General features: G+C 67.0%; 101 protein-coding genes, 2 tRNA genes and 1 CRISPR repeat array (2 of these 104 only partly in view). Of the genes, 57 read left to right on the top strand and 46 right to left on the bottom strand.

The window, feature by feature from the left end; genetic code table 11:
- On the bottom strand, positions 1–41 hold the beginning of the coding sequence (locus tag GDIA_RS01825; protein ID WP_012225947.1) for a hypothetical protein. The gene continues 166 nt to the left of window position 1, outside the view; only the first 41 of its 207 coding nucleotides appear in the window; it begins with the start codon at positions 39–41; the stop codon falls past the left edge of the window.
- A gap of 88 nt (positions 42–129) precedes the next feature.
- On the opposite strand from GDIA_RS01825, the gene rpmH reads away from it, so the two are divergent.
- The 9 genes from rpmH (at position 130) to GDIA_RS01785 (ending at position 7,158) form a co-directional block, all read left to right on the top strand.
- Entirely contained in the window at positions 130–264 is a 135-nt protein-coding gene (gene rpmH, locus GDIA_RS01820; protein WP_012553083.1) for a 50S ribosomal protein L34, read from the top strand.
- Between the two features lie 64 nt (positions 265–328).
- The gene (gene rnpA, locus GDIA_RS01815) at positions 329–679 is read left to right on the top strand and encodes a ribonuclease P protein component (RefSeq protein WP_012225945.1); all 351 of its coding nucleotides are present in this window, start codon (positions 329–331) and stop codon (positions 677–679) included.
- The gene (gene yidD / locus GDIA_RS18160; protein WP_310889160.1) at positions 676–939 is read left to right on the top strand and encodes a membrane protein insertion efficiency factor YidD; all 264 of its coding nucleotides are present in this window, start codon (positions 676–678) and stop codon (positions 937–939) included. Before rnpA ends, yidD begins: the two co-directional genes overlap by 4 nt.
- 21 nt (positions 940–960) lie before the next feature.
- The gene (gene yidC / locus GDIA_RS01810) at positions 961–2,730 is read left to right on the top strand and encodes a membrane protein insertase YidC (RefSeq protein WP_012553081.1); all 1,770 of its coding nucleotides are present in this window, start codon (positions 961–963) and stop codon (positions 2,728–2,730) included.
- A 13-nt stretch (positions 2,731–2,743) separates the two neighbouring features.
- Complete coding sequence (gene yihA, locus GDIA_RS01805) at positions 2,744–3,415, top strand: ribosome biogenesis GTP-binding protein YihA/YsxC (protein WP_012225938.1); 672 nt, start codon at positions 2,744–2,746, stop codon at positions 3,413–3,415.
- 100 nt (positions 3,416–3,515) lie between these two features.
- Positions 3,516–4,397: an acetylglutamate kinase gene (argB, locus tag GDIA_RS01800; protein WP_041249771.1), complete on the top strand. Its 882-nt coding sequence runs from the start codon at positions 3,516–3,518 to the stop codon at positions 4,395–4,397.
- A gap of 126 nt (positions 4,398–4,523) precedes the next feature.
- Positions 4,524–5,369 carry a 2,3,4,5-tetrahydropyridine-2,6-dicarboxylate N-succinyltransferase gene (dapD, locus tag GDIA_RS01795; RefSeq protein WP_012553079.1) on the top strand — a complete coding sequence of 282 codons (846 nt, stop codon included), beginning with the start codon at positions 4,524–4,526 and terminating at the stop codon, positions 5,367–5,369.
- Positions 5,366–6,523 carry a succinyl-diaminopimelate desuccinylase gene (gene dapE / locus GDIA_RS01790; protein ID WP_012553078.1) on the top strand — a complete coding sequence of 386 codons (1,158 nt, stop codon included), beginning with the start codon at positions 5,366–5,368 and terminating at the stop codon, positions 6,521–6,523. The genes dapD and dapE overlap by 4 nt, the downstream gene beginning before the upstream one ends.
- A complete protein-coding gene (locus GDIA_RS01785) occupies positions 6,520–7,158 on the top strand; it encodes a hypothetical protein (protein ID WP_012553077.1) in 639 nt (212 codons plus the stop codon). The genes dapE and GDIA_RS01785 overlap by 4 nt, the downstream gene beginning before the upstream one ends.
- Positions 7,159–7,164: 6 nt before the next feature.
- Here the strand turns inward: GDIA_RS01785 and truA are convergent, their stop codons facing one another.
- The 7 genes from truA to cas9 all read right to left on the bottom strand — a co-directional run bounded on the left by truA (position 7,165) and on the right by cas9 (position 15,438).
- Positions 7,165–7,941: a tRNA pseudouridine(38-40) synthase TruA gene (gene truA / locus GDIA_RS01780; RefSeq protein ID WP_012225918.1), complete on the bottom strand. Its 777-nt coding sequence runs from the start codon at positions 7,939–7,941 to the stop codon at positions 7,165–7,167.
- Positions 7,938–8,855: a methionyl-tRNA formyltransferase gene (fmt, locus tag GDIA_RS01775; RefSeq protein ID WP_012553076.1), complete on the bottom strand. Its 918-nt coding sequence runs from the start codon at positions 8,853–8,855 to the stop codon at positions 7,938–7,940. The genes truA and fmt overlap by 4 nt, the downstream gene beginning before the upstream one ends.
- Positions 8,856–8,900: 45 nt before the next feature.
- The gene (gene def, locus GDIA_RS01770) at positions 8,901–9,440 is read right to left on the bottom strand and encodes a peptide deformylase (RefSeq protein ID WP_012225914.1); all 540 of its coding nucleotides are present in this window, start codon (positions 9,438–9,440) and stop codon (positions 8,901–8,903) included.
- 132 nt (positions 9,441–9,572) lie between these two features.
- Positions 9,573–9,872: a CRISPR direct-repeat array (repeat unit 36 nt; unit sequence GCCGTGGTTTCCCTACCGATTTGCCGATGGTAGGCT).
- Positions 9,873–9,928: 56 nt separating this feature from the next.
- Complete coding sequence (cas2, locus tag GDIA_RS01765) at positions 9,929–10,258, bottom strand: CRISPR-associated endonuclease Cas2 (protein WP_012225910.1); 330 nt, start codon at positions 10,256–10,258, stop codon at positions 9,929–9,931.
- A 9-nt stretch (positions 10,259–10,267) separates the two neighbouring features.
- Positions 10,268–11,161: a type II CRISPR-associated endonuclease Cas1 gene (gene cas1 / locus GDIA_RS01760; protein ID WP_012553075.1), complete on the bottom strand. Its 894-nt coding sequence runs from the start codon at positions 11,159–11,161 to the stop codon at positions 10,268–10,270.
- 146 nt (positions 11,162–11,307) lie between these two features.
- A protein-coding gene (locus GDIA_RS18155) for an IS630-like element ISGdi4 family transposase (RefSeq protein ID WP_157864088.1) occupies positions 11,308–12,365 on the bottom strand; the annotation gives its coding sequence in 2 pieces (ribosomal slippage) (positions 11,308–11,873 and positions 11,873–12,365; 1,059 coding nt in all).
- A gap of 61 nt (positions 12,366–12,426) precedes the next feature.
- Positions 12,427–15,438 carry a type II CRISPR RNA-guided endonuclease Cas9 gene (gene cas9 / locus GDIA_RS01745; RefSeq protein WP_012553074.1) on the bottom strand — a complete coding sequence of 1,004 codons (3,012 nt, stop codon included), beginning with the start codon at positions 15,436–15,438 and terminating at the stop codon, positions 12,427–12,429.
- Positions 15,439–15,804: 366 nt separating this feature from the next.
- On the opposite strand from cas9, the gene GDIA_RS01740 reads away from it, so the two are divergent.
- On the top strand, positions 15,805–16,266 hold the full coding sequence (locus GDIA_RS01740; protein WP_220792305.1) for an Hsp20 family protein: 462 nt from the start codon (positions 15,805–15,807) through the stop codon (positions 16,264–16,266).
- A gap of 113 nt (positions 16,267–16,379) precedes the next feature.
- Positions 16,380–16,643 (top strand): DUF1150 family protein, encoded by a 264-nt coding sequence (locus GDIA_RS01735; protein WP_012553073.1) that lies wholly within the window; start codon positions 16,380–16,382, stop codon positions 16,641–16,643.
- Positions 16,644–16,713: 70 nt separating this feature from the next.
- On the opposite strand, the gene hpf is transcribed toward GDIA_RS01735, so the two are convergent.
- The 9 genes from hpf to GDIA_RS01690 form a co-directional block, all read right to left on the bottom strand.
- A complete protein-coding gene (gene hpf / locus GDIA_RS01730; RefSeq protein ID WP_012225900.1) occupies positions 16,714–17,301 on the bottom strand; it encodes a ribosome hibernation-promoting factor, HPF/YfiA family in 588 nt (195 codons plus the stop codon).
- A 94-nt stretch (positions 17,302–17,395) separates the two neighbouring features.
- Positions 17,396–18,772 (bottom strand): RNA polymerase factor sigma-54, encoded by a 1,377-nt coding sequence (gene rpoN / locus GDIA_RS01725; RefSeq protein WP_012553072.1) that lies wholly within the window; start codon positions 18,770–18,772, stop codon positions 17,396–17,398.
- Positions 18,773–18,782: 10 nt separating this feature from the next.
- On the bottom strand, positions 18,783–19,541 hold the full coding sequence (lptB, locus tag GDIA_RS01720) for an LPS export ABC transporter ATP-binding protein (protein WP_186440563.1): 759 nt from the start codon (positions 19,539–19,541) through the stop codon (positions 18,783–18,785).
- Between the two features lie 29 nt (positions 19,542–19,570).
- Positions 19,571–20,659: an LptA/OstA family protein gene (locus GDIA_RS01715; protein ID WP_012553070.1), complete on the bottom strand. Its 1,089-nt coding sequence runs from the start codon at positions 20,657–20,659 to the stop codon at positions 19,571–19,573.
- Positions 20,656–21,465, bottom strand: a complete 810-nt coding sequence (lptC, locus tag GDIA_RS01710) for an LPS export ABC transporter periplasmic protein LptC (protein ID WP_012553069.1) — start codon at positions 21,463–21,465, stop codon at positions 20,656–20,658. The genes GDIA_RS01715 and lptC overlap by 4 nt, the downstream gene beginning before the upstream one ends.
- Entirely contained in the window at positions 21,462–22,523 is a 1,062-nt protein-coding gene (locus tag GDIA_RS01705) for a KpsF/GutQ family sugar-phosphate isomerase (protein ID WP_012553068.1), read from the bottom strand. Before GDIA_RS01705 ends, lptC begins: the two co-directional genes overlap by 4 nt.
- A 70-nt stretch (positions 22,524–22,593) precedes the next feature.
- A complete protein-coding gene (locus tag GDIA_RS01700; RefSeq protein WP_012553067.1) occupies positions 22,594–23,226 on the bottom strand; it encodes a ribonuclease D in 633 nt (210 codons plus the stop codon).
- Between the two features lie 227 nt (positions 23,227–23,453).
- Positions 23,454–23,540 (bottom strand) — tRNA-Leu (locus GDIA_RS01695).
- A gap of 179 nt (positions 23,541–23,719) precedes the next feature.
- Positions 23,720–23,806 (bottom strand) — tRNA-Leu (locus GDIA_RS01690).
- Between the two features lie 251 nt (positions 23,807–24,057).
- Between GDIA_RS01690 and GDIA_RS01685 the strand changes: the two genes are divergently transcribed.
- The 5 genes from GDIA_RS01685 (at position 24,058) to GDIA_RS01665 (ending at position 34,579) form a co-directional block, all read left to right on the top strand.
- Positions 24,058–24,981 carry a complex I NDUFA9 subunit family protein gene (locus tag GDIA_RS01685; RefSeq protein ID WP_012225875.1) on the top strand — a complete coding sequence of 308 codons (924 nt, stop codon included), beginning with the start codon at positions 24,058–24,060 and terminating at the stop codon, positions 24,979–24,981.
- Between the two features lie 209 nt (positions 24,982–25,190).
- Positions 25,191–26,645, top strand: a complete 1,455-nt coding sequence (locus tag GDIA_RS01680; protein WP_012553066.1) for an NAD(P)-dependent oxidoreductase — start codon at positions 25,191–25,193, stop codon at positions 26,643–26,645.
- Positions 26,646–26,650: 5 nt separating this feature from the next.
- Positions 26,651–31,192 carry a glutamate synthase large subunit gene (gltB, locus tag GDIA_RS01675; RefSeq protein WP_012553065.1) on the top strand — a complete coding sequence of 1,514 codons (4,542 nt, stop codon included), beginning with the start codon at positions 26,651–26,653 and terminating at the stop codon, positions 31,190–31,192.
- Between the two features lie 173 nt (positions 31,193–31,365).
- On the top strand, positions 31,366–33,213 hold the full coding sequence (locus GDIA_RS01670; protein ID WP_012225870.1) for a M3 family oligoendopeptidase: 1,848 nt from the start codon (positions 31,366–31,368) through the stop codon (positions 33,211–33,213).
- A gap of 1 nt (position 33,214) precedes the next feature.
- Positions 33,215–34,579 carry an ABC1 kinase family protein gene (locus GDIA_RS01665; RefSeq protein WP_012225868.1) on the top strand — a complete coding sequence of 455 codons (1,365 nt, stop codon included), beginning with the start codon at positions 33,215–33,217 and terminating at the stop codon, positions 34,577–34,579.
- 281 nt (positions 34,580–34,860) lie between these two features.
- Here GDIA_RS01665 and GDIA_RS01660 read toward each other — a convergent pair whose 3' ends face one another.
- Positions 34,861–35,670 (bottom strand): exonuclease domain-containing protein, encoded by an 810-nt coding sequence (locus GDIA_RS01660; protein ID WP_012225864.1) that lies wholly within the window; start codon positions 35,668–35,670, stop codon positions 34,861–34,863.
- 112 nt (positions 35,671–35,782) lie between these two features.
- Between GDIA_RS01660 and uvrB the strand changes: the two genes are divergently transcribed.
- The 8 genes from uvrB (at position 35,783) to GDIA_RS19385 (ending at position 44,194) form a co-directional block, all read left to right on the top strand.
- Positions 35,783–38,014 (top strand): excinuclease ABC subunit UvrB, encoded by a 2,232-nt coding sequence (gene uvrB / locus GDIA_RS01655; RefSeq protein WP_012225862.1) that lies wholly within the window; start codon positions 35,783–35,785, stop codon positions 38,012–38,014.
- A gap of 49 nt (positions 38,015–38,063) precedes the next feature.
- Positions 38,064–38,963, top strand: a complete 900-nt coding sequence (locus GDIA_RS01650; RefSeq protein WP_012225860.1) for an aldose 1-epimerase — start codon at positions 38,064–38,066, stop codon at positions 38,961–38,963.
- A gap of 113 nt (positions 38,964–39,076) precedes the next feature.
- Positions 39,077–39,619, top strand: a complete 543-nt coding sequence (gene greB, locus GDIA_RS01645; RefSeq protein WP_012553064.1) for a transcription elongation factor GreB — start codon at positions 39,077–39,079, stop codon at positions 39,617–39,619.
- 92 nt (positions 39,620–39,711) lie between these two features.
- Positions 39,712–40,716 (top strand): glutathione synthase, encoded by a 1,005-nt coding sequence (gene gshB / locus GDIA_RS01640; RefSeq protein ID WP_012225856.1) that lies wholly within the window; start codon positions 39,712–39,714, stop codon positions 40,714–40,716.
- Between the two features lie 132 nt (positions 40,717–40,848).
- A complete protein-coding gene (locus tag GDIA_RS01635; protein WP_012553063.1) occupies positions 40,849–41,586 on the top strand; it encodes a class I SAM-dependent methyltransferase in 738 nt (245 codons plus the stop codon).
- 152 nt (positions 41,587–41,738) lie between these two features.
- Positions 41,739–43,103, top strand: coding sequence for a cbb3-type cytochrome c oxidase subunit I (locus GDIA_RS01630; protein ID WP_012553062.1), 1,365 nt, complete (start codon positions 41,739–41,741; stop codon positions 43,101–43,103).
- Positions 43,100–44,047: a heme o synthase gene (locus GDIA_RS01625; RefSeq protein WP_012225851.1), complete on the top strand. Its 948-nt coding sequence runs from the start codon at positions 43,100–43,102 to the stop codon at positions 44,045–44,047. The genes GDIA_RS01630 and GDIA_RS01625 overlap by 4 nt, the downstream gene beginning before the upstream one ends.
- 9 nt (positions 44,048–44,056) lie before the next feature.
- Positions 44,057–44,194: a cytochrome c oxidase system small membrane protein gene (locus GDIA_RS19385; RefSeq protein ID WP_012225849.1), complete on the top strand. Its 138-nt coding sequence runs from the start codon at positions 44,057–44,059 to the stop codon at positions 44,192–44,194.
- Positions 44,195–44,252: 58 nt separating this feature from the next.
- On the opposite strand, the gene GDIA_RS01620 is transcribed toward GDIA_RS19385, so the two are convergent.
- Positions 44,253–44,930: an invasion associated locus B family protein gene (locus GDIA_RS01620; protein ID WP_012225848.1), complete on the bottom strand. Its 678-nt coding sequence runs from the start codon at positions 44,928–44,930 to the stop codon at positions 44,253–44,255.
- Positions 44,931–44,983: 53 nt separating this feature from the next.
- On the bottom strand, positions 44,984–45,166 hold the full coding sequence (locus GDIA_RS18145; RefSeq protein WP_231854322.1) for an autotransporter outer membrane beta-barrel domain-containing protein: 183 nt from the start codon (positions 45,164–45,166) through the stop codon (positions 44,984–44,986).
- Between the two features lie 156 nt (positions 45,167–45,322).
- On the opposite strand from GDIA_RS18145, the gene istA reads away from it, so the two are divergent.
- Positions 45,323–46,846, top strand: a complete 1,524-nt coding sequence (gene istA / locus GDIA_RS01615; RefSeq protein ID WP_012226833.1) for an IS21-like element ISGdi17 family transposase — start codon at positions 45,323–45,325, stop codon at positions 46,844–46,846.
- Positions 46,836–47,606, top strand: a complete 771-nt coding sequence (gene istB / locus GDIA_RS01610; RefSeq protein ID WP_012553061.1) for an IS21-like element ISGdi17 family helper ATPase IstB — start codon at positions 46,836–46,838, stop codon at positions 47,604–47,606. The genes istA and istB overlap by 11 nt, the downstream gene beginning before the upstream one ends.
- A gap of 70 nt (positions 47,607–47,676) precedes the next feature.
- Here istB and GDIA_RS01605 read toward each other — a convergent pair whose 3' ends face one another.
- A complete protein-coding gene (locus GDIA_RS01605) occupies positions 47,677–48,198 on the bottom strand; it encodes a sulfotransferase (RefSeq protein WP_012225843.1) in 522 nt (173 codons plus the stop codon).
- 183 nt (positions 48,199–48,381) lie between these two features.
- On the opposite strand from GDIA_RS01605, the gene GDIA_RS18140 reads away from it, so the two are divergent.
- Positions 48,382–49,451 (top strand): IS630-like element ISGdi5 family transposase gene (locus GDIA_RS18140; protein WP_012553060.1). Its coding sequence is split into 2 segments (ribosomal slippage): positions 48,382–48,868 and positions 48,868–49,451, totalling 1,071 coding nucleotides; the frame shifts between segments, so codons are not numbered across the junction.
- A gap of 325 nt (positions 49,452–49,776) precedes the next feature.
- Here GDIA_RS18140 and GDIA_RS01590 read toward each other — a convergent pair.
- The 7 genes from GDIA_RS01590 to GDIA_RS01560 all read right to left on the bottom strand — a co-directional run bounded on the left by GDIA_RS01590 (position 49,777) and on the right by GDIA_RS01560 (position 59,649).
- Positions 49,777–50,739, bottom strand: a complete 963-nt coding sequence (locus GDIA_RS01590) for a Tim44 domain-containing protein (protein ID WP_012553059.1) — start codon at positions 50,737–50,739, stop codon at positions 49,777–49,779.
- 26 nt (positions 50,740–50,765) lie between these two features.
- Positions 50,766–52,106, bottom strand: coding sequence for a TldD/PmbA family protein (locus GDIA_RS01585; RefSeq protein WP_012225840.1), 1,341 nt, complete (start codon positions 52,104–52,106; stop codon positions 50,766–50,768).
- On the bottom strand, positions 52,103–53,368 hold the full coding sequence (locus GDIA_RS01580) for a M16 family metallopeptidase (RefSeq protein WP_012225833.1): 1,266 nt from the start codon (positions 53,366–53,368) through the stop codon (positions 52,103–52,105). Before GDIA_RS01580 ends, GDIA_RS01585 begins: the two co-directional genes overlap by 4 nt.
- A 64-nt stretch (positions 53,369–53,432) precedes the next feature.
- On the bottom strand, positions 53,433–54,830 hold the full coding sequence (thrC, locus tag GDIA_RS01575) for a threonine synthase (RefSeq protein ID WP_012553058.1): 1,398 nt from the start codon (positions 54,828–54,830) through the stop codon (positions 53,433–53,435).
- Between the two features lie 50 nt (positions 54,831–54,880).
- Positions 54,881–56,032 (bottom strand): L-dopachrome tautomerase-related protein, encoded by a 1,152-nt coding sequence (locus GDIA_RS01570; protein WP_012553057.1) that lies wholly within the window; start codon positions 56,030–56,032, stop codon positions 54,881–54,883.
- Positions 56,033–56,104: 72 nt separating this feature from the next.
- Positions 56,105–58,039, bottom strand: a complete 1,935-nt coding sequence (locus GDIA_RS01565) for a Hint domain-containing protein (protein ID WP_012225828.1) — start codon at positions 58,037–58,039, stop codon at positions 56,105–56,107.
- 110 nt (positions 58,040–58,149) lie between these two features.
- On the bottom strand, positions 58,150–59,649 hold the full coding sequence (locus GDIA_RS01560) for a carboxypeptidase M32 (protein ID WP_012225826.1): 1,500 nt from the start codon (positions 59,647–59,649) through the stop codon (positions 58,150–58,152).
- Between GDIA_RS01560 and GDIA_RS01555 the strand changes: the two genes are divergently transcribed.
- From GDIA_RS01555 to GDIA_RS01540, 4 genes are all read left to right on the top strand, one after another.
- On the top strand, positions 59,614–61,674 hold the full coding sequence (locus GDIA_RS01555) for a tetratricopeptide repeat-containing glycosyltransferase family protein (RefSeq protein ID WP_244455079.1): 2,061 nt from the start codon (positions 59,614–59,616) through the stop codon (positions 61,672–61,674). The genes GDIA_RS01560 and GDIA_RS01555 overlap by 36 nt on opposite strands.
- 297 nt (positions 61,675–61,971) lie before the next feature.
- Positions 61,972–62,718 (top strand): hypothetical protein, encoded by a 747-nt coding sequence (locus tag GDIA_RS01550; RefSeq protein ID WP_012225822.1) that lies wholly within the window; start codon positions 61,972–61,974, stop codon positions 62,716–62,718.
- 40 nt (positions 62,719–62,758) lie between these two features.
- A complete protein-coding gene (locus GDIA_RS01545; protein WP_012225821.1) occupies positions 62,759–63,466 on the top strand; it encodes a hypothetical protein in 708 nt (235 codons plus the stop codon).
- Positions 63,467–63,547: 81 nt separating this feature from the next.
- Complete coding sequence (locus tag GDIA_RS01540; RefSeq protein WP_012225819.1) at positions 63,548–63,973, top strand: hypothetical protein; 426 nt, start codon at positions 63,548–63,550, stop codon at positions 63,971–63,973.
- Between the two features lie 48 nt (positions 63,974–64,021).
- On the opposite strand, the gene GDIA_RS01535 is transcribed toward GDIA_RS01540, so the two are convergent.
- The 4 genes from GDIA_RS01535 to GDIA_RS01520 form a co-directional block, all read right to left on the bottom strand.
- Positions 64,022–66,934 (bottom strand): [protein-PII] uridylyltransferase, encoded by a 2,913-nt coding sequence (locus tag GDIA_RS01535; RefSeq protein WP_173363411.1) that lies wholly within the window; start codon positions 66,932–66,934, stop codon positions 64,022–64,024.
- An 85-nt stretch (positions 66,935–67,019) separates the two neighbouring features.
- A complete protein-coding gene (mutS, locus tag GDIA_RS01530; RefSeq protein WP_012553054.1) occupies positions 67,020–69,641 on the bottom strand; it encodes a DNA mismatch repair protein MutS in 2,622 nt (873 codons plus the stop codon).
- Positions 69,642–69,704: 63 nt separating this feature from the next.
- Complete coding sequence (murJ, locus tag GDIA_RS01525) at positions 69,705–71,273, bottom strand: murein biosynthesis integral membrane protein MurJ (RefSeq protein WP_012553053.1); 1,569 nt, start codon at positions 71,271–71,273, stop codon at positions 69,705–69,707.
- A gap of 95 nt (positions 71,274–71,368) precedes the next feature.
- Positions 71,369–71,854, bottom strand: coding sequence for a glutathione peroxidase (locus GDIA_RS01520; RefSeq protein WP_012225806.1), 486 nt, complete (start codon positions 71,852–71,854; stop codon positions 71,369–71,371).
- 146 nt (positions 71,855–72,000) lie between these two features.
- Between GDIA_RS01520 and GDIA_RS01515 the strand changes: the two genes are divergently transcribed.
- Together GDIA_RS01515 and GDIA_RS01510 are read left to right on the top strand one after the other, a co-directional pair.
- The gene (locus GDIA_RS01515) at positions 72,001–73,242 is read left to right on the top strand and encodes a NupC/NupG family nucleoside CNT transporter (RefSeq protein WP_012225801.1); all 1,242 of its coding nucleotides are present in this window, start codon (positions 72,001–72,003) and stop codon (positions 73,240–73,242) included.
- Between the two features lie 41 nt (positions 73,243–73,283).
- A complete protein-coding gene (locus tag GDIA_RS01510; protein ID WP_012553052.1) occupies positions 73,284–73,733 on the top strand; it encodes a hypothetical protein in 450 nt (149 codons plus the stop codon).
- A gap of 42 nt (positions 73,734–73,775) precedes the next feature.
- Here GDIA_RS01510 and GDIA_RS01505 read toward each other — a convergent pair whose 3' ends face one another.
- The 3 genes from GDIA_RS01505 to tsaD are packed head-to-tail and all read right to left on the bottom strand — an operon-like array spanning position 73,776 to position 76,666.
- A complete protein-coding gene (locus GDIA_RS01505) occupies positions 73,776–74,738 on the bottom strand; it encodes an NAD(P)H-dependent glycerol-3-phosphate dehydrogenase (RefSeq protein ID WP_012225797.1) in 963 nt (320 codons plus the stop codon).
- 33 nt (positions 74,739–74,771) lie between these two features.
- Entirely contained in the window at positions 74,772–75,599 is an 828-nt protein-coding gene (locus GDIA_RS01500) for a 23S rRNA (adenine(2030)-N(6))-methyltransferase RlmJ (RefSeq protein WP_012225795.1), read from the bottom strand.
- Positions 75,596–76,666: a tRNA (adenosine(37)-N6)-threonylcarbamoyltransferase complex transferase subunit TsaD gene (gene tsaD, locus GDIA_RS01495; RefSeq protein ID WP_043459132.1), complete on the bottom strand. Its 1,071-nt coding sequence runs from the start codon at positions 76,664–76,666 to the stop codon at positions 75,596–75,598. Before tsaD ends, GDIA_RS01500 begins: the two co-directional genes overlap by 4 nt.
- A 149-nt stretch (positions 76,667–76,815) precedes the next feature.
- Here tsaD and hemC point away from each other — a divergent pair, with 149 nt between their 5' ends.
- Both hemC and GDIA_RS01485 read left to right on the top strand, forming a co-directional pair.
- Complete coding sequence (gene hemC, locus GDIA_RS01490) at positions 76,816–77,919, top strand: hydroxymethylbilane synthase (protein WP_012225791.1); 1,104 nt, start codon at positions 76,816–76,818, stop codon at positions 77,917–77,919.
- Positions 77,909–78,646 carry a uroporphyrinogen-III synthase gene (locus tag GDIA_RS01485; RefSeq protein WP_012553050.1) on the top strand — a complete coding sequence of 246 codons (738 nt, stop codon included), beginning with the start codon at positions 77,909–77,911 and terminating at the stop codon, positions 78,644–78,646. Before hemC ends, GDIA_RS01485 begins: the two co-directional genes overlap by 11 nt.
- Positions 78,647–78,723: 77 nt before the next feature.
- On the opposite strand, the gene secB is transcribed toward GDIA_RS01485, so the two are convergent.
- The gene (secB, locus tag GDIA_RS01480) at positions 78,724–79,239 is read right to left on the bottom strand and encodes a protein-export chaperone SecB (protein WP_012225773.1); all 516 of its coding nucleotides are present in this window, start codon (positions 79,237–79,239) and stop codon (positions 78,724–78,726) included.
- A gap of 261 nt (positions 79,240–79,500) precedes the next feature.
- Here secB and GDIA_RS01475 point away from each other — a divergent pair, with 261 nt between their 5' ends.
- The 8 genes from GDIA_RS01475 (at position 79,501) to GDIA_RS01440 (ending at position 87,679) form a co-directional block, all read left to right on the top strand.
- A complete protein-coding gene (locus tag GDIA_RS01475) occupies positions 79,501–80,181 on the top strand; it encodes a Tim44/TimA family putative adaptor protein (protein WP_012553049.1) in 681 nt (226 codons plus the stop codon).
- A gap of 61 nt (positions 80,182–80,242) precedes the next feature.
- Complete coding sequence (mltA, locus tag GDIA_RS01470; protein WP_012225770.1) at positions 80,243–81,460, top strand: murein transglycosylase A; 1,218 nt, start codon at positions 80,243–80,245, stop codon at positions 81,458–81,460.
- Positions 81,457–82,272, top strand: coding sequence for a DNA-methyltransferase (locus tag GDIA_RS01465; protein WP_012225768.1), 816 nt, complete (start codon positions 81,457–81,459; stop codon positions 82,270–82,272). The genes mltA and GDIA_RS01465 overlap by 4 nt, the downstream gene beginning before the upstream one ends.
- Positions 82,273–82,386: 114 nt before the next feature.
- On the top strand, positions 82,387–83,808 hold the full coding sequence (locus GDIA_RS01460) for a cytochrome-c peroxidase (protein WP_012553048.1): 1,422 nt from the start codon (positions 82,387–82,389) through the stop codon (positions 83,806–83,808).
- Positions 83,809–83,889: 81 nt separating this feature from the next.
- Positions 83,890–84,480, top strand: a complete 591-nt coding sequence (locus GDIA_RS01455; protein ID WP_012553047.1) for a Smr/MutS family protein — start codon at positions 83,890–83,892, stop codon at positions 84,478–84,480.
- A 153-nt stretch (positions 84,481–84,633) separates the two neighbouring features.
- Positions 84,634–85,785 (top strand): ABC transporter substrate-binding protein, encoded by a 1,152-nt coding sequence (locus tag GDIA_RS01450; protein WP_012225763.1) that lies wholly within the window; start codon positions 84,634–84,636, stop codon positions 85,783–85,785.
- Positions 85,782–86,897, top strand: coding sequence for a FecCD family ABC transporter permease (locus tag GDIA_RS01445; protein ID WP_012225762.1), 1,116 nt, complete (start codon positions 85,782–85,784; stop codon positions 86,895–86,897). Before GDIA_RS01450 ends, GDIA_RS01445 begins: the two co-directional genes overlap by 4 nt.
- Positions 86,894–87,679: an ABC transporter ATP-binding protein gene (locus tag GDIA_RS01440; RefSeq protein ID WP_012225761.1), complete on the top strand. Its 786-nt coding sequence runs from the start codon at positions 86,894–86,896 to the stop codon at positions 87,677–87,679. Before GDIA_RS01445 ends, GDIA_RS01440 begins: the two co-directional genes overlap by 4 nt.
- 5 nt (positions 87,680–87,684) lie before the next feature.
- On the opposite strand, the gene GDIA_RS01435 is transcribed toward GDIA_RS01440, so the two are convergent.
- Positions 87,685–88,779, bottom strand: coding sequence for a substrate-binding domain-containing protein (locus GDIA_RS01435; protein ID WP_012225760.1), 1,095 nt, complete (start codon positions 88,777–88,779; stop codon positions 87,685–87,687).
- A 160-nt stretch (positions 88,780–88,939) separates the two neighbouring features.
- On the bottom strand, positions 88,940–89,842 hold the full coding sequence (gene hemF, locus GDIA_RS01430) for an oxygen-dependent coproporphyrinogen oxidase (RefSeq protein WP_012225759.1): 903 nt from the start codon (positions 89,840–89,842) through the stop codon (positions 88,940–88,942).
- A gap of 139 nt (positions 89,843–89,981) precedes the next feature.
- Between hemF and GDIA_RS01425 the strand changes: the two genes are divergently transcribed.
- The 3 genes from GDIA_RS01425 to GDIA_RS01415 are packed head-to-tail and all read left to right on the top strand — an operon-like array spanning position 89,982 to position 92,900.
- Complete coding sequence (locus GDIA_RS01425; protein ID WP_012225757.1) at positions 89,982–91,235, top strand: cytochrome b; 1,254 nt, start codon at positions 89,982–89,984, stop codon at positions 91,233–91,235.
- Complete coding sequence (locus GDIA_RS01420; RefSeq protein WP_012225755.1) at positions 91,232–91,993, top strand: cytochrome c1; 762 nt, start codon at positions 91,232–91,234, stop codon at positions 91,991–91,993. Before GDIA_RS01425 ends, GDIA_RS01420 begins: the two co-directional genes overlap by 4 nt.
- Positions 91,983–92,900, top strand: coding sequence for an S-methyl-5'-thioadenosine phosphorylase (locus tag GDIA_RS01415; RefSeq protein ID WP_012553046.1), 918 nt, complete (start codon positions 91,983–91,985; stop codon positions 92,898–92,900). Before GDIA_RS01420 ends, GDIA_RS01415 begins: the two co-directional genes overlap by 11 nt.
- 6 nt (positions 92,901–92,906) lie before the next feature.
- Here GDIA_RS01415 and GDIA_RS01410 read toward each other — a convergent pair whose 3' ends face one another.
- The gene (locus GDIA_RS01410) at positions 92,907–93,569 is read right to left on the bottom strand and encodes a dienelactone hydrolase family protein (protein WP_012225752.1); all 663 of its coding nucleotides are present in this window, start codon (positions 93,567–93,569) and stop codon (positions 92,907–92,909) included.
- Here GDIA_RS01410 and GDIA_RS01405 point away from each other — a divergent pair.
- Positions 93,568–93,813: a DUF4169 family protein gene (locus GDIA_RS01405; protein ID WP_231854088.1), complete on the top strand. Its 246-nt coding sequence runs from the start codon at positions 93,568–93,570 to the stop codon at positions 93,811–93,813. The two genes, GDIA_RS01410 and GDIA_RS01405, sit on opposite strands and share 2 nt — an antisense overlap.
- Before the next feature lie 4 nt (positions 93,814–93,817).
- Here GDIA_RS01405 and GDIA_RS01400 read toward each other — a convergent pair whose 3' ends face one another.
- Positions 93,818–94,078 (bottom strand): usg protein, encoded by a 261-nt coding sequence (locus GDIA_RS01400; protein WP_012225750.1) that lies wholly within the window; start codon positions 94,076–94,078, stop codon positions 93,818–93,820.
- 268 nt (positions 94,079–94,346) lie between these two features.
- Here GDIA_RS01400 and GDIA_RS01395 point away from each other — a divergent pair, with 268 nt between their 5' ends.
- The 3 genes from GDIA_RS01395 (at position 94,347) to GDIA_RS01385 (ending at position 96,812) form a co-directional block, all read left to right on the top strand.
- Positions 94,347–94,637 carry a co-chaperone GroES gene (locus GDIA_RS01395; protein ID WP_012225748.1) on the top strand — a complete coding sequence of 97 codons (291 nt, stop codon included), beginning with the start codon at positions 94,347–94,349 and terminating at the stop codon, positions 94,635–94,637.
- Positions 94,638–94,691: 54 nt separating this feature from the next.
- Positions 94,692–96,335 carry a chaperonin GroEL gene (gene groL, locus GDIA_RS01390; RefSeq protein ID WP_012225747.1) on the top strand — a complete coding sequence of 548 codons (1,644 nt, stop codon included), beginning with the start codon at positions 94,692–94,694 and terminating at the stop codon, positions 96,333–96,335.
- 273 nt (positions 96,336–96,608) lie between these two features.
- A complete protein-coding gene (locus tag GDIA_RS01385; protein ID WP_012225746.1) occupies positions 96,609–96,812 on the top strand; it encodes a cold-shock protein in 204 nt (67 codons plus the stop codon).
- Between the two features lie 12 nt (positions 96,813–96,824).
- Here GDIA_RS01385 and GDIA_RS01380 read toward each other — a convergent pair whose 3' ends face one another.
- Entirely contained in the window at positions 96,825–99,833 is a 3,009-nt protein-coding gene (locus GDIA_RS01380) for an ATP-dependent DNA helicase (protein ID WP_012553045.1), read from the bottom strand.
- Positions 99,834–99,964: 131 nt separating this feature from the next.
- On the opposite strand from GDIA_RS01380, the gene GDIA_RS01375 reads away from it, so the two are divergent.
- The 3 genes from GDIA_RS01375 (at position 99,965) to GDIA_RS01365 (ending at position 104,511) form a co-directional block, all read left to right on the top strand.
- Positions 99,965–101,587, top strand: coding sequence for a lysine--tRNA ligase (locus GDIA_RS01375; RefSeq protein ID WP_012225744.1), 1,623 nt, complete (start codon positions 99,965–99,967; stop codon positions 101,585–101,587).
- A gap of 39 nt (positions 101,588–101,626) precedes the next feature.
- Positions 101,627–103,705, top strand: a complete 2,079-nt coding sequence (locus tag GDIA_RS01370; RefSeq protein ID WP_012553044.1) for a lysylphosphatidylglycerol synthase domain-containing protein — start codon at positions 101,627–101,629, stop codon at positions 103,703–103,705.
- Positions 103,706–103,779: 74 nt separating this feature from the next.
- Positions 103,780–104,511 carry a MarC family protein gene (locus tag GDIA_RS01365; protein WP_012225740.1) on the top strand — a complete coding sequence of 244 codons (732 nt, stop codon included), beginning with the start codon at positions 103,780–103,782 and terminating at the stop codon, positions 104,509–104,511.
- Here the strand turns inward: GDIA_RS01365 and GDIA_RS01360 are convergent.
- The 5 genes from GDIA_RS01360 to thpR all read right to left on the bottom strand — a co-directional run bounded on the left by GDIA_RS01360 (position 104,431) and on the right by thpR (position 110,520).
- A complete protein-coding gene (locus tag GDIA_RS01360; protein WP_012225739.1) occupies positions 104,431–105,102 on the bottom strand; it encodes a uracil-DNA glycosylase family protein in 672 nt (223 codons plus the stop codon). The two genes, GDIA_RS01365 and GDIA_RS01360, sit on opposite strands and share 81 nt — an antisense overlap.
- The gene (locus GDIA_RS01355) at positions 105,099–105,839 is read right to left on the bottom strand and encodes an NAD-dependent deacylase (protein ID WP_012553043.1); all 741 of its coding nucleotides are present in this window, start codon (positions 105,837–105,839) and stop codon (positions 105,099–105,101) included. Before GDIA_RS01355 ends, GDIA_RS01360 begins: the two co-directional genes overlap by 4 nt.
- 125 nt (positions 105,840–105,964) lie before the next feature.
- Complete coding sequence (locus GDIA_RS01350) at positions 105,965–107,365, bottom strand: cytochrome c (RefSeq protein WP_173363372.1); 1,401 nt, start codon at positions 107,363–107,365, stop codon at positions 105,965–105,967.
- 57 nt (positions 107,366–107,422) lie between these two features.
- Complete coding sequence (locus tag GDIA_RS01345; RefSeq protein ID WP_012553042.1) at positions 107,423–109,636, bottom strand: PQQ-dependent dehydrogenase, methanol/ethanol family; 2,214 nt, start codon at positions 109,634–109,636, stop codon at positions 107,423–107,425.
- A gap of 344 nt (positions 109,637–109,980) precedes the next feature.
- The gene (thpR, locus tag GDIA_RS01340) at positions 109,981–110,520 is read right to left on the bottom strand and encodes an RNA 2',3'-cyclic phosphodiesterase (RefSeq protein WP_012225735.1); all 540 of its coding nucleotides are present in this window, start codon (positions 110,518–110,520) and stop codon (positions 109,981–109,983) included.
- Between the two features lie 203 nt (positions 110,521–110,723).
- On the opposite strand from thpR, the gene GDIA_RS01335 reads away from it, so the two are divergent.
- From GDIA_RS01335 to cyoC, 4 genes are all read left to right on the top strand, one after another.
- Positions 110,724–111,503 carry a Bax inhibitor-1/YccA family protein gene (locus tag GDIA_RS01335; RefSeq protein WP_012553041.1) on the top strand — a complete coding sequence of 260 codons (780 nt, stop codon included), beginning with the start codon at positions 110,724–110,726 and terminating at the stop codon, positions 111,501–111,503.
- Positions 111,504–112,150: 647 nt separating this feature from the next.
- Positions 112,151–113,074, top strand: coding sequence for a ubiquinol oxidase subunit II (gene cyoA / locus GDIA_RS01330; protein WP_012553040.1), 924 nt, complete (start codon positions 112,151–112,153; stop codon positions 113,072–113,074).
- 5 nt (positions 113,075–113,079) lie between these two features.
- Positions 113,080–115,074: a cytochrome o ubiquinol oxidase subunit I gene (cyoB, locus tag GDIA_RS01325; protein WP_012553039.1), complete on the top strand. Its 1,995-nt coding sequence runs from the start codon at positions 113,080–113,082 to the stop codon at positions 115,072–115,074.
- Positions 115,074–115,343, top strand: partial view of a cytochrome o ubiquinol oxidase subunit III gene (gene cyoC, locus GDIA_RS01320; protein ID WP_012225729.1) — the 5' portion only. Its footprint extends 336 nt past the window's final position; the window shows 270 of its 606 coding nt (coding positions 1–270); the start codon lies at positions 115,074–115,076; the stop codon falls past the right edge of the window. Before cyoB ends, cyoC begins: the two co-directional genes overlap by 1 nt.

Here is a 115,343-nt window from a genome sequence, read left to right as displayed (position 1 = left end):
GCGACCCGGCGGGTCTTTTCGTCCGATTCGGGGCCTGTCATGGCTCTTCTTCTCTTGCACGTTGACGTGCCGGGCAACGGGACGTATAAGCCGCGACGAAATTAGCGTTGTCAATTGGGGAGTGCCGTCGTGAAGCGCACGTATCAACCGTCCAAGCTGGTCCGCAAGCGCCGTCACGGCTTTCGCGCCCGTATGGAAACCGTCGGCGGCCGCAAGGTGATCGCGAACCGCCGCGCCAAGGGCCGCAAGCGCCTTTCCGCCTGATCATCAGGCCTGTCGTGTCCCCGGGCCAGTCCCGGGGCGCCGAGTTTCCAGGGGGCTGCTGATAGTGGCCGACCGCGCCCATCGTCTCAAGAAACGCGCAGAGTTCCTGAAGGTCGCATCCAGGGGGCGGAAAGTGCCGTCGCCTGGCCTTGTGCTGCAGGCCCTGGGGCGGGACGACTCCGATCCGGCCAGGATCGGCTTTACCGTGACAAAGAAGGTCGGAAACGCCGTCGTCCGCAACCGGACGCGCCGCCGCCTGCGTGAAGCGGTGCGCGTCGTGGAACGCGAGGAGCCGCTGAACGGGGTCGATCTGGTCCTGATCGGGCGCGACGGAACGCGCGGACGCACCTTCGCCGCCCTGGTGGGCGACCTGCGCCGTACCCTGCGCAAGGCGGGCGTGCGGGGAGCGGAGTGAGTGCAGTTCTGGCTTGGCTCTTGATCGGCGCGATTCGCGTCTATCAATGGGTCTTGAGCCCCGTCCTGGGACCGAATTGCCGATTCGTGCCCTCCTGCAGCAATTACGCGGTGGAAGCGGTGCGCCGTCACGGTCCGTTTCGCGGCGCGATTCTGGCCGCATGGCGGATCTTGCGTTGCAATCCGTGGAATATCGGCGGATACGATCCCGTGCCTTCGCGGGAGCGCGCGCGCCGTTCCTGCTGTTCTTCCCATAGATAACGAGAGTCTGGCTGGTCGCTGATGGATACCAAGCGTTTTATCGTGGCGACGCTGTTGTCCGCCATGGTCCTGGTTGGCTTCGAATATTTCATGCCGAAGCAGGCCCATCACGAGGTCGCACAGCAGGCCGCCCAGACCAGTCGCCAGACACCGCCCACCGACGCCGCTCGCGCGCCGGCCCCCGTCGCGGGTGCCAGTTCCCAGCCCGTATCCACGCCCGCGCCGCAGGCCGAGACGCGGCTTGCGATCGACGCGCCCAAGGTGGCCGGATCGATCGACCTGCTGGGCGCGCGGCTGGATGACATGGTGCTGCGCGACTATCACGAGACGGTCGCCAAGGGCAGCCCGCAGGTCCGCATCCTGGAACCCGGCCACGACCAGCAGCCCAATTACGTCGAAATCGGCTGGATGAACCTGCCCGGCGGCCAGGTACGCGTGCCCGACGCCACCACGGTATGGAGCGCGGACGCGCCCAAGCTGACTTCCGACCGGCCGGTCACGCTGTCCTGGGACAACGGCGCGGGCGTCACGTTCCAGATCGTGGTGTCGATCGACGCCCATTACATGTTCGGAATCGAGCAGCGGATCGTGAACCGCTCCGCGCAGCCGGTGTCGCTCTACCCCTATGCCCGCGTCGACCGGGCCTATACGCCGACGGAAACCGGCGGCTACCTGGTGCATGAGGGGCCGATTTCCGTCATCGACGGCCGGCTGGACGAAAGTTCGTACAAAAGCCTGCGCACCGGCGCCACGCCGCCGGGCAACCTGTCCTGGACCAAGGGCGGACAGGGCGGATGGGCCGGGATCACCGACAAATACTGGCTGACCGCCGTCATTCCGCAGCAGGGCACGGCGGTGACCGGCAGCTATGGCTATCAGGCCAATGGCGGGGCAGGGGTCTATCAGGTCGGCTTCATCGCCCAGGCCGCCACCGTGGTTGCTCCGGGGACCACGGGCGCGACCGTCAGCCACGTCTTCGCGGGCGCCAAGGAAGTGAACCTGCTGGAACAGTACCAGTCCAGCCTGCACATTCCCGATTTCTGGAAGGCCGTCGATTTCGGCTGGTTCGCCTTCCTGACCCGTCCGATCTTCTACGTGCTGGATTGGCTGAACACGCTGCTGGGCAATTTCGGTCTGGCGCTGATGGCGTTCACCCTGCTGGTCAAGGCGCTGTTCTTCCCGCTGGCGACGCGCCAGTTCCGCTCGATGGCCAAGATGCGGCAATTGCAGCCCAAGGTTCAGGAACTGCGCGAGCGGTACAAGAGCGACCAGATGGCGCTGAACCAGAACATGATGGCGCTGTACAAGGCCGAGGGCGTGAACCCGGCTGCCGGGTGCCTGCCGATGGTGGTGCAGATCCCGGTGTTCTGGAGCCTGTACAAGGACTTGTATATCACCATCGAAATGCGCCACGCGCCCTTCTTCGGCTGGATTCACGACCTGTCCGCGCCGGACCTGACCAACCTGTTCAACCTGTTCGGGCTGATCCCGTGGGACCCGAACGTGCTGTCGCCGTACCTGCAGTTGGGCGTGTGGCCGATCCTGTTCGGGGCCACGATGTTCCTGCAGCAGAAGCTGAACCCGGCGCCGACGGACCCGGCGCAGCAGCGCATGTTCCAGATGATGCCGGTGCTGTTCACCTTCTTCATGGCGCGGCAGCCCGCCGGTCTGGTGATCTATTATTGCTGGAACAACCTGCTGACGGTCGCGCAGCAGATGGTGATCCAGCGTCGCATGAAATCCGCCGTCGACAAGGTCGGTGCGATCCCGGCCGCCGCCGGGCGCAAGTGAGCGGCAGGGCCTGATGTCCGACTTCAACGCCACCCCCCGCACCCCGGACGAGGAAGAACGGCTGCTCGAAGCCGGCCGCCTGCTGTTTGCCGGTCCGTGTGATTTCTTCTTCGGGGCGCAGAAGCTGGAGCAGCTTCCGCCCCCCGGTGCGCCGGAAATCGCGTTCGCCGGACGGTCGAATGTCGGGAAATCCAGCCTGATCAACGCCCTGACCGGACGCCGCGCACTGGCGCGCGCATCGTCGGAACCGGGGCGGACCAAGCAGCTGAATTTCTTCGACCTGGGGGGGCGGCTGACCCTGGTGGACATGCCGGGCTACGGCTACGCCCGCGCCGCGAAGGATGTGAAGGAAGACTGGCAGGGCATGATGTTCGCCTATCTGCGCGGACGTCCGACCCTGCAGCGCGTGATCCTGCTGCTGGATTCGCGGATCGAACTCAAGGCGTCGGACCGCGAGATCATGACGCTGCTGGACCGTGCGGCCGTGACGTTCCAGATCGTGCTGACGAAGTGCGACGCGCCGCGCCCCGGCGCGCTGGAAGCCAAGCGCAGCCAGGCGGCCGACCTGGCCCGGCAGCATCCGGCCGCCTATCCCGGAACCTTCGCCACCAGCAGCGACACCGGGCTGGGCATCCCCGAACTGCGCGCCGAACTGGCGGCCCTGGCCCTGCCCCAAGCGGGCTGAACCGGTTCCCATCATGACCAAGACGACAGGGCACGACCCGATGAGCGAATCCCAGAGCGAATTCCCAGGCGGCGGCACGACCGGCGATATCGTGCGGACGATGCAGGAAGCGCAGGAACGGGCCGCCGTCCTGGCCCAGGCGCTGCCGTTCCTGCGTCGCTATGCCGGGGATACGATCGTGGTCAAATATGGCGGCCACGCCATGGTGGACGATTCGCTGTCCAACGCGTTCGGGCACGACATCGCGCTGCTGAAGCTGGTGGGGGTCAATCCCGTCATCGTTCATGGCGGCGGCCCGCAGATCAGCGCCATGCTGACCCGGTTGCAGATCCCCTCGACCTTCGTGGACGGGCTGCGGGTCACCGATGCCGCCATGGTCGACGTGATCGAAATGGTCCTGGCGGGGAAGGTGAACAAGCAGGTCGCCGGCCTGATCAACCAGGCCGGCGCGCTGGCGGTCGGGATTTCCGGCAAGGATGGCGGGCTGATCACCGCGCGGCGCCTGCAGCGCACCACCCGCGATGCCAGCGGCCAGGAGCGGGCGCTGGACCTGGGCTTCGTCGGCGAACCCACGCATATCGATCCGCGCGTGCTCTACGCCCTGTCCGGATCGGGCCTGATCCCCGTCGTGGCCCCCGTGGGCATCGGCGAGGCCGGTGAGACGTACAATATCAATGCCGATACCGCCGCCGGCGCGATCGCGGGCGCGGTGCATGCCACGCGGCTGCTGATGCTGACCGACGTGCCCGGCGTGCTGGACGAGACCGGCGCGCTGATCCCCGAACTGACGGCCGAGGAAGCCCGGCGCGGCATTGCCAGCGGCATGATCAGCGGCGGCATGATCCCCAAGGTGGAAACCTGCCTGGAGGCCGTGCGCAGCGGCGCCAGGGCGGCGGTGATCCTGGACGGCCGGGTGCCCCATGCCTGCCTGCTGGAACTGTTCACCGAGGCCGGTCCCGGAACGCTGATCCGCGGCGAATAGGGACCGCGCGACGCCACGGGGGCGAGATGCGTTGACAGGCCGGGGCCTTCCTTCGCATGGTCCCGCGACATGAAGACGGAATGCGATGGGCCGCCATGGCCATCGCCGAGACAGGATTGCAGGACCATGAACGACGAGCACGCCCTCCGGACCCATATCGAGGCAGCATGGGAGCGGCGCGACACGCTGTCCTCTGCCACGAAAGGCGCGGACCGCGAGGCCGTCGAGCATGCGCTGGCCGGGCTGGATTCGGGCGCGCTGCGCGTTGCCACGCCCACCGATGCCGGGTGGGTCGTCAATGAGTGGCTGAAGAAGGCGGTGCTGCTGTCCTTCCGCCTGAACGACAGCCACGTGATGCCTGCCGCACCGGCGCCGTTCTTCGACAAGGTGCCGCTGAAGTTCCAGGGTTGGGACGAGGCACAGTTCGGCCAGGCGGCCTTCCGCGCCGTTCCGGGCGCCATCGTCCGGCGGTCGGCCTATATCGCGCCCGGCGTGGTGCTGATGCCCAGCTTCGTCAATGCCGGCGCCCGCGTCGAAAGCGGCACGATGGTCGATACCTGGGTCACGATCGGAAGCTGCGCGCAGATCGGCCGCAACTGCCATATCAGCGGCGGTGTCGGCATCGGTGGCGTGCTGGAACCGTTGCAGGCCGCGCCGGTCATCATCGAGGATGACTGCTTCATCGGCGCGCGCTCGGAAGTCGCCGAGGGCGTGATCGTCGAGCGCGGTAGCGTGCTGTCGATGGGCGTGTTCCTGAGCGCGTCGACCAAGATCGTCGACCGCACGACGGGCGAGGTCTTCGTCGGCCGCGTGCCGGCCTATTCGGTCGTGGTGCCGGGCACGCTGCCGCCGCGTACGCCGCATGCCGCCGACGGCACGCCGCTGCCCGCGCTGGCCTGCGCCGTGATCGTGAAGCGCGTCGACGAACGCACCCGCTCCAAGACCTCGATCAACGAATTGCTGCGCGATTGACCGGTGCCCTGACCCCGGCATCCACCCCCGCGCTCACCCTGGCGCGGGACCTGATCCGCGCGCCGTCGGTCACGCCGGACGATGGCGGCGCGATCGGGGTGCTGACGGCTGCCCTGCGCGGGCTGGGGTTCGACGTCACCGACCTGCCGTTTGGCGAGGGACCTGCCCGCACCCCGAACCTGTTCGCGCGGCTGGGCCGGTCGGGGCCGCATCTCTGTTTCGCCGGACATACCGACGTGGTGCCGCCCGGCGATGGCGGCTGGACCTCGGGCCCGTTCGAGGCCGCGCTGCGGGACGGCCGCCTGTACGGGCGCGGCGCATGTGACATGAAGGGCGGGATCGCCGCCTTCGTCGGCGCCGTGGCACGGATACTGGAATCGGGCCGGACGCTGCGGGGTTCGGTCAGCCTGCTGATTACCGGCGACGAGGAAGGACCGGCCACCTTCGGCACCGTCAAGGTGCTGGAATGGATGGCGGCGCACGGGCAGGTTCCCGATTTCTGCGTGGTGGGCGAACCGACCAATCCCGACCATCTGGGCGATGTCATCAAGATCGGGCGTCGCGGCAGCCTGAATGCCCGGATCGTCGTGCCGGGAATCCAGGGTCACGTGGCCTATCCCCATCGGGCCGACAATCCGGTCCATCGCCTGCTGGCCATCCTGTCGGACCTGACGGCCCGCCCGTTGGACCAGGGAACGGAGTGGTTCGAACCGTCCAGCCTGCAGGTCACCACGGTCGATGTCGGCAACGAGGCGACCAATGTCATTCCCGGCCGGGCCACGGCACGGCTGAACATCCGCTTCAACGACCTGCATACCGGCCAGGGCCTGGCCGACTGGATCCGCGGCGTCGCGCATGTCCACGCCCCGGGGGCGGAGGTCACGGTCCAGATCAGCGGTGAAGCCTTCCGTACCGAACCCACGCCGGAGCTGGACATGCTGGCCGCGTCCATCCAGGCGGTGACGGGGCGGGCGCCGCGGCTGGATACCGGGGGCGGCACGTCCGATGCACGGTTCATCAGCCGCTATTGCCCGGTTGCCGAATTCGGCCTGGTCGGGGCCAGCATGCACAAGGTGGACGAGCACGTGCCCGTTGCCGACCTTCTCGCGCTGACCGACATCTATGCGGCGTTTCTTGAAAGGCTGATGGGATGATGCAGGGACGCGGCGTGCCGCAGGGACCGTTGCCGAACAGCGCCGGCGGTATCTTTCGCGGCATGATGCTGCTGGGCCGTGGCCGGCGCGAGGGGCTGAACTGTTTCGGTGCGACCCAGGATTCGGTGTTGACCGCGCTGGCCCCGCGCGTGGCGCTGTGGCTGGTCGGTGCGTTGCTGACCCTGGTCCAGGCCCCCACGGGACTGAGCGGGACCAAGATCCTGTTCTCGCTCTGCCTGGTCCTGACGCCGATCATCGTGACCCATCAGTTGGCACGCCTGTGGGGGCGCGAGGCCCTGTGGCCCCGCTACATGACCGCGGCGCTGTGGTGCGACTGGCTGGTGCTGTTCGTCATGCTGATCGCCGTGGCCGTGGTGGCGATGGTCCTGCCGGCCGGTCTCAATGCCGTGCATTCCGCGCTGATCCTGAACGGGATCGTCTTCGCCTATAACCTGTGGCTGACCTGGTTCATCGCACGGGTGGGGCTGGCGCTTGGCGTGTGGCGGGCGATTCTGGTCGTTCTGGCGGTCGCGGCGGCGATCCTGGTCCTGGGCGAGGCGGCGGCGGTGCTGCCGCCCCATTATGCGCCCTGGCAGGATTTCCTGGCCCTGCCATCGGCGCACGCTCCGCAGTAAGGGGATTTAGAACGGATCGGGGTCGTAGCCCACCCCCGTCAGGTACAACCCGTCCGGGGGGGCTGTCGGGCCCGCCGCCCGCCGGTCGCAGGCGGCCAGTGCCGCCGCCACCCGGTCGGGCGCCCACAGTCCTTCCCCCACCAGCTTCAATGTGCCGACCATGTTGCGCACCTGGTGATGCAGGAACGACCGGGCCTCGGCCTCGATCACGATTTCCTCGCCCTGGCGGACGACGCCCAGCCGGTCCAGCGTCCGCAGCGGGCTCCTGGCCTGGCATGCGCTGGCGCGGAACGAAGTGAAATCATGCCGTCCCAGCAGAAGGCGGGCGGCCCGCGCCATGGCCGCTTCGTCCAGGGTGCGCTTGACCAGCCAGACCCGTCCGTCATCCAGGGTCGGCCGGCTGCGGCGGTTCAGGATCCGATAGCGATAGGACCGGCGGATGGCGGAAAACCGCGCGCTCCATTCGGTATCGACCGGACAGGCCCGCAGCACCGCCACCGGATAAGGCTTCATGTGGAAATTCAGCGCATCGCGCACGGTCGAATCGTTCAGGCGCACGTCGCCGGGAAAATCCAGGTGCGCCGCCTGGCCGGTGGCATGCACGCCGGCATCGGTGCGCCCGGCGGTAATGCTGGGCACGACGCGTCCGGACGCCAGCCGGCTCGCTGCTTCCTCCAGTACCTGCTGGACCGACAGGCCGGTGATCTGGCGCTGCCAGCCGACGAAGGGGCGTCCGTCATATTCGATGCGTACGGCCCAGCGCTGGAGCGACGGCGCGGTCACGATCCCAGCCGCGTGCCGACGGGGACCGGCTGGCCGCGCAGGAAGGCGTCGGCCTCCATCATGCCGCGTCCCGGGCGCTGGATGCGGGTCAGGCGCAGGGTCCCCTGGCCGCAGGCGACCGTCAGCCGGTCGTCCAGCACCGTGCCGGGTACCGCGTCCCGCGGCCCGTCGATCGGGGTCGCGGCGCCGATCTTCAGGACCGTGCCGTCCAGCGTGGTGAAGGTGCCCGGCCAGGGCGTCAGGGCGCGGACCTGCCGGTCGATATCCACGGCATCGCGGGTCCAGTCGATGCGTCCGTCCTCGCGGGTCAGGCGGGCGGCATAGGTCGCGCCCTCGGCGGGCTGGGGAATCGCGGCGGTCTCCGAATTCGCCAGGGCCGCCACGATCAGCCGGCCCCCCATGGCCGCCAGGTCGTCATGCAGCGTGCTGGCGGTGGTTGCCGGCGTCAGGGCGACGCGGCCGGTCAGCAGCATCGCGCCGGTATCCAGCCCTTCGTCCATCTGCATGATGGTCACGCCGCTCTCGTCGTCGCCGGCCAGGATCGCGGCCTGGATCGGCGCGGCCCCCCGCCAGCGGGGCAGCAGGCTGGCATGGACGTTCAGGCAGCCCCGGCGCGGGGCGTCCAGCATCGCGCCGGGCAGGATCAGCCCGTAGGCCGCGACCACCGCCGCATCCAGGTCCAGCGCGCGGAAGAACGCATGTTCGTCGTGATTGGCGCGCAGCCGGGTGGGCACGCGCACCGGAATGCCCAGCGCCTCGGCCGCCAGGTGGACGGGCTGGGGACGCACCGCCTGGCCGCGCCCGGCGGGACGGGGCGGCTGGCTGTAGACCACGGCGATCTCGTGCCCCGCTTCGTGCAGGGCGTGCAGGGCGGGAACCGCGAAATCGGGTGTTCCCATGAAGGCCAGGCGCATGACGATCCGATCCTGTTTCCCGAGAATGATCAGCGCTGAAAAGACTCAGCGTTTCTGGCGCTGTTCCTTGGCCAGGCGCCGCATGATCATGTTGCGCTTCAGCGTCGAGAGGTGATCGACGAACAGGATGCCTTCCAGATGATCGATCTCATGCTGGATGCAGGTGGCCAGCAGGCCGTCGGCCTCCAGTTCCTCCTCTGTGCCGTCCAGGGTGCGGTAGCGCACGCGGACACGGTCGGGGCGGATCACCTCGGCATATTGGTTGGGCAGGGACAGGCACCCTTCCTCGCGCGAGGCCAGGCTGTCCGATTCCGCGATCACGTCCGGGTTGATCAGGATCAGCGGCTGGCGCTCGCCTTCCTCGCCCAAATCCACGATGGCAAATCGCAGGCCCATCCCGACCTGCGGGGCCGCCAGGCCGATCCCCGGGGCCTGGTACATGGCGGCGAACATGCGCGGCAGGGCATCGCGCACGCCCGCCGCATCCTCGGGCCGGACGGGGCGCGCCTTCTGCCGCAGGATGGCCTGCGGCGCGACCAGGATGGGCATGGGAATGGCGGCGGCGATGGCGTCACGGTCGATCATGCAGGGCGATGTAGCGACACCGGCCCCGCCGCGCCAGAGGGAACCCGCCCAGCAGCGTGGAAAACCCGGAAGAATTGGATGAAAATCATGAGTTCTTCGTGCCCACAAAATCCACCGGCACAGCTAAGAGCAGCCGTGGTTTCCCTACCGATTTGCCGATGGTAGGCTCCGCGATGCTGGTACGCGTGAACGTGCGGAGCCGTGGTTTCCCTACCGATTTGCCGATGGTAGGCTCAGCCCTGCACCCGCGCGCGAGCAACGAGGGCCGTGGTTTCCCTACCGATTTGCCGATGGTAGGCTAGGCCCTTGTCGAAGGTGACGCGCTCCCCTGCCGTGGTTTCCCTACCGATTTGCCGATGGTAGGCTCCTCTCGTAGGGCAATGCCCAGCCGGCTGAGCCGTGGTTTCCCTACCGATTTGCCGATGGTAGGCTACCTTGCAGGGAAGTAATTGGAACTGTTGTGATTTCCGCGTTTTTTGACGCCGAAATCACAACAGCACCATCTGAGAAGGTCCGATTCGCTCGGTTTTTGGCGCAAGGCCCAGCATCAATTCCATCCGTCCGTATTGCCTGTCCGTGATTTGTAGTGTCCGAACGCTACCTTCCTTTGGAAGATTCGACCGCACCCGCCGAACATGCTTTTCCACAGCGTCCTGTCCTCGGCAGATGCGTGCGTAAACCGAAAATTGCAACATCAAGAAGCCGTCATCCTTGAGGAAATGGCGAAAGCGACTGGCGCGTCGTCGCTGCTCTTTGGTGCGAACCGGAAGGTCGAAAAATACGAGAAGCCACATGAACCGGATGTCCTCGGCTTTCATCGCGCACCGTCAATCCCGGGCTTTCAGAGTTGGAGTCGAGAGAAGCGCGGCACTGCCATGCTCGATGGCGCGCACCACGGACATGGCTACCGCTTCGGTTGCGGCCAGGACGGTCATTCGCTCGCGACCGATGGCCGCATTGTCATTGAGGATCGTCGACATTTGACGGCGATCCTCGATAGACAGCGTGTCCCCTACATGTTCCAAAGCCCGGTCATGCGCCATGCGGTCCACAAAGGGGCGGAACGGCTCGATCAGATCGTCGACGAGATTGAACGCATTGGTTTTCGATGCGTGATGTACCCCGAAAGCTGGGAGCAATCCCAGCGCCACGCATGCGCGTGCAATCGCGGCTCGCATGATCGCATAACCATAGTTAAGCAACGCATTACGACGATCATTCTCGTTTGCGCGTGTAAAATCCGAAAACAGGCTCGCCCAGTAAGCTCGGGCCGCCTGTGCTTCCACATTGCCCGGATCGCCGGAAGCGACCCGTCCAGCCATTGCTGCAATCGTTTGTCCTTGCGGCCGGCCGAGTTGGTCCAGTAGTGCAGCCTGATTACGTATCTTGGCGACGACCAATGTCTGCCACAGGCGCTTCTTCAATGGTTGGCTGATCGAGATCTGGGCATGTGCTATGTGCGCCTGGGCATGATGCTGGTGAAAAGGCAGCAGGATACCGGCAGGATGATGCCTGGCATCGGGCACGATCATGGCAACGCCATTTTCTGCAAGCGCAGAGAGAAGAGACCCGGTGATGCTCACTTGTCGCGTATCGAGGATAAGGCACGCGATGTCCTCCACCGCCAATGATACCTCGCCACCATCCTGAGCAACAACGAGCTGCCGATTCCGATGCGTCAACCGGGAGGGGTGGGAGATATGCACGCCTCGCCATGCCATGTGCGCACCTCTTTGCGGACAGGGGATTTTCTACCAAAGCGGTCCACTTGATACTTACTTATGGCCAGCAAGGTTTTTGTGCCAATTCCCGAATGTATCGACTTGGGATCATTATGTGCTGATATTGTTATACCAACTCCTGTTTGTTAAAACCCATGTGCCCATTGTCGTAGCCCGAGGGACATGATGCGCCAGGGCTGGTCGACGAGCTGGTTCCAGGCGTGGCAGCAGATATCGACGATGTCGTCGTAGGTGCGGAAGATCCGGTTCGACAGCCAGGTATTGCGCATGAACTGCCAGACGTTTTCCACCGGATTGAGTTCGGGCGAGCGTGGCGGGAGCGGCAGGATGGTGATGTTGGCGGGGATATCGAGTTTCGGGCTGGTATGCCACGCTGCCTGATCGACGATGAGGATAGCGTGAGCGCCCGGCGCTACGGCCTGCGAGATCTCGTCGAGATGCCGGTTCATGGCGTGGAGGTTGCACCAGGGCAGGACGAGGGCCGCTCCCTTGCCTAGCGCCGGACAGATCGCTCCGAAGATCCAGGCCGAACGTGTGCGCTGATCGGCAGGCGCGCGTGGACGGGTGCCGCGTCTGGCCCAGCGGCGCGTCAGCTTCGTTTTCTGGCCGACCCTCGCCTCGTCGCCCCACCAGAGTTCGATGGCCTTGCCGGGATGCCGGGCCCGGATCCCGGCCATGACGTCGGGGAAGCTTTTTTAAAAACGTCCTGGGCCTCGGGATCCTGGGCATGGTGCCGGGGGCGTCCCGTCAGAAGGCGGAAGTCGAGGCCCCGGATAACGGCGCTCAGCCGGCTGCGCGAAAGAGAGACGCCGAATTCCTCATAAAGCCATTGCCCCAGATCAGCCTGCCGCCAGCGCACCACCCCATGCACGGCAGCGATCGGGCCGTCCTCGATCCGGCGCATCAGCGCTTCCAACATGGCTGGTGTCAGGCGGGGAACGACACCGCCCCCATGATGATCCCGCACGCCATCCGGGCCCTCGGCGTTGAAACGCACCACCCAGTCCCGCACAATCTGCCGATCCGTCCCAGCCAGTCGTGCCGCGTCTCCGCGTGACGCACCATCGTAGATCGCCGCCAGCGCCAGAAGCCGACGCGCCTGGCCCGCATGCCTCGTTGTCCGCGCCAGAGCACGCAGTCCCGCCGCATCATAATCCTCACGCAACGCTAACGCCCCGCCCATTCGGATGCCTCCCGCCCGGTTCGGCATCCTGTGAATCACAGCTCGTTCCAGAACGATACCGTCAGGCAATCACATATGAGTCAGGGCCGACCGGAGTTGGTATTAGTGCCCCCGTGTTCCGATGAAGGCCCACGAAATATCCTTCGATCACTTCTCCACTCGGTCTTATGATCTCTATATTGGAGCGAGGATAAAGACTAAAGCGAAATTGATGCTCGGGACCGACTTCGGTCCATTCATCCTCATCCTTATTGGCAACTATCGACCGCATCGGTGGCTTTGGCCAAGCCTTCCGATTCATGATCTGATGTGGATAAACGGGCACCAGATACCATTCGTCCTTGCCCCTGCGGTTGGGCTTGCTAAACACGTCCGCCCGTACCATTTCTCCTCGACCGGCAGTGCCCCCGCGGACGGGAACGGCGGCCTTGATCGTGGTCGCCAGACGGATCTTGGTGATAATATCGCCGCGTGGCGAACGGGGTGGGGCGTCGGCGGGCCGGCCGGTTGCGATCCAGGAGCGTATAGCCTCCACGATGGCCTCATTGCGTTCGCCATCCTTAATCCGTTCAAGGTCGGCTTCCTTGAGGCTGGAAACGGCCTTCCGTTCAAAGACGATGGGCGTACATTCGCGCTCTTTCACCTGCCGGATTGTCGCGGCATGGCCCTCGCCACGCGCGCGGCGGCGTTCGGGGCGGGCAACGAATACTTCCGGATAGGTTGCCTCAACATCCGCACGAAAGCTTTCCCACGGCGGTTCGACACGTCGCAGTGGTCGGCCCAGTCCCTGCTGTTCCCATTCGTGAAAAGATTTGGTCAGCCGCTGGATCTCGGCTTCGTCAACTGCCGCCACTGTCAGCGCATCCAGCGCGTGATGGCGGTCATCATTGATGCGCTTGCCATCCTGTTTCTTGAGTGATTCCACCCCCCATGCCTGACGCAAAGCCGCCGTAAGAGCGCCGGGCCGGGTGAAGACGCGACGATTACCGCCCTTTTCCTGCCGCTCGCCAAAAGCATAAAGCAGTTTCACTGCTTCCGCGAACAGGCGTGCGGCATAGCGCGTGTCATTGAGATTGCGGCTGCGGAATTTCTCTTCAGCCTCTTTGGCGTTTTTCAGCAGATAATTGCGCTTCTTGAAGCCGCGCAGTTCCTTGTTGGTCTCGATCCGCTGTACAAAAGCGTTCCACGCATCGCCAGTCTGTCCGGAGAGCCATTCATAGGGCGTCGATCGCTTTTTTTGCTGGTTGGCACTGGCAAGACACAGCGTCTTGTTGTTGAAGCTGTCATCGCCGAAGCGGGACCAAGGCAGGATATGATCCACCTGGACGCTGTTGTCGGTGGCTGCTATCTGACGAATGTGGATAGCCTTGCCGGTATACAGGCATTTGCCTCCCTGTTCTTTCCATAGTCGGTAACGCAGCAATGTGTCGCCGTTCACATCTTCCAGATCAAGAAGATCATGGACCTCCCGACGTTCGCGCGCGCGCAGGGCGGTATTTTTTTCAATATGTTTTTCAATTTCCCGTCGCTTTTCGATACTGTTGCCGACATCGCGGGCAAGTTCGACATGGATCGAACCGGGCAAGCCCCAGTGATTACGCATCGCCCAGATCTGCTTGAGCCCTTCGATCAGGGCTTTGCGGGCGATAGGGTTGGCAATGCTTTCCCCGATTTCCGTGACCAGTGCGTTGAACTGGGTCTTTGCGACGATCTGACCGTGATGGGAAAGGCGGGAGGCAGCATGGTCATAGCCGGCCATCGTGCAAGCTTCGTCATAGCGTCGGCCTTGTTCGAGATGGGGCAGCAGGTTGCGCGCCGCTTTCGTCGAAATATGGGCAGCGCCCTTGAATTTCGCGAATACGCCAGCATCCAGCGCCGTCAGTAAAACGTCGAGGACCGCAAGCGTCAGACCGATCTCACGCAATTTCTCCGTTATTGTTTCGTTCGCCTCGAAGAAACTGAGTACCTGGACAATCGCGTCAAGCTGCTCCGGCCTCTCTTGCATGTCGGTCCAAAGCGCCTCGCCGAGAGCCTTGCGGAGGGTCGCGGTTCCCGTCATCGCCCCACCGGTCCGGGCAACGATATCGCGATCCTCATCCTCCGGCCTGATCGTGGTAAAACGTTGATTGTCCTCCAGACCGATCAGGGTCCGCACGCGCTTGATCGACAGCTTTGCAGTCTTGCCGAGATCGCGGGTAACGAGAGCGATTTCATCGACGGTCAACGGGCGTTCGCCATCGGGCGTCGTAATGCGCAGGTTGAGGAGCCGGGCCAGCAGGCGGAATCGCTCAAAGGACGGAGTCAATTTCGCTGCGCGCTTCTCCGTCCTTTCGAATGGGCAGAAACCTACCAGCCTTTCGCTGTCCTGCATCGGCCGCTGGTGGAAGGCACTGGCGGTGAACGCTTCTTCCAGTTCTGGCGAGGCGAAACCCTGTCCCAGCCGGCGCTGCGCGGCGAACAGGGCGTGGACCTCATGCTCCAGGTCGTCACGGGCAGTAGTGCGGTCATATTTGCCTTCGCGGTTGCGGCGGCGGCTGGCAAAATCAGGATCACGCGCAAACATTTCGCCGACCGTGCGGTAGCGCCCCAGCCGCTCGCGAGTGGCTTCCAGTGCGGTCAGCATCTTCTTGTCGTCGCTGCTGATGTTTGTCGCCTTGCGCTTGGCGGCGGATTTGAAGCCCCGCCTTTTGGCGATATGGCCAAGCACGACCGCGAACTCGACGGGTTTCAACGGTTTGTCGAGGCCGCGCGCGCGCAACTCCCATGGATCGTGGCCAGGGCGTTTCAACGCATCGCTGTCGGTCGAGGGAAGCAGCCCGGCGGCGTGGAGTAATCGCCTGATTGCGGCCATACGGTTGCGGCGGCGGCGGATTACCCGCCGTAGCAGTCGGTTGGAACGCCGAATCTGGTTGGTGGGCGTCCGTTCCTTGCTGGTTTCGGGAACATCGAAGCACCAACTCCCCATTCCTTCTATCACGCCTTTTCTTCCGAAGGCAGACGGCCGCCGCAGTACGGCCCAGCCGCATGAACCGATGCCCAAGTCGATCCCGAATGTCAGGCTTTCGTCGATCATATTTTCCCCAAGCGATTTCAAGCCTCTTGACTTCTTCAAGTCAATAAGGTCATCTGTTCTTGGCAATTCGGTAGGGAAACCACGGTAACAGAATTACCGTAAGGTTTTTTCTGTGAAGGATCATCCCTCGCTTGGGCAACCAGGCGGGGGAAATTCCTCGTTCGGGCCAATCAGCCCTTCATTTCCATATTCGACCGTCCCGGCGTACAGCAAGTTTGTCCCGGACAAGAGTCAGATTGACCGCTCCCTTGCGGAAGCGGCATGGCGTCCCATATCATGACGCATGCGGGCGCCGATGTCGGGTTCGCATGATTGTCTCGCTCGGTTGAGGAGGCCTGTGTGTCGGGAAGACTTTTCGCATCCCCCATGTTTCTGGGGTTCGACCATCTGGAACAGATGCTGGAACGCGCATCCAAGGGAACGGCCGACGGCTATCCCCCTTATAATATAGAGCAGATCAGCCCCACGGCGCTGCGTATCACCCTGGCGGTGGCCGGGTTCGTGATGGAAGACCTGCAGATCACGCAGGAAGACAACCAACTGGTCATTCGCGGGCGGCAGACCGACGATTCCCAGGGACGCGTGTTCCTGCATCGGGGTATCGCCGCACGGCAGTTCCAGAAGGCGTTCGTCCTGGCGGAGGGGATCGAGGTCGGCAACGCGTGGCTGGACAACGGTTTGCTCCATATCGACCTGCTGCGCCCGCAACCCGAGGTCCGGGTCCGGCGGATCGAGATCACGCAGGGGCGCGCATCGGCCCCCCCGGCCGAAATCGACCTGCCCAAGGTCCGCGCCCAGCGCGTGGTGCGGGTTATCGAGGAAGACTAGCGGGCCGCCCACGTGCCGCCCGCGCCCCCATCGACATGGCCGTCCCGCCAGGGAGGGCCCAGTGGACCGGATGTCGCCGCATCATGGGACATCCCGGCCCGGAGGACCAGATCATGAGAATTACGACCCAGAACGGACGGGTGGTTCTTCAGGCGGACCAGACGTCGCTGCCCGCCGACGTGCATCATCTGACCGACACCCAGCTTCTGTCACTGGGTGTGTCGCGGATGGCCTATATCAAGGCGGTGGTGATCGAGGGGCAGGACGTCTTCGCCATCCATGCGGCGGACGGCACCCCGATGGCCCTGACCGAGGACGAGGCGACCGCCATCGAGGCGATCCTGCAGCACGAGATGGTGCCGGCCCTGGTGCATTGATGAAGCCCCCGGGAAGAAGTCCCCGGGGAAAGACGTGCCGGGGCGATCATGGATCGCCCCGGCTGGCCGGTCAGGCCGGGCTGGGGTCCAGCCAGCCGATATTGCCGTCCTGTCGGCGGTAGATGACGTTGATCTGGTCGCTGGTGCTGTTGCGGAACATCAGCAGGGTCGAGGCCGCCAGATCGAGGCGCATCACGGCCTCGCTGACGCTGAGTGTCGCGATTTCGGCGGCGCGCTCGGCGACGATGGTCGCGTACGGACCCGTGTCGTGCATCGCTTCACCCCGGACCCGCCCGTCGCTTTCCGCCGGGCGAAGGATGTAGCTGCGACCCACCTCGGGCGTCTTGCGACGGGGCAGGGTGCGGATATGGTCGTTCACCCGCTCGCGATAGCGGCGCAGGCGACGGGCGATATGTTCGGCCGCGTCGTCGAAGGCGCCATGGGCGTCGGCGGCCTCGCCTTCACCCCGCAGGGTCAGGCCCCGCGCGGCATGAAGGTTGATATCGCAGGTAAAGAAGGATCGGGCGCGGCTGAAGGTGACCTGCGCATCCAGGGCACGGTCGAAGAATTTGTCGGCAAGACGATCGAGATGGGCCGTAACCCGGTGCTTCAAAGCGTCGGAGAGGTCGATCTGCTTGCCAGCGACACTGATCTGCATGTGACATCACCCCTTGCATGGAGGAGGAGCGTCCGAAACCGGACGATGCATGCCGGCGCTCCAAACTGCCGGTCATGGCGTCGGGATTCGGGCCTCAAGCTTCCGGTTTCAGGCCGATGAGGGCCTTGTCCCGTTTTCTCTGCGCCGAGTTGGGTATCCTCAACGCATCCCGGTATTTGGCCACGGTTCGGCGAGAAATGTCTATTCCTTCCTTGCGTAACCGGGTCACGATTGCATCGTCGGACAGGATTTTTCCATCAGATTCCTGTGAAATCAAGGTCTTGATCCGATGGCGGATGGCCTCGGCGCTGTGGTCGGCGCCGCCCGCGCGGCCCGGGATCGCGGTGGTGAAGAAATATTTCAGCTCGAACAGGCCGCGCGGGGTGGCGATGTACTTGTTCGCCGTCACCCGGCTGACGGTGCTTTCGTGCAGCCCGACCGTTTCGGCGATATCGCGCAGCACCAGCGGGCGCAGGTGGCCGATCCCGTGATCCAGGAAGCCGCGTTGCCGGCGCATGATCGCGGTTGCGACGCGGATGATCGTGTCGGCCCGCTGCTGCAGGGCGCGCACCAGCCAGTTGGCGCTGGCCAGGCGCTCGTTCAGGAACGGCCTGTCCTCGCGCCGGGCCCGCAGCGCCACCCGGGTGCTCAGTGCGGAATTCACCACCACGCTCGGCATGGTCTCGGGGTTGAGTTCCAGCATCCAGTCCCCGTCCGGCGCGGGCTGCAACAGGACGTCCGGGATGACGGAACAGGCCGCCGGATCGCCGAAATCCCGGGCCGGGCGGGGCGACAGGGTGCGGACCTCGGCAATCATGTCCGCCAAGTCCTCGGCATCGACGCCGCACAGACCCTGCAGCCGGCGCAGGTCGCGCCGGGCCAGCAGGTCCAGGTGCCGCAGCAGGACGGCCATCGCCGGGTCCAGCCGGTCGCGTTCGCGCAACTGGGCGGCCAGGCATTCGCCCAGATCGTGGGCGAACAGGCCCGTCGGCTCGAACTGCATCATGGTCTGGCGCACACGCTCGACATGGTCGAACGTGGTGCCCAGGGACTGGGCGATGACCGCCGTCGGGGGGACGAGCCGCCCGTCGGCGTCCAGCAGGGTGATCAGATACGCCCCTACCAGCCGGTCGCCGGCATCGCGCCACGACAGCCGCACCTGCTGCGCCAGCCGTTCGTGCAGCGAGGGGGCCGGGCCGGGCAGGGTCCCCGTTGTGGCGGCCCAGTCCTGGTCGGGGACCCGTTCCAGGCGAGGGTCATGGCGCGCACCGTGGGCCACGACCTTGGGCCGGAGTTCCTCGAGCCCCGCCAGGTTCGCGCGCTCCAGCAGCGGATTGCGTTCCAGTTCCTGTTCGATGAACGAACAGGCGTCGAGGTTGGACAATTGCAGAAGGTGGATCGCCTGCCGCAATTGCGGCGTCATGACGAGGGTCTGGGCCTGCCGGAGCGCGAGCCTGGGGCCGATCGTCATGGACAGACGGTCAGAGGGAGAAATTCTCCCCAAGGTACACCCGTCGGACGTCCTCGTTGGCGACGATTTCCTCGGGGCGGCCTTCCATCAGCACCTGGCCGCTGTGCATGATATAGGCGCGGTCGATCACCTCCAGCGTCTCGCGGACATTGTGGTCGGTGATCAGCACGCCGATCCCGCGATCCTTGAGGTGCGAGACGAGATCGCGGATTTCGCCCACCGCGATCGGGTCGATGCCGGCCAGCGGTTCGTCCAGCAGGATGTAATGCGGCTGGCTGGCCAGGGCGCGGGCAATTTCCAGGCGGCGGCGCTCGCCGCCCGACAGGGCCAGCGACGGCGCGCGCCGCAGGTGCGAGATACCGAATTCGCCCAGCAATCCATCCAGCATCGCCTCGCGCCGCTCGGGATCGGCTTCCACGACTTCCAGCGCCGCCATGATGTTCTGCTCGACATTCAGGCCACGGAAAATGCTGGCTTCCTGCGGCAGGTAGCCGATGCCCAGCCGGGCGCGGCGATACATCGGCAACTGGGTGATGTCGGTTCCGTCCAGCGTGATCGCCCCGGTATCGGGCTGCACCAGCCCCACGATCATGTAGAAGCTGGTCGTCTTGCCGGCCCCGTTGGGGCCCAGCAGGCCCACGGCCTCGCCCCGATGGACCTGGATCGAGACGTTCCGCACCACCGGCCGCTTCTTGTAGGTCTTGCCGATCCCGTTGGCGATCAGGCCGTCGGCGGCCGGCAGGCCGTGCGCGATCGCGGTGCCCTGCATGTCGCCCGCCAGTTCGTAGGGGATTTCGTTCATGGTGTCTTCCCTGCGGGGCCGGGTTTCGTCCCGGCCTGGGTGGGCCTGGCCCCGCCGGGGCTGCTGTTGGCCTCGTTGGGGACGATCAGGCCGCTGACCCGGCTGCCCGCGCGTTCGGTCATCGTCGCGATTCCGGTGTGCATGTTCACGATCGCCGCGGCTCCGTTGATCTGGTTCTGGCCCCGCGTGATGTGGACGTTGCCGACGATCCGCGCAATCCCGGTGTCAGGTACATACACGCCCCGGTCCCCGGTCACGGTCTCGGTCTGCGTGCGGACGAAGACGTGGCCGAAGGCGTTTACTTTTTCCAGCTTCCCCGAACTGGTCAATGGGTCCTTGCCGGTTCCGGGCGCGGCCCCAGGCTGCGTTCCGGGGGGCGGGCTGGGCGGAGGCTGAGCCGGGGACTGGGTGGCCGGCTGGGCCGGGGCGCTGTATCCGACCAGCACGTCGGCGCGGATCTGCCGCCCGTCATTGGTCGTGACGGTCGCGTTTCCGCGCCCGATCGAGATCCGGGTCTGCGAATAATATTCCATCGAATCCCGGGCGGTCAGCACGTCCTGGGGCGTGACCATCTTCATCGCCTTGCCGGTCATGATCATGACCGACTGGTCGATATCATAGATCGCCTTGTCGCCCCAGGCCTGGTCCGTGTCGGTGAAGATATGGACATGCCCGATGGCGTTCAGGCGATAGACCTCGTTGGACCCGGAATCGGTGCCATTGCCCGTCGACTGGGTGGCTGGTGCCTGGGGCGCCGGGGCCTGGGCGGCCGGTGGCGGGGACGCCGGTGCGGCGGCACCGTTGTTCGGGGCGCCGCCCTGGGCCGCTCCCGCCGCCGCCTTCTTGCGGTAGAAGGCGATCAGCCGGTCGCCGGTCACGGTCACGTTGCCCCGCACTGCCTGTGCCTGGTCATAGGCCGTGACGGTCTGGGATTTCTGGTCCCAGTCGAAGCCGCCGGCCGCCGTCACCGTGATCTGGCCGCCATGGGACAGGTCCAGCGCCTGGCCGCGTGCGCCCATGGGCGCCACGCAGGCCGCGACGCCGCCAAGCAGCAACGCGGTAGCGACCTTGGGGAAGGCGGTCATCGGGTGGGCTCCGTACGGGCGGGTGGGGTGGACGACGCGGGCGGCGCCGCGGAAGATGGCGTGGCGGCGGGCGGATGGGCGTGGCTGTCGTCATTCAGGATCAGCCGCCCGGGGCCGCGGAACAGGCCGATGCCCTCGTGCTGCGACAGGATGAAGCCCTGGGCATCCAGTACGCCGAACGGGCCTTCGGCATGCACCCACTGGTCGGAGGCGACGATTCCCTGCTTCAGGTCCATGTCGGCCGTGACCCCGGTCATGATCACGCCGTCGGCGCGGTAGAGCACCACGTTGCGCGTCAGGTCCAGCAATTGCTCGTGCTGCATGTACACGCCCTGGTCCGAACGGATGGTCAGCCAGTCATTGCCCTGGGTAAAGGTGTCGGCCACGGGGCCGGTCAGGTTGATGCGGTCCGGCGTCACCTGCTGGGCCTGGTCGGCGGTGATCATGTACGGGCGGTTGTGGTCGTCCAGCCCGCGATAGGTCGCGCCCAGCATGTTGCCGCTTTCGATGCGCAGGTTTTCCATCTCGTGCAGCGCGTTGCGCTGGGCGTTCACCAGCCGGTCGATGGCCGGCCAGGCGGCGATCGACCCCAGCAGGGCCAGCGCCGCCGCCGGCAGCACCCATTTGGCCCAGCGGACCAGCATCCGCCGGCGCGCGATGTCGTCGGGATTGGGAAGGTGCCGGGCGCGGGTCGTCCGATGGTGCAGGACGGTGCGCTGGCGGGCGACGTCGTCCGCCGAACGGGCGAAATCCTCGCGACGCGGTGCCGTGGGGTCCCTGGAGGGCGGGGGAGGAGACGCGCTCATGCGACGCCCGCCCGCAGAAGGTCGTGGATATGCAGGATGCCGACCGGGAGCCCGGCCGCGTCCACCACGAACAGGCTGGTGATCGGCCGCGCCCGCGCGTTCATCAGGCGCAGGGCCTCGGCCGCCAGCACGTCGGGGCCGGTGGTCAGCGGGGTGGGGTTCATGATGTCGGCGGCCAGCGTGCTGTCCAGGTCGCGGTCCAGCGCCCGGCGCAGGTCGCCGTCGGTGATCAGCCCGCGCAGCCGCCCGTCCGGGGAGACGACACCGATGCAGCCGAAGGCCTTGCGCGTCATTTCCATGATGACCTGGCGCATCGCGATGTCCGGCGTGCCCAGCGGCATGGCGGCGCCCCGATGCATCAGGTCGCTGACGCGGCGCAGCCGCGTGCCCAGCCGGCCGCCGGGATGGAAGACGCCGAAATCGGTGGCGGAGAAATTTCGCCGCTCCAGCAGCACAACGGCCAGCGCGTCGCCCAGCGCCATCTGCATGGTCGTCGACGTGGTGGGGGCCAGGCCCATCGGGCAGGCCTCCGGCGCCTTCGGCACGATCAGGGCGATGTCGGCGGCCCGGGCCAGGGTCGAATCGGGTGCGGCGGTAATGGCGGCCAGCAGCAGGCCGTAGCGGCGGGCGTGCGCCACGATGTCGGCCAGTTCCGCCGTTTCGCCGGAATTGGACAGGGCCAGCACCGCATCGCCCCGCTGGATCATGCCCAGGTCGCCGTGCGACGCTTCGGACGGATGCACGAAGACCGAGGGCGTTCCGGTCGATGCCAGGGTGGACTGGATCTTGCGCCCGACATGGCCGGACTTGCCGATACCCGTCACGATGACCCGGCCCGCCAGCGTCGAAAACGCATCGACCGCCCGTGCGAAGGCCGTGCCCAGCGGCGTGATGCCTTCCGGCTCGTCGGATACCGCCGGGGCGCGCAGGGCGGCCGCCAGCCGGGCCAGTCCGTCGCTCTCGCGCGCCAGAACGCGGCACGCGGCGGTGATGTCGGACTGGATCCGGGCCTCGTCCGCGGGTGCGCCGGCATCGTCATGGAAGGCGGGTTGGGTCATGCCGCCCGTGTATCGCCATGATGGGGGTCGCGGTCAAACCGGACCCGGCGCGGAGGGGCGGCGTGCCGCGTCATGCCCGGTGGGCGAAGATATCCGGATCTTCGTATCCCAGAAGGTCCAGCCGGGCCCGCGTGGGCAGGAAATCGTAGCAGGCCTGCGCCAGGTCGCGTCGTCCCTCGCGATGCAGCAGTGCCTCCAGCTTCGTCCATAGGGCATGCAGGTGCAGCACGTCCGACGCCGCATAGGCCTTCTGTTCGGGCGTCAGTTCGGGCGCGCCCCAGTCCGAGGTCTGCTGCTGCTTGCTCAGATCGACACCCAGCAGTTCCCGGCAGAGCTGCGCCAGCCCGTGACGCTCGGTGAAGGTCCGGACCAGCTTGGACGCGATCTTGGTGCAGATGACGGGGGCGACCGTCACCCCCAGCGAATGCTGCAGGATCGCGACGTCGAATCGCGCGAAATGCATCAGCTTGGTGATCGACGGGTCGGCCATCAGCCGCGCCAGGTTGGGGCTGGGCGTGCCGGGCAGGATCTGCACCAGGTGCGCGCTGCCGTCCCCGGCCGAGATCTGCACCAGGCACAGCCGGTCGCGATGCGGGTTCAGGCCCATCGCCTCGGTGTCCACCGCGATCGAACCGTGGAAGACCACGTCGTCCGCCAGGTCGCCGCGATGCAGCAGGATGGAGGGAGTCGCGGGTGCGGTCATGCCTGGGTTTCCCCGATGCCGGCGTTGCGATGCAGGATGGTGGAGCAGCCCATGACCTTCGATCCAGAAACACATGGCCCCATGACGACCGCGTCACGCGCGGCCCCGGGGCGAATACAGTGTCGGACATATAATAGCGGTGCCGGCAATACGCGAGGGGGGACGCCCACGCGGCCTGCCCGGCCGGGCAGGCCAGGGCCGCGAGATACACGCTGCTGTATGTTGGATGGTGCCCAGAAGAAGACTCGAACTTCCACGACCTTGCGGCCACAGGTACCTGAAACCTGCGCGTCTACCAATTCCGCCATCTGGGCTCAGAGGCCCCCGTTTCCGGGGTGGTGAAGGGCGTTTACGCTGGAACGCGGGGGCGGTCAACGGGTGCTGCGCAATATTCCGCATACGCAATAAAATTCCGCTAAGTCACGGGCCGAACGGAAAAAAGGCGCACCGCTGAAGCGGGGCGCCTGTCGGCCGATCATCATTTTCAGAAAGATGGTGCCCAGAAGAAGACTCGAACTTCCACGACCTTGCGGCCACAGGTACCTGAAACCTGCGCGTCTACCAATTCCGCCATCTGGGCTCAGAGAGGCCCCCGTTTCCGGGGTGGTGGAGGGCGTTTACTCCGCCGCTGGGGGGCGGTCAACATGGCTTCGACGATTTGCGTCGTTTTTGTTGCGTCGTCGCCTCCGGGGCTGGCGACAGGCCGGGCCGGGGGGTGAGGGCTGGGATGCGGCGACGGCGTGGCGGGCGGCGGCCCGTATGATATCGTCGCTTTAAACAACGGCCTGGCACGCGGATGCGGCGTGGGGCGGGCGCAAAAGGGGGACGGACATGGCGACTCGTAAAGTGGCGGCGGTCATCGGGGGTTCGGGTTTTCTCGGCCGCTACGTGGTCCGGCGCCTGGCCGAGGACGGATATGTCGTCCGGGTGGCCGCGCGGCGTGCCGACCTGGCGGCGGCGCTGCGTCCGCTGGGCGATGTCGGGCAGATCGTGCCGCTCGGGGCGTCGATCCTGGACGAGGACTCGCTGGTGCCGGTGGTCGAGAGCGCGCAGGTGGTCGTGAACCTGGTGGGCATCCTGGCCGAACGCGGCCGGGCGACGTTCCAGGCCGTGCATGTCGATGGCGCGGCGCGCGTGGCCCGGCTGGCGGCGTCGGCGGGGGTCGGGCGGCTGCTGCACGTCTCGGCCATCGGCGCGTCGCCGGACAGCCGCTCGGCCTACGGCCGCAGCAAGGCGGCCGGCGAGGAGGCGGTGCTGCGCAACATGCCCGAGGCGACGATCGTGCGTCCGTCGATCCTGTTCGGGCCGGAGGACCGGTTCACCAACCTGTTCGCCGCACTGGCGCGATACAGCCCGGTCATGCCGGTCTATGGTGCTGCGACGCGCATCCAGCCGGTCTATGCCGCCGACGTGGCCGAGGGCATCCGCCGCATCCTGGCCGGCGAGGGGCACAGCGGCGAGATCTATGAATTCGGCGGCCCCGCGATCTGGACGATGGAGGGTGTCATGCGCTGGATCGTGGCCACGCTCGGCCGCAGCCGGCTGATCTTCCCCATGCCTGGCGCGCTGGCCTGGTGGCAGGCGATGTGGCTGGAGCATCTGCCGGGCCGGATGCTGACCCGCGACCAGTTGACGATGCTGTCGGTGGACAATGTGGCGTCGGAAGGCACCCCCGGCCTGCGCCTGTTGGGGATCGATGCCGTGCCGATGGAAATGATCGCGCCGTCCTATCTCAGCCGATACAAAATTACATAAACGATCAAAGTCAACGCATTATCTGGCTGATTGGTCCGATACGGACCAATTTTGCGATCTGGTCATCGGGTCGATTTGGGGTATCGCCGTGTTTTTTGTCAAAAAGGACAGTCACCCTGTCTTTTTTGACGGTGATGTCTATCGTAGGTCTTCCGCCGGAAACGTGCGCCCGCTTCGGCAGGAGCGCGCGATGTCGCAGGGGGAAGCCGATGGCCGAGCGCATGCTGAAATTCGTCTCCGTGGCGCAGAGCCAGCCGGACAAGCGCCCGGCTGCCGAACGCAACGCGGATTTCGACGAGATCTATCGCGCATTCGCCGTCGGCAAGGCCGAACAGCAGGCCAGCCGGTGCTCGCAATGCGGTGTTCCATTCTGCTCGATCCATTGCCCGCTGGGCAACAATATTCCCGACTGGCTGAAGATGACGGCCGAGGGGCGGCTGGAAGAGGCCTATGCCCTGTCGTCGGCGACGAACAATTTCCCCGAGATCTGCGGCCGGATCTGTCCCCAGGACCGGCTGTGCGAAGGCAACTGCGTGATCGAGAAGGGGTTCGAGAGCGTCACCATCGGCGCGGTCGAACGCTTCATCACCGATACCGCCTTCGCCAGCGGCTGGGTCGAGCCGATCCGCCCGCCCGTGGAACGCCAGACCTCGATCGGCATCATCGGCGCCGGCCCCGGCGGCCTGGCGGCGGCGATGCAACTGCGCGAGCAGGGGCACCAGGTGCATGTCTATGACCGCTACGACCGCGTCGGCGGCCTGATGATCTACGGCATCCCCGGCTTCAAGCTGGAAAAGGACATCGTCGCGCGGCGCCATCTCTACCTGGAGGAATCGGGGGTGCGGTTCCATCTGGGCCAGAACGTCGCGGACGCGGACGGCGAGGGGCAGGTGTCGTTCGCGACGCTGGGCGCGCGTCATGACGCGGTGCTGATCGCCACCGGTGTCTACAAGTCGCGCGATATCGGCGGTCCCGGTGCGGGACTGGCGGGCATCGTCAAGGCGCTGGACTATCTGACGGTGTCGAACCGCCTGTCGCTGGGGGATGATGTGGCGGCGTCCGAAAGCGCGATGCTGAACGCGAAGGGCAAGTCGGTGGTGGTGATCGGCGGCGGCGATACGGCCATGGATTGCGTGCGCACCGCCATCCGCCAGGGTGCGAAATCGGTCAAATGCCTCTATCGCCGCGACCGCGCCAACATGCCCGGCTCGATCCGCGAAGTGAAGAATGCCGAGGAAGAGGGCGTCGAATTCGTCTGGCTGGCCGCGCCCGAGGCGTTCCTGGGCGACGGCACCGTCACCGGCGTGCGCGCCGTGCGGATGAAGCTGGGCCTGCCCGACGCCAGCGGCCGCCAGTCGGTCGAACCGGTCGAGGACAGCTCCTTCGTGCTGGAAGCCGGCCTGGTGATCAAGGCGCTGGGTTTCGATCCCGAGCCGCTGCCCACCCTGTGGGGCCAGCCGGACCTGGCGGTGTCGCGCTGGGGCACGCTGCGGATCGATCATGAAAGCTTCATGACCAGTCTGCCGGGCGTCTTCGCGGCGGGTGATATTGTGCGCGGGGCCAGCCTGGTTGTCTGGGCGATCCGCGATGGACGGGATGCCGCGACGCAGATGCATCGCTGGCTGGAGAACCGGGCGGCCGCGTGCGCCCAGGCGGCGGAGTGACGGATATGGACCAGTTTCCCCAGCAGGATGTCACCCCGGACCGGGACTTCGTGGCCGAATGGCACGACAATGCGCGCCGGATCGCGGGCCTGTACGATTCGTCGCAGGAACATGACGCCTGCGGCGTCGGGCTGGTCGCGTCCCTGGATGGGCGCAAGCGGCGCGAGGTGGTCGAGGCCGGCATCGCGGCGCTGAAGGCTGTCTGGCATCGCGGCGCGGTCGATGCCGACGGCAAGACCGGCGACGGCGCGGGCATCCATGTCGAAATCCCGCAGGATTTCTTCGCCGACGCGATCCATAGCGGCGGCGAGGGCTGCGTCGACAGCCAGATCGCGGTCGGCATGGTCTTCCTGCCCAAGACCGACCTGTCGGCGCAGGAGCGGTGCCGACAGATCATCGAAACCGAGATCCTGGCCTTCGGCTACGGCATCTATGGCTGGCGCCAGGTGCCCATCGACACCGCCTGCATCGGCGAGAAGGCCAATGCCACGCGGCCCGAGATCGAACAGATCATGATCCGCAACCTGCTGGGCCATGACGAGGAAACGTTCGAGCGCGACCTGTACGTCATCCGCCGCAGGATCGAGAAGAGCGCGATCGCCAACCAGGTCGACCTGTATATCTGTTCGATGTCCTGCCGGTCGGTGATCTACAAGGGCATGTTCCTGGCCGAGCACCTGACGAACTTCTATCCGGACCTGCTGGATGAACGCTTCGTCAGCCGGTTCGCGATCTATCACCAGCGTTATTCCACCAATACCTTCCCGACCTGGAAGCTGGCGCAGCCCTTCCGCCGCCTGGCGCATAATGGCGAGATCAACACGATCTCGGGCAACGCCAACTGGATGAAGAGCCACGAGACGCGCCTGGCGGACCCGGTGCTGGACCCGTACATGGAGGACCTGAAGCCGGTGGTGCAGGCGGGCGGGTCCGACACCGCGACGCTGGACAACGTGTACGAACTGCTGACCTTCGCCGGGCGCGACGCCCCGATGGCCAAGGCCCTGATGATTCCGGCGAGCGTGGGCGAGAATTCCGCCATGCCGCAGAAGCACAAGGACATGTACGCCTACTGCAACGCGGTGATGGAACCGTGGGACGGTCCGGCGGCCCTGTGCGCCACTGACGGGCGGTGGGTCGTGGCCGGGCTGGACCGCAGCGGCCTGCGCCCGCTGCGCTATACCGTCACGGCCAACGGGCTGCTGATCGTGGGGTCGGAAACCGGCATGGTGACGGTGCCCGAGGCCGACATCGTGCGGCGCGGGCGGCTTGGCCCGGGGCAGACGATCGGCCTCGACCTGCAGGAAGGCAAGCTCTACGGCAACGAGGCGCTGCTGGACCTGATGTCGGCCCGGCGCGATTTCGGCGCCTGGGTCCGGCATATCCAGAAGATCGGTTCGGTCGTGCGGGCCGACGTGCAGGAACCGGTCCTGTACAGCCGCGACGAACTGCGCCGCCGCCAGCTTGCGGTCGGCACGACGCTGGAGGAGCTGGAGACCATCCTGCACCCGATGGTCGAAAGCGCGGCCGAGGCGATCGGTTCGATGGGCGACGACGCGCCGCTGGCCGTGCTGTCGTCGCGCTATCGCGGCCTGGCGCATTATTTCCGCCAGGCCTTCAGCCAGGTGACCAATCCGCCGATCGACAGCCTGCGCGAGACCCGGGTCATGAGCCTGGTGACGCGGCTGGGCAACCTGGGCAACATCCTCGAGGAGTCCGAGGCCCAGTGCGACCTGCTGCAGCTGCCCAGCCCGGTCCTGACCACCGGCGAGTTCGAGGCGCTGCGGAGCTTCTGCGGTGACAGCGGATTCGTCATCGACTGCACCTTTCCCGCCGCGGACGGCGAGGCCGGGCTGCGCGATGCCATCGCCCGCATCCGGCAGGAGGCCGAGGACAGGGTGCGCGAGGGCTGCACCCACCTGTTCCTGACGGATCAGGCCCAGTCGGCCGACCGGGCCTATATCCCCATGATCCTGGCGACCGCGGCGGTGCACACGCACCTGGTCCGCCATTCGCTGCGCACCTTCACCTCGCTGAACGTGCGTTCGGCCGAGGCGCTGGACGTGCATGCCATCGCGGTGACGATCGGGGTCGGGGCCACGTCGGTCAATCCGTACCTGGCGCAGGAAAGCATCGCCGACCGGCAGCGGCGCGGCCTGTTCGGCGACATGTCGCTGCGCGAGGCGGTGGAACGCTATCGCAAGGCGGTGGACAAGGGCCTGCTGAAGGTCATGTCCAAGATGGGGATCTCGATCGTCTCGGCCTATCGCGGCGGATACAATTTCGAGGCGATCGGCCTGTCGCGCGCGCTGACGGCGGAATTCTTCCCCGGCATGCCCTCGCGCATCTCGGGCATCGGCCTGTCGGGCATTTCCACCAACGTGCTCAGCTTCCACCAGACCGCGTGGAACCAGGCGATCACCCCGCTGCCGGTCGGCGGGCAGTACAAGCTGCGCCGCAATGGCGAGGTCCATGCCTTCGACGGCAACCTGATCCACATGCTGCAGACGGCGGTGGCCAGCGACAGTTTCTCGATCTATCGCCGCTATGCCGATGCGGTGCGGCGCCAGCCGCCGGTGGCGCTGCGCGACCTGCTGGATTTCAAGGGCGGGCGCACGCCGATCCCCGTCGAAGCGGTCGAGAGCATCACCCAGTTGCGCAAGCGGCTGATCGCGCCCGGCATTTCGCTGGGCGCGCTGAGCCCCGAGGCGCACGAGACCCTGTCGATCGCGATGAACCGGATCGGCGCCCGGTCCGATTCGGGCGAGGGGGGCGAGGACCCGGCCCGCGCGCGGCCCCGCAGCAACGGGGACAACGCGTCCTCGGCCATCAAGCAGATCGCGTCGGGCCGCTTCGGCGTGACCGCGCAGTACCTGAACGATTGCCGCGAAATCGAGATCAAGATGGCCCAGGGCGCCAAGCCCGGCGAGGGCGGGCAGTTGCCCGGCTTCAAGGTCACGGGCCTGATCGCGAAGCTGCGGCACGCGACGCCGGGTGTCACCCTGATCTCGCCGCCGCCGCATCACGACATCTATTCGATCGAGGATCTGGCGCAGCTCATCTACGACCTGAAGCAGATCAACCCCGAGGCCACGGTGACGGTGAAGCTGGTGGCGCGGTCGGGAATCGGCACCATCGCGGCCGGCGTGGCCAAGGCCAAGGCCGATGCGATCCTGATTTCGGGCCATAGCGGCGGCACCGGCGCCAGCCCGCAGAGTTCGGTCAAATATGCCGGCCTGCCCTGGGAACTGGGCCTGGCGGAGGCGCATCAGGTGCTGATGCTGAACCGGCTGCGCCACCGGGTGAAGCTGCGCACCGATGGCGGGCTGAAGACCGGGCGCGACGTGGTGATCGCGGCGATGCTGGGGGCCGAGGAATTCGGCATCGGCACCGCCAGCCTGGTCGCCATGGGCTGCATCATGGTGCGCCAGTGCCATTCCAACACCTGTCCGGTCGGTGTCTGCACCCAGGACGAGGCGCTGCGCGAGAAGTTCGAGGGTACGCCGGAAAAGGTCATCAACCTGTTCTCGTTCATCGCCGAGGACGTACGCAACATCCTGGCATCCCTGGGCTTTTCGACCCTGAACGAGGTGATCGGCCGCACCGACCTGCTGCGGCAGGTGTCGCGCGGCGCGGACTACCTGGACGACCTGGACCTGAATTCCCTGCTGGCGCAGGCCGATCCCGGCCCCCATGCGCGTTACTGCACGCTTGAGGGCCGCAACGAGGTGCCCGAGACGCTGGACGGGCAGATGATCGCCGATGCGCGACCGCTGTTCGACCATGGCGAGAAGATGCAACTGCATTACAACGTGCAGAACACGCATCGGGCCATCGGCACGCGGATTTCCTCGCTGATCGTTCGGCAGTTCGGCATGACCCGCCTGGCGCCGGGCCACCTGACGGTGCGGCTGCGTGGCTCGGCCGGGCAGTCGCTGGGTGCGTTCGCGGTCCAGGGGCTGAAGCTGGAAGTGCTGGGCGACGCCAACGATTATGTGGGCAAGGGGCTGTCGGGCGCGACCATCGTGGTGCGGCAGCCGGCATCCTCGAACCTCGTGTCGAACGAAAACGCGATCATCGGCAATACGGTGCTGTATGGCGCGACCTCGGGCGCGCTCTATGCCGCCGGGCAGGCGGGCGAACGCTTCGCGGTACGCAATTCCGGCGCCGTCGCGGTGGTCGAGGGCTGCGGGTCGAACGGCTGCGAATACATGACCGGCGGCACGGTGGTGATCCTGGGCGAGGCCGGGGACAATTTCGGGGCGGGTTTCACCGGCGGCATGGCCTTCGTCTATGACGAGAAAGGCACGTTCGAACAGCGGATCAACCCCGATACGCTGCTGTGGGAGCGCGTCGCCGACCCGAAATGGGAGGCCGTGCTGCGCGACCTGGTCCAGACGCATGCGCGCGAGACGCATAGTCGCTATGCCGAACTGCTGCTGCATAAATGGGACCAGGTCCTGCCACGCTTCTGGCACCTGGTGCCGCGCGACTATGCCAAGGCGATCGGGTATGTGCCCGCGACCGAGGCCGCGCGCAGCGCATAGGTTTCAGGCGCAGGACAGGATAACCGGCGGCCGGGAGGGAGACCTTCCGGCCGTTTGTCTTGGCCGCCTGTTACCGATGATGTCGGCGGGGTCGCGCCCGCGCGCATTCCGCATTAGATGTTAGGCAGGATACGGTCACCGCGAACGCGGGACAGCAGGGTGGAGGCGCATCGATGTCTGGACAGAATCTTTCCGCCTGGATCGACGGCCCGTGCGGGGGCCGGTGCGGGCGCGAGGCCGAGGGCGGGGCGACGGCCGGCACGGCCGGGGACCTGCCGCGCTGGGACCTGGGCGACCTGTATGACAGCCCCGAATCGGACAGGCTGCGGACCGACCTGAACCAGGCGGAAGCGGACGCGGCCGCGTTCGCCGATGTCTGGCGCGGGCGCCTGGCCGGGGCCTCGCCGGCCGCGCTGGCGGAGGCGATCGCCGAATACCAGCGGATCGACGAGGTGCTGGGCCGTGCCGCGTCCTATGCGCAACTGCTGTTCGCCGGCGATTCGTCCGATGCCGCGATCGGCCGGTTCTCGCAATCGGTGAACGAGCGGCTGACGGATATCTCGACCCATCTGCTGTTCTTCACGTTGGAACTGAACCGCATCGGCGACGACGAGATGGCGGCGCGGCTGGCCGACCCGGCGCTGGCGGTCTGGGCGCCGTTCCTGCGCGACCTGCGCGTCTTCCGCCCGCATCAATTGTCCGACGAGATCGAGCAGGTCCTGCACGAGAAATCGGTCACCGGGGCGGCGGCGTGGTGCCGCCTGTTCGACGAGACGATGGCCGGCCTGCGTATCCCGCTGGACGACAGCCGGCTTACGGTCGGCGAGGCGCTGAACCGGCTGTCGGACCCGGACCGCGCGGTGCGCGAACGGGCGGCCCGCGCCATCGGCGCCGTGTTCGGCGACAATATCCGGCTGTTTTCGCTGATCACCAACACGCTGGCCAAGGACAAGGCGATTTCCGATTCGCTGCGTCACTATCCGCGCCCGGGCTCCTACCGCAACCGCAGCAACATGGTCGAGGACGAGGTCGTGGACGCGCTGGTCCAGGCCGTGACGACCGACTACCCGCGTCTGTCCCACCGCTATTACGCCCTGAAGGCGAAATGGCTGGGGCTGGAGAAGCTGGAACATTGGGACCGCAACGCCCCCCTGCCGTCGGCCGACGACCGGATCATCCCATGGGACCAGGCCACGCGGCAGGTGCTGGCGGCCTATGAGGCGTTCGACCCGCGCATGGGCACCGTCGCGCGCCGGTTCTTCGACCATGCGTGGATCGATGCCGCACCCGCGCCGGGCAAGGCGTCGGGCGCGTTCGCCCACCCCACGGTGCCGTCGGTCCATCCCTATCTGCTGCTGAACTATCACGGCCGTACCCGCGACGTGATGACCCTGGCGCACGAACTGGGGCACGGCGTGCACCAGGTGCTGGCCGCACCCCATGGCTACCTGATGTCGGGCACGCCGCTGACCCTGGCCGAGACCGCCAGCGTGTTCGGCGAAATGCTGACCTTCCGCGCGCTGCTGGATGCCGAGACCGACCCCGCGCGCCGCCGGCTGATGCTGGCGGCCAAGGTCGAGGACATGCTGAACACCGTCGTCCGCCAGATCGCATTCTACCGGTTCGAGACCCTGGTGCATGCCGAGCGGAAATCGGGCGAATTGCTGCCCGAACGGATCGGCGCCATCTGGCGGCAGGTCCAGACCGAAAGCCTGGGACCGGCGTTCAACTTCACCCCGGACTATGACGTCTACTGGACCTATGTCCCGCATTTCATTCACTCTCCGTTCTACGTGTATGCCTATGCGTTCGGGGATTGCCTGGTGAATGCGCTCTATGGCGTGTTCCAGTCCGGGCATGCGGGCTTCCAGGACAAATATCTGGACATGCTGCGCGCGGGCGGCACCATGCGGCATCGCGAATTGCTGGCGCCGTTCGGGCTGGATGCGGCCGATCCCGGATTCTGGCGCAAGGGGCTGGATGTGATTGCCGGATTTATCGACGAGCTGGAGCGTGCCTGACGTGGCGGAAGAACGGGATCTCGACAATACCGGGCTGTTCGGCGAATTCCGCCGGATGGTGCGGACCTCGGGCGCCGTCGGCGGCATCGCGGCGCGGATCGCGGGGCACAAGATGGGCATCCGGACCGACCGGACGGCCCATGCCGGCGACCTGAAATCCATCCTTGGCGGGCTGAAGGGGCCGCTGATGAAGGGCGCGCAACTGCTGTCCACCATTCCCGGTGCCCTGCCCGAGGAATATGCCGTGGAACTGGCGCAGCTCCAGGCCAATGCCCCCGCGATGGGATGGAGCTTCGTGCGCCGGCGCATGGCCAGCGAACTGGGCCGCGACTGGGAACGGCGCTTCCGCACCTTCGAGCACGAGGCCGCGGCCGCCGCCAGCCTGGGCCAGGTGCATCGGGCCGTCCTGCCCGACGGGCGGCTGGTGGCGTGCAAGCTGCAATATCCCGACATGCAGGCCACGGTGGATTCCGACCTGCGGCAGTTCCGCATGGCGGTGGGCCTGTATTACCGGATCGACAGTACCATCCAGCAGGATGACGTGCTGGTGGAACTGGAAGCGCGCCTGCGCGAGGAACTGGATTACCTGCGCGAGGCCGCGAACCTGCGGCTCTATCGCCTGATGCTGGCCGATCGGCCCGATGTCAGCGTGCCCGCCCCGGTCGAGGACATGACGACCCGGCGGCTGCTGGTCATGGACTGGCTGGAGGGCCGCGGGGTGCAGAAGGTCCTGGACACCAACCCGTCGCAGGACCAGCGCAATGCCATGGCGCGCGCGCTGTTCCATGCGTGGTACGTGCCGCTGTACCGTTACGGCGTCATCCATGGCGACCCGCACATGGGCAATTTCACCGTGCGGGGCGATTACGGGCTGAACCTGCTGGACCTGGGCGCGATCCGGATCTTCCCGGCTAGGTTCGTGCAGGGCATCATCGACCTGTACCGCGCGCTGGAACGCAATGACGAGGACCTGGCCTATCACGCCTATCAGGCCTGGGGCTTTACCAACATGTCGCGCGAGACGATGCGGATCCTCAATGAATGGGCCCGCTTCATCTACGAACCGCTGATGCAGGACCGGGTGCGTCCCATCCAGGAAAATGACGACCCGCAATTCGGCCGCGCGGTGGCCGAACGCGTCTATGCCGGACTGAAGCGCACGGGCGGGGTGCGCCCGCCGCGCGAATTCGTGCTGGTGGACCGCTCCGCCATCGGGTTGGGCAGCGTGTTCCTGCGCCTGGGCGCGAAATTGAACTGGTACCGGCTGTTCCAGGAACTGATCGCCGATTTCGACGCGGCGCAACTGGCGGCCCGGCAGGCGGAGGCTATTCGGGTTGCCGGAGTGCCGACGCCGATCGAGGCCTGATCCGCATGAATGAAACGTCCGACGCGGACAGGGAGCCGTTGTCGCCGCCACTTTCCCGGCCGCTCTCCGGATGGACCAGGGAGCGCCGGGCGATCGTCTTATGGTCCCAGTCCGGAAGCTTAATCGTTGTTTCAGGGAATGTCGTTGGCCGACATGTCGGCGACCCGGCAGGCTCGATCCTGTTCGCCATCGGATTTGGCTGCATCCTATGGGCGCTCAAGATCCTGATCGAAAATTGGACAGAACTGAGACGCCCCTCGGCGGGGCTTACGAAGCCGTCGTTAAAAGCGAAAGGCCTGCTGAACCGGCGGCGCTAGCGTCGTCTCGTTTAGCCCGGCGCGGCGCGCGCGTTCGGTGCGCAGGGTGAAGGCCAGGTCGGGGCCGCGTCGGCGGTCCTCGGCCAGCAGCCGGTCCAGGTCGCCGGTCGCCAGGTTGCGGATCTGGCGGCCGCGTAGCGGGCCGTGCGGCACACGGGTCAGCAGGGCGGGTTCGCGCGACCAGCGCAGCAACTGCTCCACCGTGGCCAGCGCCAGCATGTCGCGCAGATGGTGCGCCGTGACATAGGCATCGGGCCCGGCGCGGTGCGGCGGGTCGCCCAGTGCGCGCTCCAGCCCGGCAGGCCGGCGGGAATGGCGCAGGCCCTGGTTGGAATGTCCCGGTTCGTCGGGCCACAGCCGCAGCGCGCATTTATAGGTGCAGATCCAGTGCAGTCCGGTCGTCAGGGCAGGCGGCAGGCTGCCGCGAATCCAGCCCTGTTCGAAACTGGCGCGATGGGCCGCCATCGCCGCCGGCCGGTCCGCCGGGTGCAGGATGTCGGGCGCGATCTCGGCAAAGGGCGGGGCGTCGCGCACGTGCGCGTCGGTAATGTGATGGATCGCCATGGTCTGCGGCGTGATGGGGCCGCCCGGGTGGGTCAGGCGCGCCCCGGGTGGGCCGGCCAGGGCCCAGGTGCCGTCGGCGTCCCGGGCGACATCCTGCCAGCCGATTTCGACGATCCCGCCATCGGCGGCATTCCGCCCGCTGGTTTCCAGGTCGATCACGCGGACGAACGGCGTGGGCGGGCTGCCGGAAGGGGGGATGGAACCGTCCATCCCGCGAGTGTAGGCCGCGCGGGCGAGATGCCAAGGCCGAATTGCGGCGGGGGGCGGGTGTGCGTGCGATGGGCCTTGCGTCCGGGTCGCGCGATCCCCACAGTCCGCAACTATGCCCGCGCCCGCCAGCAAGAAGACCCGCCGTCCCGATCCGTCGGACGAGATCGTGACCTTCCAGCCCGAACGGCAGCCGCCGAAGGAGAAGACGCGGCGACTGACCATCCAGTCGCCCTACGAACCGGCGGGCGACCAGCCGCGTGCCATCGGCGAACTGGTGGCGGGGGTCGAAGGCGGCGAGCGCGACCAGGTGCTGCTGGGCGTTACCGGGTCGGGCAAGACCTTCACGATGGCCAAGATCATCGAGGCGACGCAGAAACCCACCCTGATCCTGGCGCCGAACAAGACGCTGGCGGCCCAGCTCTATGGCGAGATGAAGCAGTTCTTCCCCGACAACGCGGTGGAATATTTCGTCAGCTACTACGATTACTACCAGCCCGAGGCCTATGTCCCGCGCTCGGACACCTATATCGAAAAAGACAGCCAGATCAACGAACAGATCGACCGTATGCGCCACGCCGCGACCCAGGCGCTGCTGGAACGCAACGACGTCATCATCGTGGCCTCGGTGTCGTGCATCTACGGTATCGGCTCGGTCGAAACCTATTCGCGCATGGTGGTGCGGCTGGAGGTCGGGGGGGAGATCGACCGCGACCGGCTGGTCAAGGCGCTGGTGGACCTGCAATACCGGCGCAACGACGCGGCCTTCCAGCGCGGAACCTTTCGCGTGCGCGGTGAAAGCGTGGACGTGTTCCCGGTGCAGAACGAGGACCGGGCCTGGCGGATCTCGCTGTTCGGCGACGAAATCGACGCCATCACCGAATTCGATCCGCTGACGGGCGACAAGACCGGCGACCTGCAGGAGGTCAGCATCTACGCCAACAGCCATTATGTCACGCCGCGCCCCACGCTGAACCAGGCGGTGATCGGCATCAAGCATGAACTGCGCCAGCGCCTGAACGACCTGACGGAAGAGGGCAAGCTGCTGGAGGCCGAGCGGTTGCAGCAGCGCACCACGTTCGACCTGGAGATGATCGAGACCACCGGGGTGTGCAAGGGAATCGAGAATTATTCCCGCTACCTGTCCGGCCGCCAGCCCGGCGATCCGCCGCCGACCCTGTTCGAATATTTGCCCGAGGACGCGCTGCTGATCGTCGATGAAAGCCACGTCACCGTGCCGCAGATCGGCGGCATGGAGCGGGGGGATTTCGCGCGCAAGTCCATCCTGTCGGAATTCGGCTTCCGCCTGCCGTCCTGCCTGGACAACCGGCCGCTGAAATTCGCGGAATGGGACCTGTTCCGGCCGCAGACGATCTTCGTCAGCGCCACCCCCGGCCCGTGGGAAATGGAACGCGTGGGCGGCGTCTTTGCCGAACAGGTCATCCGCCCCACCGGGCTGATCGACCCGGTGACCGATATCCGCCCGGTGGAACGGCAGGTCGATGATCTGCTGGCGGAATGCCGCCTGACCATCGCAGCAGGGGGGAGGGTGCTGGTCACGACCCTGACCAAGCGCATGGCCGAGGACCTGACCGATTACATGAACGAGGCCGGGATTCGCGTCCGCTACCTGCATTCGGACGTCGATACGCTGGAACGGATCGAAATCATCCGCGACCTGCGCCTGGGCGCGTTCGACGTTCTGATCGGCATCAACCTGCTGCGCGAGGGGCTGGACATTCCCGAATGTTCGCTGGTCGCGATCCTGGACGCGGACAAGGAGGGCTTCCTGCGCTCGCGCACCTCGCTGGTCCAGACGATCGGGCGCGCGGCGCGCAACGTGGACGGGCGCGTCGTGCTCTATGCCGACAAGATGACCGACAGCCTGCGCTACGCCATCGAGGAAACGGCGCGGCGGCGGGAAAAGCAGTCGGCCTGGAACGCGGCGCACGGGATCACGCCGCAATCGGTCCGCAAGCAGATCGGCGAGGCCCTGTCTTCGGTGTTCGAGCAGGATTACGTCACCGTCGCGCCCACGAAGGATGGGGATGTCGCGGAATTCGTCGGCAAGGATTTGGGCAGCGCGATCGCCGAGTTGGAAAAGCGGATGCGCGCGGCGGCGGCGGACCTGGAATTCGAAACCGCGGCGCGGCTGCGCGACGAGATCAAGCGGCTGGAGGCGCTGGAACTGGGACTGGACCCGGTACCGGTGCCCGTCTCGACGGCAGGCACCGGGCGGCCGCCCCGGCGCAAGGCGGGCAAGGGACCCGAGCCGTTGGGGCCGGGCGGCGGCGGATATGATCCGTCCAAGGGGCGTGGACCGCGCCGCCGAGGTGGGGGACGATAGAAAGACGTCGTCACGGCAACGCAACCGGCGACGCGGGAGAACGAACGGAATGATCGAACTGACTGCCGGAACGGGCCGGCTGGGATTGCTGCCCGAACTGGGGGGTGCCGTCGCCTACTGGAAGAGCCGCGACATCTGCGTGCTGCACGCCGTCAGCGACGCCAACCTGCTGGCGCAGCGGGGCCGGGCGGTTTCGGGCTATCCGCTGGTTCCGTTCTCCAATCGCGTGGCCAACGGCCATTTCCGGTTCGAGGGTACCGAGTATCGGATGAAGCCCAATTTTGGCGGCGAGTCCAATACCCTCCACGGGAATGGCTGGGAGCATCCGTGGCAACTGGAATTGCTGGCCGACGACAGTGCGACACTGGTGCTGGACTGGCATCCCCCCTACGAGCAGGTGACGGGCCAGGTGATCGGCCAGTGGCCCTTCGCCTATCGTGCGCAACTGCGCTTCGACCTGCGCGAGGACAGCCTGTCGATCGGTATGCTGATCGAAAACACCGACCTGCGGTCCCAGCCGGTGGGAATGGGTTTCCACCCCTATTTTCCCCGGCGCAGCGGCCTGCAACTGGGCTTTGCTGCCGAAACGGTCTGGACGAACGACGAACACCACCTGCCCGCATTGCGCGTGCCGGCGACGGGGGACTGGTCGTTCGAGCATATGCATGCCGTCACCACGCAGGATATCGACAATTGCTATGCGGGGTGGGAACGCGCGGCCTTCCTGCGCTGGCCGAACGAAGGGCTGGCCCTGACGATCGAGGCCGACGATCCGTTCCGTCACCTGGTCCTGTTCACCCCGCCGGACAAACCCTTCATCGCCGTCGAGCCGGTGACGAACATGAACGACGCGTTCAACCATTCCGGCGTCATCGATCGGGGCGTGCATGTCCTGGCCCCCGGCGCAAAGCTGGAGGGACATATCCGCATCGCCCTGATGGCCTGTTAGGATGTTGGTCCGGAAACGCGCGCTGGTGGCGATCCGACGCGTGTTTCCTGCGCTTCGTGGCGCTCGCGCTCACCAGCCCACGTTTCCGGACCAACATCGAGGCCTGTTTTGCGATGAGTGACGACGACAATGATGACGACGATGCGGCACCCCGGCGGCTGGAGGGGGTGTCGCGTTATGTCACGCCCGCGGGCATGGCGGCGATGCGGGGGGAACTGAACGCGCTGCTGCGCGATGAACGGCCCCGGATCGTCGATATCGTGTCCTGGGCGGCGGGCAATGGCGATCGGTCGGAAAATGGCGACTACCTGTACGGCAAGAAGCGCCTGCGCGAGATCGACCGGCGCGTGCGCTTCCTGACCCGTCGGATCGAAAAGGCGATCGTGGTCGATCCCGCCGCCCAGACCCGGCGTGACCGCGTGTTCTTCGGTGCGACCGTCACCTATGTGACCGAGGACGATACCGAACGGACGGTCGTCATCGTGGGCGTGGATGAATCCGACCTGGCGGCGGGCCAGGTCAGCCTGGCATCGCCCGTGGCCCGTGCGCTGCTGGGCGGCCGGGTGGGGGACGAGGTCCGTCTGCTGACTCCGGCGGGGGCCGAGATGATCGAAATCCTGCGGATTGCCTATCCCGCCCCGGCTGAAATGGTATGAGATTTTTCGTTGCAAAGAAATTCGACTAAGAAGCAGGGGCGGATGGCGCCGTTCGTCGTCCGCGGTCCGAATCGTCGCCGGAGGCTGCGTCCATGTCCCGCCCGTTGAAGGTCGCCGTACAGATGGATCCCCTCGCCGGGATCGACATCAATGGCGACTCCACCTTTGCCCTGATGCTGGAGGCGCAGGCCCGGGGATACGAACTGTTCGTCTACCATGTGCAGGGCCTGAGCCTGCGCGAGGGACGCACCGACGGGCATGCTGGCGGCACGCGAACCGAGCGGCTGACCGCACGGGCGCGCCCCGCACGCGTCCAGCGCGTGGCGGGCGATCACGCGGCGCTGGGCGAGGAACGGGTGCTGGACCTGTCGGGGATGGACGTGATCCTGATGCGTCAGGACCCGCCGTTCGACATGGCCTATATTACCGCCACGCATATGCTGGAACATGTCCACGGTACCGGCCCGGGCCGGGCGCTGGTGGTCAACGACCCGGAATCGGTGCGCAACGCGCCGGAAAAGCTGCTGGTCACGCATTATCCCGACCTGATGCCGCCCACGCTGGTGACGTGGGACGTCCAAGCCATCCGCGATTTCCGCGCCCAGTGGCGGGACATCATCGTCAAGCCGCTGTTCGGCAATGGCGGCGCGGGCGTCTTCCGCATCCGTGAGGATGACGAAAACCTGAATTCCCTGCTGGAGATGCATTTCGCCCGCTCGCGCGAGCCCCTGATGATCCAGCGGTACGAGGCCGCGGTCCGGCGCGGCGACAAGCGTATCATCCTGGCGGACGGCCAGCCGATCGGTGCCATCAACCGCGTTCCCGCGCAGGGCGAGGCCCGGTCGAACATGCATGTGGGCGGCAAGGCGGCGAAGGTGGAACTGACCCCGCGCGACCGCGAGATCTGCGAGGCGATCGGACCGATGCTGCGTGAAAAGGGATTGATCTTCGTCGGGATCGACGTGATCGGCGACTGGCTGACCGAGATCAATGTGACGTCGCCGACCGGCCTGCAGGAAATAGACCGGTTCGATGATATCAACTCGGCGGGCCTGATCTGGGACTGCATCCTGCGCCGGCTGGATGGCGGGGCTTGATCGGGTGGGCGAGGGGATGCGGCCAAGGTGGCACGAACAAATGGGAAGGGCAGGCATTTTGCGGCGCGACAGCGGACTTTGGTGCGACGGCCACTTGAAGACAATCGCCCGGCAGGGCAGAGAGGACTCCTGATGAGCGAAGTTCTTCAAGACGCCCCCGCCGAGACGGGTTCCGCGGCCGGCATCGCGGGTGGCTATGCCCCCGCGCCGCGTTCGGCCCTTGATGCCGAAGCCGTGAAAGCCGCCTATCGCCGCTGGGCGGGCGTGTATGACGCCCTGTTCGGCGGGGTCTCGGCCTTCGGGCGCAAGCGCGCGGTCGCGGCGGTCAACGGCCTGCCCGGCTCGGCGGTGCTGGAAGTGGGGGTCGGCACCGGCCTGGCGCTGCCCCATTACCGATCCGACAAGCGCATCACCGGCATCGACCTGTCGGGGGACATGCTGGACCGGGCGCGTCAGCGCGTGGCGCGGATGAACCTGCGCAATGTCGACGCGCTGCTGGAAATGGATGCCGAGGAGACGCGCTTCGCCGATGGCTCGTTCGACATCGCGGTCGCGATGTTCGTGGCCTCGGTCGTGCCTAATCCGCGCCGGCTGCTGTGCGAGCTGAAGCGCGTGGTGCGGCCGGGTGGCCACATCCTGTTCGTCAATCATTTCCTGGCCACGGGCGGCGTGCGGCTGGCGGTGGAACGCGGCATGGCGCGGGCCTCGCACTCGCTGGGCTGGCATCCCGATTTCGCCATCGAATCCCTCCTGCCGCCGGCCGACCTGGCGCAGGCGACGATCCAGTCCGTGCCCCCCGCCGGGCTGTTCACGCTGGTGACGCTGCCGCGTGACGGCGCGGCGCCTTCGGTCGAAACCATGGCCGGCTGACATGGCCGGCCCGCCGCGTCGGCGGGGCGGGAATGGCGGCCATGCCGGATGCGGGCTCCTCGGGGCTCGTCTTTGCAGGCACGCTCCGGTAAAATCATCGCGCTTTGAGGAAGACCGCCTGGCGCGGTCCGTTATCGCAGGAGAAGAGGCGCATGCCGACTGACGGGCAGGTTCGGGCAGGGATCGGAACCGGTGGCTTCCCGGCGCGATGGAACCGCGCATGCGGCCACAAGACGGTCGGAAGCCTGTATCTGGTCCTGGCCGTGCTGGCGGGGCTGGCGGGCGGCGGCCTCGCGCTTCTGCTGCAGGTCGGTCAGGCTGGGCTGGACGGGGCCGCCTCCGCCCCGTGGCACCGCATGACGATCGATCACGGCGCGCTGATGATCCTGTTCTGTGCCCTGCCGGCCCTGACCGGCGGGTTCGGGTCCTGGTTCGTGCCGCTGCTGCTGGGGGCGCCGGATATGGCGTTCCGCCGGCTGAACCTGCTGTGCTGGGCCGGCCTGGCCGTCAGCTTCGCGCTGGTCCTGTCCGGGATGGCGACGGCGCCGGGCATGCTGCTGTGGTGTGCCGCGATGCTGGGCCTGTCGATCGACATGGTCGCGACGGTGCTGAACATGCGCCGCCCCGGTATGGCGCTGCGCGACATGCCGCTGTTCGCCTGGGCGCAGGCGCTGACCGGGATGATGATGGTGATCGTGCTGCCGGTGCTGGCGGCCTCGCTGACGCGCGGCCTGCTGGCCGGTACCGGCGGGCGGCAGGCCGAACTGGCGTTGCGCGCCTTTTCGGGTCCCGAAATCGGCCTGTTGCTGCTGCCGGCCGCGGGCATCGTATGCCAGGTGGTCGAAACCTTTTCAGGCGTCGCCCTGCGGCTGCGTGGCGCGGCGCTGGGGGCCATGGTCGTCCTGTCCGTGGGGGGTGCGACCATCTGGGTGCATGACCTGTTCGCTGATGGGCTGGCCGTGCAATCCGTCGTGCGGCCCCTGATCGAACAGGCGACGATCGCGGTGCCCATGCTGGTCCTGCTGGCGGCCTGGGGCGCCACCGTCCTGGGCGGGCGGGCGGCTTTCCGCGTGCCGATGCTGTGGGCCTGCGCCTTTGCTGTGCTGCTGGTCGCGGGGCCGGTCCTGGCGCTGCTGGGCGGTCCGGCGGCCGGGCATGCCGTGGCGCTGCCGGCCGCGCTGTTCGCGACATTCGCCGGTTTTTATTACTGGATCGGCAAGATGACGGGCCGCGCCTGCCCCGAACGGGCCGGCCGGCTGCATGTCGCGCTGGCGGTGGGGGGCAGCATCCTGTTGCTGGCTCCGCATCAGCCGGCTTTCGTATCGACCGGCGTGGTGCTGCTGGGCCTGTCGATGCTGGCCTTCGTCGCCGCCATCGCCCTGACGCTGGCGGGACGCACGCGTCCGCTGGCCGCGAATTACTGGGGGCCGGGTGCCCGGACCCTGGAATGGACGGTGCCGTCGCCCGCACCGCGTGACTCCTTCGCCGGTATCCTGGCCCACGGAGCACGGGCGTGAGCGGCGCGGCAACCACCGAAGGCGCCGTAACCCGTTTCGACGCCGCTTTGGTCGGAACCGAGGCCCGCGACTGGTTCGCGCTGCTGAAGCCGCGGGTGATTTCGCTGGTCGTGTTCACCGGCGCGGCCGGGTTGGCCATGGCGCCGGGACCGATCAATCCGCTGATCGCCGCTGTCAGCATCCTGTGCATCTGCATGGCCTCCGGGGCCGCCGGTGCCATCAACATGTGGTATGACCGCGACATCGACGCGGTGATGACCCGCACCGCGCGGCGCCCGATCCCTGACGGCCGCATTCGTGACGACCAGGCGCTGGGCTTCGGCATCGGCCTGTCGGTGGCGTCGGTCCTGCTGATGTGGCTGGCAGCCAACGCCCTGGCGGCGTTTATCCTGGCGTTCTCGATCTTCTTCTATGCCGTGATCTACACGATGTGGCTGAAGCGTTCGACGCCGCAGAACATCGTGATCGGCGGGGCCGCGGGCGCATTCCCGCCGATGATCGGGTGGGCCGCCACCACCGGGTCGCTGGGCGTGCTGCCGGTGGTAATGTTCGCCATCGTCTTTCTCTGGACCCCGCCGCATTTCTGGTCGCTGTCGCTGTATGCCTGCAAGGATTACGGTCGCGCCGGAATCCCGATGCTGCCGGTCGTGCGGGGTGCGCGGCATACGCGGTGGCAGATCCTGTTCTACACGCTGATCCTGTCGGCGGTGTCGCTGGTGCCGTCGTTTCTGCATCAGGCGGGCTGGCTCTATACCGGTGTCGCGTCGCTGCTGGATGCCGGGTTCGTCGCCTGCGCGGTTGGCGTGTTGACGGATCGACAGGACGAGGCCGGCGTCAGCCTGACGGGCGACCGGCCGGCGCGTCGGGCGTTCCGCTATTCCCTGGCCTACCTGTTCCTGCTGTTCTGCGGACTGCTGGCCGACCACTTCCTGATCATGCGATAGGGGCGGGCGATGAATCAGCCACATTCCCTGACGGACGCCGAAGCCACCGAATTCGTCCGACGCCATCGCGGCCGTATTTACGGCGTGGCGATCACGCTGCTGGCCCTGGCGGCCGTATTCTACGGGCTGGCGCTGGTCCGCTTGTGATGAAGTGAAGGCCGGGCGCTGCCCGGACCCGGCAGGGCGTGACGCCCTGCACCCCATTCTATGACGGGCTTTGTCGGTGGGCCCAGCTATCGAGTGTCGTCACGGCCGTATCGAGGCCGGCGAGTTCGAAATTGATCGTCACCGCGCCACCCTGGACAGTTCCGATCTGGATATGCCCGGTCTTGCCGTGCCGCGCGCTCGACAGGACGGCATCGGGAAGGGGCGCCATACGGGCGATGCAGCCATTGGCTGTACAGACCTGCCATGTCAGCGCCACCGGCGCGCCGTCGTCGATGGCAATGGTGGGCGGCCGGACCAGCGATACCATCAGCGGCGTCTGCAGTGTCAGTTGATAGGTTGCCGACAGGCTGCCCCCGGCGGTCCTGCTCCGGCTGAAGAGCACGTCACCGACCTGCACGGCCTTCTTCTGCGGGTTCTGAACGATCAGGTGCTGTTCGATCGTGCACAGAGCCGGTCCTGTGGCCGGAGCCTGGGCATAGAGGCACCGATAGGTCCATTGTCCCGAAGATTGCGACAGTTCCGCCGGTGAAGCGGCCGGTGCGGCGGCCGGGGCCGCCGTCGCCGGCGTGCTGGCCGGAACCGCGGATGCGGCGCCATGCGTCGAGGCCTGGGCCACGCCCGGACCGGAATGCCCGGAATAGGCCACGCCGAGGGTGAGAGCGGCCGCCGCGCCCCCGATGACGGCGACCAGCGGGACAGGAGTGAAAAGTTTCATAGCCGACTTTCAGGCGTGAAAGCCGTGGCCCGTCCGGGCCACAGCCAGGTGGATCAGAACGTGACCTTGACGTTACCGGTCAGGCCGCTGTCGGTGGAATGGTCGCCATACTGCCCGACATAGGAGAGGCCGACATTCAGCCTGTCGGTCAGCTTCGCCTGCAGCCCCGCCTTCAGCACCGCCGCGTCGGTGGACAGCGGCACGCCCGCGACGTCGAACGCATTGCCGCCGGCCAGGAACGCCTCGCGCGTGGTCGGCGTGGTCAGGCCGAAGGCGTGGCTGTTGATTTCCAGCGAGAACTGACCCTGTAGGGGCGGAAATTTTCATTGAGAATTGACCCGTGTCTGACACTTCCCCGGAGCAACTGTCCGGGGGTTAAAGGAGTGATCAGCATGGAATTGTTGAGTGTGATCCGGCGGTGGCATTACCGGGATCATGTACCGATCCGCGAGATTGAGCGTCGGACGCGATTGTCGCGCAACACGATCCGCAAGTATCTCCGGGCGGAGACGGTTGAGCCGCAGTTCAAGGTTGCCGAGCGTCCGAGCCGGCTGGACCCGTTTGCGGAGAAACTGGCGACCTGGCTTGCTCTGGAGACGTCAAAGTCGCGCAAGCAGCGCCGCACGGGGCGGCGCCTGCATGTGGATCTTGTAGCGCTGGGTTATGACGGATCGTATGGACGGGTTGCGGCCTTTATCCGGAACTGGAAGGCGGAACAGCAAAGGGCGCGGCAGACGACGGGACGCGGCGTGTTCGTTCCGTTGCGCTTTCAACCCGGAGAGGCCTTCCAGTTCGACTGGGGAGAGGACTGGGCGGTGATCGGGGGGCGGCGCGTCAAGCTGCAGGTCGCCCACACCAAGCTGTCCTACAGCCGGGCCTTCATTCTGCGGGCGTATCCGCTCCAGACTCACGAGATGCTGTTCGACGCGCTGACGGAAGCCTTTCGCGTTTTGGGCGGGGTGCCGCGTCGAGGTATTTTTGACAATATGAAAACCGCCGTGGACCGGGTTGGGCCCGGCAAGGTCCGCCAGGTCAATCTGCGTTTTTCGGCCCTGGTGAGCCATTATCTGTTCGAGGCGGAGTTCTGCAATCCGGCAGCGGGTTGGGAGAAAGGTCAAATCGAGAAGACCGTCCAGGACGCCCGGCGGCAGATCTGGCAGGAGATGCCGCATTTTCCTGATCTGGCCTCCCTGAACGTCTGGCTCGAGGCGCGTTGCCGGGAACGTTGGACTATCTTGAGGCATGTCGAATTGCCCGGCAGCCTCGCCGAGGCCCATGCGGCGGAAGTGCCTCACCTGATGGTTCCAGGGCGCCCGTTCGACGGGTTCGTCGAACATACCAAACGGGTTTCGCCGACTTGCCTCGTGCAGTTCGAAAGCAACCGCTACAGTGTGCCCGCCTCTTTTGCCAATCGGCCGGTCAGCCTGCGCGTCTATCCCGACCGGTTGGTGATCGCGGCCGAGGGGCGGATCCTATGCGAACATCCCCGGATCGTCGAGCGGTCCCACGGCGTGCCCGGTCGCACGATCTATGACTGGCGGCATTACTTGGCGGTGCTCCAGCGCAAACCCGGGGCCTTGCGCAATGGCGCGCCCTTCTCTGAATTGCCCGAGGCGTTCCGGACGCTGCAGACGCACCTCCTCCGGCGCACGGGCGGCGACCGGGAAATGGTCGAGATCCTCGCCCTGGTGCTGCAGCATGATGAGCAGGCCGTGCTTTGCGCGGTTGAACTCGCGCTCGAGGAGGGAGTAGCCACCAAGACACACGTCCTCAATACGTTGCATCGTCTGACGGACGCCAAGAAAACAGGAGCACCCAGGCTCGACGCGCCGCAGGCATTGGTGCTCGAACGCGAGCCTCAGGCCGATACCGGACGGTATGACGCCCTGCGCGGGGAGGCCCGTCATGCGTCATGATCCCGCGGCCGGTGCCCTCGTCGTCATGCTGCGCGGCCTGCGGATGTATGGCATGGCCCAGGCCACGGCCGAACTGACCGAACAGGGTGCGCCGGCATTCGAGGCCGCCATCCCCGTCCTCTCCCAGCTTTTGAAGGCGGAACTCGCCGAGCGAGAGGTGCGCTCCATCGCCTATCAAACCAAGACTGCCAGGTTCCCGGCCTACAAAGATTTGGCAGGGTTCGATTTCTCGGCCGCCGAGGTCAACGAGGCCATGGTCCGTCAACTCCATGCCGGGGATTTCATCGACCGTGCCGACAACGTCGTCCTCATTGGTGGCCCAGGAACCGGCAAGACCCATCTGGCCACCGCACTTGCCGTGCAGGCGATCGAACATCACCGCAAGAAGATACGGTTCTGGTCCACGGTCGACCTCGTCAACGCCCTCGAACAGGAAAAAACCGCCAATCGCGCAGGACAGATCGCGGAACGTCTCCTGCGCCTCGATCTCGTGATCCTGGACGAACTTGGCTATTTGCCGTTCAGCGCATCAGGCGGTGCCCTGCTGTTCCATCTCCTCAGCCGTCTCTACGAGCGCACCAGCGTCATCAATCTGAGCTTCAGCGAATGGGGCGAAGTCTTCGGTGATCCCAAAATGACGACAGCCCTGCTCGATCGCCTTACCCACCACTGTCATATCCTCGAAACCGGAAATGACAGCTACCGGTTCCGCGCAAGCTCCGCCGCCCCCAGGAACCGGAAGGAAAAGGCAACCGCTTGACCAGCCCATAAAACATAGCAGAGATAACCAAAGGCCGGGTCAGTTCTCGATGAAAACCCAGGGTCAAATCTCAGCAGAAATTAACATGCTCGCCATAGAAGGCTTCCTTCAGGGCGTTGTAGCCGTAGCCCAGCATGCCGTCGGCCCGTGCCACGGCCTCGGCCCGCGTATAGACCGAGCCGGCGGAATCGAAATTGAACATGCCCGACGCCGCCAGGCAGTTCCGGCGGACCAGCCGTTCGATACTGTCCAGTATCCAGGGCACGTCGCGCACGCAGGCGATGACCCGGCAGCCGGGGAACAGGTCGCCCAGCAGAGGCAGGCAGTTGCTCCAGGCCCGGTTGGTGTCGAACACGGTTCGGGACGTGAAATTGTCGCCGTAATAATTTTCGAACACCCCGCGCAGGATGCGCCGGCGCTGTTCGTCGGTGATGAAGGACGCGAATTCGCTATTGGCGCTCATCCCGTCCAGCAGCTTGCGGACCAGGCCGCAGACAGGGCTGCTCATGGACGCGCTGAAGCGGGGGTTCTGTCGCAGGATGGCCGCCAGCAGCGTCGAGCCCGAGCGGGGAAGTCCAGAAATGAAATGCATTACGCTGCCAAGGTCGATATTGGGAATGTTCCATATATTTTTAGGCAAGAATGGAATTGCATCGATGTTTTTTCGTTGTGGTGAATAAAAGCTATTTATACCAAAGGCCGTAGCCACTGACTCGTGTGTGAAGTGACGAACGGCGCCGGCTCTGATTCTCTTGATTTTGGGAGGATCTGGCAGATGACGAGAGCGGTGAAGCTACGGGATGACTATTCGGCCTCTGAGCTGAGGCGACTTGCGGCGCGCAGCCGGCAGGCGAACGCTGCGCGCCGGCTTCTGGCCCTGGCGGCGATCCGTGACGGGGCCAGCCGCACCGATGCGGCCCGCGTAGGCGGCATGGACCGCCAGACGCTGCGGGACTGGGTTCACCGCTTCAATGCTGAAGGGCCGGATGGCCTGCGCGATCATCTGCACGCAGGGCCGGCCTGCCGTCTGAGTGTCGCACAGCAGACCGAATTGAAGGCCCTGGTCGAGGCAGGCCCGGATCGGCAGCGCGATGGCGTGGTGCGCTGGCGCCGGGTCGATCTGCAACGCGTGATCGAAGAGCGCTTCGGCGTCGTCTATCATGAGCGTCATGTGTCCACTCTACTGAAACGGCTTGGTTTTTCCTATGTCAGCGCCCGGCCACGTCACCCGGGTCAGGACGCTGGCGTCATGGAGGCATTCAAAAAAACTTCCCCCGCATCCTGAATGCCCATACCGGCCATCTGCCCAAGGGCAAGCCGATCGAGATCTGGTTCCAGGACGAGGCCCGGATCGGCCAGAAGAACGGCATCGTCCGACAATGGGCCCGGCGTGGCACGCGGCCACGCCAGCCGGCTGATCAGCGCTACGAGAATGCCTGGCTGTTCGGCGCGATCTGTCCGGCGCGTGGCAAAGCCGCCGGCCTGGCGCTCCCGTTCATCGGCACCGCCAGCATGCAACTGCACATCGAGGAAATCTCGCGCTGCGTCGTCCGCGGTGCCCACGCCGTCGTGCTGCTCGATCGCGCAGGATGGCATACCACCGACAAGCTGAAGCTGCCCCGCAATATCAGCCTGATCTTCCTGCCGTCCCGCGCGCCCGAACTGAACCCGGTCGAAAATGTCTGGCAGTTCCTGCGCGCCAACTGGCTGTCCAACACCGTCTTCGACGGCATCGATCATATCATCGACGCCGCCTGTTCCGCCTGGAACAAGCTTGCCGCCCTGCCTGACACCATCCGATCCATCGGACTCAGGAAATGGGCACACACGGGTCAGTACCTATAACCGTTGGTATTAGAAATTGATGTGGCGTCCAGTGGGTTCGTATGCAAAATAAAAAAAGAATGGAGGTTGCGCCTCTGCGATCTGGACCGGTAATTGCCGGATCTCGTGATCGGTCGCGCTTATCCTGCCTCTGAAATTCGCGTGCGAATTTCAGAGATCGACAGGTCTTTCAGGTATTGATGTGTCCAGAGCAATTTATCAGACCAGACTCTGATAAAATGCTCCATTGCGTGGTTTTGCGGGCATTTTCACGGGATCAGGTGATTCACCTCATCGCGATCTGCCTTGCCTGTGAAATTCGCTCGCGAATTTCTGGGGGGAGGTACTACCGGCCCTGCTGGATCGCGGACAGCAGCCACGCCCCGCCGCGCGTCGGGCGGACGAAGGTCCAGAGTTCGGTCACCATCACCCGTTCTGTCGAACTGCCGTCGATGACCCGTCCCGTCATGTCGGTGGTGATGTCCACCATCGAATAGCGCATGGCCACGGTGGCGTAGTCGAAGCCGTTCTCGCTCCACGCTTCCGACAGGTCGCCCTGTTCGAAGCGCACGTCCGACACCACGTTGCGCGCGCCGCGGCTGGCCAGGTCGGACAACTGGGCGTTGAAATAGCCCACCATTTCGGGCGTCGCCATGTGTTGCAGCGCCGGCAGGTTCCGCTGGCTCCATGCCGCCTGGATATCCAGCAGCAGGCGCTGGAATGCCCGGTAATCGTCCGGCGTGATCGTGACCTGATCGGCGGACGGGCCCTGGCCATAGGGGGCGGCGGGCATGGGCGCCGTCCTGCGCGCGCCACCGCCGAACCGGCGCACCAGCCAGCCGACCAGCAGGAACAGCAGGACAAGCTGGATCAGGAAACCCAGGAAGCTGCCGCCGCCATGCAGCCCGCCCGCGATCCCGTGTCCGAACAGCACGCCGAACAGGCCCGCGCCCAGCAACCCGCCCAGGAACCCGTTGGCGAACGGATGCGGCCGGGCCGCGTAGGGCGAGCCGTACGGCACGCCATAGGGCGAGCGGGGAAAGGCCGACGGCGCGCCGCCATAGCCCGGGGCCGATCGCGGCATGATCGATTGCTGCATCGGCGCGGCGCCGTAGGGCGAGGTCGTCGTCGGGGCGGGGGCGCTATAGGTGCGCGATCCCCGGCTGCCCATCGACAGGCCGCTGCCCGGACGCGCGTCGGCGCCCTGCGGCAGGCCCAGCAGCGGCAGCGCGGCCAACGCGGTGCCCAGCAGCAGGATCGCCGCGCGACGGGGGCGGGGCGGACGGGCGGGCGTGGTCGGTGTGCTCATGGATCTGTCCATCCCGTATCGCTGGGTCAGGAACCGGCGATCATCAGATCGTCGATCCGGATCGTGGGCGCGTTGATGCCACGGCGGAATACCAGATCGTCCGCCAGGACCATGCGGGCAAACATGTCGTTCAGGTTGCCGGCGATGGTCAATTCGGCAACCGGTTCGGCCAGCGTGCCGCCACGGATCATGAAGCCGGAGGCGCCCCGGCTGTAATCGCCGGTCAGGCCGTTGATGGCCGATCCCATCAGTTCGGTCACGTAGATGCCCTCGGCAATGTCCGCCATCAGCGCGGCCGGTGTCACGGTGCCGGGCCGGGCATACAGGCTGCCCAGCGACGGTCCCGGAGGGGCCGTGGTCCCCCGGCTGGCCCGGCCGTTGCCGGGCAGCCCGACCTGCCGCGCGCTGCGGGAATCCAGCGCCCAGTTCATCAGTACCCCGTCCTGCACGATGACCAGTTCGCCCGCGCGCATGCCCTCGCCGTCGAACGGGTGGGCTGACAGGCCGCGCGACTGCGTCGGGTCGTCGATGATGTGGATGCCGGCTGGCATGATCCGCTGCCCCATCCGGTCCTTCAGGAACGAGGTGCCCCGGGCGATGGCGCTGCCGTTCACGGCCCCCGCCAGATGGCCCAGCAGGCTGGAGGATACGCGCGGGTCGAACACCACCGCCATGCTGCCGGTGCGCGGCCGGGTCGGGTTCAGCCGGGCCACCGCCTTCTCGCCGGCGCTGCGCCCGATCTTGGCGGGATCGTCCAGATCGGACAGATGCACCGTCGCGTGATAGTCGTAATCCCGCTGCATGCCGGTGCCCTGTCCGGCCAGGACGCTGGCCGACACCGAATGGCTGCTGCGGGCGTAGCGGCCGGAAAACCCGGCCGAGGTCATCAGGATGATGTCGGACAGGCCCGACGAGGCCGATCCGCCATTGCTGTTGGTGACGCCCGCGACCGATACCGCCGCGTCCTCGGCCGCGCGCGCGCGGTCCAGCAGGGCGGCGGTGTCGGGCTGCGCCGGGTCCAGCAGGTCCATCCCCGCCGCGTCCACGAAGCCCTGCACCGCGTCGGGGGACAGGCCGGAATGCGGGTCCTCGGGCACCACGCGGGCCATGGCCAGCGCCTGGGCGACCAGCGGGTCGAAGCGTTCCGGGTCCAGGCTGGTGGCCGAGACGATGGCCGAGCGGCGGCCGACGAAGACCCGCAGCCCCAGGTCGCTGGTCTCGGACCGTTCCAGGTCCTCGGTCCGGCCGTTGCGGACCTGCACGCCGTGCGTGGTCCGCGCCATGTAGACGGCATCCGCCGCGTCGGCACCGGCCGCCCGGGCCTTGCCGATCAGGGTGCCGAGGAGGTCGAGCGGATCGGTGCTCATGCCGCCAGGGCCTCGGCAATGGCGGCGATGCCGGGAATGTTGCGCACCGGCCCCAGCGAGGCCAGGGTGGGCTTGCCCCGGAACAGCCGCGTGGCCACCCGCCGCACGTCAGCGATGGTGACGGCGTTGATCCGCTCCACCGTTTCGGCGGTCGGGATCAGGCGGCCGAACACCTGCAACTGCCGCGCAAGCTGTTCGCACCGGCTGCCGGTGCTTTCCAGCGACATCAGCAGCGAGGACTTCAACTGCGCCCGGGCGCGGTTCAGCTCGTCCTGTCCGACATGGCCCTGCACCTTGCGCAACTCCTCCAGCGTGACGGGGATCAGTTCGTCGGCCTGGTCCTCGCCCGTGCCGGCATAGATGCCGAACAGGCCGCCATCGCGGAACGGAGCGTTGAAGGAATAGACCGAATAGACCAGCCCGCGCTTCTCGCGGATTTCCTGGAACAGGCGCGACGACATGCCGCCGCCCAGCAGGGTCGAGAGCAGCAGGACCGGATAGTAGTCCGGGTCGCCATAGCCCACCGACGGGAAGCCCAGCACCACATGGGCCTGGTCCAGTTCCTTCTCCTTGCGGAACTCGCCGCCCAGATAGCGGGAATCGAAGCCGGTCGAACTGTCCAGCGCCGGCAGGTCGCGGAAATGCCGTTCGGCCAGGGCCACCACATCGGCGTGGTGCAGGTTGCCCGCCGCCGCGATCACGGTGTTCGCGGTGGTGTAATGGGTGCGCATGTAGCGCATCAGGGTCTCGCGGCTCATGTCCTGGATCAGCGGTTCGGTGCCCAGGGTGGGGCGGCCCATCGGCTGTTCGGGGAAGGCGGTTTCCTGGAAATGGTCGAAGATGATGTCGTCGGGCGTGTCGTTCGCCTGGCCGATTTCCTGCAGGATCACGCCGCGCTCGCGCTCGACCTCGTCGGGGGCGAAGCTGCTGTGGGTCAGGATGTCGCCGATGATGTCGGCGCCCAGTGCCAGGTCCTCCTTCAGCAACTTGACGTAATAGGCCGTATGCTCGCGCGCGGTGTAGGCGTTGATATGGCCGCCCACGTTCTCGATTTCCTCGGCGATGCCGGCGGCGGTGCGGCTGTCCGTTCCCTTGAACGCCATGTGTTCCAGGAAGTGCGACACGCCGTTTTCCTCGGCATGCTCGTTGCACGTGCCGGCGGCGACATAGGCGCCGAACGACACGGTTTCCACGCGCTCCATGCGTTCGGTGACGACGGTCAGGCCGGAGGGAAGGCGGGTGACGTTGATCTGGTCGGTCATCAGGGTCCTGCGTGACGGTCCGGCCGGCGGGGCCGGACGTCCGAAGAGATGGGAAAAGGGCGGTTCAGGCGTTCTTCAGCACCGCCGCCCGAACCCGGTCCTCGACCGCGTCCAGCCGCGCGGCCACGACTTCGTAACGTTCCGGCCGGTCGAATAGATCCGCAAGCGCCGGCGGCAGGGCCGGGCGGATGCCGGTCGCCTGTTCCATGGCGTCGGGGAACTTGGCCGGATGGGCGGTGGCCATCGCCACCATCGGAATGCCAGGTTCGCGGAACATCCGCCCGGCGGCGATCCCGATGGCGCTGTGCGGGTCGGCCAGATACTGGCTGGCGGCATGCAGGTTACGGATTTCGGTCTTCGTGTCCTGATCGTCAAGGGCCAGGGCGTGAAACAGGCCCGATGCCTGCCGCCACACCGGGTCGGGCACCGCCATGTGGCCGGTCTGGCGGAATTCGGTGACGATGCGCGCGCATGCCGCCGCATCGCGGTTCAGCAGTTCGAACAGCAGCCGCTCGAAATTCGAGGAGACCTGGATGTCCATCGACGGCGACAGGCTGGGCACCACGCCCTGCACGCTCATGTCGTTGTCGCGCAGGAAACGGGTCAGGATGTCGTTGCGGTTGGACCCCACGCACAGCGCGCGCACGGGCAGGCCCATGCGCCGTGCCGCCCACGCCGCCAGGATGTTGCCGAAATTGCCGGTCGGCACGGCGAACGAGACCTCGCGGTCCGGCGCGCCCAGCGCCAGGGCGGCATAGACGTAATAGGGGATCTGCGCCGCGATGCGGGCCCAGTTGATGGAATTGACCGCCGACAGGTGCATGTCCTGCCGGAAGGGGGCGTCGGCGAACATCGCCTTCACCAGGTCCTGGCAATCGTCGAACGTGCCCTGCACCGCCAGGTTGGTCACGTTCGGTTCCAGCACCGTGGTCATCTGCCGCCGCTGCACGTCCGATGTCCGGCCCTCGGGGTGCAGGATGACGATCTTCACCCGTTCGCGCCCGCGGCAGGCCTCGATCGCCGCCGATCCGGTATCGCCCGACGTGGCGCCCACGATGGTCACATGCGCGTCGCGCTCGGCCAGCACATGGTCGAACAGCCGCCCCAGCAACTGCATCGCCATGTCCTTGAAGGCCAACGTCGGCCCGTGGAACAGTTCCTGGACGAACAGCCCGTCCTCGACCTGCGTCAGCGGAACGATGGCGGCGTGGTCGAACCCGGCATATGATTCGCGGCAGAGCCGCTGCAGCACATCCGGCGCGATGCAGCCCGCGGTAAAGGGCGCGATGATCCGCGCGGCCAGGTCGGGATAGGGCAGGCCGCGCAGTGCCCGCCAGTCGTCGGCGGTCAGGACGGGCCAGGTTTCCGGCAGGTACAGCCCGCCGTCCTCGGCCAGGCCGGCCAGCAGGACCGAGGAAAAGTCACGGACGGGGGCCTGTCCCCGGGTGGAAAGATAGCGCATACCCACGATTATATCGCCAAGCGCGCCCCGCGCGAAGGGGCTTACGGTGGTCAGTATTTCGCCGGCGGCAGGGCACGGACATCGATGCGGTAGAGCGTCAGCGGCCACTGTACGTCCACTCGGCCGCCATTGAAGTGCGGCGTATGGTCGATCTGCGCGGTCGGGACGTAAAGCTGCCCGTTCGCCGTGATGTAGGGTTCGGCCGGCCAGCGCAGGCGGGGGTCCACGACGATACGCTGATAGATGCGGCCGGTGGTGAAGCGGAAGATGCTGCCGGTGGACACGTCGTCGAAATACAGCGTGCCGTCGCGCCCCACCGTCATGCCACCCAGCGGCGGCGTCTTGTACCAGAGCGTTGCGGAATCATCGAGTTCGACATCGGTCAGGCTGGTGTCGGTCAGCAGTTCGGTGCCGAACCGGTAGAGCGGCCCGCAGAGCGTCTGGTAGTACAGCCACTCGCCGTCGGGGCTGATTTCGATCCGGTTGGCGTGGACGATCGCCGCGCGGCCGTCCGTATCCAGCAGCGTCCGCCCGTCGACGGTGATCGTCCGTTGCGCGGTCAGTGAGGGATTGTGATCCAGCAGCCGCCGCTGGGTGCCATGCGCCAGGTCCATCACGATCAGGCCCGGCACGCCGGAATCGAGGATGAAGGCATACCCCTTGCCGACCCGTACCCCCGCCACATGGCTGCCGGGCCGCAGCACCGCCGGGTCCAGCACATAGGTCCGCGCGACCGCGCCCGTGCGGGTATCGACCTGAACCAGCTTGACGGAACCGGGTTGCGGTGCGTGTCCGTCCGCGCCGATCCCGCTATCCAGCGCCCACAGCATGCCGTCATCGGTCAGGTGCAGCCCCTCGACCGAGACGAAGCGATGCGCCGGGTCCGCCGCCGGATCGTTCCAGCCCGCGTCCGGATAGGGATGCTGCGTCCCGTCGGCGTCGCGTAGCGTCAGGGCGGGGCCGGGGGTTCCGGTCCAGGCCGGGTATTCCAGGATCATGCGGCCGTCGGGCAGCACCGCGACGGCGTTCCAGACCCGCGCCGTGGATTCGGCCACGGGCACCAGCGGCGCCGACGGGTCCAGCGGCGGCGCCGGCTTCGCGGCCAGGGCCGGCAGGGCGGCGAACAGGATGGAGACCGCCAGCGCCCCGGACGCCAGTCCGGAGGAAAGCGGGGGGGACGGGATCGGAAGGAAACGTGACATTCGCGGCATCTCGCCATGATCCGCCGCCGATGGCAACCGCGCGACGGGTATGGCGGCCATCCATCCGGCCCGTCACGCTGATTGGGCGACTGCTTCCGTTGCCTCCGCCGTAACGGGATAGGGGCCGCCCGCCAGTACCTGGATGGCCAGGATGCCGAAGCTGTCGGGGCGGCGCGGGCCCAGCGGCAGTATGGCATCGCCATTGGTCCAGCGGTGCGGACCGGCTTCCTGGACATCCCATCCGTCGAGTGCCGGATCGGCCAGATAGGTGTCGATCAGACGCATATTGTCCGAATCGAGGAGGGTGATTCCGCCGACCAGCACGCCGAGGCGTCGCCGGTCGTCGAGGAAGGGGCCGATCGCATCGCTGGGCCGGCTGGTGCGCGAGACGATGCGGACGGTGCCGACATCTGGCGGGATCAGGAACGTGGCATACCCGTTGGCATCGCGGGTCCGGCGGATGGCCTGACCGTTCTCGGTCAGCAGGTGAAGGCCGGTATCGTCGGTCAGGACCGGCCCCACGATCGCACTGGCGATGCCCGCGTCCCGCGCCCGGGCCTCGATCCGGCGGAAGACGGGTTCGACCACCGCGCGCGTTACCCCCAGCGGGGCGGCGGCGTCTTCCGTCCAGGATCGGGCGTTGCCCGCGCCGATATGGACGATTTTCCCATCCTGACGGAAAGAGCGGCGGTTTCCGGTATCGAGATAGCTTTCGGTCGGCATGCCGTCCGCGATAATGACGGAATGCCGTTCCGTTTCGATGTGGTAATAATCGTAGGCGGTAATGGTGCGGTCGTGGAAGATGGACCGGCCGTTGACCAGCATGCGGGCCGGAATGAAGACGCCGTCGAGGAACAGGCAATGTTCCGGCGTGACCAGCATGTCCTTGTAGGGCACGCCGTCGGCGATGGCGTCCCTGAGGATGCGGACCGGATAGCCGGCCTCGTCATCCGGAAGGCCGGGACGAACGGTGGCATGGGCCTTGCCGGTCCAGACGACCGTGCCGAGCCGTTCGCCGGTCCCCTGTTCGCCGTCCCGCCACTCACCGTCCGGGCAGGCCAGGATTTCGTCGCCCACGCGGATGTCCTGGACCGCGATGTCGCCGGACGGTGTGCGGATCATCGAATCCGCCAGGAAGCAGACGCCGATATAGGTATTGCCGGTGGTGTAGGTGATGTTCAGGGGATTGCCCTGCGTGCTGTTGACGGCATTGTATGTTCCGTTGGCCAGGTTTACGCCGGATGCCAGGTTGACCGTGTAGGTGGCGACCTGCGTGCCGTCGCTTCCGTACAGGGTGATCGTCCGGGTCGTATCGCCGGATATCGTGTAGCCCGAGATCGGAGCGACGGTGTCCTGAAGTTCGATCGTGTCCCTGGACGGATCGTAGTTCTGGATGGTCGTGGCCGACAGCGGACCGGATGCCAGCAGGCTGATGGCGGTGCCGCCGCCATTGATGACCAGCGTGCCGCCGCCGCTCCCGAACGAAACCGTCGCCCCTTCCAGGAGGCTGCCGAGGGCGGCGCCGGTGTTGAACGTGCCGCCATATTCGATGTTGACCGTCGATCCGTTCAGGGCGCCGAGCAGGGTGCTGCCGCTGTTGCCGGACAGCGTTGCCGTGCCCCCTACGACATTGATGGTCGTTCCGGTGACCAGGTTCGCCAGGCCGGATATCGTCGTCGTTCCGCCGATGTAATATGTGTTGGCGGCAAGGGCACCGGCGCCGACGATGAAGTTGCCCGTCGCGCCGGGAACGCTGACATAGGTTCCGATGCTGGCAAGGCTGACCAGCGAGGTGGAATCGGTGGACCCCGTAATGACATCGCCGGAAGCCGCGAGGTCGATGACGCCGAGGATGTCGATGCCGCGATTGATATTGTCCTGATCGAGCAGGACCGTGCCGTCACTGGCCGTGATCGTGACGTCGTAGTCGTTCTGCCCCAGGTAGGAGGTGTCGGTGACGGTGTAGGTCACCCCGGAAGCGGTCTTGTAGGTCGTGGTCGTGGACATCGTTGACACCCTCCTCTCTTGTTCCGGTTTCGGACTTCAAGGATGTCGACGGTCCCATGCCGATGTGAAAAAAGTGCTAACGTCACAAGGTATGTGCGGGACGGCCGGTCCTATTCCGCGCCGCAATAGCGTTCGCGCAGATGCGCCCGGTAGGCATCGGTCGACGGCGCGGCACCCGTTGCGGCGCGGATGATGTCGGGGGTGGACAGGCGGCTGGCCTGGCTGTGGACATGCGTGCGCAGCCAGCCCAGCAGCGGGGCGAAATCGCCCTGCGCGATGCCGGACGGAATGGCGGGGTCGGCACGGAACGCGGCCTGGCGCAGTTGCGCGGCCAGGATGGCGCCCATCGTGTAGGTGGGAAAATAGCCCCACGCGCCGGAGGGCCAGTGGATGTCCTGCAGGCAACCCAGCCGGTCGTTCGGCACCGTCAGGCCCAGCAGGCCATGGATGCCGGCATTGAACGCTTCGGGCAGGTCGCGCAGCGCGAGCGTGCCGTCGACCAGGGCCGTTTCCATCTCGTACCGGACCAGGACGTGGGCGGGATAGGTGACCTCGTCGGCATCGACGCGGATGAAGCCGGGGCGTACCCGCGTCACGGCGCGATACAGGCTGTCGGCCGACCAGGCCGGGTCGGCCTCCGCCCCGCCGAAGGCCGCGCGCAGCAGCGGCGCCGCCCAGTCCATGAAGGGGCGCGATCGCGCGACCTGCATTTCCATCAGCAGCGACTGGCTTTCATGCAGGCTCATGCCGCGCGCCTGGCCCACCGGCTGCGTCCGCCAGTCATGCGGCAGGCCCTGCTCGTACAGCGCGTGCCCGGTCTCGTGGATCACGCCCATCAGGGCCGCCAGGAAATCGTCGTCCTCGTACCGGGTGGTGATTCGCACGTCGTCCTCGGCCCCGCCGCAGAACGGATGCGCACTGACATCCAGCCGTCCGCGTTCCATGTCGAAGCCCAGCGCCATCATCATCCGCCGCCCCATCTGCTCCTGAAGGGGAACGGGGAAGGGGCCCGTGGGCAGGACCGGCGCCGGGGTCGCGGCCTGGTGCGCCTGGGCGTCCGCGATCAGGGCGGGCAGGTCGCGGCGCAGTTCGGCGAAGACCGGGTCGATGTCCGCGCGGCGGGTGCCCGGATCGTACTGGTCCAGCAGCGCGTCATAGGGCGACAGGCCCAGCGCCGCGCCCTTGACCACCGCCAGGTCGCGCGTGCGGTCCAGCACCTCGGACAGGGTCGGCAGCAGCGCCGCGAAGTCACCCTCGCGGCGTGCGGCGCGCCAGGCCATCTCGCAGCGCGACGCGGCGCGGGACATGGCATCGACCAGATCGGCGGGCACGGACGCGGCGTGCAGGTAGGCCCGCCGCATTTCCTGCAGGTTCGCCGCCTGCCACGATCCGGCAGGTGCCTCCGCCCGGTCCAGCAGTTCCGCGATCACAGGGGCGGTCAGGATTTCGTGGCACAGCACGTCCAGGGTCGCGATGCTGTCGGCCCGGCTTTCGGCGGCGCCGGCCGGCATCATCACATCCTTGTCCCAGCCCAGGATTCCCAGGGCGTTGCGGATACGGCCGATGCGCGCAAAATGGGTCGTCAGGTCCGTGTAGGCGTGCTGGGGCATGATGTCGTCCTCGGCCAGTCGGGTGTGGCACTGCGGGCGCCAGTGTGGGCGATGGCACGGCGCGATGGCAACCGGGGGCAGGGGATGGACAAACGGCAGGCGGCCCCCGACGGGCCGGACAGCGCGGCACGGGCCATGGCGCTGCTTGAAGCCGGGGACCGCGACGGGGCGCTGGCGCTGCTTCACGCCGCCCTGTCCGCGCGGCCCGCGTGCCGGGATGCCGACGTCCTGCACGGCATGGCCTGCGTCGCCCGTGCCGCCGGGCGGCCGGACCTTGCGATCGGGCTGGCGGGCAAGGCCGTCGCGCTGCTGCCGGCGGCGCATTTTCACATCACCCTGGGCTGCGCCCTGCGCGAGCAGGGCCATGTGGAGGAGGCCCGCGCCGCGCTGGCGGTGGCCGTACTGCGCGAACCGCGCGACGCGCGCGCCCACGCCGCCCTGGCCGGCGCGCTGGGTGAACTGGGCCGCTGGGCGGAGGCCGAGGCCAGCCTGCGCGCGGCGCGGGCCCTGTGTCCCGGTGACATGGCCCTGCTACTGGAATGGGCCCGCGCGTGCATCCATGGCGGGGACCACGCCGCGGCGACGGCGGAGATCGTGGCCGGGGCGGACCGCTTTGCGCCCGACCATGCCGGCGCCCTGCACGGGCTGGCCACCCTACTGGCGGATCGGGGCCAGCCCGCGGGGGCCGAGGCGCTGTATCGGCAGATCGTCCGGCTTCTCCCCGATGACGGGGCGGCCTGGGCCAATCATGGCGCCGCGCTGTTCGCGCTGAACCGGCACGAGGACGCCCGCGTCGCGCTGGAGCACGCCGCTGCCCTGGCGCCCGGCGTCGCGGAAACGCAGAACAATCTGGGGCTGGTCCTGATGGCGCTGGGTCATCTGCCGCAGGCCCGGACCGCCCTGGAACGAGCCAGGATTCTGGCGCCGGGCGATGCGCGGATCGCGGTCAATGCCGCGACCATTCTGGACGAACTGGCCGAGGGGGATGCGGCCGAGGCCCTGTACCGCGCCGTCCTGCGCGACCCCATCCTGGCGCGGGAGGCGGAGGGCGCGCGGGCCCAGTTCAATCTGGGAACATTGCTGCTGGCGCGTGGCGCGTACGCCGAGGGATGGCGCCATCTGGAAGCCCGATCCCGCCTGCTGCCACCCATGCGCGGGCAGGGCGTCGCGGAATGGGACGGGGCGTCACTGCCGCGCGGGCGCGTGCTGCTATATGCCGAGCAGGGGCTGGGTGACGCGATCCAGTTCCTGCGCTACCTGCCCGACTGCCTGCGCCGCGCGTCCGTTGTGCTGGATGTGCCGCACAGCCTGCACCGGCTGTTGCAAACGATGCCCGATCCGGACGGGCAGATCGCGACGCGGTGCACCGTCCTGCCGCCAGGGGACCCGCTGCCGGACGATGTGGTGGCGCGCTGCGGCCTGATCAGCCTGCCGCATCGGCTGGGCATGACCGATATTCCGCCCTTCGCGCCCTATCTGCTGCCGGCACCCGCGCCCGACCTGGGGGAGAGGCCCCGGGTAGGGTTGTGCTGGGCGGGCAATCCGTCCTTCCGCTTCGATCGAAGGCGGTCGATCCCGGCGCATCGGCTGGCCCCACTGGCCGACGTGCCGGGCCTGTTTTTCGTCAGCCTCCAGCACGGTCCGGCCGCCGCCGCGCCGCCCTTCGCGCTGGAGCGGTCAGCGGAAGGCGACATGCTGGACACCGCCCGGATCGTCGCCGGACTGGATCTGGTGATCACCGTCGATACCGCCATCGCCCATCTGGCCGGCGCGATGGGCAGACCAGTCTGGCTGCTGAACCGCTTCGGCGGCGACTGGCGCTGGTCCGCCACCTTCGACCGTGCCGAGCCCCCGCGCTGGGGCGACCGGGGCAGCCGCTGGTATCCTTCTCTGGAACAGTTCCGCCAGCACCAGCCGGACGATCCCGACACCGCCTGGGCCGCGCCGATCGAGGCCGTGCACGCGGCGTTGCTTCGCTGGCGGGTTGGTTTCGCCACGGGGCCTCTTGCGGATAAATCCGCGTAGAACGCCGGTATTGAGCGATTTTTCAAACCCATGTCCGCGACGAATAGGTGCCATATATCAATAATGACAATGGTATTAACGTTTTCTTAACCAGTGATGGATTTAAATTTTGACACTGGATTGAGAGGAAAGGCCGTGGGACTATCAATAACAGCGTCAGGTGCCTCGACCTATAATGTCTGGGCCGAGAGCAAGAAGGCGGACGCTCCCGCGACGGAAACCTCCGGCGACAGGTCCGCGCGGGATATCGGTCTTTCCGCGTCGGCACAGGCGCTGATACAGGCGGATCTCAGCAAGATGACCTCTACCGTGGTGGTGCATGTGGCCAACGGAGTCGGTGCTCAGCCCATCACCGCATCGGGGGAGATGAGTTACGGTTCCTGGGTCGAAAACAACGAACTCTCCTATATGTTGCCGACCACGGCGGAACGGGCCCCGAAAGCGACGTCGGAGACGACAGCGATGGAGAGCTTTGGCGGCGGGGCATCGCAGTCGGCCGGTCTTTCCGTATCGACGAAAGAATATGACCTCTCCAGATCCGATGCCGTGATGCTGCATGTGCCCGGCGGATGGGTCGCTGCCGCCAACGAAATGGTCAATGGAGTGGATACCGGGTACGGACCGGATGCCGTAACGGGCGATTACCAGCAGGAGGTCGATGTTTCCACGGTATCCCTGTCCGCTCTTTATACGGCGGCGGGAAAATCGGCCGATGAAAAATCGGACACCGAGACGGCAAGCCTGATCACGCAGTTCGTCCAGCAATCGAGCGGCTCGCAGGACCCGGTGGCGTGGAAGGAAGAACCCGATGGAACAGTCGAGTTCGCGACCTTTTCCTCTTCGTTTACGCCCAACGGCAGTGCCGCAACCGCTGACTCCACGTCCGAAAGCGATGGAACGGCCGGCAGCGCCGCCTCGGCCACGGCCGTTCTTGATCCGGTTGCGACGAAACGGGCCGACCAGAACAACCTGATCGACCAGTTGTTTCAGATTTCGGACGAAAAACACAAACCCGGCGACAAATCCAAGTTAGATCTTACGTAAAAGCGGGTTTCGGAGGCCGTCCGGTGAAAGGATGCCGTGAATGACGAGGATCGCCACCACGCAGTCGGACCTCACTTATCTGGGGCCGTTCGGCACCGACAGCGATGCGTCGTCCACCCAATCCAGCGCCGCGTCGGCCGAAGGTGGCGCGGCCCCGGTGTCCAGCGACGGTGATTCCGTTACCCTGTCGCAGGAGGCCCTGTCGCGTCTGGACCAGATCATCCAGTCCAGCCGGCAATCCGTCCGGGCCGATGCGGAGCAGCGGGTCGATCGTCTCCAGGCGCAGATCCGGCAGCTTATGTTCATGAAGGCGTTTCTTTCGCCCAAGGCGCTTGCCCAGGAATTGGCGCAATTCGCACACCAGCTTGCCGCCGCCGTGCAGCAATATGCGCAGAACCAGGGAACGTCCGCCGGCATGGCCGAAGTGGGCGACATGGTGATTTCCGTCCCGCAGGACACCCAGGACTCATCGGGAACCGTTCGGGACGGCGGCGATGTTTCCGATCCGTCCCTGTCGCAGCCAGCGACGGACAGTACGTCAGGGCAGGCAGCGGGTGGCAGCGGGAAAAATGGCGCGGGCACAAGCGACAGTCCGGATTTCCAGCAGACGGTGCGGAAGGTGGCGGCCCAGTTGGAAGATATGCTTAAAGAAGCCAAAAATCGGCTGAAGAAACAGCATAACAGCGACATCCAGTCTGCCCAGGACGCCCTGGACGAGGTCGAGCAGGATCTGCCGAAATTATCCTGACCGGTTCTTCCCATCAGTCACGATTACTGGACACTCTCGGCCGTCGTCTTATGCTGATCGGAGTAAAGGAAAGGATCGACAATGCGGGTCAGCAGCACGTCCTCGATCATTGTTCATCTGGTCCAGAACAGTTCCGCATCGTCCCAGACCCTTTTAAATAACAGCCCGTCCACTCCGACAACGTTCAGCGACATGAGCCCTCAGGAGATGGAGGCTGCCCGGGAGCAGTTGACCCGGGAGGGGAAGATCACACTCCATCAAAGTGGCGAAATGGCTTTGATGGATGGATATGCGTTGGAAGGCGTCAACGGCGGGAAACTGGTGAGCGGATCATCGAACATGTATTCGATGATTGATAACCTGATTTCCTACCAAGAGAAAAACGGTATCGGCGACGTGCAGGGAGACATCGCATCCCTAAAATCTCTGCGTTCGATTCTTGAAGAATATGACAAAAACAATCAGATCACCGCGTCGATGGCTTCCGAAACAGCCCTTAACGAATAAAAGTCTTTTTGCTTCTTTTTCTTCAGAAAAAGAAGCCTTCGCTTTCCCCTACGCGATCAGCGATTCCGCCGGCGGCCCGATTTCGCTGGTCATGGCTTCCTCGGCCTGGCGCAGGCCGTGCAGCAGGGCTTCGCGGATTTCGCCCAGGCGTCGCTCGTCAGTGATCTTCAGGCCGAACAGGTCCTTGACGTAGAACACGTCCACCGCGCGTACGCCGTAGGTCGTGATATGGGCCGAGGCGATCTGCAATTTGTGGTCGCTGATCGCCTGGGTCACGTCATGCAGCAGGCCGGGGCGGTCGCGGCCGTTGATTTCGATGACCGTGTAGGTGTTCGATGCCCGGTTGTCGATCACCACGCGGGGTGGCACGTGGATCGCGCGCATGCGCCGCCCATAGCGCATGCGGCCGGCGCTGACGATTTCCTTGGGAATGTCCACCCGGCCGGACAGCGCCTGTTCGACCAGCGCCGACAGGCGGGCCAACTGGTGCGGTTCCTCGAACGCCTCGCCGCCCGCGTCCTGAATCCAGAACGTGTCCAGCGCCATGCCGTTGATCAGCGTGTGGATGCGGGCATCGACGATCGACGCCCCCGCGATCGCCAGCGCGCCGGCCATGCGCGAGAACAGGCCGGGATGGTCGGCGGTGTAGATCGTGACCTCGGTCACGCCACGGGCGGGCAGGGGCTGGGTTTCGACCGTCAGCGGGGCCTTGTGCCGTTCGGCCTCGCGAATCAGCTCGGCATGGCGGGCGTGGGTGTCCTGGTCGAAGGACAGCCAGTAGCTGCCATAGCCCAGGCCCAGGAAATGATCGATGTCCGCGCGCTTGAACCCGTCATCTTCCAGGATCTCGGCCGCCGCGTCCTTGGCGCGGGCCACGCGCACGTCGCGTTCGGTGGTGGCCAGGCCGCCCTCCAGCACCTCGGCCACGCGCATGTACAGCTCGTGCAGCAGGGTGGCCTTCCAGGCATTCCACACGCGCGGGCTGACGGCGCGCATGTCCACGATGGTCAGCAGCAGCAGCAGCCGCAGGCGCTCGGGCGACTGGATGGTGTCGGCCAAGTCCAGGATGGTCTTCGGGTCGTCGATGTCGCGCTGGAAGGCCGTGTGGCTCAGCAGCAGGTGATGCAGCACCAGCCAGGATACGGTTTCGGTCTCCTCGCCGGTCAGGCCCATTTCCGGGCAGACATCCAGCGCGATTTCCGACCCCAGTTCGGAATGGTCGCCGCCGCGTCCCTTGGCGATGTCGTGCAGCAGGATGGCCATGTAGAGGGCCCGCCGCGATTGCAGGTTGCGCGCCAGGTCGTACGCCTGCGGAATTTCGTCGGCCATGGCGCCATGTTCGATCCGGCCGAAGATGCGGATGGCCTCGATCGTGTGCTCGTCGACCGTGAACACGTGATAGGTGTCGAACTGCATCTGGCCGACGATGCGCGACCAGTCGGGCATCAGCCGCCCCATGATCCCGGTTTCGTTCAGGATATGCAGCCAGTAGGCGTTGCCTTGGCGGCGGTCCTGCGCGGTGGCGTGGAAGCTGGGGACCTCTTCGCCGGCCGCGTTCTCGGCCTCGGCGCTATGGGGCGGGCGGCCGATGCGCTCCGGCGGGGTGCCGCACAGCAGTTCCAGGAAGATGCGCGCGGCCTCGGGGTCGCCGCGCAGGCTGGCGGCCCGCCGTTCCCAGCGGATCAGCTGGTGCATGGCCAGCGGGTGGATGGGCAGCTTGCGGGTGCGCGCCCATTCGAGCAGCCGCATCATCTGGATCGGCTCGGCATCGAACGAGGTGCCGCGTTCCGGCAGGATCTGGCCGTCCAGGACGGTGAAGCCCGCGTCGCGCATCGCGCTGTCGGCTTGCGGCGCGTTGGCCGCCGGGCCCAGCGCCTGGCGCATCACGGCGGGTTCCAGCACGTGGGTCAGGCGCATGACCTCGCGCACCGTCAGGAAATAATGGCGCATGAAGCGCTCGACGCCCACCTGGCGCCCATGGCGGGTGTAGCCCATGCGCGCGCCGACCACGGGCTGCACGTCGAAGGTCAGGCGCTCCTCCGCCCGGCCCGAGATGTAATGCAGGTGCAGCCGGACGCTCCACAGGAAGTCCCAGGACCGGCGGGCGCGCTTGGCCTCCTGCTCGGTCAGCAGGCCCAGGCGGCTGAAGCCCGGTGCCAGCAGGTCGGATACATGGCGCGTGCCGAACGTGTAGCGGCACATCCAGTACAGGGTCTGCAGGTCCCGCAGGCCGCCGCGCCCTTCCTTCACGTTCGGTTCGACCAGATAGGGACTGTCGCCGAAGCGGTTATGGCGCGCCGTGCGTTCCTTGTGCTTGTCCGAGATGAAGCGCGCGGCCCCGGCCTCGACGCAGGCGACGATGTACCGGGCCTCGAACATGGCGAACAGCGACGCGTCGCCGGCCAGCAGCCGGGCGTCCAGCAATGTGGTGCGGACGGTGGTGTCGGCCTCGGCCTCGGCAATGCATTGCGCGATGGAGCGCGTGGCGTGCCCGACCTTCAGCCCCAGGTCCCACAGGAAATACAGGATGTATTCCACCACGCGGCTGACGTCGGCCGAGGGTTCGTCGGTCGTCAGGAACAGCAGGTCGATATCGCTGAACGGCGCCAGCATGCCGCGCCCGTATCCCCCCGTCGCGGTGACCGCCAGGCTGCGTGCCCCAGGCCCGATCGAGCCGGCCAGCGCGTGGTCCAGTGTGAAATCGACCAGGGTGCGGATCATGCCGTCGGTGTGCAGTGCCAGTTGCTTGGCGGCCGACGTGCCATGCAGGCGATGGGCCTCGAATTCCTCGCGCACCGATGCCTGGAACCGGGCGAGATGGCGGCGGAACAGCGCGATGGCCTGCTCGCGCGGTACGGCCGCGCCGTCCTCGGGGGAAAGGAGCGATGCCGCGAGGCTGGTGGTCAGGTCCCTGACGGCCGAGGGGGTGGAAGCCTGGGAGGGGGAAGACGGGGTCGACATCGCGGGGGGATCGATTTCCTGCATGGGCGTGGGGCCGGACGGAGGTCGGCCTTCCATTCTATCCGTTCTATCCGTGGTCCAGATGTCAGGATTCTTCAAGCATCAGTTTCTTGATCGCGTAGACCATGTCCAGCGCCGTGCGCGGCGTCAGCTCGTCGGGGTCGAGCTGTTCCAGCATCCGCCGCACCGGTTCGGGCACGCCCGGATCGGGTTCTTCGGCAGGCGGGGTGCTATCCGCCGGGGCGAACAGCGGCAGGGGCCTGGCGCCCACCGCGCGTTCCTTCTCCAGTCCCGCCAGCAGCCGCGCGGCGCGGCGGACAACCGGTTCCGGCACGCCGGCCAGCCGGGCCACGTGCACGCCCCAGCTTCGGCGCGCCGATCCGGGTATGACCTCGTGCTGGAAGATCACCTGGCCCTTCCATTCCCGCACGCTCATCGTGTGGGGCGACAGGCGCGGCAGGCTTTCCGCCAGTTCGGCCAGTTCGTGGAAATGCGTTGCGAAAATGGAACGGCAGCGCAATGTCGAATGCATGGCTTCCAGCACCGACCAGGCGATGGCCAGCCCGTCCAGCGTCGCGGTGCCGCGCCCGATTTCATCGACCACCACCAGGGACCGGGGGCCGGCCTGGTTCAGGATGGCGGCGGTCTCGGTCATTTCCACCATGAAGGTCGACCGCCCGCGCGCCAGGTCGTCCGATGCCCCCACGCGGGAAAACAGCCGGTCGACGACGCCGATCCGCGCGGCCTTGGCCGGGACGGGCAGCCCGGCCTGCGCCAGGATGACCGCCAGCGCGGTCTGGCGCAGGAAGGTCGATTTGCCCGCCATGTTCGGCCCGGTCAGCAGCATGACGCGCTGGGCGGGTTCCAGCACGCAATCGTTCGGGGTGAAGCGCTCGCTGCGCGGCAGCGCCGCCTCGACCACCGGGTGGCGGCAGGCCGTCAGCGTGAAGGCGTCGTCGTCCGTGACCTCGGGCCGGCACCACATGCCGCCGGCGGCCAGGTCGGCGCAGGATTGCAGCACGTCCAGGACCGCCAGCGCCCCCGCGATGACCGGCGGGGCGGGTTCGTCCAGGATCTCGCGCACCAGGGCGGCGAAGATCCGCCGCTCGCGCGTTGCGGCACGCTCCGCGGCCTCGGCGATGCGGCGGTCCAGGCTGACCAGTTCCTCGGTCGAGAACCGGGCCGCGCTGGCCGTGCCCTGGCGCAGGATCAGGTCGGTGCGCTCGCGCAGGCGGGGGGCGGTCGCCGCCGGGACCTCGATGACGTAGCCCAGTTGCGCGTGATGGCGGATCTTCAGGCTGGCCAGCCCGAATTTCTGGGCATAATCGTTCTGCAACCCGGCAATGACCCGGCGGCTGTCGTCGCGCAGGGCCCGTTCGGCGTCCAGTTCGGCATCGAAGCCGGCGGCGATCACGCCGCCGTCTTCCACCCGGGCCGGCAGGTCTTCGGCCAGGGCCTGCTTCAGCCGGGCTTCCAGGTCCGTTGCCTCGCCCAGGTGGCGCATGGCGTCGGCCAGCAGCGCGGGCGGTGCGGTGCGGCCGTCCGTCAGGGCCTGGGCGATGCGCCGGGCGATGGCCAGCCCGTCGCGGATCGCCGCCGCGTCGCGCGGCAGGCCACGGCCCAGCGACAGGCGGGCCAGCGCGCGGGCGATGTCCGGCGTACCGCGCAATCCCTGCCGCAGGGCCGCGCGCACGCCGCCTTCCTCGATCAGCCACGACCAGCCGTCCTGGCGGGCGGCGATCGCGGCGTCCCGGGTCAGGGGGGCGGCGATCCATTCCGCCAGCAATCGGCTGCCGGGCGCGGTGACGGTGCGGCCGACGCTGGCCAGCAACGTATGCTCGGTGCCGCCGTCGCGCGTGCGCAGCAGGTCAAGGCTGGCGCGCGTGGCGGGGTCCAGGCCCAGCACTCCGCCATTTTCATGCGCCTGGGGCCTCGACAGGCGCGGCATCTGGCCGGCCTGGCTGCGCCGGACGTAATCCAGGGCCATGGCGCCGGCGACCGCTTCCTCGTCGGAAAAGGTCCCGAACGCGTCCAGGCTGGCGACATGGAAGGTCTCGGCCACGCGCCGCCGGGCGGCTTCCGGGCCGGGGGGAATGGTTGCCGGCGCGCGCCGGGCCGCGAAGTCACCCAGGTCGATCTCGGCCGCCGCCAGGATTTCCGCCGGGTCCAGCCGGCCCAGCAGGTCCATCAGCCCCTCGGCGGGAACCGAGGCCGTCTCGAATGTGCCGGTGGAAATATCGATCCACGCCACGCCCCAGCCGCGCGTTCCGCGTCCGCCGCGCGAGGCGACGGCCAGCAGCAGGTTCTGCCGTCCGGCCTCCAGCAATTCGTCCTCGGTCAGGGTGCCGGGGGTGACAAGCCGCACCACGGCGCGGGCCAGCGGGCCCTTGGGGCCGCCCTTGCCGGGCTTGCGCGGCGGTTCGGTCTGTTCGGCCACCGCCACGCGGAACCCGCGACGGATCAGCCGCGCCAGGTAGGACGATGCCGCCCCGACCGGGACGCCGCACATCGGAATCGGGATATCGCCATGCGTGCCGCGCGCGGTCAGGGCGATATCCAGCGCGCCGGCCGCCGCCTCGGCGTCGGAGAAGAACATCTCGTAGAAATCACCCATGCGGAAGAACAGCAGGGCCTCGGGATGTTCGGCCTTGAGGGAAAACCATTGCGCCATGGCCGGAGTGGCGCCGTCCGGTGAAGGGAGCGTCATGCCGGCCTGTGTACAGGCCCGGACCGCGATGTGCCACCCGGGAAATGACGTGCCGTCATGCCGTTATGCCGGCCGTCCCCGCCGGCGGGCGAGGCGGGCGCGCAGCATCGCCGCGGCCACGCGCAGTTCCATCACGCCCAGGACCTGCAACCCGGCGCCATAGGCCAGCATGCCGGCCATGACCAGCACGCCCAGCGCCATGATCCGCAGCGGGCCGTGCTGGACGGCCAGCGGCCCCAGGGCCGTCAGGTCCAGCATCATCAGCACCGCCGCCATGCCCAGCGCGGCAAGCGCCATCCGGCCGACCCGCGACAGGGTGGTGGTGGAGATGCGCAATATGCCCCGGCGGCGCAGCAGGAAGCCGAGCGTGGCGACATTGACGATCGCAGCCAGGCTGCTGGCCAGCGGCGGGCCGGCATGGTGCAGCGGGTGCATCAGCAGCAGGTTCAGGACGAAATTCAGGGTCAGGGTGAACAGGCCCACCCGGACCGGTGTGGCCGTGTCGCCCCTGGCGAAGAAGCCCGGGGCCAGGACCTTGATCAGCACGAAGGCCGGCAGGCCGATGGCGAAGGCACGCAGCGACTGCGCCGAGAGCATGGCGTCGCGCGGGGTGAACGCGCCGTGCTGGAACAGCGTGGCGATGATCGGCTGGGCCAGCACCATCATGCCCAGCGCCGCCGGCAGGGTCAGGATCATGGCATAGTCGATCGCCCGGTTCTGCGCGCCGTGTGCGCCGTCATGGTCCTCGGCGGCGACGTGGCGGCTCAGTACCGGCAGCAGGGTGGTGCCGGCCGCGGCCCCCAGGACGCCCAGCGGCAACTGGTTGATGCGGTCGGCGAAATAGATGAATGACACGCTGCCGGGCGGCAGGTACGAGGCGATGATGGTATCCACCAGCAGGTTGATCTGGCTGACGCCGCTGCCCAGGCAACCGATCGCCATGCGCCGGATCAGGGTATGGATGCGCGCCGTCAGGCGCGGCGGCAGCAGCATCAGGCGGAAGCCGGCGCGGCGGACCGCCAGCAGCAGCAGGCCAAGCTGGGCGACGCCCGACGCGGTGACGCCCCAGGCGGCGGCGCGCGCGACATCGCCGGTCAGCGGCGTCAGCAGGAAGATCGAGGCGATGCCGACGACGTTGAAGGATACATAGGCCGCCGCCGCGACGCCGAACCGGTGCAGGCCGTTCAGCACGCCCGACACCAGTGCCGCGGCGCAGATCAGCACCAGATAGGGAAAGGTGATGCGGCTGAGCGTGACCGCCATATGGTAGCGGTCGCCATCCAGCGGGAAGCCGGCGGCGATCACGCGTACGACCTGCGGCATGAAGACCTCGCCCAGCACGGCGATCATCGTCAGCCATGTCAGAAGGACGCTGAACGTCTCGCTGGCGAAGCGGCGGGCCCGGTCGGGGCCTTCGGTCGCGAGCATGCCGGAAAAGAGCGGAACGAACGCCGTGTTCAGCGCGCCCTCGCCGAAAAGCTGGCGGAACATGTTGGGCAGGCGGAAGGCGACCTGATAGGCGTCCTGGACCGGTCCCGCGCCCAGGAAGGCGGCCAGCAGCTGGTCGCGCACCAGGCCCAGCACGCGGCTGAGCATCGTCCAGCCACCGACGGTGAGAAAACCTCTGAGCAAGCGCGACCTCCTGGAGCGGAACCGGCGCATACTGCCCGAGGCAGGGCCGGCCGGACACCATGATTCACATGGATGGCGGAATCAGGGGCGGCGGATCAGGTGTCCAGGATCGCGCGCTCGATAGCCACGCGCATGCGGTGTGATTCGGGCGATGTCAGGCTGACGAACCAGTTTGCCAGGCGGCCGTCGCGGCCGATCAGGTATTTGTAGAAGTTCCAGCGCGGGCGGGCCATGAGGCCGCCCTGTTGCGCGATCCAGCGGAACAGCGGCAGCGTGTCGGCGCCCCGGACATGGCTGCGCGCGGCCATGGGGAAGGTGACGCTGTAATTGCGGGCGCAGAAGGTCGCGATCTCGGTCGAGGTGCCGGGCTCCTGGTTGCCGAAATCGTTGGACGGCACGCCGATGATCGTCAGCCCGTTGCCGCGATAGAACGACCACAGCGCCTGCAGCCCTTCGAATTGCGGCGTGAAGCCGCATTTCGACGCGGTGTTCACGATCAGGATCGGCTTGCCGCGCAGCGCGCCAAGGTCGATCGTACCGCCATCCAGCGACGGAAGGGTAAAGTCGTACGCGGTCGTCATGGAACCGATTCTGTCTCTTGCATCCTGTCCGAACGCGCAAGACTAGAGCAGTTTCCCATGCGACACGAGTACCGGCGGGCCGCGGGCGCTGGACAGCGCCCCGCGCAGCGCACAATCTCGTTTCGTCCTGGTATTGGTGAGGCGACGTGCCTGTCCTGCATGGAATCCTTGGTCTTGCCGGCCTGATCGGACTGGCCGTGGCGTTTTCGACCGACCGGCGGGCCATTCGCCCCCGCATTGTCCTGGCCGCCGGCCTGATGCAGGTGGCGCTGGGCGGCATGGTGCTGTTCGTCCCGCCGGGGCGCCACGCGCTGCATGCGCTGTCCGGCGCGGTCGATACCGTGCTGGGATACGGCGCGCAGGGCAGTCTGTTCCTGTTCGGCGCGCTGGTCGATCCGCGCATGAACACGCTGTTTCCCCATACCGGATTCATCTTCGCGTTCCGCGTCCTGCCGCAGATCGTCTATGTCTCGGCCCTGATCGCGATCCTGTATCATTACCGGGTCATGCAGCGCCTGGCGGCGCTTCTGGGCGGGGCGGTCCGCCGGGCGCTGGGGACATCGACGATCGAATCCTTCTCCGCCGTCACCACCATCTTCCTGGGGCAGAGCGAGATGCCCGTGGCTCTGCGCCCCTACGTCCCGCTGCTGACGCGGGCGGAACTGTTCGCGGTGATGTCCAGCGGTACCGCCTCGGTCGCCGGGTCGGTTCTGGCGGGCTATGCCGGCCTGGGCGTGCCGATGGACTATCTGCTGGCGGCGTCGGTCATGGCCATTCCCGGCGGCCTGCTGTTCGCCAAGATCCTGATGCCCGCGCGCGAGGCCACGCGCATCACCCGGCTGGACCTGGAATTCGGGCACGAACACCCCGCCACCGTCTTCGAGGCCGTGGCCATCGGGGCCGCCAGCGGCGTGGGCGTCGCGGTCGCGGTCGGCAGCATGCTGATCGCCTTCATCGGCCTGATCGCGCTGGCCAATGGCATGATCCACGGGCTGGGCGGCTGGCTGGGCATCGCGGACCTGTCGCTGGAACGGCTGTTCGGCGTCGTGTTCGCCCCTCTGGCATGGCTGATCGGCGTGCCGTGGCATGAATGCGGCGTGGTCGGCGCGATCATGGGCCAGAAGCTGGTGTTCAACGAATTCGTGGCCTACGTCGCCCTGGCACCGCATTTCCACGACGCGGCGCTCGATCCCAGGGCGCTGGCCATCGCGTCGTTCGCGCTGTGCGGGTTCGCCAACCTGTCGTCGATCGGCATCCTGATCGCGGGTTTCGGCAGCGTGGCCCCGGAGCGCAGGGCGGACGTCGCGAAGATGGGCCTGCGCGCGGTCATGGCAGGATCGCTGTCGAATTTCGCCAGTGCGACCATTGCGGGTATGTTCGTCGGGTGATGGTCCGGGGACCGTCTGTCATCCATCAGTGGAGGAATGCCATGACATTCACCCGCACGGCTCTTCTTGCCACCCTTATGATGTCCGGGCTGATGTCCGGCCTTCATGATGCCGAGGCGTGGGACAGGAACAATTCCTCAGGCACGTCCCAGGGCAGGGCGCGGAACACGATGCACTCGGGCGGGTGTACGGGAACCGCCTGCGGCAACGGCGGAACGACCACCGGTTCGAACGGATATGGCTATAATCCGTACCAGCAGGGCGGCGGCGTGTACGTCACGCCGGGCGATATCTGGCCGTACGGTGTCCCGAACGGCCAGCAGCAATCCTCCGGTCCGGTCTCGACCACCTGCGTGGACAACCAGTGCAACCGCCTGGCGACCGGACGCGGACAACGGGGCGGCGCGCGCGACCCCGACGCGGGCGGGACATCGGCGACCTGCATGGATGGTGTCTGCAACGGCACGCCCGGGTCCGGGACCGGAAACTGAATGTCGCCAGTGGCGTGATTGTCGCGGTCGGTGCCGGGCCGCTCACTCCGTCCCGACGGGCCGGCTCAGTAGCCGGTCGCGGGCTTCGGCCAGGTCGATGTCCTCGGCCAGCAGCAGCGATACCGTTTCGATCACCGGCACGCTGATGTCGTGTTTGCGGGCCAGGGCCAGGATGGCGGGGGCGGTGGTGACGCCTTCGGCGACCGTGGTGCGCTGGCCCAGGATCGCGGACAGGGCTTCGCCCCTTCCCAGCGCCAGGCCCAGGCTGAAATTGCGCGAGGACGGGCCCGTGCAGGTCAGGATCAGGTCGCCCACGCCCGCCAGGCCCGACAGCGTTTCCGCGCGGCCACCCAGACCCCGCGACAGCCGGCCCAGTTCCGCCAGGCCGCGCGTCATCAGCGATGCCCTTGCGTTTTCGCCCAGGCCCGCGCCGATCGTGGCCCCGGCGGCGATGGCGATCACGTTCTTCGCGGCGCCGCCGATCTGCACCCCGATGGCGTCGTCGCTGGCATACAGGCGGAATTCCGGGGTCGTCAGATGGTCGGCCAGATCCCGGGCCTCGACCGGGTCCTCGCAGGCCAGCACCGCTGCCGTCGGCAGGCCCTGCGCCACCTCATGCGCGAAATTGGGGCCGGACAGCACGGCGCGCGGAAGGTTCGGATGACGGGAGGCGATCACCTCCAGCGGCAGGGCCAGGCTGTCGCGCTCCACCCCCTTGCAGCAGGCGATCATCGGTCCGGCCGGCGGCACGTGGCCCAGCACGGCGCGCAGATGCTGCATCGGCACCGCCAGCAGCACCGCGTCGGCACGGGCCGGCATGTCGCCGGTCACGGTGATCGATTCCGGCAGGGTCACATGCGGCAGGCGGGGAAGGGTGCGGGTGTCGGACAGGCTGTCCGGTTTCCGGGCCCACAGATGCACCTGCGCGCCCGCGCGGGCCGCCTGGACCGCCAGGGCGATCCCCCAGGCGCCGGCCCCGATGACGGCGATGCGTGGTGCGTTCATGATCCTGTCCCCCGTTATCCTCCCGCCCCGCGCCTATTCCTCGACGATGCGCGTGACGGCTGCCTCTCCTGTCCCATCCGGGGACAGATGGGCAAGGGCGCGCAGCGCCGGCAGGGCCTGGTCCAGAAAGCCAAAGGGCGGATTGACCACCACCAGGCCGCTGCCGTTCAGGCGTGACGGGTCCAGCGGCGGGCGCAGGGTCAGTTCCAGCGCCACGATGTCGCGCATACCCGATTCGCGCAGCGAATCGAGGAATGCGCGCACCGGCGCGCGATGCTTGATCGGGTACCAGGCGGCGATGATCCCGGTCGCGAATCGGCGATGCGCCGTGACGATTCCGCCTGCCAGGCGGTGGAATTCATCGGGCTGTTCGAAAGGAGGGTCGATCAGCACCAGCCCGCGCTTCGCGTCGCGCGGCGGCAGCAGGGCGCGCAGGGCGGCATAGCCGTCGCGGGCGTGCACCGCGATCTGCGGCTGGCCGGCGAACACCGCGCGCAGCAGGCGGCTGTCCTCGGGGTGCAGTTCGCAGCAGATCAGCCGGTCCTGCGGGCGGAGCATCATCGCGGCGATCAGCGGCGAACCGGGATAGATGTCCGGCGCACCGGCCCGGCGCACCAGGTCCAGGTACAGCGACGGCACGCCGTCCGGTGCCGTCTCCAGCAGGCGGCCGATCCCGTTGCGCCATTCCCCCGTGCGTCCAGCCTGCTCGCCGGTCAGGTCGTAGCGGCCGATCCCCGCATGCGTGTCCAGCACCGCGAACGGCGCGGGCTTGCGGGCCAATGCCTGTAGCAGCAGCACCAGCAGCGCATGTTTCATGCAATCGGCGAAATTGCCGGCATGAAAGGCGTGGCGATAATTCATGGGGCGGGGTGCGCGAACCGTTCGGCCATCTGCTCCAGCGGCCAGCGCGGACGGGGCAGCAGGTCAAGGTCGTCGGTGGGCGGCAGCCCCAGCCGCCGGCGTTCGCGCAGGGTTTCGATGGCGGCCCAGCCGACCATGACCGCATTGTCGGTACACAGCCGCAGGGGAGGCGCCGCGAAGGGCAGGGCGCGGGAGGTCGCAAGGGTGGTCAGGCGCGTGCGCAGGGCCGTATTCGCGGCCACGCCGCCGGCCGCGACCAGCAGCGTGGCCTGCGGCATCATGTCCAGCGCATGGGCCACCCGGTCGGCGACGATGTCGGCCACCGCGTCCTGGAAACTGGCGGCAATGCCGGCGGCGGCGGTCCGGGGCAGGGCGCCGGCCGCGAATGGCGCCAGCTTCTGCGCCACGGCGGTCTTCAGCCCGGAAAACGAGAAGTCGCAGCCCGGACGGCCCCGCAGCGGGCGGGGCAGCGGCCAGGGGGCCGGATCGCCCTCGCGCGCCAGGGCCTCGACCGCCGGGCCGCCGGGCCAGCCCAGGCCCAGCATCTTCGCGACCTTGTCGAACGCTTCGCCGGCGGCATCGTCGATGGTGCCGCCCAGCTTGCGATACCGGCCCACGCCCTCGACCGCGATGCACTGGCAATGGCCGCCCGAGACCAGCAGCAGCAGATAGGGAAACGATGCCCCGCCGGGGACAAGGCCGGGCAGCCGGGCGGTCAGGGCATGGGCCTCGATATGGTTCACGGCGACGAAAGGCCGGCCGAGCGCCACGGCCAGCCCCTTGGCCATGCCGGCGCCGACGATCAGCCCGCCGATCAGCCCGGGGCCGGTGCTGGCGGCGATCGCGCCCAGCGCCTCGGCAGGCAGGGCGGCCACGTCCAGCGTGTGGCGTACCAGGGCCGGCAGGGCGGCCAGATGGGCCCGGGCCGCGATTTCCGGCACCACGCCGCCGAAGGGAACATGTCCGGCCTGCGACAGAACGGTCTCGGCCAGGATCGTGCCGTCGGGTGCCAGGATGGCGCAGGCCGTGTCGTCGCAGGACGATTCGATTGCGAGGATGGGCGCCATATCGGGCGCCGGAACAGGGGCTTGCGCCGCTGTCTCGGCGGAATCGGGCGGCGTGGCAGGGGACACGGACATGATCATTGCATAAAATACAGTTCCGCCGGGCGCTATGTCATCTTTCCTTCGTGTCGTCGCGGTAATAGAGACATCGCATGGTTTCCGCTCCTCCGTCCGTTCCTGGCCCGTCAGCCGCCCCGTCCTCCGCATTGCAGAAAATCGCGGCGCAGGCCGCCGCGCGCCAGAAGCAGGCGGCCACGCGGGCCGCATTGCCGCACCGTCGCGAACTGCCGCTGCGCGTGGGCACGCGGGCCTCGCCGCTGGCACTGGTGCAGACCCGGGCGTTCCTGACGATGCTGACGCGGTTCTGCCCGGTCCTGCGCGACATGGGGGCGTTCCAGGAACACCAGATCAACACCACCGGCGACCAGGTGCAGAATCGCCGTCTGGCCGAAATCGGCGGCAAGGGACTGTTCGCCAAGGAAATTCACGATGCCCTGTCCGACGGGCGGATCGATTTCGCGGTCCATAGCCTGAAGGACCTGGAAACCACGCTGCCGCCCGGCCTGGTGCTGGCCTGCACCCTGCGGCGCGAGGACGCGCGCGATGCCCTGATCCTGGGTCCGGGCGCCGGCGGGCGGCACGACGCCGCCGATGCGGCCGATCCGTATGCCGCGCTGCCGCGCAATGCGCTGGTCGGCTGCGCGTCGGTGCGGCGCCAGGCGCAGATGCTGCATGTGCGCCCGGACCTGCGCTTCGGCCTGCTGCGCGGCAATGTGCAGACGCGGCTGGACAAGCTGGCGGCGCGGCAGTGCGATGCGACCCTGCTGGCCCTGGCCGGCCTGCGCCGGCTGGGAATGGAAGACCGCGCGGATATCGTCCTGGATCCGGAAATCATGGTCCCCGCCGCCGGCCAGGGCATCGTCGGCGTCACCGTTCGCGAAAGCGACGTGGAACTGCGCGAGCTTCTGGCCGCCATCGAGGATTACGAGGCCCGCGCCGTCGCCACCGCCGAGCGCGCGCTGCTGGCGGAACTGGACGGATCGTGCCGCACCCCGATCGGCGGCTATGCCCGCCTGGTCCCGGGACTGGCGGGCGCCGAGGCCAGCCTGCGCCTGACCGGCCTGGTCGCGCGCGAGGACGGGTCCTTCCTGCTGCGCCGGACCGTGACCGGCCTGCGCGCCGACGCCGAGGAAATGGGCCGCGAACTGGGCCGCAGCCTTCGGATGGACAGCCCATCGGACGTCTTTGCCGCCTGACGCACCGCCCCGCACCGGCGTTCTGGTCACACGGCCGGAACCCGGGCTGGCCGACACCATGGCGGCGGTCGAACGGCTGGGCTGGCAGGCCCATGCCATGCCCGCGCTGCGGATCGAACCGATCATGGATGCCGTGTTGCCGCTGGCCCGCACCCAGGCCGTCCTGCTGACCAGCGGGCAGGCCATCGCGGCGCTGGCGGGCCGCGTACGGCCCGACATGCCGATTCTGGCGGTCGGCGCGGTCACGGCCCGACGGATGCGCGATGCGGGATTCACCGACGTCACGGTGGCGGCGGGAACGGCGGCCGACCTGGCGGACCTCGCCCGCGACCGGCTGGACCCGGGGGCGGGGTCCCTGCTGGTGCCGACGGCGCCCACCTATGGACAGGATCTGGCCGTGGCGCTGCGGCGGGCCGGGTTCCGCGTCAGCCGGCGCTGCGTCTATCGGGTGCGGCCCGCGGGGGCGCCCGACGCGGCGGTTCGCACGGCCCTGGCCGGGGGCGTCATCGACGCGGCCCTGTTCTATTCGGCCGAGACGGCACGCCAGTTCCTGCGTCACCTGCCGGCGGGCGGGCACGCCGCCCTGCGGAACATCCGGGCGATCGCGATTTCAAAGTCAACCGAGGCGGCGCTGTCCACGGCGACCTGGCGTGCGATCCAGGTCGCGGCACGACCCGACCAGGCGGCGATCCTGGACCGGCTGGGGCGGCGACCGGCCGGGGAATGAAAGCCGCAAAATGAAAAAGGCCCGCGCGAGGCGGGCCTTCGATGGGGGGCCTCAGGCGGCCCGCCCGGATATCCCGATCAGGCGTTGCCGGCCGTCTGGGGGAAGCTGCGCTTGGCCTGCCACAGCGCCACGAAGTCGATCGGCTGCAGCACCACGGGCGGGAACCCGCCGTCACGCGTCACTTCGCTGATGATGTTGCGCACGTACGGGAAGATCAGGCGCGGCACTTCGACCAGCAGGATCGGCTCGACCAGTTCGTCCGGTGCGTTGGTCAGGGTCACGACGGCGCCATAGGCCAGTTCGGCGATGAACACCGGGCGGCCGGGGGCGGCGCCTTCCTTTTCCGGCGCTTCCAGGGCTTCGGTCTTGATCGCCAGAACGACTTCGAACACCGGATGCTCGGCCTGCAGGCGATTGGCCTGCACGTCGATGTTCACCGCGATCTGGGGATTCGCGCGCAGGGTCGCGAAGATTTCAGCGCCGGCGGGAACTTCGAACGACAGATCCTTGATATACTGAACATTGATGGTCAGCGGCATCGCCGGCGGAACGTTCTGGGCGTCATCGGCGGGGGGCTGGGTCGTGTCGGACATGAACGAAGCTTTCCTTAGCAGGCAGAAGGCGGATACCGAGCCTCGCCGGTAGCACGCCCCGCGCCGTTCGCCAACCTCGGCGGACGGCGGCGGGGGAGTGTGGGCGGAATTTCATGAATCCCGCCCCGGACGACGCAATGCGGCCGCCGCATGACGTCGTCCCGCATTGTGTCGTCCGGGGGGCTTGCCTATGTTCAGGATACGTTAAGGGGATGATGGTGGGGACCGGGCCGGCCGGGTCGCCACTGATTAGGCTTGGTGATGGATTTCTCGTTCAGTCATTTTCCGTTCGACCTGGTGCTGTTCGGTCTGGTCGCCGCCTTTCTGGCGTTGCGGCTGCGCAGCATCCTGGGCACGCGCGTGGGCGTCGAACCCGCGCCACCGCCCAGCGCGGTCCCGCGCCCCGGCCCGGTGATCGAGGGCCGGGCGGAACCGCCGGCCACCCTGACCGACTATGACGTGCCCGCGCCCGAAACCCGGGTCGGCCAGGTCCTGGCCGCGATCGCCCAGCAGGAACGCGACTTCGTCCCGGCGCAGTTCCTCAAGGGGGTCGAGGCCGCGTTCCGCCAGATCGTCCTGGCCTTCGCCGCGGGTGATGTCGCGATGCTGCGCGAGCGCCTGACCGCCAACGCCTTCAGCGCGTTCGAGGCCGCGATCCGCTCGCGCGAGCAATCGGGCGAAATCCAGAAGGCCGAGGTTCGCGCCATCGCCAGCCTGGCCATCGTGGATGCCGCGATCGAGGAACGGGACGGCGCCACCCATGCCCGCATCGACGTGCGCATCGTCTCGGACCAGATCAGCCTGACCTCGGACAAGGACGGGCACCCGGTCGCGGGCACCGACGCCGTGACCGAGTTTTCGGACCTGTGGACGTTCGAACGCCCGCTGGGCGTTGCGATCAGCGGCGCGGCATGGCGCCTGGCGGCCAGCCGCAGCGCCTGATCCCTCTGATCCGTCCGCCATCTTTCCTTTCACCCCGTCCGAAACCTGTCTGGCCTTATCCTTGTCTCATTCCTTCGTGACCAAGATCCTGCGGGGCGCCTCCGCCGGCGCCATTCTCCTGCTATCCGCCTGTGCCGCGACCGATCTGGAGGGGACGGGGCAGCCGCTCGCGTTTTCCGACATCAAGGGCTGGGGAAGCGATGAGGCGGTCCGCGCCCTGCCGGTCTTCCTGGGGGAATGCCGCTATCTGGGCCGCCTGCCGGCCGATGCCGGCCTGGGCGCCGATAGCGGGCGCGGCACGCATGTCGGCGACTGGCTGCCGGCGTGCCGCGCTGCTGCCGCGCTGCCGACCGGGGACGCCCCGGCGGCCCGGCAGTTCTTCGAGACATGGTTCCAGCCGGTGCTGACCGCCGGTCAGGCCCTGTTCACCGGCTATTACGAACCGGAAATCCGCGGTTCGCTGTCGCGTGGCGGCGTGTACCAGACCCCGGTCTATGGCGTGCCAGACGACCTGGTCCGCACCCGCGCCACCGATGGGCGCATGGTCACGGGCCGCTGGCAGGGCAGCCAGTTCATGCCGTACTGGACGCGGGCGCAGATCGATGCCGGCGCGCTGGCAGGCCGCAACCTGGAACTGCTCTGGGTCGCGGACCCTGCCGACCTGTTCTTCCTCCAGATCCAGGGATCGGGTCGTGTCCGCCTGCCCAGCGGACAGGTGGTACGCCTGGGCTTCGGCGCCAAGAACGGCCAGGAATACGTACCGCTGGGCCGCGTCCTGGTGCGGCAGGGCGAAATGGATGCGGACGCCGTCAGCATGCAGTCGATCCGCGCCTGGCTGACCGCCCATCCCGACCAGGCCCGCACGGTGATGGAGGACAATCCGAATTACGTGTTCTTCACCGTGCTGGACCATGTCTATGCCGACCAGGGGGCACCCGGGGCGCTGGGTGTGCCGCTGACGCCGGGCCGGTCGGTGGCGGTCGACAGGCGGTCGATCCCGCTGGCCTCGCCCGTCTGGGTGGAAACGACGCTGCCCGGCCCCGCGGGGTCAAGCTGGCAGCGGCTGGTTTTCGCCCAGGATACCGGGACGGATATCCAGGGGCCGGCGCGGGCCGACCTGTTCATGGGCTGGGGCCCCGACGCCGAACAGACCGCCGGCGCGATGCAGCAGCGGGGCCGGACGATTACGTTCGTGCCGCGCCCCGTCGTGGTCATGGAGCCCGCTTCGATGGGCGCCGCCCCCACGGCGAAGATCGTCGGGATCGCGGGCGAACCATGACCGCCGCCCGCGCCCCGCGAACGCTGCGCTACGCCATCGGGCCGCATCAGCTGGTGCGCGGCGACTGCCTGCGGGTGCTGCGGCGGATGGACGCGGATTCGGTCGATGTCGTGGTCACCTCGCCGCCGTACAATATCGGGCTGGGCTACCGGACCTATAGCGACCGCATGTCCGAAACCCAGTACCTGGACTGGATGATGGCGGTCGCGCGCGAACTGCACCGGGTCATGCGGCCGGACGGGTCGTTCTTCCTGAACATCGCTGGGTCGTCGGCGCAGCCCTGGATTCCGTTCGAGCTGGCCGTGCGCCTGCGCGAGATATTTCATCTGCAGAACCATATCAGCTGGATCAAGTCGGTCTCGGTGAACGAGGACACGTTCGGCCATTTCAAGCCGGTGAACAGCGCGCGCTACCTGCATCGCAACCACGAACACCTGTTCCACCTGACACGCTCGGGCACCGTGGAACTGAACCGGCTGGATATCGGCGTGCCCTACAAGGACAAGTCGAACATCGCCCGCCGCGGGCACGAACAGGACCGGCGTTGCCGGGGCGATACCTGGTTCATTCCCTATGAAACGGTGCAGGGCAAGGCGCAGAAATTCAACCATCCGGGCACGTTCCCGGTTCAGTTGCCCCGCATGTGCATCCGACTGCACGGCCGGCCCGGCGCGGTGGTGCTGGACCCGTTCATGGGAACCGGCACCACCCTGGTCGCGGCGCAGGAGGAAGGGGCCCGTGCCATCGGCATCGACCTCGATACGGCCTATGTCACCGTGGCCCGCGACAGATTGACGCAGGCGATGAAATAGAGGCCTGGCCGACAGTATTATCGATTGCGTCGATCGTTCTGATAGAAAAGATTATTTTGACAGTGAAAACCTGGATGGGCCAGACCATTCTTCTGACGACAACGGAGAATGAATGTGTCGGTGCGCAAGCTCGTACTATCAGTGGCGGCCCTGGGCTGCGTCGCCTATGGCGGAACAGTGGGGTATCTGACCCATTTCGACCATGACACCGCGCCGACATTGGGCACGAATTCTCCAACACTGGCCGATCCGGTCGCCTCGGCGGCCTTCGCCGCGATTCGCGAATCCCGGTGCGACTACTGCCATGCCCGCAATACCGACCTGCCGTTCTATTTCCATGTGCCGGTGGCGAACCAGTTGATGCAGCGCGACGTGGACCAGGGCCTGCGTCATTTCCGGATCGAGCCCGTGCTGGCCGCGTTCCAGAGCGGCGCCGTTCCGTCCGAGGAACAACTGGCGCGGATCGAGGAAGTGGTGCGCCAGAACCGCATGCCGCCGACCCTGTACCTGCTGCTGCACTGGCACGCCCATCTGTCGCAGGCGCAGCGTGACGCGCTGCTGACCTGGATCGCGGCGGAACGGCGCGCGCATTACGCGACCCCGGGGGTCGCCCCACGCTTCGCGGCCGAACCGGTGCAGCCGGTGCCCGAGACGCTGCCGGTGGATGCGGCCAAGGTCGCGCTGGGCCAGCGCCTGTTCTTCGACAAGCAATTGTCGGGGGACGGCACCCTCAATTGCGCCAGTTGCCATGCGCTGGACCATGGCGGCGTGGACGGCCGGGTCACGGCGCTGGGCATCGACAACCGCCACGGCCCGATCAACGTGCCCACCGTCTATGACGCCGCGTTCAATCAGAGCCAGTTCTGGAACGGCCGCGCCGCGACCCTGGCCGACCAGGCGGCGGGACCGGTGATGAACCCGCTGGAAATGGGATCGCACGACTGGACCGGCGTGGCCGACAAGCTGAAGCAGGACCCCACCTACCTCACCGCGTTCCAGGGCGTCTTCGGCTCGGACGAGATCACCAGGGACCGGATCACGGATGCGATCGCGGAATATGAAAAGACCCTGATCACCCCCGACAGCCGCTTCGACCGCTACCTGAAGGGCGACGACCAGGCCCTGAACGCGCAGGAAAAGAACGGCTACGCGCTGTTCAAGAGCGTGGGATGCTCGGGCTGCCACACCGGCGTCTCGCTGGGCGGGCAGGCGTTCGAGGCGATGGGCCTGGAGGGCGATTACTTCGCCGCGCGCGGCGGCACGCTGACCGATGCCGACAAGGGACGCTATATGGTGACCCATTCGGACGCCGACATGGAACGCTTCAAGGTGCCGAACCTGCGCAACATCGCCCTGACCGCGCCGTATTTCCATGACGGCAGCGTCAAGACGCTGGACCAGGCAGTGCGGGAAATGGCGCGCTACCAGACGCCCGATCACGACCTGTCGGACCACGACGTGGCCGATATCGTGGCCTTCCTCCAGACCCTGACCGGCACCTACCAGGGCCACCAACTGGCTGAAACCACGCACTGAAGGGGGAACGGATCGCGATCGGGTCTTCGGCCCGGGCGCGATCTGCTCTAAGACAGGCCCATTCCGGATGGAGGGGTGGGCGTGCGCCGACGGCGGACTCTGAGAGAAGACGAACAGGCGCTGTGGACGGCTTTCGTGCGGGATATCAAGCCGCTGGCGCGAAAGGCGGCGGCCGGTAACCCCGCTGGCGCGCCCGAGCCTGCTCCCGTTCCGGACGTCGTTCCTTCTCCGGTCCGGGGCCGCCGTGCCGCGCCCCTTGCCGCCGGATCGCCCCAGCCGGCGCCCCTGCAGCCCCGCGTGCCCGCCTATACCCTGCACCGGTCGCAGGCCAGCGTGGAAATCGGCGAACGCCGGCCGGGGCTGGATGATACCAGTTGGCGCGCCCTGGTCAGCGGCAAGCTGCGCCCGACCCGCACGCTGGACCTGCACGGGCAGAACGTGCAGGCGGCCTTTCAACGCCTTCATGCCTTCCTGGTCCAGGCACGGGCCGACAATCTGCGCTGCGTCGAGGTCATTACCGGGTTGGGGTCCGGCCGGCAGGGCGGTGTCCTGCGGCGCGAACTGCCCTTCTGGCTGGGCCGCCCGGACCTGCGGCCGCTGATCCTGGCCGTCACCCATCCGCACGCCGCCAACCAGGGATCGGTGCGGATTCTCCTGCGCCGGCGGGGCTGACTCCGGCTTCGTACCGGCACGGATCTTGCGGGGGCGCGTGCAGGACGACCTGCAAACATGCGAGCCATGCACGCAAGCCCGCTTCTTTCGCGAATGCTTCTCACTTAGCAGGGAAGGCGATATGAAGGCTGGGCACCTGCCAGGAGAAAGCGCTTGAAGGCAAAATCCCCCCGGAAGCATGGGCATTGTCGGTTATGGCGGACGGTCGCGGGCCTGGCGGCTGCCGTCGCGATGATGGCGGCGGGTGGCACGCGTGCCGCGACGATCACGGACCTGGCGGGGCGCAGCGTGGACATTCCCGCCCATGTCCACCGGATCATCCTGGGGGAGGGCAGGCTGATCTATGCCCTGGCGCCGCTGGAAAAATCCCACCTCTTCGACCGCATCGTCGGCTGGCAGGGCGAATTCCGCGATGCCGACGTCCAGAGCTACGACAAATATGTCGCGACCTTTCCGGCGGCGGCCAAGGTGGCGCTGATCGGCAAGACCACGGCCGACACGATCAGCCCCGAGAAGGTGCTGGACCTGCGCCCCGACCTGGCCATCCTGTCGGTTTCCGGACACGGTCCCGCGGCCTCCAGCGAACTGGTCGCGCAATTGCAGAGCGCGCATGTCCCGGTGGTGTTCGTCGATTTCCGTGCCCACCCGCTGGATGACACCGTCCCGTCCATGCGTATCCTGGGCGCGGTGCTGGATCGCCGGGCGGAGGCCGAGGCCTATATCGCCTTCTACCAGGCGCATCTGGACCGTATTCGCACCCGCGTCGCCACCCTGCCGCAATCCGCCCGGCCGACCGTGTTCCTGGAAATGCTGGCCGGCACCCGGGATTCCTGCTGTCACACGGCCGGCAACGGCAACATGGGCGCCTTCATCGACGCGGCGGGCGGGCGCAATATCGCCGCCCCGCTGCTGCCCGGCTATATCGGTGACATCGCGCTGGAACAGGTCATCGCCGCCAATCCCGACATCTATATCGTGGATGGCACCAAGGGGCCGGCCTATCAGGGCCTGGGCGTGCATATGGGGGCGGAGACCGATCCGGCCTCGGCCCGCGCTTCGGTGCAGGCCGTGCTGCAACGGCCCGGGATTTCCACGTTGAGCGCGGTGAAGGACGGCCATGCCTACGGGCTGTGGCATTCGTTCTACGATTCCCCGTACAATATCCTGGCCGTCGAGGTGATGGCCAAATGGTTCCATCCCGACCTGTTCCGCGACGTCGATCCCGAAGCGACCCGGACCGAGCTTTACGCGCGCTTCCTGCCCGTTCCCAATAGCGGGACCTACTGGGTGTCGGACACGCCATGACCGACACGACCCTGACGCGCCCCCGTGCGGTTCGTTCCGGGCCGGTCGATCCCGCCCTGCTGACGGCCGAGCGCGTGCGGCATGTCCGGGATTCCTATCGTCACCTGCTGCGCCGCCGCAGCCTGATCCTGGCGGTGCTGACGGTACTGATCCTGATGTCGATGCTGCTGGATTTCGCGCTGGGACCGTCCGGCCTGTCGCCCGCGACCCTGCTGCGGGTCCTGCTGCATCCGCACGACGTCCCGGCCGGGCAGAGCGTCATCGTCTGGCAGATCCGCCTGCCGTACGCGCTGATGGCGGTGTGCGTCGGCGCGGCGCTGGGCCTGTCCGGGGCCGAAATGCAGACGATCCTGAACAACCCGCTGGCCAGCCCGTTCACGCTCGGCGTATCGGCTGCGGCGGCGTTCGGGGCGTCGCTGGCGATCGTCCTGCAATGGCAGATCCCGGGCGTGCCCGCTGAATGGGTCGTTTCGGCCGATGCCTTCGCCTTCGCCATCGGTTCCGCCTTCCTGCTGGACCTGGTGTCCTGCCTGCGCGATGCCTCGACCAGCACCGTGGTGCTGTTCGGCATCGCGCTGGTCTTCACCTTTCACGCCCTGGTCTCGCTGGTCCAGTTCGTGGCCAGCGAGGACGCGCTGCAGGACCTGGTGTTCTGGACCATGGGCAGCCTGACCCGCTCGAACTGGAGCAAGGTGGGCATCCTGGCGTCGGTCTGCGCCGTCATCCTGCCCCTGTCCTTTCGCTCGGCCTGGTCGCTGACCGCCCTGCGCATGGGTGAGGAACGGGCGGCCAGCTTCGGCGTGGACGTACGCCGGGTACGCATCGGGTCGCTGCTGCGGATCAGCATCCTGTCGTCGCTGGCGGTGTCCTTCGTCGGCACCATCGGCTTCGTGGGGCTGGTCGCCCCGCATATCGCCCGCGGCCTGCTGGGCGAGGACCATCGCTTCTACCTGCCCGGCAGCGTCTTGGTCGGATGCCTGATCATGTCGCTGTCCTCGGTCGCGGCACGCAACGTGCTGCCGGGCGTCATCGTGCCCGTGGGCATCGTCACCGCCCTGGTGGGCATTCCCTTCTTCCTGGCGATCGTGCTGCGCCGCCGGGTGGCATCATGAGCGGCCTGACCGCTGCCCACGTCACGGTGCGCTATGGCCGCCGGACGGTGCTGGACGACCTTTCGGTCGGGCCGCTGCCGGCCGGCCAGGTCTCGGCCCTGCTGGGTCCGAACGGAAGCGGCAAGTCGACCCTGCTGCGCGCCCTGGCCGGGCTGGAGCGCACCGGGGCCACGGTCCGGTGCGGTGAGGCCGAACTGTCGCGCATGCGTCCCGCGCTGCGGGCCCGGCACTGCGTCTACCTGCCGCAGGCCCTGCCGCCTGCCGTGCATCTCCAGGTCCTGGAATCGGTCATCGCCGCCCGGCGCGCCGCCGCCCCGGCCGGCGACTGGGAAGACGACGAGGTCAGCGAGGCCCTGGACGTCCTGGCCCGGCTGGGCGTGGACGACCTGGCCCTGCGCTATATGGACGAACTGTCGGGCGGCCAGCGGCAACTGGTCGGGCTGGCCCAGGCGCTGGTCCGCCGCCCCGCCGTTCTGCTGCTGGACGAACCGCTCAGCGCACTGGACCTGCACCACCAGTTTTCGGTGATGCAGGTCGTCCGCCGCGAAACCCGCGCGCGCAACATGGTGACGGTGGTGGTCCTGCACGACCTGAACATCGCGCTGCAACAGGCCGATTACGTGGTGATGCTGCGGCAGGGCGTGATCGTGGGGGCCGGGACCCCCCGGCACGTCATCACCACGCAGACGCTGCAGCAGGTCTATGGGGTGCGCGCCCGCGTCGAAAGCTGCTCGCTCGGCCGGCCCCATGTCGTGGTCGATGGGGTCGAAGCCGGCCCCTGACCGACTTATCCAAGGCGCCAGTTCGGCGCGTGGGAGGCCAGCCAGCGGCGCAGGGTCAGGACGGCGGAAGTCTCGCCGGTCATGTCCCGCAGGTGGGGCGCGCAATCCGTGCCGGTGACCAGCTTGCGGCCGTTGCCGTTCATCAGGGTATCGACCGCGCCGTGGGCATCGGCCGTTGCCATGGCATGACGCCAGCCCGCGACCTGCGCCGGCGGGGTCAGCATCGGCAGCACCAGCGCCACGTCCAGCGACGCGGCGGCGGCCACGACCTTCCACGCCTCGTACAACAGGCCGTCCGGCGGGTGCCCCCGTTCCTGGGCGAAGCGTTCGGCCAGGGTCGGCACCGTGTGGCCCTGCGCGGTCATCCGCACCGTATCCGACAGGGTGAACAGCGGCGCGGCGCCACTCTGCCCCAGCGTGTCGAACATCGCGGCCAGCGCCTGGGGGGACATGGGGTCCGAAACCTGCACCACGTCCACCTTGCCGTCGCGCAGGGCCGCCAGCGCATCCTGGCGGCTGGCGAAGCCCGCGACGGGGATGGGGCGCAGGCCGAACAGCGCCATCGCCAGCACGGTGGCCAGTTCCACCCCGGTATCGGCCGATACCGCGATGCGCACCGGCCGGTCGCGCATCAGGTCGCGAAAGGTGCGGTGCAGTTCGGCGCGGCCCACCACCACGGGCGACACCAGGCTGAGCATCAGCGGAACCCACCGGCCGAAATCGAAATGGGCGCGCGGATCGCCCGCCAGCGACGCGACAAGCGCCGCGCCGGGCACCAGCAGCGCCGTGGTGCCGTCCGGCACGGTCTGGGTGTCGAACAGGTTGGCGCCGGTCACCCCGTCCTGCCCGCTGGTCAGGTGCATGCTGACCGGCCGGGGCGCATCCAGGCCCTGCGCCAGGGCAGGGGACAGGACGGTGCCCCACTTGCCCGCCACGCTGTCGGCGTTTCCGGCAACCAGCAGGGTCGGGTCGGCAATGGTGCCACCGGCGGGGACGATGTCGGCGATGCGCGTCAGGCCCCTGGCCGCGCGGGCCGGCGGCAGGCCGGCCAGGAGCGCAAGACCCGCCGTGGCGAGGAAATGGCGACGGCGCATGGTCATCTACGCCCGACCGGGTGGCGCAAACAGGACAATAACGGGCCGGGCAACGGGCAAGGGCGGCATCTCCAACGCAGGGGCCACTGCAGCGCGTATGTCGCGCCGAAATGGGGCAAGTCTATGGCAGGTGCCGGGGGTCCCCCTCGGCGGCGAGTGCGGGACTTTACGGCCAGCGGACCTCGGGGGGAAGACTCATCAGGATCGCCTCGGTATTTCCACCGGTCTTCAGGCCGAACAGCGTGCCGCGATCGTGCAGCAGGTTGAATTCCACATAGCGGCCGCGCCGGACCAGTTGCGCCTCGCGTTGGTGGGCCGTCCACCGTTCGCCCATGCGGTGGCGCACGATGGCCGGATAGGTTTCCAGGAACGCCAGCCCGACATCCCGGGTGAAGGCGAAATCGGCCGCTTCGTCCCCGCTGTTCAGCCGGTCGTAGAAGATGCCCCCCAGGCCGCGCGCCTCGCCCCGGTGCGGCAGGAAGAAGTATCTGTCGCACCATTCCTTGAAGCGCGGATAATAGGTTGGGTCATGCCGGTCGCAGGCGGCGCGGAACCCGGCATGGAACCGGGCGGCGTCGGCCTGGGCCTCGGCGCTGTCGGGGAACATCGGGGTGATGTCGCCGCCGCCGCCGAACCAGCCCTGGGTGGTGACGATCAGCCGCGTGTTGAAATGCGCGGCCGGGACCAGCGGATTGCACATATGGGCGACCAGGCTGATCCCGGTGGCGAAGAAGCGCGGGTCCTCGGCGGCGCCGGGGATCGAGGCGCGGAATTCCGGGCTGAACGTGCCCTCGACCGTGGATACGTTGACGCCCACCTTCTCGAACACCCGGCCGCGCATCAGGCTGATGACGCCGCCGCCGCCGGGGGTTCCGTCGTCATTCGTGCGGTCCCATGCCGTGCGCTGGAATGCGCCCGGGGCGGCGTGGCCGGGCAGGGCCTGCACGCTGTCGGCATCCTGCTCGATTCGCTCGAACGCCGCGCAGATCCGGTCGCGCAGCCCTTCGAACCAGGTGCTGGCCTCGGCCTTCAGCAGGTCGTGGGGGACGGGCGCGCGGGTCTCGGGCATGGTCGGGTCATCTCATGCGATTGGGGGGCAACGGCCCTACCGGTGCCCGTTCGCGCGGACGATTGCAAGAAGCCCCCCCTGCCCGGTAAGGAGTGCGAAAGACACCGCACCGTCCCGTGCGGCACGGAAGGATGGATGAATGACGGATTCAGGTTCCGGAGACGCAACGGATCAGCGGGGCGGGACCGGCGTGCTGGCATGGGTGGACGCGCGGCTGCCGGTCGTCACGGGGTTCCGCCACGAATATATCGACTACCGGACCCCGCGAAACCTGAACGGGCTGTGGAATTTCGGCGCGATCCTGACGGTGGTCCTGCTGGTGATGCTGGCCACCGGGATCTTCCTGGCCGTCAACTACACGCCGACCGCCGCCGGCGCCTTCGCGTCGGTCGAGGCGATCGAGCGCCAGTTGCCCAGTGGCTGGCTGCTGCGGTCGATCCATGTCACCGGTGCCAGCCTGTTCCTGGCGGCGCTCTATATCCATCTGTTCCGGGGCCTGTATTACGGGTCCTACAAGCGCCCGCGTGAAATCCTGTGGCTGACGGGCCTGCTGCTGCTGGTCATGGTCATGTTCACCGCCTTCGCGGGATATGTGCTGCCGTGGGGGCAGATGTCGTACTGGGGCGCCGACGTGGCGGGCAAGGCCGTGGATGCGATCCCGTTCGTGGGCCCGTGGCTGGAACATTTCCTGCAGGGCGGCGACGCGCCGGGTGACGTGTCGCTGCACCGGTTCTTCGTCCTGCATTTCGTCCTGGCGTTCGCGGTGCTGGGCGTCGTGGTCCTGCATGTCGCGGCGCTGCACGTCACCGGGTCGAACAATCCGCTGGGGATCGAACCGAAGGGCCCGCGCGATACGCTGACCTTCCACCCCTATTATACCAGCAAGGACGCGCTGGGCATGATCCTGTTCGCGCTGCTGTTCGCCGCGCTGGTGTTCTTCCTGCCGCACGTGGTGTTCGAGGCGGAAAATTTCCGGCCGGCCAATCCGCTGCACACGCCGGCGGATATCGAACCGGAATGGTATTTCCTGCCCTTCTACGGAATGCTGCAATCGGTGCCGTCGAAATTCGGCGGCCTGCTGGCGGCCGTGGGGTCCATCCTGATCCTGTTCCTGGTGCCGTGGCTGGACCGCTCGCCGATCCGCTCGGCCCGGTTTCGCCCGTTCTACCGGGTGTGCATGGTGCTGCTGGTGCTGTGCTTCATCCTGCTGGGCTTCGTCGGCCGCCACCATGCCGAAGGCGGGTGGATGATCGCCGGGCGGATCGCGCTGGTCTATTATTTCGCGCATTTCCTGGTCCTGCTGCCGCTGTCGGCCCGGACGGAACGCCATGTCGTCCTGCCGGAAAGCATAGCCGCCGCCCAAGGGCACCACGCCACGGGGCACGACGCATGAAGAAGATACTGGTCGCGCCGCTTGCCGCGGCGCTGTGCCTGGCCGCGCCCGCCGTCCATGCCGCCCCCCATGCCCCGGCCCCCCATCAGGACTGGAGCTTCGACGGTCCGCTGGGCCGCTTCGACATGGCGGCGGTCCAGCGCGGCTATGCCGTCTATGCCCAGGTCTGTTCGGCCTGCCATTCGATGAACGCCGTGACCTATGGCGACCTCGGCGCCATGGGCCTGACGGACGAGCAGGTGCGCCAGATCGCGGCCGCCCAGTCCGTCCCGGGCGGAGTGGACGCGCAGGGCGAACCGGTCACGCGCCCGGCCACGGCGGCCGACCATTTCCGCAATCCCTTCCCCAGTCCCGAGGCCGCGGCCGCCGCCAACAACGGCACGCCGCCGCCCGACCAGTCGCGGCTGGCGCTGGTCTATACCGGCGGGCCGGACCGGATCTACGCGCTGCTGACCGGCTACCGCACGCCGCCCGCCGGCTACCGGCCCAGCCATCCCGGCGCGTTCTACAACCCGTACGCCGCCGACGGGGAAATCTCGATGCCGCCGCCATTGCATGACGGGCTGGTGGATTATGCCGACGGCACCCCGGCCACGACGGCGCAGGAAGCGCGCGACGTCACCACCTTCCTGGCCTGGGTGGCGCAACCCCATCTGGCGGAGCGCCATCGCCTGGGCATCCAGGTGACGCTCTATCTTCTGTTCCTCGCCGTGCTGGCGTTCCTTCTCAAACGGAGAATCTGGTCCGATGTCCATTAATCCCGCACCCAGCCCGTCCGACGCGGACGTGATCGAACCCGTCATCGGACTGATCGGCGGGTCCGGCCTGTATGACATCGACGGGCTGGAGGAAAAGGAATGGCGCACGGTGGAAACGCCGTGGGGCCTGCCGTCCGACCAACTCCTGTTCGGCCGGCTGGACGGAGTGCGCTGCGTGTTCCTGCCACGCCACGGGCGCGGGCACCCGATCCCGCCGTCGCGCCTGAACTACCGGGCGAACATCGCGGCGCTGAAGCAGTCGGGCGTGACCGACATCGTCTCGCTCTCGGCCGTGGGATCGCTGAAGGAGGAACTGCCGCCCGGGCATTTCGTCATCATCGACCAGTTCATCGACCGGTCCTTCGCGCGGGAAAAGAGCTTCTTCGATACCGGATGCGTCGCCCATGTCTCGATGGCCGACCCGCTCTGCCCGCGCATCGGCGACGCGCTGGAGGAAACCGCGCGCGGCCTGGGGCTGGACGTCACGCGGGGCGGGACGTACCTGGTGATGGAAGGCCCGCAATTCTCCACCCGGGCGGAAAGCAACCTCTACCGGTCCTGGGGCTGTTCGGTGGTCGGCATGACCAACATGCCCGAGGCGAAGCTGGCCCGCGAGGCCGAGATCTGTTACGCGACCGTCGCCATGGTGACGGACTACGATTGCTGGCACCCGGACCATGACAGCGTCACCGTGGATGCGGTGGTCAAGGTCATGCTGTCCAATGCCGATCGCGCCCGCGCGCTGGTCAAATCCGTCATTCCGGCCCTGGGCAGCCCGCGCGGCCCGTGCCGTGCCGGCTGCGACAGGGCACTGGAACATGCGCTGATCACCGCGCCCGACCGCCGCGACCCGGCCCTGCTGGCGAAGCTGCAATCCGTCGCGGGCCGGGTGCTGGCGCGGGGCTGATCCCGGCTAGAGGTTTTTTTCGAAGAAGGCCAGGCTGCGGGTCCGTGCCAGGGACGCGGCCTGGGCGTTGAAGCTGTCGCGTTCCGAACAGCCGAACCCGTGCCCCGCATCGGGGTAGGTGAAGATCGTGACCTCGGGGTGGGCAGCGCGGATGGCGGCGATGTCGGACATCGGGATCGATCCGTCGGTCTCGCCGAAATGCAGTTCCACCGGGCAATGGGGCGTCAGGTCCTTCTGTGCTGCGATCCCGGCGCCGTACCAGCCCACGGCGGCCGCGAACAGGTCGGTCCGGCACGCCGCCAGCCACGCCAGGGTCCCGCCCCAGCAATAGCCGATGATGCCGATCCGCGCGAGCCCCAGTGCCCGCGCGGCGGCGGTCAGGTCCAGCAGCGTCTCCTCGGGCGCGATCGCCGCCCGCAGGCGTAACCCCGTCTGCACGCCGTCGGAATCGTAGGCCAGTTCCACGTCGCGCTCCGCCCGGTCGAACAGGGCCGGCGCGATGACGCGATAACCGTCGGCGGCGAACCCGTCGCATACGGCGCGGATATGGGTGTTGACACCGAAAATCTCCTGCACCACCACAAGGGCGCGGGATGCGTCGGCGGGGCCGGCGAGGTAGGCCGATAAGGTATGGCCGTCCGATGCCGTCAGGCTGGTGATCGTACCCATGGACGAAATCCTCCTGCTTTCGAGTTTCTGGAAGAGTGCCGCCATGGCCGAAATCGTCAACCTGCGACAGGCCCGGAAACGCAAGGCCCGGGCCGACAAGGCGCGCGACGCCGCCGAAAACCGCGCGCTGCATGGCCGCACCCTGTCCGAACGCGCGCGCCGGAAGCAGGAAGCCGAACGGGCGGCGCGGACACTGGACGGCGCACGCCTGGACCCCGATCCGGGCGAACCCGGCCGGGACTGACCGGTCAATGCAGCGTGAGGCAGGTCCCGGCGTGGCGGATGGCGGGGGCGGCGATCAGGCCCTGCTGCGCCACCCGCACGGAATGCAGCCGTCCCTCGATCGACCGCGTCCAGAAATCGAGGAAGCGGCGCAATTCCGGGTAGGCGGGTGCGATGTCGAGGTCCTGCCAGATATAGGTCTGGAGCAGGACCGGGTGATCCGGCAGGCGATAGAGGATTTCGGCGGTCGTCAGGCGATAGTCGTGGAGCTGAAGCCGCAGGGTCATGGATGCCTCGCTGCATGATCGACAGGAACCGACAGAATCCAGCCTGCGTGACGCCTGGGCGGAAATTCAAGAAAAATTCTTTGTTCCCAAAAGATTGGCAGTCACCGGAAGAAAGTGCTGCCGATCCTTGACACGGACGGAGGGTGATCCTACCTGTTGCTGGCACTCTCGTGCGGAGAGTGCCAAAGCGATGCGGCCTGGCGCGCGCGCCAACCGGTGGCGTCGCTTATTCAAGGGCGTTACCTTTTTTGATGTGGAGCGATCCATAATGACCAATTTTCGGCCCCTGCATGACCGTGTGGTCGTCCGTCGCCTGACCGGCGAAGAGAAGACGGCCGGCGGCATCATCATCCCCGACACCGCCAAGGAAAAGCCGATGGAAGGCGAGGTCATCTCGGCTGGTCCGGGTGCGCGGAACGAGCAGGGACAGATCGTCGCCCTGGACGTCAAGGCGGGCGACAAGGTGCTGTTCGGCAAATGGTCGGGCACCGAAGTGAAGATCAATGGCGAGGAGCTGCTGATCATGAAGGAAAGCGACATCATGGGCGTGATCGCCTGAGGTCTCCCCTCCTTTTCCCTCTGATCGACAAGATTCCTACAGGAGAATTCTGATATGGCAGCCAAGGACGTAAAGTTCGGTGGTGACGCACGCCAGCGCATGCTGCGGGGCGTGGACATTCTGGCCGACGCGGTGAAGGTGACCCTGGGCCCGAAGGGCCGGAACGTCGTGCTCGACAAGAGCTTCGGCGCGCCGCGCATCACCAAGGACGGCGTTTCCGTCGCCAAGGAAATCGAACTGGCCGACAAGTTCGAGAACATGGGCGCCCAGATGGTGCGCGAAGTGGCGTCGAAGACCAACGACGTCGCCGGTGACGGCACCACGACCGCGACCGTTCTGGCCCAGGCCATCGTCCGCGAGGGTGCCAAGGCCGTTGCGGCCGGCATGAACCCGATGGACCTGAAGCGCGGCATCGACAAGGCCGTCATCGCGGTCGTCGAGGAGTTGAAGAAGAACACCAAGAAGATCACGACCCCGGCCGAAACGGCGCAGGTCGGCACGATCTCGGCCAACGGCGAGCATGAGATCGGCGAGATGATCTCGCAGGCCATGCAGAAGGTCGGCAGCGAAGGCGTCATCACGGTGGAAGAGGCCAAGGGCCTGCACACCGAACTGGACGTCGTCGAGGGCATGCAGTTCGATCGCGGCTATATCTCCCCGTATTTCATCACGAACGCGGAGAAGATGGTTGCCGACCTGGACAACCCCTACATCCTGATCCACGAAAAGAAGCTGTCGTCGCTGCAGCCGATGCTGCCGCTGCTGGAGAGCGTCGTGCAGTCCGGCCGTCCGCTGCTGATCATCGCCGAGGACGTCGATGGCGAGGCGCTGGCGACCCTGGTCGTCAACAAGCTGCGTGGTGGCCTGAAGATCGCCGCCGTCAAGGCGCCGGGCTTCGGTGATCGTCGCAAGGCGATGCTGGAAGACATCGCGATCCTGACCGGTGGACAGGTCATCAGCGAAGATCTGGGCATCAAGCTGGAGACCGTGACCCTGGCGATGCTGGGCCGTGCGAAGAAGGTCCGCATCGAGAAGGAAAACACCACGATCGTCGAGGGCGCCGGCGCGTCCGACGACATCAAGGGCCGTTGCGGCCAGATCCGCGCGCAGATCGAGGAGACCACCTCGGACTACGATCGCGAGAAGCTGCAGGAGCGTCTGGCGAAGCTGGCGGGCGGCGTCGCCGTCATCCGCGTCGGCGGCTCGACCGAGGTCGAGGTGAAGGAGCGCAAGGACCGCGTCGACGACGCGCTGCATGCGACCCGCGCCGCGGTCGAGGAAGGCATCGTCCCCGGCGGCGGCACGGCGCTGGCGCGTGCGTCCACCGCCCTGGGCAACCTGCATTTCCACAATGACGACCAGCGCGTCGGCGCGGAAATCATCCGCAAGGCCCTGCAGGCTCCGCTGCGCCAGATCGCCCACAACGCGGGCGAAGACGGTGCGGTCATCGCCGGCAAGGTGCTGGAAAGCAACGACTACAACTACGGCTTCGACGCCCAGATCGGCGATTACAAGGATCTGGTGGCTGCCGGTATCATCGACCCGACCAAGGTCGTGCGGACCGCGCTGCAGGACGCGTCGTCGGTTGCCGGCCTGCTGATCACCACCGAGGCGATGGTGGCCGAGAAGCCGGAAAAGAAGGCCCCGGCCATGCCCGCCGGTGGCGGCATGGGCGGCATGGGCGACATGGATTTCTAAGATCCATGAAACCGGTCCGGTGGCGGAATGCCGCCGGATCGGCGTCCGGTTACTCGGAAAAGAAGGCCGTCCGGTTTCGGGCGGCCTTTTTTTACGTTTTTTTTAAGAAATTCCCGCCGCTCGCATGGTTTGACAAGCGGTAACAATTTGTGCGCCCATGCGGGGACTGCATCGGCAGCGATCGTCGGCGGAACCGTCCGCCGGGGAGGCGTATCCGATGGACAGGTTATGTACAGATCGGCGGCAAGCCGGACAGCCAAGGATAGATCGACTATGGCGACGGGAACTGTGAAGTGGTTCAACGCGACCAAGGGCTTCGGATTCATCATGCCGGAAGATGGCGGCAAGGATGTGTTCGTCCACATTACGGCTGTCCAGGCGGCCGGGCTGCGCGGCCTGAACGAAAACCAGCGCGTCAGCTATGACGTGGTGACCGAGCGCGGCAAGGCGGCGGCTTCGAACCTCAAGCCGCTCTGATCGCGACCCGCATCAGGACGTGAAGGACGGGGAGGGCGGAAAACCGTCTTCCCCGTTTTCATGTCCGCGCAGGAAGGATTCCATGTCCCGCGCCACCTCGCCCAGCCCGGCGCGGCGCACGGCGACCCCCTCGGGGAACGCGGACAGCAGGCGCGACGGTGCGCGCCGGTCCAGCAGGACGAACACGCCGCGATCGGAACTGCTGCGGATCAACCGGCCGAAGGCCTGCCGCAGGCGCAGCCGCGCGATCCGGTCGTCATATTCGCCGGGCTGGCCGCGTGACAGGTGGGTCCGCCGTTCGCGATGCAGGATGTCCGGCCGGGGCCAGGGCACACGCTCGAACACCACCAGGCGTAGCGATCGGCCCGGCACGTCCACGCCATCGCGCATCGCATCCGTGCCCAGCAGGCAGGAATTGGCTTCGGAACGGAAGATGTCGACCAGGGTCGCATTGTCCATGCCGTCGACATGCTGGGCGTAGAGCGGGATCCCGGCGTCCTCCAGGGGCCGCGACAGGCGCTGGTGCACCGCGCGCAGGCGCGAGATCGCCGTGAACAGTCCCAGCCCCCCGCCGCCCGCGGCCTGGAACAGGGTCCGGTATGCCCCCGCCAGGGCGCCGATATCGTCGTGGGCCACGTCATTGACGATGAAGGCCCGGCTCTGCCGCCGATAATCGAACGGACTGGCCACCGCCGCCCGCAGGGCGGGCGAGGGCAGGTGGCTGGCGCCGGTCCGTGCCTCCGCCGCTTCCCAGGCGCGCTCGGCCTCGTCGCCGTCGCCGCGGCCGTTCTCGTCGCGCAGGGTGGCGGATGTCGTCAGGATGCCATGGGCGGGCGCCGCCAGGACCGCCGCGAACGGAATGGTTGGGTCCAGCCAGTGCCGGTGCAGGCCGACATCCTGCTCGCCGGGGCGCTGGCCCTCGCGCCGGTCCAGCCGGATGAAATCGATATGTTGGGGGGTGCCGCGTTCCGCCATCCCGCCGGGACCATCCTCCGGCCCCCCGATCGCGCGCAGCATGGCGACCCAGCCCTCGACACGGCTCAGCGCCCGGCGGCGCAGGGTACGGACCGCCGCCTCGATTCGCTCCCGCGTGGCGGAGTCCAGGTCTCCCGTATCGTCCTCCAGCCGTTCCAGCAGGCGCTCGACCAAGGTGCGCAGGGCGACGGCCAGCCGGTCCAGCGCGCGCGCCAGCGCCGCTGCCGCCGCCGGCAACGCGTCGGACAGGGGATGAAGGTCGCACTCGATGGCGCCGCCCCGGTGCCCCGTATGCCCCGGCTCGTTGGCGCGGGACCGGGCCAGGACCTGCCGCGCCAGCAGATGCAGCATCCATTCGCATGGATTGGGCAGGGTCGCGTCCGCCAGGACCGGCGCTGCCGGGACCGGTCCCGCCAGGGCCGGCATCGCTTCGTCCTCCCCGGCCTGCGGCACGGGTTCCAGGACCGGGTGCAGGGCATCGGCCAGCCTGGCGGACCAGCCGGGCGGGGGCAGGGCGTGCGCGGCCTGCAGGACGGCCTCCAGCGGTGCCTCCAGGCGCGGCTGGCCCACTACCAGATCGTCCAGCCGGCGCTTCAGGCCCCGCGCGCGTGACCGCGCGCCTTCCGCCCCCAGCAGCCAGCGGCGCAGTTCCGCCGCCTCCAGGCCCGACAGTTCCGTGGAAAACGCGCTGTCGGCGGCGTCCATCACGTGATGGCCCTCGTCGAAGACATAGCGGGTCGGGATGTTGTCCTCGTCCGCGCCGCTCTCGCCGTCCATCGCGTGCCATGCGGCCTGGGCCATCACCAGCGCATGGTTGGCGATCACCAGGTCGGCCTCGCGCGCGCGGCGGATCGAATGCTCGACGAAGCAGCGCTGGTAATGCGGACAGGCGCCATGGATGCACTCGCCCCGCCGGTCGGCGATGCCGGCCAGCAGCCCGCGCCCGAACAGGTCGCCGAACCAGCCGGGCAGGTCGCCGCCCAGCAGGTCGCCGTCTGCGGTGGCGCCGGCCCAGCGCGCGACCAGCGACAGCCCGATGATGGCACCGGAGGGGCCGCCCCGGCTGCCGGCCATGTTCACGGCTTCTTCCATGTTCAGCAGGCACAGATAGTTTTCCCGCCCCTTGCGCAGCACGACATGCCGCCGTCGCACCGCCGGGTCGGGATACAGGCGCGACAGTTCGCCCTCGATCTGCCGCTGCAGGTGCCGGGTGTAGGTGCTGATCCAGACGGCGCCGCCATTGCGCTCGGCCCACAGGCTGGCCGGCGCGACGTAGCCCAGCGTCTTGCCGGTGCCGGTCCCGGCCTCGGCCAGCACCATATGCGGGTCGCCACGGACCAGCCGGGGGGCGAAGGCGGCGCTGGCCGCGCCGGCGAAGTCGGCCTGACCCGCCCGGCTTTCCGCCTGCGGGCCCAGCATCTCGCCCAGCCGCCGCCGCGCGTCGGCGGCCGAAACCGGATGGTTGGCGGGGGCGGGGCGGGGGGCCGTGTCCTCCCATCTCGGCAGGCGGCGCCAGACGCGGATCGCATCGCCCGGTTGCAGGGCCTCGGGCGGCAAGGGGTGGGCCGCGCCCAGCGCCGCCAGCACGCTGCCGCCCCAGGCCCAGCCGGCGCGGTCCATCCGGATTGCCAGGGCCGCCATGTCCTCACCCGCCGGGGTCATGCGCAGCGCCGCCGCGCGATCCAGCAGGATATCGGCCAATTCGGGCAGCAGGTCGGCCTCGGCCGCGCCGATCCGGGCATCGTCCAGGTCCAGCGCCTGCGCCAGGCCCCGCACCGTGGGGGGAATAGTGCGGCCGGGCAGGACGAAGGTGAACAGTTCCAGCAGGTCCAGCCACGGCGTGGGCTGCGGCAGGGGGGGCAGGCCCAGCCTGCGGGCGGTCAGGGGCGCATGCACCACCAGCGGCGCCGGCCAGGCGCGCAGTTCGCGCACCGCTTCCTCGGCGGCCAGGGTCAGGACCTCGCCATCCGGCGTCAGCAGCGAGCACGAACCGTGGCGCGCCACCAGGGCGGGCGGCATGTCCGGGGAGGGAAGCGGGGCGGCCATGACAGGAACATATAGGGCACAACGCCCAGCCTGTCGCCCACCCAGCGGCCAATGCGCGATTATTCCATGGCGCCGATCGTGTATGGTGTGGATTGACCCGTTCCGCTCCAGTTCATAGCTTTTGGCCCATCATGTCCGAACAGAACCGTACCGACCCCGTTTCCCTGCCCAAGGCCTGGCCGTTCGAGGAGGCCGCCAAACTGGCGGCCCACGTCGAAGGGAAGGCCGGCCCGGCGGATGCTCCCGCCCTGCTGGAAACCGGCTATGGGCCCTCCGGCCTGCCGCATATCGGCACGTTCGGCGAGGTCGCGCGCACATCGTGGGTGTGTCAGGCCTATACCCGGCTGACGGGGCGGCCGACGCGGCTGCTGGCCTTTTCCGACGACATGGACGCGCTGCGCAAGGTGCCGGACAACGTGCCCAACGGCGACATGCTGCGCCAGCACCTGGGCAAGCCGCTGTCGCGCATCCCCGACCCGTTCGGCACCCACGAATCGTTCGCCGCCCACAACAATGCCCGGCTGCGTTCGTTCCTGGACGGATTCGGCTTCACGTACGAATTCGCGTCCTCGACCGATTACTACACCGGCGGGCTGTTCGATGCCGCGCTGCGCCGGGTGCTGGAAGTGCACGACGAGATCGTCGCGGTCATCGCCCCGACCCTGGGGCCGGACCGCCGCGCCACCTATTCCCCGGTCCTGCCGATCCATCCGCGCACCGGCATGGTGATGCAGGTGCGCATGGATGCGATCGACCCGGCGGCCGGCACCGTCCGCTGGACCGACGACGACGGCACCGTCTTCGAGACCCCGGTGACCGGCGGCCATGCCAAGATGCAGTGGAAGGCCGACTGGGCCATGCGCTGGTTCGCGCTGGGCGTGGATTACGAAATGTCGGGCAAGGACCTGATCGACAGCGTCAAGCTGTCGGGCAAGATCTGCCGCATCCTGGGTGGCCAGCCGCCCGCCGGCCTGACCTACGAACTCTTCCTGGACGAAAACGGCCAGAAGATTTCCAAGTCCAAGGGCAACGGCATTTCGGTCGAGGAATGGCTGCGCTACGCCCCGCCCGAAAGCCTGGGCCAGTATATGTTCAATGCCCCGCAGAGGGCGAAGCGCCTGTTCTTCGACGTCATCCCCAAGGCGGCCGACGAGTACCTGGCCAATGTCGCGCGTGCGCAGGCGCTGCCGGATAACGATCCCGCGCTGCTGTCCAACCCGGCCTGGTTCATCCATGGCGGCCCGATCGGCGCGGATGCCGGCAGCCCGCTGACATTCGGCATGCTGCTGAACCTGGCCAGCGTCGCGAATGCCGAAACCCCGGACGTGCTGTGGAAATTCATCCGCCGCTATGACGCCGCCGCCTCGCCCGAGACCTGCCAGCTGCTGGCGCGGCTGGTGGACCACGCGATCGTCTATTACGCCGATTTCGTCCGTCCCGCGAAGACCTATCGCCAGCCCGACGCGCGCGAGCGCGCGGCCCTGTCCGACCTGGCGGACAGCCTGCGCGGGCTGGCGGACGGGCCGTCCGACCCCGATACGCTGCAGAACCTGGTGTTCGAGATCGGCAAGCGCCACGGGTTCGAGCCGCTGCGCACCTGGTTCGGCTGCCTGTACGAGGTCCTGCTGGGCCAGACCGAGGGGCCGCGCTTCGGCATCTTCATCGGCCTGTACGGCGTGGCGGAAACGGTGGCGCTGATCGAGGCCGCGCTGCTTCGTCCCTCGGTCGAGGCCCCGGCCGGCGGTGCCGGCTGAGAGCCGCGACATCCCTGTCATGACGTTTCGCAGCCCGTCATGTTCCTGAATCGACAAGACATGCAGGGCGCGCCGCCGCCATCGCCGCCGCCCGGCTGGCGACGCCTGCTGCGGCACGTTCCCCACGTCCTGGGGCTGGGCCTGATGGTCGCCGCGATCATCGTGGTCCAGCACGAGGTCCGGGACCTGCACTGGGACGATATCCGTGCCGCCCTGCGGACGATCCCGACCTCGACCCTGGCGCTGGGGGTGGGCTGCACGGTCCTGTCGTACTTCATCCTGTCCTTCTACGACTGCCTGGCGGTCGTGCAGGTCGGGCGCCGGCTGCCCTTCCGGCGGACGGCGTTCGCCGCGTTCTGTTCCTATGTCCTGTCGCACAATCTGGGGTTTGCCGCGATTTCCGGGGCGGCGGTCCGGTTCCGGCTCTACGGCAACTGGGGGCTCTGCACGTTCGACATCGCGCAGATCATCGCCTTCTGCTCGGTGACCTATCTGCTGGGGGCGGGGACGCTGGTCGGGGCGGTCCTGGTGCTGGAGCCCGATGCGGTTCCCGTGATCGGCGCGCACCTGCCGCGTCTGCTGCTGTCGGGGATCGGGCTTCTGATGTGGGCGGGGGTCGGGGCCTATATCCTGCTGGGGCTGCGCCTGACGCATGTGCGCGTCTGCCGGCATACCGTGGTCCTGCCGCGCCCGGCCATGGCCCTGGCCCAGACGCTGGTCGCGACGGCCGAGGTCGCGGCGACGGCGGGCATCGCCTATATCTTCCTGCCCTCGGGCGTGGGGCTGGGATATGGCGTGTTCCTGGCGATCTACATCGCATCCTATACGGCGGGACTGGTCGCCAGCGTGCCGGGGGGGCTGGGGGTCTTCGACGGGGCGATGATGCTCGCCCTCGGCCCCTATCTGCCGCCGTCGCAGATCATCAGCACCATCCTGATCTTCCGGCTGTTCTATTACATCATCCCGCTGTTCCTGGCCGGCCTGATGTTCGCGGGGCATGAGCTGTTCCTGCGTGGCGACGCCGCCCTGACGCGCAAGACCGTCCCCCGCGCGCCGCGCCGGGGGCCGCGCGACATCCGCCCCAGCCACGTGATCCGTGAAAGCGAGGCCGATTTCTCGGTCGTCGTGGCGACGGGCGCGGTGTCGATCTGCGGTGCGCTGCTGATCGCGCTGACGATCCTGGACCCGGCATCGTGGAGCAATGCGGGCGGCCTGCACCATATGGTCGGCGTCGCGGGCGACTATCTGCTGTCGCTGATCGGCGTGGCGCTGATCGGCCTGGCGATCGGCCTGTCCCAGCGCGTGACGCTGGCGTGGAAGGTGACGCTGGGCCTGCTGATCGGCGCGTCGGCCCTGACGCTGCTGCGGGGGGCATCGCTGGCGGTGCCGGGCATCCTGGCCATGGTGGCGATCCTGATCGCGCCGTTTCGCAGTTCCTACTACCGGCATGCGCGCATCCTCAGCGAACCCCTGGCCTTCCGCACCTTCCTGTCGCTGGTACTGCTGATCGGCTGCGTGCTGGTCCTGGTGTGTTCCGGCCCGCGGGACGAGGTCGGCGGAAGCTGGTGGGAGGTGATGCTGTTCACCTCGGCCCACGGTGTGGCGCAGTGGACGATGGGGCTGGCCGTCGTGCTGGGCCTGATCATGATCGGCCGGCTGGTCCGTCCCGGCCAGATCGCGGTGCTGCCGTGGAACGCCGAGGGGCGGGCTCTCTATCACGCGCTGGACCACGCACTGGACGATCCGGCCCCGATGGCGCCGAGCGGGCTGATTCCCGGCGAATCCGGCATGGCCCTGCTGCCGTTCCTGCGGACGGACGCGTACCTGATCGGGCTGGGCGACCCCGCCGGCGCCTGGGACGATTGCGCCTCGGCCATCTGGTGGCTGCGCGACCTGGCGGTACAGGAGGGCCGCCAGCCGGCTTTCTGGCGGGTGGGCGCGTCGATGCTGGATGTCTACAACGATCTGGGCCTGACCTCCTGGCCGGTGTCCGACATGGACATGGCCCGGACGGACGACGGGGACGACGTGTTCCTGTGCTGCGTTCCCCAGAGCGTGGCCGGCGTGCGTGCCGCCATGCGGACTCTTGCGCCCCCCGCCCCGGCGGACGGGGCTTGACGGGCCCGCGGGCTTCGGAAAAGACGATAGGCTGATCCCGGCCTTACGGGGATCGGCCCTTTGGAAGAACCGCCATGCCCCCAGGCCTTCCCGCCGCCGCGCCCCCGGGATGGGGGTACGACCTGTCGGTGTTCAGCGATACCTTCCTGCTGGCGTTCCCCGCCCTGTTCTCGATCGTGAATCCCATCGGGGCCTCGCTGATCTTCACGCAGGTCACGGCGGGCCGGGCGCGGGCGGAATCCCTGGCGCTGGCACGGACCGTGGCGCTCTATTCCGCCGTCCTGCTGATCGCGTCGATCTGGATAGGCAGCGCCATCCTGGCCTTTTTCGGCATTACCATCGATTCGCTGCGCATTGCCGGCGGGCTGGTGGTCGCGGTGCGCGCCTGGGCGCTGCTGCAGGCGCCGGAGGAAGCGGCCGCGCGCAAGGAGCAGCAGGCATTGCAGGGCGGCCGGACGGTCGCCGTGCCCCGCTGGACGGAAATGGCGTTCTTTCCCATGACCATGCCGTTCACGGTCGGGCCGGGCACCATCTCGGTCGCGATCGCGCTCAGTGCCGGCCGGCCGGCTTCCTCGGGCTGGCTGGTGTTCTATGTCGCGCTGTCACTGGCCGCCATCGTCGTGGCGGGGACGATCTGGCTGGCCTATGCCTATGCCGAACGGCTGATGGCGCTGCTGGGCGTGACCGGCGCGCGGATCGTGTCCCGCCTGGCTGCCCTGATCCTGCTATGCATCGGGGTGCAGATCCTCTCGGCGGGGATCAAGGGACTGGCCCTGACCATCGTCCGGGCCGCCGTCGCGTCCTGACGGCGGGTCGAGCAGCGGCCGGATGGCGGCACGCAGCGCCGGGATCACCTCGGCCGTGAACCACGGATTCCGGCGCTCCCATGCCCCGGTGCGCCAGGACGGGTGGGGCAGGGGAAAATAATGGGGCAGCAGGGCGCGAAAATTCCGCACTCGGTCCTCCACCCGCCCCGGGCCCAGCACGGCCGCCTGGGCATAGGAGCCGACCAGCAGGGTCAGCCGGATGCACGGCATCAGGGCCAGAAGCCGCGCACGCCACAGCGGCGCGCATTCGGGCCGGGGCGGTCGGTCGCCGCCGGCGGGCAGGCGGCCCGGATAGCACAGGCCCATCGGCAGCAGGGCAACGCGGCTGGAATCGTAGAAGGTCGCGCGATCCATCTCCAGCCAGCCACGCAGCCGGTCGCCCGAGGCGTCGTTGAACGATATCCCGGTTTCATGCACCCGCGTACCCGGGGCCTGGCTCGCGATCAGCAGCCGCGCGGTGGACGAAACGTGCAGGATCGGCCGCGGCCCCAGGGGCAGGCTGTCGGCGCAGGCCCGGCAGGCCCGCACCTGACACAACAGCGCGTCCAAATCGTCCTCGTTCCCGGTCATCCGGCCAGGACTTCGTCGACCCAGCGCGGCACCATCCGGGTGGCGGCGCCCACCATGCTGCGCTCGAACGCCGTCGGAACGGCGGGGGCCTCCAGATTGATGTCCAGTGTGTCGGCATGGTCGCGCACCTGCGCCACGAAACCGGCGGCCGGATAGACCGTGCCGGACGTGCCGATGGACACGAAGCGGTCGCATCGGTCCAGCGCGGCCTGAATCCGCTCCATGTGCAGCGGAATTTCGCCGAACCATACGACATCGGGACGCAGCGCCGGGCGATGGCATATCGGGCATGGGGTCTGCGGCAGGCAGTTTTCCTGCCAGTCAGGCGTCGCGCCGCAGGCGGTACAGCGCACGCGCAGCAATTCGCCGTGCATATGCACCACGTTCCGGCTGCCGGCCCGTTCATGCAGATCGTCGATATTCTGCGTGACGATCAGGATCTCGCCGTCCCATTCCCCCGCCCGGGCCGCGTGCTCCAGCCGGGCCAGGGCCAGATGCGCGTCGTTGGGCCGCACGCGCCACAATTCGGCACGCCTGTCGTTATAGAAGCGGTCCACCAGCAACGGGTCGCGGTGAAAGGCGTGGGGCGTGCACACATCCTCGATGGCGTAGCGACTCCAGAGTCCGTCGCCGTCACGGAATGTTTCCAGGCCCGATTCCCGGCTGATGCCGGCGCCGGTCAGGACGACGATACGTTCCCAGGGGCGTTCCAGCGGGCGTTCCAGCGGGCGTTCCATGGGCGATCTCCTCCTCGGCGGGATGGCCCTATTGTGCTCCAGATCGGGCCCATAAGAAAACCGCCGCGGGGTAGGGCCCCGCGGCGGCAAGAAGCGTCTTGTGCTACCCGATGACCGGCGTGGCGTTACTGCGCCTGGTCGACTCCGGAATGGGTCTGCGGGGCGAAGGTCCACCCGGCGCCGTAGGGCTGCGGATGCAGGACCAGCCAGCCGCTGCTGGAGGTGTTCCACCCGCTGCTGGACACCGGCGCGCCCGTATCGCGCATTTTCGCGACGTCAGCCGCCGTCACGCTGGCCGGCGCATGGTTGCCCCAGCCGGTGCGGATGAAGTTGACCACGTCCGCGATCTGCTGCGACGACAGGGTCTTGCCATAGGCCGGCATGGCCACCGCGGACGGCGCCCAGTTGGTCGGCGGCAGGACCCCGCCATTGGTGATGACATTGACCAGCGAGGTCGGGTCGTCGGTCACGACCACCGGATTGCCCGCCAGCGGCGGGAACATGCGGGCCACGCCGCCGCCGTCATTGCGATGGCAGATGGCGCATTCGCGCAGATACACGTCACCACCGGGCGAGGACGCCGTCTTGCCCGAATTCAGCATGTCGGTCGTGGAAGCGTCGTAGGTGTAGGTCCCTTGCGACGCCGGCACGGACGGCAGGCTCTTCAGGTATTTGGCCATGGCCCGCAGGTCGTCGTCGGTGAAATACTGCGTGCTCCACGCCACGACGTCCGCCATGCCGCCGAAGACCGCGGCATGATCGGTACGTCCCGATTTCAGGAAATAGTACACGTCGTCCTCGGACCACCGGCCAATGCCCGTCACGGGATCGTCACGCAGGCTGGGGGCCACCCAGTTGTCGATCGGCGCGCCGCCGGACAGGTAGACCGCACCCCCGCTGGCATCCAGCGCCTTTTCCTCCATGCCGAAGCCGCGCGGCGTATGGCAGGCGCCACAATGGCCCGGACCGGTCACCAGGTATTCACCGCGCGCCACGACGGGGTCCTGTCCCGGCGCCGGCTTGAAGTCCGCCGGTGCGGGCGCGAACAGCGTCCGCCAGATCGACAGGGGCCAGCGCATCGACAGCGGCCAAGAGATATCGGCCGGGCGATCGGGATTCGCGACCGGCTTCACGCCGTGCATCAGGTAGGCGTAGAGCGCCCGCAGGTCGTCCTGCGTCATGCGCGAGAACGCGGGATAGGGCATTGCCGGATACAGCGTCGTCCCGTCCTTTCTCACGCCGTGCCGTACGGCCTGCTCGAAATCCTCGAAACTGTACTGGCCGATGCCATAGGTCGGATCGGGCGTGATGTTCGTCGAATAGATCGTGCCGATCGGGCTCTTGATCTGCAGGCCACCCGCATAGGCCTGTCCGTGCAGGGCAGTGTGGCAGGCGGCGCAGTCGCCCAGCCGCGCCACGTAGGCGCCCTTGTCGATCAGCGCCTGGTCGGGCGCCTGTGCCATTGCGCTCGTGGCCAGCAGACTGAACGCCGCCGTGCCGATCGCAACCTTAAGCCTGTTGAGCATTCTGTTCACCATGCGTCGTGTTGATGCGGAAAATCCGAAAAACCGTAGGGAAAGACGTCACTGTGCGGGTATGCCGTCCACGTTCTTCCGGGCATCAACCTCCCTCTGGTAGGTGTCGTTGGAACGCTTGATCAGGAATTGCCGGATGTCCTCGATCTGCTCCGGCTTCATCGAGGCATCGAACCGATCCATGCCGTATGCCGTCAGGGCGCCGCGGCCGACCACGTTATAGAACGCGTCCTGATGGCGGATCGCGCCGGACCAGCGCAGGTCGGGCAGCACGCCGCCGGCCTCGGCATTGTCGCCATGGCAGGCCGCGCAGAAGGTCTGGAACTCGAAATACCCGTTGTCGGTCCGCTTGCCGTCGAACTGGGCGGGCGGCTTGACGGGCAGGAAGCCCTTGTCGTTCTGCGGCGGCAACTTGGCCGCGCCGTCGAGCGAGAAGGCGATGACGCGCGAATGGTTGACGGTCCAGCCGCTGGTCCGCGCCAGGCCACCCAGGAAGAACGGATAGATGCCGCCCCATCCGACCTCGACCGCGACATACTGCTTGCCGTTGGCCATGTAGGTGACCGGCGGGGCGATGATGCCGCTCTGCGCCGCGAAGTGGAACAGGTCGGCGCCGTTGGTGGCGTCGTAGGCATGGAATTCGCCGTTCGCCAGGCCCTGGAACAGCAGGTCGCCGCCGGTGGCCACGATACCGCCATTCCACGGGCCTTTGTGGTCGACGCGGAACGCTTCCTGCTGCTTCACCGGGTCCCAGGCGACGATCCAGCCCTTCAGGTCCTTGATGAAGGCCTGCTTGGCCTCGGGCGAATCCATGACGCCGACCTTGTTCATGTCGAGGCCGAGATTCCAGCTGTCCGGATGCGGCTTGAAGCCGCCGACCTGGCTCGTATACAGGAATGGCACCTGCTGGGCCGGGATATAGACCAGTCCGGTCCGGGGGCTGAAGGCCATGGCCGCGAAATTGTGGCCGCCCAGATCGCCCGGGATGCCGTACCATTCCTTGCCGTTCAGGGTATAGAGCGCATCCGGGTTATAGATCGGACGGCCGGTCTTCGGGTCCAGGCCGCTGGCCCAGTTCACGTAGACATAGTTCTTGCCCGACAGGAATTCGCCGGTCTTGGCGTCGATGATGTAGAAGAAGCCGTTCTTCGGCGCATGGACGATGACATGCCGCGTCTGCCCGTTGATGGGCAGATCCAGCGTCATGATCTGCTGGACCGAGGTATAGTCCCACTGGTCCATCGGCGTTTCCTGGAAATGCCAGACATATTCGCCGGTTTCGGGCTTGAGCGCGACGATGCTGCCCAGGAACAGGTTATCGCCCTTGCCGTCGGAACGGAACTTGTAGTTCCAGGGCGACCCGTTGCCCACGCCCAGATAGACCAGATCGGTCACGGGGTCATAGACGATCGAATCCCATACCGTGCCGCCGCCGCCCTGGGTCGTCCATGCGCCGGTCGGGCTCCAGGTCGGGTACGCCTTGCTCATCAGGACAGCGTCGGACGGCGCGTTGTCCGGCTTGTTCTGCGCATTCGGCACCGTGTAGAAGCGCCAGTCCAGCTTGCCGGTCTCGGCGTCGAAGGCCGAAACGAAGCCGCGCGCGCCGAATTCCGATCCACCATTGCCGATGATGACCCGGCCCTTGGCGATACGCGGCGCGCCGTCCACGGTGTAGGAACGCTGGTGGCCCAGGGCCGCGTCGGCGGGGATGGTGTTCACGCTCCAGACCAGCTTGCCGGTCTTGGCGTCCAGCGCGATCAGCCTTCCGTCGAACGTGCCGAAATAGACCTTGCCGTTCCAGTAGGCCGCACCGCGATTGACGGTGTCACAGCATCCCTTGTCGGCGATATTGCCGGGCACGCGGGGGTCGTACGCCCACAGCAGCTTGCCCGTGGCCGCGTCCAGGGCCTTCATCTTGCTCCAGTTCGTGGTGGCGTACATCACGCCATCGACGATCAGCGGCGTGCCTTCCTGCCCACGGTTGGTGTCCAGGTCGTAATACCAGGCCAGCTTCAGGTTGCCGACATTGGACCGGTTGATCTGGTCCAGCGGGCTATAACGCTGCTCGGAATAGGTGCGGCCGTAGGTCAGCCAGTCGCCGGGATGGTCGTCCGCATGGATAATTGCTTCACCCGTCGCGCCGAATTCGGATTCGGCGGCACTGGTCGCCGCCGTATATCCAAAGAATGTCGCGGCGCATATCGTTCCGACGGCAAGCGTTCCGCGGAGAGAACGTCTTTTCCCGTAAACGGCTCGCATCATGTCCGATGTCCTCGTGACAAAAGAAAAAACCGGATGAATCCGGGTCCGGACCGCAGACGGTCCGTTCGATGCGAACATAATGTGACTGTTGTGACAGTCTTCTGACGATTTAGTGTTCTGCATCGCCTCATTCGTGAGGACCGACGGCGGAACTTGCAGTATGCCCGTATTCGGGCGAGCAGAGGGCAGAGGAGATTTTGGCTGTTTTCCGCCGATTTCAGGCTGAAAAGCGGGGCGCCGGCATGGGGACGTGAAGTCTGGCTGCGTTATGAATAATTATCCATGTTATGATAAATATGCATCCATCGCATGCATTCGGATACCGTCATCGCCATGCCGAATCGCTACCCGAGAGGATATTCGGCCAGCGGGTCGTACAGGGGCTGATCCGGGCCACGTAACGAACGGAACAGGGTGAAATGCGTGGCGTCCGCCGGGGGCGGGGGAACGGTGCCCCACTGGGTCAGCCACGCCGACATCACGGGCGGCGGCGGGCGGGCGACCGAACCGATGGTGACATGGGGCAGGAAACGCCGCCGCTCGACCTGCAGGCCGGCCGCGCGGCGTATCGCGGTATCGACCTTGCGTTGCAGATGCATCAGCGGATCGCTTCGCGCGACCCCGATCCATAGCCGGTCTAGGCCGCCCTCCTGCTCGAACACGCCCGGCCCCTGGGGGGACAGGGTGCAGGTCGGGGCGCGAATCGCCATCAGGGCGTGATGGATGTCCTCCTGCCGGGCGCGGTCCCGCACGTCCCCGATGAAGCGCAAGGTCAGGTGATAGGACAGCGGATCGGTCCACCGGACGCCTGCCAGGCTGCCGCGCAGGCTGGCAATGGCGTCGCGCAGCGGCGGCACGATCTCGATGGCCACGAACAGTCTCATCTGCCTTCTCCGGCGTTCTTTCCGATCCGGGACGGGAAAGTTTCCACCGGCCGCCGCGGAGTCTATAATGAATAGGGTAGGGCGGTCGTCGTATGTTTATAAATTGTAATTCGGCCGTGGAAGGATTCTCCTTGAATCGGAGCGGCCGCCCCCCACATCAGCCAAGTGATAGTCCGGAATTATCCGGACCAAGGAAGGATGTCATGGCTTTCAGCCCGGATTTTCGAACAATGACCCGACCCGCCGGTGCGGGAACCGACGCCGGGGCGATCGATCAGGGACTGCGCGCCTATATGCTCCGGGTCTATAACTGGATGGCGTCAGGGTTGGTGCTGACCGGCACCGTGGCGTACCTGGTGGCCAATACCAGCCTGCGCGCCGCGTTCTTCGCCGCCGTCATGACGCCGTCGGGTGTCGCCGTGCGGCCGACCGGCCTGGGCATGCTGGCGATGATCGCGCCGCTGGGCTTCGTGCTGGTCATGTCGCTGGGGGTGAACCGGCTGTCCCGGCAGGCGGTGCAGGCGCTGTTCTGGCTGTTCTGCGCCGTGATGGGCGCCAGCCTGTCCAGCATCCTGCTGACCTTCACCGGGGTGTCGGTGGTCCGCGTATTCTTCGTGACGGCGGGGACGTTCTCGGCCATGTCGATCTGGGGCTACGTTACCCGGACCGACCTGACGCGGTTCGGCTCGTTCCTGCTCATGGGCCTGTTCGGGCTGGTGATCGCGGGGCTGGTCAACATGTTCCTGCACAGCTCGGCCCTCTATATGCTGTACAGCGTCGTCGGCGTCTTCATCTTCGTCGGCCTGGCGGCCTTCGACACCCAGCGCATCAAGATGACCTACCAGCAGTTCGCCTATTACGAAGGCCCCGAAGGCGCGGCGAAGCGCTCGGTCTATGACGCGCTGACCCTTTACCTGAACTTTATCAACCTGTTCCAGTTCCTGCTGCAGTTCATGGGCGTGCGCAGCAATCAGGATAACTGACGCGACCCCATGGGCCCCGTGGTCCCGGAATCCTGCAAGCCCCGCCATCCGGCGGGGCTTTTTTTGTGCATCGCCCTGGCCCGGGAAAGAGATGCAGGCAAAAACGCCTTGGGAATTTGCCAAAAATAAGACTTATTCTGCCTCGGAAAGAGTTCGATGACGGCGATGTGAACTCTCCGACATGCGAGGATCTTGTTGAAATCATGGGACTTAATCCCAGGCATTTCGTTGACTCGTAATAATATGAAACATTATGTGAAGTCTTGCTTGTCAGGTCCTTCCGGTCGGATAAGGCAGATAGAGAACTGTACGAAAGGGTATCTGCGCAGATAGGACGCTTCTGGACACTAGGCGGCACGAGGGTATCCGTCTCTGCCCGATCCGGCGGAGGAGGGCATCGCCGATCGGAATCCTTGATCGAGATCATGGTCGAATGGCCGGGGTAAACTCATGAGGGAGACGATCCGACGAAGACCTCCTATTCGAATCAGGGGGGTGGACGAAGGCTTGATGTCACTTGAAGTGAAGAACGGTGGGATGCCTGATCGGGTTCCGCAGTAAACATGAAACGTGACCGTTGTTGTTTTAAGCCCGTGGACGAAGCGAGCATGTGAGCAAGGGTGATGTCGAAACCAACGAGGCGTGAGATGAAGAAAAAAATCTTGCCAAGATTATCGAATTTATTGTGTTTGTCCTCAGCGTTCCTCTTGGCGGGATGTGACTGGGTGACCCTCAACCCCAAGGGCGTCATCGGTGTTCAGGAAAAGAGCCTGATCCTGAGCGCGACCTACGCGATGCTGCTGGTCGTCGTGCCGGTCATCGTCCTGACGCTGCTGTTCGCGTGGCAGTACCGCCAGTCGAACACGAGCGCCGAATATCTTCCGAAATGGGCGCATTCCAACAAGATCGAGGTCGTGATCTGGCTCGTGCCCAGCCTGATCATCCTGTTCCTGGCGGTCCTGACCTATCAGACCTGCCATTCGCTCGACCCCTATCGCCCGATCGATGACGAAACGAACGTGAAGCCGATTCATGTCGATGTCGTCGCCCTGGACTGGAAGTGGCTGTTCATCTACCCCGACGAGGGGATCGCCACCGTCAACCAGATGGCCTTCCCGGTGAATACGCCGGTCGATTTCCGGATCACCTCTGATTCGGTCATGAACTCGTTCTTCATTCCGCAGCTCGGCTCGCAGGTCTACGCCATGGCCGGCATGCGCACGCAGCTTCACCTGATTGCCAACGAAGCCGGCAACTACCTGGGTGAATCGGCCAACTTCAGCGGCCGCGGCTTCTCGGACATGCAGTTCCGCGCGCTGGCGATGAGCAACGACGACTACAACGCCTGGGTCCAGAAGGTTAAGGCGTCCTCCGAACAGCTCGACGGTTCGAACTATCCCAAGCTGGCGGCGCCCAGCGAGAAGAACCCGGTCGAGTATTTCTCGCACGTTTCATCCAGCTTCTTCGATGGGATCGTGGCCAAGTACAACAACGGCATGATCATGGATGAGGGCACGGGCAAGTTGAAGCCGGTGCAGTCCGCAATGTCCGACATGAATATGAAGGAATAGGACAGATGTTAGGAAAATTAAGCTGGTCGGACATCCCGTTCGATGTGCCGATTCTTGTTGGAACCTTCGCCGGCGTCGCGATCGTCGGGCTGGCCGTCCTTGGCCTGATCACCTATTACGGCAAGTGGGGCTATCTCTGGAAAGAGTGGCTCACCTCGGTCGATCACAAGCGTCTCGGCGTGATGTATATCGTCTTGGCCCTGCTCGCCCTTGCCCGCGGCTTCGCGGACGCCGTCATGATGCGCTCGCAGCTCGCGCTGGCCTATGCCGGCAATCCGGGCTACCTGCCGCCGCACCATTACGACCAGATCTTCTCGGCCCACGGCACCATCATGATCTTCTTCATGGCGATGGCGTTCATGAGCGGACTGATGAACGTGATCGTGCCGCTGCAGATCGGTGCCCGCGACGTGGCCTTCCCGTTCGTGAACTCGGTCAGCTTCTGGATGACGACGATCAGCTTCGTCCTGATCAACATCTCGCTGTTCATCGGCGAGTTCTCGCAGTGCGGCTGGCTGGCGTATCCGCCCCTGTCGGAACTGCAGTTCAGCCCCGGCGTCGGCGTCGACTACTACATCTGGGCCGTGCAGCTTTCGGGTGTCGGCACGCTGCTGACGGGCATCAACTTCTTCACGACCATCGTGAAGATGCGCGCCCCCGGCATGACCTTCATGAAGATGCCGGTGTTCACCTGGACCATCCTCTGCAACACCGTGCTGATCATGGTGGCGTTCCCGTTCCTGACGGTGGCCCTGGCTCTGCTGGGTCTGGACCGTTATTTCGGGATGCACTTCTTCACCAATGACGGTGGCGGCAACCAGATGCTGTACCTCAACCTGATCTGGGCGTGGGGTCATCCGGAAGTCTACATCCTGGTCCTGCCGGCCTTCGGCGCGTTCTCGGAAATCACGCAGACCTTCTCGCGCAAGCCGCTGTTCGGCTACAACACCATGGTCTACGCGACCTGCTCGATCATGGGCCTGTCGCTGGTGGTATGGGCGCATCACTTCTTCACCATGGGCGCCGGCGCCAACGTCAACGCGTTCTTCGGCATCATGACGATGATCATCGCGATCCCGACGGGCGTGAAGATCTTCAACTGGCTGTTCACCATCTACAAGGGCCGTGTTGAGTTCAACGGCATCATGTACTGGGTGATCGGCTTCATGGTCACCTTCTCCATCGGTGGCATGACCGGCGTCATGCTGGCCATCCCGGCCGCCGACTTCGTCCTGCACAACAGCCTGTTCGTCATCGCCCACTTCCACAACGTCATCATCGGCGGTGTGTATTTCGGTTATGTCGCCGCGATGGCTTTCTGGTGGCCGAAGGCTTTCGGCTTCAAGATGAACGAAGCCTGGGGCAAGCGTGCCTTCTGGTGCTGGCTCGTGGGTTTCTACATGGCGTTCATGCCGCTCTATGTCCTGGGTTTCGAGGGCATGACGCGTCGCATGAACCACTATGACAACCCGGCCTGGCATCCGTGGATGGTGATGGCCTCGATCGGCGCCGCGATCGTCGCGCTGGGCGTGGTCTGCCAGCTGACCCAGATCTATGTCTCGATCCGTGACCGCAACCTGCCGGAAAGCCGTGACCTGACGGGCGATCCGTGGAATGCGCGCACGCTGGAATGGTCCACCTCGTCCCCGCCGCCGTTCTACAACTTCGCGGTTGTGCCCACGGTGCACGAGCTGGATGCCTTCGCCCACGACAAGGAAGCCGGCATCGACACCCGTTCGGCCGGTGCGACCTATCAGCCGATCCACATGCCGAAGAACACGTCGGCTGGCTTCTTCATCGGTGTGTTCAGCCTGATCCTCGGCTTCGCCGCGGTCTGGTACATCTGGTGGCTCGCGGCTGTCGGCCTGCTCGGTGTCATTGGGACCCTGATCGCGCGGAGCAGCAACAACGACGTCGACTACTACGTGCCGGCGGCCGAAGTTGCCCGTATCGAGAACGAGCATACCCGTAACCTCTTGGCAGCACAGGCGGCGGAATAATGGCGCACGATATAACTGCTGACGCGGCCCACGCCCACGAGGAACACCACGAATCTCCGGTGGTGTTCGGGTTCTGGCTGTATCTGATGACGGACTGCCTCATCTTCGGCACACTGTTCGCAGTGTTCGCGGTGATGCGCACCCAGTTTGCCGGTGGTCCCACCGGCAAGGACCTCTTCGAGCTGAATGGCGTCGGGATTGAAACGGCGCTTCTGCTGGTCAGCTCGATCACCTATGGCTTTGCCATGATCAACGCCCACAAGAACAAG

Source organism: Gluconacetobacter diazotrophicus PA1 5 (assembly GCF_000021325.1).
Taxonomy (GTDB): domain Bacteria; phylum Pseudomonadota; class Alphaproteobacteria; order Acetobacterales; family Acetobacteraceae; genus Gluconacetobacter; species Gluconacetobacter diazotrophicus.
This window is presented reverse-complemented; position numbering and strand designations above follow the sequence as displayed.

Bases quoted from the DNA above. Each gene is read 5' to 3' on its own strand.
- yidC (WP_012553081.1), top strand. From the start codon at position 961: ATGGATACCAAGCGTTTTATCGTGGCGACGCTGTTGTCCGCCATGGTC.
- yihA (WP_012225938.1), top strand. From the start codon at position 2,744: ATGTCCGACTTCAACGCCACCCCCCGCACCCCGGACGAGGAAGAACGG.
- argB (WP_041249771.1), top strand. From the start codon at position 3,516: ATGCAGGAAGCGCAGGAACGGGCCGCCGTCCTGGCCCAGGCGCTGCCG.
- dapD (WP_012553079.1), top strand. From the start codon at position 4,524: ATGAACGACGAGCACGCCCTCCGGACCCATATCGAGGCAGCATGGGAG.
- GDIA_RS01785 (WP_012553077.1), top strand. From the start codon at position 6,520: ATGATGCAGGGACGCGGCGTGCCGCAGGGACCGTTGCCGAACAGCGCC.
- fmt (WP_012553076.1), bottom strand. From the start codon at position 8,855: ATGCGCCTGGCCTTCATGGGAACACCCGATTTCGCGGTTCCCGCCCTG.
- def (WP_012225914.1), bottom strand. From the start codon at position 9,440: ATGATCGACCGTGACGCCATCGCCGCCGCCATTCCCATGCCCATCCTG.
- cas2 (WP_012225910.1), bottom strand. From the start codon at position 10,258: ATGAAAGCCGAGGACATCCGGTTCATGTGGCTTCTCGTATTTTTCGAC.
- cas1 (WP_012553075.1), bottom strand. From the start codon at position 11,161: ATGGCATGGCGAGGCGTGCATATCTCCCACCCCTCCCGGTTGACGCAT.
- cas9 (WP_012553074.1), bottom strand. From the start codon at position 15,438: ATGATCGACGAAAGCCTGACATTCGGGATCGACTTGGGCATCGGTTCA.
- GDIA_RS01740 (WP_220792305.1), top strand. From the start codon at position 15,805: ATGTTTCTGGGGTTCGACCATCTGGAACAGATGCTGGAACGCGCATCC.
- GDIA_RS01735 (WP_012553073.1), top strand. From the start codon at position 16,380: ATGAGAATTACGACCCAGAACGGACGGGTGGTTCTTCAGGCGGACCAG.
- hpf (WP_012225900.1), bottom strand. From the start codon at position 17,301: ATGCAGATCAGTGTCGCTGGCAAGCAGATCGACCTCTCCGACGCTTTG.
- rpoN (WP_012553072.1), bottom strand. From the start codon at position 18,772: ATGACGATCGGCCCCAGGCTCGCGCTCCGGCAGGCCCAGACCCTCGTC.
- lptB (WP_186440563.1), bottom strand. From the start codon at position 19,541: ATGCAGGGCACCGCGATCGCGCACGGCCTGCCGGCCGCCGACGGCCTG.
- GDIA_RS01715 (WP_012553070.1), bottom strand. From the start codon at position 20,659: ATGACCGCCTTCCCCAAGGTCGCTACCGCGTTGCTGCTTGGCGGCGTC.
- lptC (WP_012553069.1), bottom strand. From the start codon at position 21,465: ATGAGCGCGTCTCCTCCCCCGCCCTCCAGGGACCCCACGGCACCGCGT.
- GDIA_RS01705 (WP_012553068.1), bottom strand. From the start codon at position 22,523: ATGACCCAACCCGCCTTCCATGACGATGCCGGCGCACCCGCGGACGAG.
- GDIA_RS01700 (WP_012553067.1), bottom strand. From the start codon at position 23,226: ATGACCGCACCCGCGACTCCCTCCATCCTGCTGCATCGCGGCGACCTG.
- GDIA_RS01685 (WP_012225875.1), top strand. From the start codon at position 24,058: ATGGCGACTCGTAAAGTGGCGGCGGTCATCGGGGGTTCGGGTTTTCTC.
- GDIA_RS01680 (WP_012553066.1), top strand. From the start codon at position 25,191: ATGGCCGAGCGCATGCTGAAATTCGTCTCCGTGGCGCAGAGCCAGCCG.
- gltB (WP_012553065.1), top strand. From the start codon at position 26,651: ATGGACCAGTTTCCCCAGCAGGATGTCACCCCGGACCGGGACTTCGTG.
- GDIA_RS01670 (WP_012225870.1), top strand. From the start codon at position 31,366: ATGTCTGGACAGAATCTTTCCGCCTGGATCGACGGCCCGTGCGGGGGC.
- GDIA_RS01660 (WP_012225864.1), bottom strand. From the start codon at position 35,670: ATGGACGGTTCCATCCCCCCTTCCGGCAGCCCGCCCACGCCGTTCGTC.
- uvrB (WP_012225862.1), top strand. From the start codon at position 35,783: ATGCCCGCGCCCGCCAGCAAGAAGACCCGCCGTCCCGATCCGTCGGAC.
- GDIA_RS01650 (WP_012225860.1), top strand. From the start codon at position 38,064: ATGATCGAACTGACTGCCGGAACGGGCCGGCTGGGATTGCTGCCCGAA.
- greB (WP_012553064.1), top strand. From the start codon at position 39,077: ATGAGTGACGACGACAATGATGACGACGATGCGGCACCCCGGCGGCTG.
- gshB (WP_012225856.1), top strand. From the start codon at position 39,712: ATGTCCCGCCCGTTGAAGGTCGCCGTACAGATGGATCCCCTCGCCGGG.
- GDIA_RS01635 (WP_012553063.1), top strand. From the start codon at position 40,849: ATGAGCGAAGTTCTTCAAGACGCCCCCGCCGAGACGGGTTCCGCGGCC.
- GDIA_RS01630 (WP_012553062.1), top strand. From the start codon at position 41,739: ATGCCGACTGACGGGCAGGTTCGGGCAGGGATCGGAACCGGTGGCTTC.
- GDIA_RS19385 (WP_012225849.1), top strand. From the start codon at position 44,057: ATGAATCAGCCACATTCCCTGACGGACGCCGAAGCCACCGAATTCGTC.
- GDIA_RS01620 (WP_012225848.1), bottom strand. From the start codon at position 44,930: ATGAAACTTTTCACTCCTGTCCCGCTGGTCGCCGTCATCGGGGGCGCG.
- istA (WP_012226833.1), top strand. From the start codon at position 45,323: ATGGAATTGTTGAGTGTGATCCGGCGGTGGCATTACCGGGATCATGTA.
- istB (WP_012553061.1), top strand. From the start codon at position 46,836: ATGCGTCATGATCCCGCGGCCGGTGCCCTCGTCGTCATGCTGCGCGGC.
- GDIA_RS01605 (WP_012225843.1), bottom strand. From the start codon at position 48,198: ATGCATTTCATTTCTGGACTTCCCCGCTCGGGCTCGACGCTGCTGGCG.
- GDIA_RS01590 (WP_012553059.1), bottom strand. From the start codon at position 50,739: ATGAGCACACCGACCACGCCCGCCCGTCCGCCCCGCCCCCGTCGCGCG.
- GDIA_RS01585 (WP_012225840.1), bottom strand. From the start codon at position 52,106: ATGAGCACCGATCCGCTCGACCTCCTCGGCACCCTGATCGGCAAGGCC.
- GDIA_RS01580 (WP_012225833.1), bottom strand. From the start codon at position 53,368: ATGACCGACCAGATCAACGTCACCCGCCTTCCCTCCGGCCTGACCGTC.
- thrC (WP_012553058.1), bottom strand. From the start codon at position 54,830: ATGCGCTATCTTTCCACCCGGGGACAGGCCCCCGTCCGTGACTTTTCC.
- GDIA_RS01570 (WP_012553057.1), bottom strand. From the start codon at position 56,032: ATGTCACGTTTCCTTCCGATCCCGTCCCCCCCGCTTTCCTCCGGACTG.
- GDIA_RS01565 (WP_012225828.1), bottom strand. From the start codon at position 58,039: ATGTCCACGACCACGACCTACAAGACCGCTTCCGGGGTGACCTACACC.
- GDIA_RS01555 (WP_244455079.1), top strand. From the start codon at position 59,614: ATGGGTCGTCAGGTCCGTGTAGGCGTGCTGGGGCATGATGTCGTCCTC.
- GDIA_RS01560 (WP_012225826.1), bottom strand. From the start codon at position 59,649: ATGCCCCAGCACGCCTACACGGACCTGACGACCCATTTTGCGCGCATC.
- GDIA_RS01550 (WP_012225822.1), top strand. From the start codon at position 61,972: ATGACCTCTACCGTGGTGGTGCATGTGGCCAACGGAGTCGGTGCTCAG.
- GDIA_RS01545 (WP_012225821.1), top strand. From the start codon at position 62,759: ATGACGAGGATCGCCACCACGCAGTCGGACCTCACTTATCTGGGGCCG.
- GDIA_RS01540 (WP_012225819.1), top strand. From the start codon at position 63,548: ATGCGGGTCAGCAGCACGTCCTCGATCATTGTTCATCTGGTCCAGAAC.
- GDIA_RS01535 (WP_173363411.1), bottom strand. From the start codon at position 66,934: ATGTCGACCCCGTCTTCCCCCTCCCAGGCTTCCACCCCCTCGGCCGTC.
- mutS (WP_012553054.1), bottom strand. From the start codon at position 69,641: ATGACGCTCCCTTCACCGGACGGCGCCACTCCGGCCATGGCGCAATGG.
- GDIA_RS01520 (WP_012225806.1), bottom strand. From the start codon at position 71,854: ATGACGACCGCGTACGACTTTACCCTTCCGTCGCTGGATGGCGGTACG.
- GDIA_RS01510 (WP_012553052.1), top strand. From the start codon at position 73,284: ATGACATTCACCCGCACGGCTCTTCTTGCCACCCTTATGATGTCCGGG.
- GDIA_RS01505 (WP_012225797.1), bottom strand. From the start codon at position 74,738: ATGAACGCACCACGCATCGCCGTCATCGGGGCCGGCGCCTGGGGGATC.
- GDIA_RS01500 (WP_012225795.1), bottom strand. From the start codon at position 75,599: ATGAATTATCGCCACGCCTTTCATGCCGGCAATTTCGCCGATTGCATG.
- tsaD (WP_043459132.1), bottom strand. From the start codon at position 76,666: ATGGCGCCCATCCTCGCAATCGAATCGTCCTGCGACGACACGGCCTGC.
- hemC (WP_012225791.1), top strand. From the start codon at position 76,816: ATGGTTTCCGCTCCTCCGTCCGTTCCTGGCCCGTCAGCCGCCCCGTCC.
- secB (WP_012225773.1), bottom strand. From the start codon at position 79,239: ATGTCCGACACGACCCAGCCCCCCGCCGATGACGCCCAGAACGTTCCG.
- GDIA_RS01475 (WP_012553049.1), top strand. From the start codon at position 79,501: ATGGATTTCTCGTTCAGTCATTTTCCGTTCGACCTGGTGCTGTTCGGT.
- GDIA_RS01465 (WP_012225768.1), top strand. From the start codon at position 81,457: ATGACCGCCGCCCGCGCCCCGCGAACGCTGCGCTACGCCATCGGGCCG.
- GDIA_RS01445 (WP_012225762.1), top strand. From the start codon at position 85,782: ATGACCGACACGACCCTGACGCGCCCCCGTGCGGTTCGTTCCGGGCCG.
- GDIA_RS01440 (WP_012225761.1), top strand. From the start codon at position 86,894: ATGAGCGGCCTGACCGCTGCCCACGTCACGGTGCGCTATGGCCGCCGG.
- GDIA_RS01435 (WP_012225760.1), bottom strand. From the start codon at position 88,779: ATGACCATGCGCCGTCGCCATTTCCTCGCCACGGCGGGTCTTGCGCTC.
- hemF (WP_012225759.1), bottom strand. From the start codon at position 89,842: ATGCCCGAGACCCGCGCGCCCGTCCCCCACGACCTGCTGAAGGCCGAG.
- GDIA_RS01425 (WP_012225757.1), top strand. From the start codon at position 89,982: ATGACGGATTCAGGTTCCGGAGACGCAACGGATCAGCGGGGCGGGACC.
- GDIA_RS01420 (WP_012225755.1), top strand. From the start codon at position 91,232: ATGAAGAAGATACTGGTCGCGCCGCTTGCCGCGGCGCTGTGCCTGGCC.
- GDIA_RS01415 (WP_012553046.1), top strand. From the start codon at position 91,983: ATGTCCATTAATCCCGCACCCAGCCCGTCCGACGCGGACGTGATCGAA.
- GDIA_RS01405 (WP_231854088.1), top strand. From the start codon at position 93,568: ATGGACGAAATCCTCCTGCTTTCGAGTTTCTGGAAGAGTGCCGCCATG.
- GDIA_RS01410 (WP_012225752.1), bottom strand. From the start codon at position 93,569: ATGGGTACGATCACCAGCCTGACGGCATCGGACGGCCATACCTTATCG.
- GDIA_RS01400 (WP_012225750.1), bottom strand. From the start codon at position 94,078: ATGACCCTGCGGCTTCAGCTCCACGACTATCGCCTGACGACCGCCGAA.
- GDIA_RS01395 (WP_012225748.1), top strand. From the start codon at position 94,347: ATGACCAATTTTCGGCCCCTGCATGACCGTGTGGTCGTCCGTCGCCTG.
- groL (WP_012225747.1), top strand. From the start codon at position 94,692: ATGGCAGCCAAGGACGTAAAGTTCGGTGGTGACGCACGCCAGCGCATG.
- GDIA_RS01385 (WP_012225746.1), top strand. From the start codon at position 96,609: ATGGCGACGGGAACTGTGAAGTGGTTCAACGCGACCAAGGGCTTCGGA.
- GDIA_RS01380 (WP_012553045.1), bottom strand. From the start codon at position 99,833: ATGGCCGCCCCGCTTCCCTCCCCGGACATGCCGCCCGCCCTGGTGGCG.
- GDIA_RS01375 (WP_012225744.1), top strand. From the start codon at position 99,965: ATGTCCGAACAGAACCGTACCGACCCCGTTTCCCTGCCCAAGGCCTGG.
- GDIA_RS01370 (WP_012553044.1), top strand. From the start codon at position 101,627: ATGTTCCTGAATCGACAAGACATGCAGGGCGCGCCGCCGCCATCGCCG.
- GDIA_RS01365 (WP_012225740.1), top strand. From the start codon at position 103,780: ATGCCCCCAGGCCTTCCCGCCGCCGCGCCCCCGGGATGGGGGTACGAC.
- GDIA_RS01360 (WP_012225739.1), bottom strand. From the start codon at position 105,102: ATGACCGGGAACGAGGACGATTTGGACGCGCTGTTGTGTCAGGTGCGG.
- GDIA_RS01355 (WP_012553043.1), bottom strand. From the start codon at position 105,839: ATGGAACGCCCGCTGGAACGCCCGCTGGAACGCCCCTGGGAACGTATC.
- GDIA_RS01350 (WP_173363372.1), bottom strand. From the start codon at position 107,365: ATGCTCAACAGGCTTAAGGTTGCGATCGGCACGGCGGCGTTCAGTCTG.
- GDIA_RS01345 (WP_012553042.1), bottom strand. From the start codon at position 109,636: ATGATGCGAGCCGTTTACGGGAAAAGACGTTCTCTCCGCGGAACGCTT.
- thpR (WP_012225735.1), bottom strand. From the start codon at position 110,520: ATGAGACTGTTCGTGGCCATCGAGATCGTGCCGCCGCTGCGCGACGCC.
- GDIA_RS01335 (WP_012553041.1), top strand. From the start codon at position 110,724: ATGGCTTTCAGCCCGGATTTTCGAACAATGACCCGACCCGCCGGTGCG.
- cyoA (WP_012553040.1), top strand. From the start codon at position 112,151: ATGAAGAAAAAAATCTTGCCAAGATTATCGAATTTATTGTGTTTGTCC.
- cyoB (WP_012553039.1), top strand. From the start codon at position 113,080: ATGTTAGGAAAATTAAGCTGGTCGGACATCCCGTTCGATGTGCCGATT.